109 protein-coding genes, 3 pseudogenes and 3 riboswitches (1 of these 115 running past the window's edge) are annotated in these 115,343 nt (G+C 47.2%); of the genes and pseudogenes, 83 read left to right on the top strand and 29 right to left on the bottom strand.

Annotation, left to right across the window (positions count from 1 at the left end; all coding sequences use genetic code 11):
* Positions 1–691: the 5' portion of a nicotinate-nucleotide--dimethylbenzimidazole phosphoribosyltransferase gene (gene cobT, locus DHAF_RS16390; RefSeq protein WP_018211350.1), read on the bottom strand. The gene continues 449 nt to the left of window position 1, outside the view; only the first 691 of its 1,140 coding nucleotides appear in the window; it begins with the start codon at positions 689–691; its stop codon lies off the left edge, out of view.
* A 97-nt stretch (positions 692–788) separates the two neighbouring features.
* A riboswitch (cobalamin riboswitch) is annotated at positions 789–962 on the bottom strand.
* Positions 963–1,082: 120 nt separating this feature from the next.
* On the opposite strand from cobT, the gene DHAF_RS16385 reads away from it, so the two are divergent.
* From DHAF_RS16385 to DHAF_RS16345, 9 genes are all read left to right on the top strand, one after another.
* A complete protein-coding gene (locus DHAF_RS16385; protein ID WP_015944508.1) occupies positions 1,083–2,462 on the top strand; it encodes an ATP-binding protein in 1,380 nt (459 codons plus the stop codon).
* 131 nt (positions 2,463–2,593) lie between these two features.
* The gene (locus DHAF_RS16380) at positions 2,594–3,700 is read left to right on the top strand and encodes a GerAB/ArcD/ProY family transporter (protein ID WP_011460074.1); all 1,107 of its coding nucleotides are present in this window, start codon (positions 2,594–2,596) and stop codon (positions 3,698–3,700) included.
* A complete protein-coding gene (locus DHAF_RS16375) occupies positions 3,690–5,189 on the top strand; it encodes a spore germination protein (protein WP_011460073.1) in 1,500 nt (499 codons plus the stop codon). Before DHAF_RS16380 ends, DHAF_RS16375 begins: the two co-directional genes overlap by 11 nt.
* A 6-nt stretch (positions 5,190–5,195) precedes the next feature.
* Entirely contained in the window at positions 5,196–6,374 is a 1,179-nt protein-coding gene (locus tag DHAF_RS16370; RefSeq protein ID WP_015944507.1) for a Ger(x)C family spore germination protein, read from the top strand.
* 88 nt (positions 6,375–6,462) lie between these two features.
* Positions 6,463–7,572, top strand: a complete 1,110-nt coding sequence (locus tag DHAF_RS16365; RefSeq protein WP_015944506.1) for a ParM/StbA family protein — start codon at positions 6,463–6,465, stop codon at positions 7,570–7,572.
* On the top strand, positions 7,569–8,072 hold the full coding sequence (locus DHAF_RS16360; protein ID WP_011460070.1) for a hypothetical protein: 504 nt from the start codon (positions 7,569–7,571) through the stop codon (positions 8,070–8,072). The genes DHAF_RS16365 and DHAF_RS16360 overlap by 4 nt, the downstream gene beginning before the upstream one ends.
* 139 nt (positions 8,073–8,211) lie before the next feature.
* Positions 8,212–8,583 carry a hypothetical protein gene (locus DHAF_RS16355; RefSeq protein WP_015944505.1) on the top strand — a complete coding sequence of 124 codons (372 nt, stop codon included), beginning with the start codon at positions 8,212–8,214 and terminating at the stop codon, positions 8,581–8,583.
* Between the two features lie 82 nt (positions 8,584–8,665).
* Positions 8,666–9,979 (top strand): hemolysin family protein, encoded by a 1,314-nt coding sequence (locus tag DHAF_RS16350; RefSeq protein ID WP_015944504.1) that lies wholly within the window; start codon positions 8,666–8,668, stop codon positions 9,977–9,979.
* Positions 9,980–10,027: 48 nt separating this feature from the next.
* Complete coding sequence (locus tag DHAF_RS16345; protein WP_005812789.1) at positions 10,028–10,885, top strand: zinc metalloprotease HtpX; 858 nt, start codon at positions 10,028–10,030, stop codon at positions 10,883–10,885.
* An 84-nt stretch (positions 10,886–10,969) separates the two neighbouring features.
* Here the strand turns inward: DHAF_RS16345 and DHAF_RS16340 are convergent, their stop codons facing one another.
* Both DHAF_RS16340 and DHAF_RS16335 read right to left on the bottom strand, forming a co-directional pair.
* Positions 10,970–12,127, bottom strand: coding sequence for a UxaA family hydrolase (locus DHAF_RS16340; RefSeq protein ID WP_011460067.1), 1,158 nt, complete (start codon positions 12,125–12,127; stop codon positions 10,970–10,972).
* Entirely contained in the window at positions 12,124–12,435 is a 312-nt protein-coding gene (locus DHAF_RS16335) for a UxaA family hydrolase (RefSeq protein WP_015944503.1), read from the bottom strand. Before DHAF_RS16335 ends, DHAF_RS16340 begins: the two co-directional genes overlap by 4 nt.
* Before the next feature lie 336 nt (positions 12,436–12,771).
* On the opposite strand from DHAF_RS16335, the gene DHAF_RS16330 reads away from it, so the two are divergent.
* The 5 genes from DHAF_RS16330 to DHAF_RS16310 all read left to right on the top strand — a co-directional run bounded on the left by DHAF_RS16330 (position 12,772) and on the right by DHAF_RS16310 (position 17,741).
* On the top strand, positions 12,772–13,470 hold the full coding sequence (locus DHAF_RS16330) for a DUF421 domain-containing protein (protein WP_011460066.1): 699 nt from the start codon (positions 12,772–12,774) through the stop codon (positions 13,468–13,470).
* Between the two features lie 26 nt (positions 13,471–13,496).
* Positions 13,497–13,880: a DUF4363 family protein gene (locus DHAF_RS16325; protein ID WP_005812777.1), complete on the top strand. Its 384-nt coding sequence runs from the start codon at positions 13,497–13,499 to the stop codon at positions 13,878–13,880.
* 406 nt (positions 13,881–14,286) lie between these two features.
* Positions 14,287–15,216 (top strand): hydrogenase small subunit, encoded by a 930-nt coding sequence (locus DHAF_RS16320; RefSeq protein ID WP_041272117.1) that lies wholly within the window; start codon positions 14,287–14,289, stop codon positions 15,214–15,216.
* Complete coding sequence (locus DHAF_RS16315; RefSeq protein ID WP_011460064.1) at positions 15,217–16,770, top strand: nickel-dependent hydrogenase large subunit; 1,554 nt, start codon at positions 15,217–15,219, stop codon at positions 16,768–16,770.
* 125 nt (positions 16,771–16,895) lie between these two features.
* On the top strand, positions 16,896–17,741 hold the full coding sequence (locus DHAF_RS16310) for a C-GCAxxG-C-C family (seleno)protein (RefSeq protein ID WP_005812774.1): 846 nt from the start codon (positions 16,896–16,898) through the stop codon (positions 17,739–17,741).
* A 163-nt stretch (positions 17,742–17,904) separates the two neighbouring features.
* Here the strand turns inward: DHAF_RS16310 and crcB (DHAF_RS16305) are convergent, their stop codons facing one another.
* A complete protein-coding gene (gene crcB / locus DHAF_RS16305; RefSeq protein WP_015944501.1) occupies positions 17,905–18,261 on the bottom strand; it encodes a fluoride efflux transporter CrcB in 357 nt (118 codons plus the stop codon).
* Positions 18,261–18,635 (bottom strand): fluoride efflux transporter CrcB, encoded by a 375-nt coding sequence (crcB, locus tag DHAF_RS16300; RefSeq protein WP_015944500.1) that lies wholly within the window; start codon positions 18,633–18,635, stop codon positions 18,261–18,263. Before crcB (DHAF_RS16300) ends, crcB (DHAF_RS16305) begins: the two co-directional genes overlap by 1 nt.
* Before the next feature lie 46 nt (positions 18,636–18,681).
* A riboswitch (Fluoride riboswitch) is annotated at positions 18,682–18,742 on the bottom strand.
* A 146-nt stretch (positions 18,743–18,888) separates the two neighbouring features.
* Between crcB (DHAF_RS16300) and DHAF_RS25800 the strand changes: the two are divergent.
* The 4 genes and pseudogenes from DHAF_RS25800 to DHAF_RS16285 all read left to right on the top strand — a co-directional run.
* Positions 18,889–19,191 (top strand): annotated as a pseudogene (locus DHAF_RS25800) (IS1634 family transposase); the annotation flags it as partial.
* 298 nt (positions 19,192–19,489) lie between these two features.
* Entirely contained in the window at positions 19,490–19,714 is a 225-nt protein-coding gene (locus DHAF_RS16295) for a helix-turn-helix transcriptional regulator (protein WP_005812768.1), read from the top strand.
* Positions 19,715–19,914: 200 nt separating this feature from the next.
* Entirely contained in the window at positions 19,915–20,559 is a 645-nt protein-coding gene (locus tag DHAF_RS16290) for a hypothetical protein (protein ID WP_005812764.1), read from the top strand.
* A 451-nt stretch (positions 20,560–21,010) separates the two neighbouring features.
* Positions 21,011–21,592: a hypothetical protein gene (locus DHAF_RS16285; protein ID WP_005812762.1), complete on the top strand. Its 582-nt coding sequence runs from the start codon at positions 21,011–21,013 to the stop codon at positions 21,590–21,592.
* A 125-nt stretch (positions 21,593–21,717) separates the two neighbouring features.
* Here DHAF_RS16285 and DHAF_RS16280 read toward each other — a convergent pair whose 3' ends face one another.
* The 4 genes from DHAF_RS16280 to DHAF_RS26135 form a co-directional block, all read right to left on the bottom strand.
* On the bottom strand, positions 21,718–22,386 hold the full coding sequence (locus DHAF_RS16280) for a LutC/YkgG family protein (RefSeq protein ID WP_011460059.1): 669 nt from the start codon (positions 22,384–22,386) through the stop codon (positions 21,718–21,720).
* Positions 22,386–23,828: a LutB/LldF family L-lactate oxidation iron-sulfur protein gene (locus DHAF_RS16275; protein ID WP_011460058.1), complete on the bottom strand. Its 1,443-nt coding sequence runs from the start codon at positions 23,826–23,828 to the stop codon at positions 22,386–22,388. The genes DHAF_RS16280 and DHAF_RS16275 overlap by 1 nt, the downstream gene beginning before the upstream one ends.
* A 2-nt stretch (positions 23,829–23,830) precedes the next feature.
* Positions 23,831–24,553, bottom strand: a complete 723-nt coding sequence (locus DHAF_RS16270) for a (Fe-S)-binding protein (RefSeq protein ID WP_005812756.1) — start codon at positions 24,551–24,553, stop codon at positions 23,831–23,833.
* A 72-nt stretch (positions 24,554–24,625) separates the two neighbouring features.
* Complete coding sequence (locus tag DHAF_RS26135) at positions 24,626–24,799, bottom strand: hypothetical protein (protein ID WP_005812755.1); 174 nt, start codon at positions 24,797–24,799, stop codon at positions 24,626–24,628.
* 174 nt (positions 24,800–24,973) lie between these two features.
* On the opposite strand from DHAF_RS26135, the gene DHAF_RS16265 reads away from it, so the two are divergent.
* Entirely contained in the window at positions 24,974–25,174 is a 201-nt protein-coding gene (locus DHAF_RS16265; RefSeq protein ID WP_005812752.1) for a hypothetical protein, read from the top strand.
* Between the two features lie 110 nt (positions 25,175–25,284).
* On the opposite strand, the gene DHAF_RS16260 is transcribed toward DHAF_RS16265, so the two are convergent.
* Together DHAF_RS16260 and DHAF_RS16255 are read right to left on the bottom strand one after the other, a co-directional pair.
* Positions 25,285–25,491 (bottom strand): alpha/beta-type small acid-soluble spore protein, encoded by a 207-nt coding sequence (locus DHAF_RS16260; protein ID WP_005812750.1) that lies wholly within the window; start codon positions 25,489–25,491, stop codon positions 25,285–25,287.
* A gap of 151 nt (positions 25,492–25,642) precedes the next feature.
* Positions 25,643–26,104, bottom strand: a complete 462-nt coding sequence (locus DHAF_RS16255; protein ID WP_015944499.1) for a YbjN domain-containing protein — start codon at positions 26,102–26,104, stop codon at positions 25,643–25,645.
* A 226-nt stretch (positions 26,105–26,330) separates the two neighbouring features.
* Here DHAF_RS16255 and DHAF_RS16250 point away from each other — a divergent pair, with 226 nt between their 5' ends.
* The gene (locus DHAF_RS16250) at positions 26,331–27,920 is read left to right on the top strand and encodes a peptide chain release factor 3 (protein WP_011460057.1); all 1,590 of its coding nucleotides are present in this window, start codon (positions 26,331–26,333) and stop codon (positions 27,918–27,920) included.
* A gap of 201 nt (positions 27,921–28,121) precedes the next feature.
* On the opposite strand, the gene DHAF_RS16245 is transcribed toward DHAF_RS16250, so the two are convergent.
* The 3 genes from DHAF_RS16245 to DHAF_RS16235 all read right to left on the bottom strand — a co-directional run bounded on the left by DHAF_RS16245 (position 28,122) and on the right by DHAF_RS16235 (position 30,858).
* Entirely contained in the window at positions 28,122–28,895 is a 774-nt protein-coding gene (locus DHAF_RS16245) for a C40 family peptidase (protein WP_005812744.1), read from the bottom strand.
* Between the two features lie 144 nt (positions 28,896–29,039).
* A complete protein-coding gene (locus tag DHAF_RS16240) occupies positions 29,040–29,819 on the bottom strand; it encodes an ABC transporter ATP-binding protein (protein ID WP_011460056.1) in 780 nt (259 codons plus the stop codon).
* Position 29,820: 1 nt separating this feature from the next.
* On the bottom strand, positions 29,821–30,858 hold the full coding sequence (locus DHAF_RS16235; RefSeq protein ID WP_011460055.1) for a FecCD family ABC transporter permease: 1,038 nt from the start codon (positions 30,856–30,858) through the stop codon (positions 29,821–29,823).
* A gap of 643 nt (positions 30,859–31,501) precedes the next feature.
* Here DHAF_RS16235 and DHAF_RS16230 point away from each other — a divergent pair.
* Positions 31,502–32,749: an IS110-like element ISDha12 family transposase gene (locus DHAF_RS16230; RefSeq protein ID WP_005808714.1), complete on the top strand. Its 1,248-nt coding sequence runs from the start codon at positions 31,502–31,504 to the stop codon at positions 32,747–32,749.
* A gap of 211 nt (positions 32,750–32,960) precedes the next feature.
* Here DHAF_RS16230 and DHAF_RS16225 read toward each other — a convergent pair whose 3' ends face one another.
* Positions 32,961–33,929, bottom strand: a complete 969-nt coding sequence (locus DHAF_RS16225; protein ID WP_015944498.1) for an ABC transporter substrate-binding protein — start codon at positions 33,927–33,929, stop codon at positions 32,961–32,963.
* A gap of 116 nt (positions 33,930–34,045) precedes the next feature.
* Positions 34,046–34,188, bottom strand: a riboswitch (cobalamin riboswitch).
* Positions 34,189–34,327: 139 nt separating this feature from the next.
* Here DHAF_RS16225 and DHAF_RS16220 point away from each other — a divergent pair.
* The 7 genes from DHAF_RS16220 (at position 34,328) to DHAF_RS16195 (ending at position 39,898) form a co-directional block, all read left to right on the top strand.
* Complete coding sequence (locus DHAF_RS16220) at positions 34,328–34,624, top strand: phasin family protein (RefSeq protein WP_015944497.1); 297 nt, start codon at positions 34,328–34,330, stop codon at positions 34,622–34,624.
* A complete protein-coding gene (locus DHAF_RS16215; RefSeq protein WP_015944496.1) occupies positions 34,617–36,293 on the top strand; it encodes an ABC1 kinase family protein in 1,677 nt (558 codons plus the stop codon). The genes DHAF_RS16220 and DHAF_RS16215 overlap by 8 nt, the downstream gene beginning before the upstream one ends.
* Positions 36,294–36,397: 104 nt before the next feature.
* Entirely contained in the window at positions 36,398–36,841 is a 444-nt protein-coding gene (locus DHAF_RS16210) for a GNAT family N-acetyltransferase (RefSeq protein WP_005812737.1), read from the top strand.
* A gap of 53 nt (positions 36,842–36,894) precedes the next feature.
* Complete coding sequence (locus DHAF_RS16205) at positions 36,895–37,323, top strand: GNAT family N-acetyltransferase (protein WP_011460051.1); 429 nt, start codon at positions 36,895–36,897, stop codon at positions 37,321–37,323.
* Positions 37,324–37,920, top strand: coding sequence for a DNA-3-methyladenine glycosylase family protein (locus tag DHAF_RS16200; RefSeq protein ID WP_011460050.1), 597 nt, complete (start codon positions 37,324–37,326; stop codon positions 37,918–37,920). It abuts the gene before it with no gap.
* A gap of 164 nt (positions 37,921–38,084) precedes the next feature.
* A complete protein-coding gene (locus DHAF_RS26130; protein ID WP_172636487.1) occupies positions 38,085–38,249 on the top strand; it encodes a hypothetical protein in 165 nt (54 codons plus the stop codon).
* 266 nt (positions 38,250–38,515) lie between these two features.
* Positions 38,516–39,898: an aspartate kinase gene (locus tag DHAF_RS16195; RefSeq protein ID WP_015944495.1), complete on the top strand. Its 1,383-nt coding sequence runs from the start codon at positions 38,516–38,518 to the stop codon at positions 39,896–39,898.
* A 130-nt stretch (positions 39,899–40,028) separates the two neighbouring features.
* On the opposite strand, the gene DHAF_RS16190 is transcribed toward DHAF_RS16195, so the two are convergent.
* Positions 40,029–41,198, bottom strand: coding sequence for a THUMP domain-containing class I SAM-dependent RNA methyltransferase (locus DHAF_RS16190; RefSeq protein ID WP_242659895.1), 1,170 nt, complete (start codon positions 41,196–41,198; stop codon positions 40,029–40,031).
* Between the two features lie 166 nt (positions 41,199–41,364).
* Between DHAF_RS16190 and DHAF_RS16185 the strand changes: the two genes are divergently transcribed.
* Positions 41,365–42,030, top strand: a complete 666-nt coding sequence (locus tag DHAF_RS16185; protein ID WP_041272116.1) for a CPBP family intramembrane glutamic endopeptidase — start codon at positions 41,365–41,367, stop codon at positions 42,028–42,030.
* Positions 42,031–42,122: 92 nt separating this feature from the next.
* On the opposite strand, the gene DHAF_RS16180 is transcribed toward DHAF_RS16185, so the two are convergent.
* The 3 genes from DHAF_RS16180 to DHAF_RS16170 all read right to left on the bottom strand — a co-directional run bounded on the left by DHAF_RS16180 (position 42,123) and on the right by DHAF_RS16170 (position 44,172).
* Entirely contained in the window at positions 42,123–42,305 is a 183-nt protein-coding gene (locus tag DHAF_RS16180; protein WP_015944492.1) for a DUF1540 domain-containing protein, read from the bottom strand.
* Positions 42,306–42,406: 101 nt separating this feature from the next.
* Positions 42,407–43,261 (bottom strand): ABC transporter permease, encoded by an 855-nt coding sequence (locus tag DHAF_RS16175; RefSeq protein WP_005812722.1) that lies wholly within the window; start codon positions 43,259–43,261, stop codon positions 42,407–42,409.
* A complete protein-coding gene (locus tag DHAF_RS16170; RefSeq protein ID WP_005812720.1) occupies positions 43,258–44,172 on the bottom strand; it encodes an ABC transporter ATP-binding protein in 915 nt (304 codons plus the stop codon). Before DHAF_RS16170 ends, DHAF_RS16175 begins: the two co-directional genes overlap by 4 nt.
* A 344-nt stretch (positions 44,173–44,516) precedes the next feature.
* Here DHAF_RS16170 and DHAF_RS16165 point away from each other — a divergent pair, with 344 nt between their 5' ends.
* The 5 genes from DHAF_RS16165 (at position 44,517) to DHAF_RS16145 (ending at position 52,656) form a co-directional block, all read left to right on the top strand.
* Positions 44,517–46,850: a type IA DNA topoisomerase gene (locus DHAF_RS16165; protein ID WP_015944491.1), complete on the top strand. Its 2,334-nt coding sequence runs from the start codon at positions 44,517–44,519 to the stop codon at positions 46,848–46,850.
* A 286-nt stretch (positions 46,851–47,136) separates the two neighbouring features.
* Positions 47,137–47,814: a hypothetical protein gene (locus tag DHAF_RS16160; RefSeq protein ID WP_015944490.1), complete on the top strand. Its 678-nt coding sequence runs from the start codon at positions 47,137–47,139 to the stop codon at positions 47,812–47,814.
* 112 nt (positions 47,815–47,926) lie between these two features.
* The gene (locus DHAF_RS16155) at positions 47,927–48,502 is read left to right on the top strand and encodes a TetR/AcrR family transcriptional regulator (protein WP_015944489.1); all 576 of its coding nucleotides are present in this window, start codon (positions 47,927–47,929) and stop codon (positions 48,500–48,502) included.
* Entirely contained in the window at positions 48,492–49,577 is a 1,086-nt protein-coding gene (locus DHAF_RS16150) for an efflux RND transporter periplasmic adaptor subunit (RefSeq protein WP_015944488.1), read from the top strand. Before DHAF_RS16155 ends, DHAF_RS16150 begins: the two co-directional genes overlap by 11 nt.
* The gene (locus DHAF_RS16145) at positions 49,567–52,656 is read left to right on the top strand and encodes an efflux RND transporter permease subunit (protein ID WP_015944487.1); all 3,090 of its coding nucleotides are present in this window, start codon (positions 49,567–49,569) and stop codon (positions 52,654–52,656) included. Before DHAF_RS16150 ends, DHAF_RS16145 begins: the two co-directional genes overlap by 11 nt.
* Positions 52,657–52,725: 69 nt before the next feature.
* Here DHAF_RS16145 and DHAF_RS16140 read toward each other — a convergent pair whose 3' ends face one another.
* Positions 52,726–54,075 (bottom strand): DNA recombination protein RmuC, encoded by a 1,350-nt coding sequence (locus DHAF_RS16140; RefSeq protein WP_015944486.1) that lies wholly within the window; start codon positions 54,073–54,075, stop codon positions 52,726–52,728.
* A gap of 209 nt (positions 54,076–54,284) precedes the next feature.
* Here DHAF_RS16140 and htpG point away from each other — a divergent pair, with 209 nt between their 5' ends.
* Positions 54,285–56,129: a molecular chaperone HtpG gene (htpG, locus tag DHAF_RS16135; protein WP_015944485.1), complete on the top strand. Its 1,845-nt coding sequence runs from the start codon at positions 54,285–54,287 to the stop codon at positions 56,127–56,129.
* 77 nt (positions 56,130–56,206) lie between these two features.
* On the opposite strand, the gene DHAF_RS16130 is transcribed toward htpG, so the two are convergent.
* Complete coding sequence (locus tag DHAF_RS16130) at positions 56,207–58,039, bottom strand: MASE3 domain-containing protein (RefSeq protein ID WP_015944484.1); 1,833 nt, start codon at positions 58,037–58,039, stop codon at positions 56,207–56,209.
* Between the two features lie 269 nt (positions 58,040–58,308).
* On the opposite strand from DHAF_RS16130, the gene DHAF_RS16125 reads away from it, so the two are divergent.
* Positions 58,309–61,245 (top strand): FAD-binding and (Fe-S)-binding domain-containing protein, encoded by a 2,937-nt coding sequence (locus DHAF_RS16125; RefSeq protein ID WP_015944483.1) that lies wholly within the window; start codon positions 58,309–58,311, stop codon positions 61,243–61,245.
* Positions 61,246–61,324: 79 nt separating this feature from the next.
* Here DHAF_RS16125 and DHAF_RS16120 read toward each other — a convergent pair whose 3' ends face one another.
* Positions 61,325–61,564 carry a TIGR03905 family TSCPD domain-containing protein gene (locus tag DHAF_RS16120; protein WP_015944482.1) on the bottom strand — a complete coding sequence of 80 codons (240 nt, stop codon included), beginning with the start codon at positions 61,562–61,564 and terminating at the stop codon, positions 61,325–61,327.
* A gap of 173 nt (positions 61,565–61,737) precedes the next feature.
* On the opposite strand from DHAF_RS16120, the gene DHAF_RS16115 reads away from it, so the two are divergent.
* Positions 61,738–62,916, top strand: coding sequence for an MFS transporter (locus DHAF_RS16115; protein ID WP_015944481.1), 1,179 nt, complete (start codon positions 61,738–61,740; stop codon positions 62,914–62,916).
* A 175-nt stretch (positions 62,917–63,091) separates the two neighbouring features.
* Here DHAF_RS16115 and DHAF_RS26795 read toward each other — a convergent pair whose 3' ends face one another.
* Positions 63,092–63,175, bottom strand: coding sequence for a putative holin-like toxin (locus DHAF_RS26795; RefSeq protein ID WP_369405948.1), 84 nt, complete (start codon positions 63,173–63,175; stop codon positions 63,092–63,094).
* A 226-nt stretch (positions 63,176–63,401) separates the two neighbouring features.
* Here DHAF_RS26795 and DHAF_RS16110 point away from each other — a divergent pair, with 226 nt between their 5' ends.
* On the top strand, positions 63,402–64,187 hold the full coding sequence (locus DHAF_RS16110; protein ID WP_011460035.1) for a hypothetical protein: 786 nt from the start codon (positions 63,402–63,404) through the stop codon (positions 64,185–64,187).
* A 134-nt stretch (positions 64,188–64,321) separates the two neighbouring features.
* On the opposite strand, the gene pepT is transcribed toward DHAF_RS16110, so the two are convergent.
* Positions 64,322–65,554, bottom strand: coding sequence for a peptidase T (pepT, locus tag DHAF_RS16105; RefSeq protein ID WP_015944480.1), 1,233 nt, complete (start codon positions 65,552–65,554; stop codon positions 64,322–64,324).
* Positions 65,555–66,124: 570 nt separating this feature from the next.
* Between pepT and DHAF_RS16100 the strand changes: the two genes are divergently transcribed.
* The 22 genes from DHAF_RS16100 to carB all read left to right on the top strand — a co-directional run bounded on the left by DHAF_RS16100 (position 66,125) and on the right by carB (position 87,495).
* Positions 66,125–66,511 (top strand): BlaI/MecI/CopY family transcriptional regulator, encoded by a 387-nt coding sequence (locus DHAF_RS16100; protein WP_005812691.1) that lies wholly within the window; start codon positions 66,125–66,127, stop codon positions 66,509–66,511.
* On the top strand, positions 66,504–68,747 hold the full coding sequence (locus tag DHAF_RS16095) for a M56 family metallopeptidase (protein WP_005812689.1): 2,244 nt from the start codon (positions 66,504–66,506) through the stop codon (positions 68,745–68,747). The genes DHAF_RS16100 and DHAF_RS16095 overlap by 8 nt, the downstream gene beginning before the upstream one ends.
* Positions 68,748–68,807: 60 nt before the next feature.
* Complete coding sequence (locus DHAF_RS16090) at positions 68,808–69,035, top strand: tautomerase family protein (protein ID WP_005812687.1); 228 nt, start codon at positions 68,808–68,810, stop codon at positions 69,033–69,035.
* A 261-nt stretch (positions 69,036–69,296) separates the two neighbouring features.
* Entirely contained in the window at positions 69,297–71,258 is a 1,962-nt protein-coding gene (locus DHAF_RS16085; RefSeq protein WP_015944479.1) for an ABC-F family ATP-binding cassette domain-containing protein, read from the top strand.
* A 35-nt stretch (positions 71,259–71,293) separates the two neighbouring features.
* Positions 71,294–71,446, top strand: coding sequence for a hypothetical protein (locus tag DHAF_RS26125; protein WP_015944478.1), 153 nt, complete (start codon positions 71,294–71,296; stop codon positions 71,444–71,446).
* 70 nt (positions 71,447–71,516) lie between these two features.
* On the top strand, positions 71,517–72,029 hold the full coding sequence (locus tag DHAF_RS16075; protein ID WP_005812681.1) for a VUT family protein: 513 nt from the start codon (positions 71,517–71,519) through the stop codon (positions 72,027–72,029).
* A gap of 43 nt (positions 72,030–72,072) precedes the next feature.
* Complete coding sequence (queC, locus tag DHAF_RS16070) at positions 72,073–72,774, top strand: 7-cyano-7-deazaguanine synthase QueC (protein WP_005812679.1); 702 nt, start codon at positions 72,073–72,075, stop codon at positions 72,772–72,774.
* Positions 72,775–72,787: 13 nt separating this feature from the next.
* Positions 72,788–73,381, top strand: a complete 594-nt coding sequence (locus tag DHAF_RS16065) for an HD domain-containing protein (protein ID WP_015944477.1) — start codon at positions 72,788–72,790, stop codon at positions 73,379–73,381.
* A complete protein-coding gene (locus tag DHAF_RS16060) occupies positions 73,378–73,809 on the top strand; it encodes a YaiI/YqxD family protein (protein WP_005812675.1) in 432 nt (143 codons plus the stop codon). The genes DHAF_RS16065 and DHAF_RS16060 overlap by 4 nt, the downstream gene beginning before the upstream one ends.
* A gap of 88 nt (positions 73,810–73,897) precedes the next feature.
* Positions 73,898–75,409, top strand: a complete 1,512-nt coding sequence (locus DHAF_RS16055; RefSeq protein WP_015944476.1) for an IMP dehydrogenase — start codon at positions 73,898–73,900, stop codon at positions 75,407–75,409.
* 229 nt (positions 75,410–75,638) lie between these two features.
* A complete protein-coding gene (locus tag DHAF_RS16050; RefSeq protein WP_005812671.1) occupies positions 75,639–75,977 on the top strand; it encodes a HesB/IscA family protein in 339 nt (112 codons plus the stop codon).
* Positions 75,978–76,060: 83 nt separating this feature from the next.
* On the top strand, positions 76,061–76,603 hold the full coding sequence (locus DHAF_RS16045) for a hypothetical protein (protein ID WP_015944475.1): 543 nt from the start codon (positions 76,061–76,063) through the stop codon (positions 76,601–76,603).
* A 213-nt stretch (positions 76,604–76,816) separates the two neighbouring features.
* The gene (locus tag DHAF_RS16040; protein WP_015944474.1) at positions 76,817–78,655 is read left to right on the top strand and encodes an LTA synthase family protein; all 1,839 of its coding nucleotides are present in this window, start codon (positions 76,817–76,819) and stop codon (positions 78,653–78,655) included.
* A gap of 271 nt (positions 78,656–78,926) precedes the next feature.
* Complete coding sequence (locus DHAF_RS16035) at positions 78,927–79,841, top strand: GNAT family N-acetyltransferase (RefSeq protein WP_015944473.1); 915 nt, start codon at positions 78,927–78,929, stop codon at positions 79,839–79,841.
* 210 nt (positions 79,842–80,051) lie between these two features.
* Positions 80,052–80,312 carry a hypothetical protein gene (locus DHAF_RS16030; RefSeq protein WP_005812662.1) on the top strand — a complete coding sequence of 87 codons (261 nt, stop codon included), beginning with the start codon at positions 80,052–80,054 and terminating at the stop codon, positions 80,310–80,312.
* Positions 80,312–81,106, top strand: a complete 795-nt coding sequence (locus DHAF_RS16025; protein ID WP_015944471.1) for a hypothetical protein — start codon at positions 80,312–80,314, stop codon at positions 81,104–81,106. The genes DHAF_RS16030 and DHAF_RS16025 overlap by 1 nt, the downstream gene beginning before the upstream one ends.
* 59 nt (positions 81,107–81,165) lie before the next feature.
* The gene (locus DHAF_RS16020; RefSeq protein WP_005812658.1) at positions 81,166–81,498 is read left to right on the top strand and encodes a hypothetical protein; all 333 of its coding nucleotides are present in this window, start codon (positions 81,166–81,168) and stop codon (positions 81,496–81,498) included.
* A gap of 2 nt (positions 81,499–81,500) precedes the next feature.
* Positions 81,501–82,148, top strand: a complete 648-nt coding sequence (locus DHAF_RS16015) for a LolA-like protein (protein WP_005812656.1) — start codon at positions 81,501–81,503, stop codon at positions 82,146–82,148.
* Positions 82,149–82,195: 47 nt separating this feature from the next.
* Positions 82,196–82,390, top strand: coding sequence for a hypothetical protein (locus tag DHAF_RS16010; protein ID WP_005812654.1), 195 nt, complete (start codon positions 82,196–82,198; stop codon positions 82,388–82,390).
* A gap of 19 nt (positions 82,391–82,409) precedes the next feature.
* A complete protein-coding gene (locus DHAF_RS16005) occupies positions 82,410–82,907 on the top strand; it encodes a hypothetical protein (protein ID WP_035214135.1) in 498 nt (165 codons plus the stop codon).
* A 252-nt stretch (positions 82,908–83,159) separates the two neighbouring features.
* Positions 83,160–84,266 (top strand): glutamine-hydrolyzing carbamoyl-phosphate synthase small subunit, encoded by a 1,107-nt coding sequence (gene carA / locus DHAF_RS16000; protein WP_005812650.1) that lies wholly within the window; start codon positions 83,160–83,162, stop codon positions 84,264–84,266.
* Positions 84,256–87,495 carry a carbamoyl-phosphate synthase large subunit gene (carB, locus tag DHAF_RS15995; protein WP_015944470.1) on the top strand — a complete coding sequence of 1,080 codons (3,240 nt, stop codon included), beginning with the start codon at positions 84,256–84,258 and terminating at the stop codon, positions 87,493–87,495. Before carA ends, carB begins: the two co-directional genes overlap by 11 nt.
* A gap of 196 nt (positions 87,496–87,691) precedes the next feature.
* On the opposite strand, the gene DHAF_RS15990 is transcribed toward carB, so the two are convergent.
* Positions 87,692–88,216: a CarD family transcriptional regulator gene (locus DHAF_RS15990; protein WP_015944469.1), complete on the bottom strand. Its 525-nt coding sequence runs from the start codon at positions 88,214–88,216 to the stop codon at positions 87,692–87,694.
* 244 nt (positions 88,217–88,460) lie between these two features.
* Here DHAF_RS15990 and glgB point away from each other — a divergent pair, with 244 nt between their 5' ends.
* From glgB to DHAF_RS15955, 7 genes are all read left to right on the top strand, one after another.
* Entirely contained in the window at positions 88,461–90,407 is a 1,947-nt protein-coding gene (gene glgB / locus DHAF_RS15985; RefSeq protein ID WP_015944468.1) for a 1,4-alpha-glucan branching protein GlgB, read from the top strand.
* Positions 90,408–90,465: 58 nt separating this feature from the next.
* Positions 90,466–92,901, top strand: a complete 2,436-nt coding sequence (locus DHAF_RS15980) for a glycogen/starch/alpha-glucan phosphorylase (protein ID WP_015944467.1) — start codon at positions 90,466–90,468, stop codon at positions 92,899–92,901.
* Between the two features lie 37 nt (positions 92,902–92,938).
* Positions 92,939–94,135: a glucose-1-phosphate adenylyltransferase gene (locus DHAF_RS15975; RefSeq protein WP_015944466.1), complete on the top strand. Its 1,197-nt coding sequence runs from the start codon at positions 92,939–92,941 to the stop codon at positions 94,133–94,135.
* Positions 94,136–94,149: 14 nt separating this feature from the next.
* Entirely contained in the window at positions 94,150–95,268 is a 1,119-nt protein-coding gene (glgD, locus tag DHAF_RS15970) for a glucose-1-phosphate adenylyltransferase subunit GlgD (RefSeq protein ID WP_015944465.1), read from the top strand.
* Between the two features lie 4 nt (positions 95,269–95,272).
* Positions 95,273–96,709, top strand: coding sequence for a glycogen synthase GlgA (glgA, locus tag DHAF_RS15965; protein ID WP_041271981.1), 1,437 nt, complete (start codon positions 95,273–95,275; stop codon positions 96,707–96,709).
* 11 nt (positions 96,710–96,720) lie between these two features.
* Entirely contained in the window at positions 96,721–100,308 is a 3,588-nt protein-coding gene (locus DHAF_RS15960) for a bifunctional glycogen debranching protein GlgX/4-alpha-glucanotransferase (RefSeq protein ID WP_041271980.1), read from the top strand.
* A 198-nt stretch (positions 100,309–100,506) separates the two neighbouring features.
* A complete protein-coding gene (locus DHAF_RS15955) occupies positions 100,507–102,108 on the top strand; it encodes a glucose-6-phosphate isomerase (protein ID WP_015944462.1) in 1,602 nt (533 codons plus the stop codon).
* Between the two features lie 48 nt (positions 102,109–102,156).
* On the opposite strand, the gene DHAF_RS15950 is transcribed toward DHAF_RS15955, so the two are convergent.
* Complete coding sequence (locus DHAF_RS15950) at positions 102,157–102,357, bottom strand: type II toxin-antitoxin system RelB/DinJ family antitoxin (RefSeq protein ID WP_018306151.1); 201 nt, start codon at positions 102,355–102,357, stop codon at positions 102,157–102,159.
* A gap of 38 nt (positions 102,358–102,395) precedes the next feature.
* Between DHAF_RS15950 and DHAF_RS15945 the strand changes: the two genes are divergently transcribed.
* From DHAF_RS15945 to DHAF_RS15880, 14 genes and pseudogenes are all read left to right on the top strand, one after another.
* Positions 102,396–102,593 (top strand): hypothetical protein, encoded by a 198-nt coding sequence (locus tag DHAF_RS15945; RefSeq protein WP_005812623.1) that lies wholly within the window; start codon positions 102,396–102,398, stop codon positions 102,591–102,593.
* Positions 102,594–102,646: 53 nt separating this feature from the next.
* Positions 102,647–103,303, top strand: coding sequence for a hypothetical protein (locus tag DHAF_RS15940; RefSeq protein WP_015944461.1), 657 nt, complete (start codon positions 102,647–102,649; stop codon positions 103,301–103,303).
* A gap of 26 nt (positions 103,304–103,329) precedes the next feature.
* The gene (locus DHAF_RS15935) at positions 103,330–104,943 is read left to right on the top strand and encodes a hypothetical protein (RefSeq protein ID WP_015944460.1); all 1,614 of its coding nucleotides are present in this window, start codon (positions 103,330–103,332) and stop codon (positions 104,941–104,943) included.
* Positions 104,944–105,270: 327 nt separating this feature from the next.
* Complete coding sequence (locus DHAF_RS15930; RefSeq protein WP_005812614.1) at positions 105,271–105,537, top strand: type II toxin-antitoxin system Phd/YefM family antitoxin; 267 nt, start codon at positions 105,271–105,273, stop codon at positions 105,535–105,537.
* Positions 105,527–105,730, top strand: a complete 204-nt coding sequence (locus DHAF_RS15925) for a type II toxin-antitoxin system RelE/ParE family toxin (protein WP_015944459.1) — start codon at positions 105,527–105,529, stop codon at positions 105,728–105,730. The genes DHAF_RS15930 and DHAF_RS15925 overlap by 11 nt, the downstream gene beginning before the upstream one ends.
* Before the next feature lie 21 nt (positions 105,731–105,751).
* Complete coding sequence (locus DHAF_RS15920; protein WP_015944458.1) at positions 105,752–106,039, top strand: type II toxin-antitoxin system RelB/DinJ family antitoxin; 288 nt, start codon at positions 105,752–105,754, stop codon at positions 106,037–106,039.
* Positions 106,032–106,331: a type II toxin-antitoxin system YafQ family toxin gene (locus DHAF_RS15915; RefSeq protein WP_015944457.1), complete on the top strand. Its 300-nt coding sequence runs from the start codon at positions 106,032–106,034 to the stop codon at positions 106,329–106,331. Before DHAF_RS15920 ends, DHAF_RS15915 begins: the two co-directional genes overlap by 8 nt.
* A 397-nt stretch (positions 106,332–106,728) precedes the next feature.
* The gene (locus tag DHAF_RS15910) at positions 106,729–106,929 is read left to right on the top strand and encodes a hypothetical protein (RefSeq protein WP_015944456.1); all 201 of its coding nucleotides are present in this window, start codon (positions 106,729–106,731) and stop codon (positions 106,927–106,929) included.
* On the top strand, positions 106,920–107,900 hold the full coding sequence (locus DHAF_RS15905) for a polyprenyl synthetase family protein (protein WP_015944455.1): 981 nt from the start codon (positions 106,920–106,922) through the stop codon (positions 107,898–107,900). The genes DHAF_RS15910 and DHAF_RS15905 overlap by 10 nt, the downstream gene beginning before the upstream one ends.
* Complete coding sequence (locus DHAF_RS15900) at positions 107,881–108,219, top strand: hypothetical protein (RefSeq protein ID WP_015944454.1); 339 nt, start codon at positions 107,881–107,883, stop codon at positions 108,217–108,219. Before DHAF_RS15905 ends, DHAF_RS15900 begins: the two co-directional genes overlap by 20 nt.
* Positions 108,220–108,232: 13 nt before the next feature.
* Positions 108,233–108,661, top strand: a complete 429-nt coding sequence (locus DHAF_RS15895) for a hypothetical protein (protein ID WP_015944453.1) — start codon at positions 108,233–108,235, stop codon at positions 108,659–108,661.
* Between the two features lie 659 nt (positions 108,662–109,320).
* Positions 109,321–109,471: pseudogene (locus tag DHAF_RS26860) on the top strand (ATP-binding cassette domain-containing protein); the annotation flags it as partial.
* Positions 109,472–109,638: 167 nt separating this feature from the next.
* Positions 109,639–110,103, top strand: coding sequence for a hypothetical protein (locus DHAF_RS15885; RefSeq protein ID WP_015944451.1), 465 nt, complete (start codon positions 109,639–109,641; stop codon positions 110,101–110,103).
* Between the two features lie 88 nt (positions 110,104–110,191).
* Positions 110,192–110,794 (top strand): hypothetical protein, encoded by a 603-nt coding sequence (locus tag DHAF_RS15880; RefSeq protein WP_015944450.1) that lies wholly within the window; start codon positions 110,192–110,194, stop codon positions 110,792–110,794.
* Positions 110,795–110,809: 15 nt separating this feature from the next.
* Here DHAF_RS15880 and DHAF_RS15875 read toward each other — a convergent pair whose 3' ends face one another.
* The 3 genes and pseudogenes from DHAF_RS15875 to DHAF_RS15865 all read right to left on the bottom strand — a co-directional run.
* Positions 110,810–111,958 (bottom strand): MGDG synthase family glycosyltransferase, encoded by a 1,149-nt coding sequence (locus DHAF_RS15875; protein WP_015944449.1) that lies wholly within the window; start codon positions 111,956–111,958, stop codon positions 110,810–110,812.
* Positions 111,959–112,049: 91 nt separating this feature from the next.
* Positions 112,050–112,718: a TVP38/TMEM64 family protein gene (locus tag DHAF_RS15870; RefSeq protein WP_041271979.1), complete on the bottom strand. Its 669-nt coding sequence runs from the start codon at positions 112,716–112,718 to the stop codon at positions 112,050–112,052.
* Positions 112,719–113,466: 748 nt separating this feature from the next.
* Positions 113,467–114,105 (bottom strand): annotated as a pseudogene (locus tag DHAF_RS15865) (IS256 family transposase); the annotation flags it as partial.
* A gap of 218 nt (positions 114,106–114,323) precedes the next feature.
* Here DHAF_RS15865 and DHAF_RS26785 point away from each other — a divergent pair.
* Together DHAF_RS26785 and DHAF_RS15860 are read left to right on the top strand one after the other, a co-directional pair.
* Positions 114,324–114,392 carry a group II intron maturase-specific domain-containing protein gene (locus DHAF_RS26785; protein WP_080518310.1) on the top strand — a complete coding sequence of 23 codons (69 nt, stop codon included), beginning with the start codon at positions 114,324–114,326 and terminating at the stop codon, positions 114,390–114,392.
* 627 nt (positions 114,393–115,019) lie between these two features.
* The gene (locus tag DHAF_RS15860; protein ID WP_015944447.1) at positions 115,020–115,274 is read left to right on the top strand and encodes a hypothetical protein; all 255 of its coding nucleotides are present in this window, start codon (positions 115,020–115,022) and stop codon (positions 115,272–115,274) included.
* The last annotated feature ends 69 nt before the right edge of the window (positions 115,275–115,343 follow it).

Genomic DNA, 115,343 nt, shown 5'->3' with positions numbered 1-115,343 from the left:
CCCTTCCGGTAACCTCCTGGGGCGGCAAACCTGTCAAGAGAGAAATAATGGCTGTACTGGGGGTGGTATTGCCGATGCCCACTTCCCCTGTGGCCAGGACATTCACTCCGGAATCGATAGCCTGGCGGGCGATTTTAGCTCCGGTCAGCAGGGAGAGCAGAGCTTCTTTACGGCTCATAGCCGGTCCCTGGGCCATGTTATGGGTTCCGTTCATGATGCGGTGAGCCATAAGCTCGGGCGGATCCAGCGGGAAAGCCATGCCCACATCGGTGCAGATCACTTCGGCGCCGGCATGACGGGCCAGGACATTGATCCCTGCCCCGCCGCCCAGGAAATTATAGAACATTTGCGGGGTTACTTCCTGAGGGAAGGCACTGACCCCTTCCGCCACCACGCCGTGGTCTCCGGCCATGACGAGAATGGCCTTTTTTTGTACTTCCGGCCAAGGCTGACCTTGAATCCCGCCCAATTGTTTGGCGAGGGCTTCCAGGACTCCTAAACTGCCTTGGGGTTTGGTTAAGGAATCTAAACGGGTTTGTACAGCGGCCATGACCTGTTCGTCAAGACCGTGTATTCCCTGGATAAGATGGTCTAAGGCGGTTTCACATTCCTCCAGGGAAGCGTCACTCAGGTTTTCCTGTCTTAAGAAGTCATCCACTAGCTTGTCCTGTTCTAATTCGGTTTTACTCATCTGTATTCCTCTCCTTTAAAAAAAATAAAGTCCCGCCACTTCATAAGTGGTCGGGACTTTGCCTTCGTCGCCGCTGCTTTCCATAGCACCCATGGAAAGGCTTTCTTCATTCCTGGCAGGTCTCCTGGCTTGGATTCAAACGCCGCTACCCCTTCCCGGTCTGGCCGGTGGTTATGGTTCAGGCTCATCCTACACAGTGGTGGGTCCGCACCGGAATCGCACCGGTTTCCCTATTCTCCCCTTGGGGGCACCAAAGAATGGACTTTTTTTAACTAATTATAGAATAGCAAAGAAGAAGATTTTGTCAACCCTTTACTTAAAGAATTGCAGGATTTAAGATAGTACTAAGAATTGTACTAGAACACAAGAAGAAAACAAGGATGTGCATAATGTGAATAGGACGAAAATTACCCGGTTATCCCTTCTTTTTGACGGAATGGTTGTTTTCCGAGGCATCATAGGGGATCCGGTGGCAGTTTCTTTCCAAAAACTGCTCCAGGGGATAGGGAGCAGGGAGTTTGATCTGATGGCAATTTATAAAGATTATCATCATTTCTGCTCCTTGGCGACTCAGGCTCATTGGCCTGATTATCTTTGGGAGCGTATGCTTCAGGATGACAATGAGCTGGCCAGGCAAACGGCTCAACAGGGAAAGGACCGGGTTCCCGCCGGGCTGCGCCGACTGGCCGGGCGGGAGCTGCTCTATTTGCGGGAGCTTGCCGGGCTGAAGGCGGAAGATATTAAAGGGGCTGTCAAGGCACGGTGTGCAGAGCAAGGGGCGGAAGAACCGGGCCTCTGGCTGGAGGAACCATTGAGCCCGGAAAGCTGGCCTGGTTGGCTGAGTCTTCCGGATATGGATAGGGAAAAAGAAACTTATGCAAAAGAAGAGAATCGGGCTGAAAACTATCTCCTTTCCTCTCAGAAAAAGTTGAAGCAGAGTCTGCTTCGGGGAAGGTCAGAGGAAATGGTGGATGCGCTGCTTGCTTATTATCAAACCATGGGTACCGGATTGTTCGGCCGGTGCATGGCTCTCAAATGGCGGGGCCGTGCGGAAAGGCTGGAAGGGGTACACCCTGAGCCCATGCGCATCAGCAAGTTGATTAATCAGGAACGGGAGCAGGGAATCATCCTCCAGAATACGGAATTTTTCCTGAAAGGCCTTCCGGCTAATAATGTGATTCTCTATGGCAACCGTGGGACTGGGAAATCTTCCTTGGTGAAAGCTTTAGTGCAGGAATATGGTGAACAGGGACTGCGCCTGGTGGAATTATCGAAAACAGACTTGCATGACTACCCCAAGATTATTCGGCTCCTGGCCAAGCAGCCTTTGAAGTTCATTCTGTTTATTGACGATCTTTCTTTTGAAGACACGGAAAGTGATTATAAGAATCTGAAGACCCTGCTGGAGGGAGGGCTGGAAGGGAAGCCCCAAAACGTGCTGATCTATGCCACCTCCAACCGGCGTCATTTGATCAGAGAAACCTTCGGCGAACGGCAAGTCGAGGAAGTCCACCGGCGGGACAACATGGAGGAAAAATTGTCCTTATCCGACCGCTTCGGCATTACGGTCACCTTCCCCACACCGGACCAGGAAGGCTATCTGAAGATTGTGGAGGAGTTAGCAACTCAGGAAGGGCTGACACTTCCCAAGGAGGAGTTAAGACAGCAGGCGCTGCGCTGGGTGATGAATCATAATGCCCGCTCAGGGAGAACCGCCCGTCAGTTTGTGGATTTTCTGGTGGCCAGGGAAGGGTTGGCCGCTCAGCAATAGTTTTGGATAGCCGGCTTAGGGGGCCGGCTTTTTTCTTGCGCCCAAGCCCCCGCCTCTTGGAAAATGTATAGTATAAGGCTGAGCGTTCATCCTAATACTAACTTATCCGTAATGATGAAAGTGTGAAATTCATGAATATAAAAATCTCAAGCCGTCAATCCTTTTGTACTTATTTCGTGATTGTTTCCCTATCTATAGGCATGCCCAATCTGATCATAAGAGATTTGGAGCAGGATTTTTGGCAGGCCCTCCTGGTGGCTATAGTTATAGAAACAATGCTGGGTTTTTTCTTATATAAAATGGGGAGGACCTATGCCAATCAGACGATTTTTCAATACAGTGAGAAAATCCTCGGCAAAATCTTAGGCAAGATAAGCGTTGGCATGTTCAGCCTTTACTTTATTAGTGTAGCCATCACCCTTACCCAAAGTCTTATGGAATTCTTTGGTTCGATGGCGATGCCGGAAACTCCGCGCTACGTTTTTGCCATTTTGCTCTTGCTGGTGAGCACCTATGCCTGCAGTGCCGGGCTGGAGGTGATTATGCGGCTTTCTGAGATTGTCGCCCCCTTTGTGCTGGGCTCCTTTCTCTTTATCATGCTGTTTAATATTGGGAATATGGAGTTTGATAATTTGCGGCCCATGTTCCAGCACAGCCTGGGGGAGATTCTGAGAGGAGCTATGCTTCCCACTGCTTGGTTCGGGATCTGTATTATTATGGGCGTTTTAATGGCTTACCATAATAATCCTAAAGTTATGTACAAGATAAAGCTTATGGGTGTGGGCCTGGGCATTCTGACGATCACCACCTCCATGTTTTTTGTCATTACGGTGATTGGCGTAGAAATGGGCTCCAGGCAATTGTATTCCGTCTATATTCTCGCCCGCCTGGTTGATGTAGGGGATTTTATCCAAAGAATGGAGGCGTTTCAGATCGTATCCTGGACGGCGGGATCTTTTTTGATTCTGGCTTTGTTTCACTATGCCGGCGTGGAAGGCTTAAAACATATTTTTCCGAAAAAATCCCGCATGTTTTTGGGGATCAGCATTGCCGTTATTGTATTTGTCGTTTCTGTCTTTGTTACGCCCACCGCCATTGATCGCTCGACATTTTTGAAAAACATCCTTGGCGTCTATGGTTTAGTTGTCGAAATATGTGGAGTTTCCCTCCTTTTTATCATTTACGTCATAAAACAAAAATTCAAGGCAGTAAAAAAGAGGTCTTCTAATGAGCAATAAGCACGGATCCAACATATCCCCCAACCTTGAAGAGAATCGAAGGCGTTTCATTAATAGTTTCAAAAATTCTGTGGATCTTTTGTTTCGTGAATTACGATTTGGCAAGACGAACAAAGGCTTTTTGGTCTATCTTGATGGATTGGTGGATCGGCAGTACATGAGTTCTTCGATCATCAGACCCCTCATGGCATGTCAAGGTTCCGAGCCAATTTTGTCGATGGACATTTTACAAAAAGATGTTTTGTGCAATAGCGCTATTGATATTGTGCAGGTTTTTGATCAAGCGGTGCAGGGGGTGTTATCCGGCCAGACGGCCCTTTTTTTGGAGGGAGTAGAGGAGGTCCTGCTGCTTGAGACCTTTGGTGGTGAGACCCGCAATGTTCAACAACCGGAAACTGAAGCCACCGTCCGGGGGCCCCGGGAAGGATTTGTGGAAAGAATTGAGGTAAATGCCTCTTTACTCCGCCGTAAAATAAAGGACCAGAAATTACGTCTGGAAACTATGAATCTGGGGGAAAGAACCCATACCAAAATCTATATGGCCTATATTGAAGGGATAGCTAACCCGAAGATTGTGGGTGAGGTGAAGAGACGCCTTCAGTCCATCGATATTGACGGGATTCTGGAGAGCGGCTATATTGAACAACTGATTGAAGATTCCCCCCAATCCATTTTCCCCACGGTGGGAACCACTGAAAAACCCGATAAATTGGCGGCAAAGCTGTTGGAAGGCCGGATAGGAATTCTGGTGGATGGGACTCCTTTTGTGATCACAGTGCCCTACCTGTTTGTGGAAGCCTTTCAGAATCCTGAAGATTACTATTCCCGGCCTTATTATGCCTCCCTGGTTCGGCTCATCCGCTACCTGGCTTTTTACTTCTCCACCACACTTCCGGCTTTTTATGTGGCTATCCAGTCCTATCACCAGGAGATGGTTCCCACCAGCCTCTTAATAAGTATGAGTGCAGGCCGCGAAGGCATACCTTTTCCGGTGATCGTCGAAGCTTTGGGGATGGGCATAGTCTACGAGATTCTTCGGGAAGCAGGTATACGCATGCCCCATACGGTGGGTCAGGCCGTCAGTATCGTCGGGGCCTTAGTCGTTGGTGAGGCGGCGGTCCAGGCCGGTTTAATCAACCAGGTTATGGTGATTGTGGTTGCTCTTACCGCTATTTCGGGGTTTCTGGTGCCACCTTTTACCGGACCAGCGTCTTTGCTGCGCTTATATTTTCTGGTGACCACCTCTTTTCTGGGCATGTTTGGCTGGCTGATGGCCTTGCTGGCCCTTGTCATTCAGTTGCTGTCCGTCCGCTCCTTTGGCATTCCCTATCTTTCCCCCATTGTTCCCACCAATATCGGGGATTTGAAAGACGGCATGGTCCGCTTTCCTCTTTGGTTTATGTTATCCCGCCCCTCTTTACTCAGCCCTTATCGGCGGCAAAGTACCAAAAATATGAAAAAAAGCTTGAGAAAAATAAAAGGAAGTTAAGCGAAGATGAGCAATGGATACATGAAAAGATCGGTGATCCTGGTATCGTTATTCAGTTTGCTCTTATTACCGGGGTGCTGGGACCACCGGGAACTGAATGAGCTGGGGGTCGTCAGTGCTTTGGGGTTGGATCTTAACGAGCGGGGGAAGATACAAATCACGGTTCAAGTCATTAATCCCCAGGCTTATATAACCAAAGGTCAGGAAGGTAAAGCACAAACGCGGATTTTGACCAGTGAAGGTGAGACTTTCTTTGATGCGGTGCGGGGTTTAATGACTAAATCTGGGGATCGGCTTTTCTATCCTCATAATCAGGTGATCGTGATTGGAGAGGATTTGGCCAGAGCCGGGGTTAAACCTATCCTGGATTTTTTGGAACGCGACCCGGAAATCCGTTTATTTACCTGGGTTCTGTTAACAGAAGGTAAGGCGGAAGAGGTGGTCAGAGCTCCTTCCGATGAGTCCCTGATTTCCGCGATGCATGTGATGCTTTTGGTTGACGATTATTATTCCGCTTCCAAAAGCATACCGAGAAATATTCTGGAGTTTGCCACTATGGTTTACTCGGAAGGAATCGAGCCTGTTTTAGGGAAGATCGAGTTCTATGAAGAAAAGGGAAACCCCACCTACCAGCTGATCGGGGGAGGAGCATTTAAGGGAGACAAGCTGATCGACTGGCTGGATGCCGGGGAAGCACGGGGATATCTCTGGGTTCACAATGATGTCAATGGGGGAATCATTACCGCCTATACTAAGGAAGGGGCCGAAAACCAGGCTCAGGCTGATGGTTCCTCCGGTCTTGGGGAGAGGATATCCTTCGAGATTATACGAACCAAGAGCAGAGTGAAACCGGTTCTGGAAGGTGAAAAGCTAAGCTTTGTGATTGATCTTGATGTTACCTGTAACCTGGGGGAGCGCACCGATAATAAGGAAACCATCACTAAGGAAGATTTCAAGGAGTTAGAGAAGATCTTAAGCCAGGCCGTGATCGGGGAAGTTCAAGGCATCGTGGACAAGGCCCAAAAAGAACTGAGATCTGATATTCTTGGCTTTGGCTTAACGACGAAGAGGAAGTACCCGGACTACTGGAATCAGCACAAGGAGCAGTGGGAGGAAATGTTTCCCGAGCTGGAGGTGGAGATACTGGTGAAAGCTGTGGTTGATGGTCAAGGAACCGTTCGATAAGGATAGACTCTAAGCAAAATGTGGTATACAATGGATAATAATAGGGTTTTACATTCGAAATTCCACGAATTGACGAGGAGGAACACCTGTGTTTGAAAACGATATTCTCGTAGCTGGAGGAGATCCCGGGTTTGGAGCCATTAAGCTGGATGCTGGAGATACTAAAGTGTTGTTTCCGGCGGTTATATGCAAAGGAAATGAGCGTATTTTTTCTGCTTTGGGTAATGGGAATGTAAGTCGGGGAACCGATGAAGAAATGCAGATTGGCTCCTTGGATGTCATCGTTACCAATCACTCCACGGGAGTTTCCCGTCATTATTTTATGGGAAGTCTTGCCGAGAGTTTGAACCCCAATGAGGCTCATTATTGTTGGGATGAGGATAAATCCACTGATGAAGAAGCTACGGCATTGCTCGTGGTAGCCTTGGCTGTTGCGCAAAAAGAACCCAAGGCTAATATATATCTGGGAACCGGCGTCCCGGTTAAATACTATGCAGCTTTAAAGGACAAGTATGAAGCTGAACTTAAAGGAACCTGGTCGGTAGCCTTTCGCTCAGGACCCTTTAAAGGCCAGACCCGTCAGCTGACCATCATTCGTTCCCGGGTCCTTCCCCAAAGCTATGGCGTCTTTATTAAAGAGACCTTGAATGAATACGGAATCCCCATCAGTCCTAAACTTTTTAATGGCTATGTGGTAGTGATCGACCCAGGCTTCAGGACTACGGATGTGGCGACTTTTTATGATGGCGTGATGCTTGATCCGCCCAACTCCTTCAGTATCGAAAAGGGGCTGAAATGGGCCTATACCGGTGTGGCTGAGCAATTAAAGGAAATGACGATTAATCATGCCAACCCTATCGAAACCGATGATAAGGAACTGGATAAGGTATTCCGCGTCAATGAAGGGATGTATCCCTGGAATAACGGCGCCATTAACCTCAACCCTGTGATGCAGGATATGCTGGGGCAACTGGGAACGGATATTTCCCGTGAGGTCAAAAAGTCTCTGAAACCCATGCTGGGCAAGATTCATACGGTTCTTGTGGCAGGGAAAGTAGGAGAAATGATCTTTGAACACCTCCAATTTGAAAATAAAGTGCTGATCGAGAATCCTCAGTTCGGCAATGCCACCGGCTTTAGAATTATGGCTGCCAATTTGGTCAATAACATAACCAAGAAGGCCAATGCTGCCCCATGAGCAAGAGCCTTTCCTTCACTCTGAGCTTCAGTGAAGAAGATGAGCCCCTTTGGGGCTTTCTCCATTCCTTCCCCCGGGAACAATGGGAAGGTATCCTGAAAGAAGCTCTCCGCGCTTACAGTGCCAACCATCCCGCCACAGAAGATTTGCCGCCGGCGACGGTTGGTCGTTGGAGCCTTGAGGAACTGTATGCGGCGCCCTCTGGCAAGGATTCCCTGAGCATGGACAATCCGCAGCCTTTAAAGCATCTTTGGGAGCTGATTGGGGAAGAGGAAGATGAAGATGTGTTGGAACTTCTTCTCCAGCCCCAGGCTCAGAATCCGGAAAAGTTCCCGGAGAGGGATGCTTTGCCGCCTAAGGCGGATAAGGAGCCGCAAAAATACCAGGACAGTGAATCGGCAAATGGTCTGGCCTTTCTGCTTCACCAGGTCATCGGGGAAGAAGAGGATCCTGATGTCTTAAGTTTTTTCGCCTCCTCTGAAAATCGTAAAGAGACTTAGCCCTGGTTATTTTGGTTAAGCTATTTAAAAGCAACGTCTCTTTATGGGGGAAGTTGTCACTTGACGACCTATTTAGTTATACTCTATAGTATATCTTAAGTAATTATAGATTAGAGAATGGATTAGAGGAGAGAACATCGTGGACGACGACCCATTACCTGCCCGTGCAGTTCCATATCATGATGTCTTGGCAAGAATAGAGCAAGGTAAGACCAAACAATTCGTTGCCATTGTCCTTTGTCTTTTTTTAGGCTTGGCTTTGGCTTTTTACCCCTGTGTGGCTTTTGAACAACCCCAAAAGGGACTCTGGATATTAAAATATAATTCAAGTATTAATCAGGCGCCAAGAGCTGTGATCTTCGGCGCCTTGGCTGTTTTACCCCAAAAAATCGATTTGGATAGTGTACAACTGCCTCAGATGTGGGAGATTAATAGAGGAACAACAGAGGATCCTGTCCAAAAACAGAAACACTGGATAGTCATGGTATGGTACGGGTCCACTTATGTCTGAGGTGGGGTAGAAATGTATAGAATAAAAGGAGGAGAATCCAATCGATAGCATAGTGTGGAGCATTGCCAAAGTAGTTGCTGCATTGTTCCTGGTCGCTCTCAATGCATTTTTTGTGGCCGCTGAATTTTCCTTGGTAAAAGTGAGAAAGACCCGTCTCGCCGAGCTTTCAGAGTCAGGATCCCGAAAAGCGACCCTTGCCCTTGCTGTGACCTCGCAACTGGACGCCTATCTCTCCGCCTGCCAACTGGGGATTACTTTAGCTTCCCTGGGGCTGGGTTGGTTGGGAGAGCCGGCCATTGCTACCTTGCTGGCTCCGCTTTTTAAGAACCTGGTGGCATGGGATGGAGTCTTAACCCATACAGTATCCGTGGTCATTGCGTTTCTGCTGATTACGTTCCTGCATATTGTCCTTGGGGAGTTGGTTCCTAAATCCATTGCCATTCAAAGAGCAGAAAGCGCAGCTCTGTGGACTGCCGGTCCGCTAAAGATGTTTTACAAGCTCTTTTATCCGGTGATCCGTTTCCTTAATGGGCTTGCCAACCTGATTCTGAAGCTTGGGGGTATATCCCCGGCCAATGAATCCGATCTTGCTCATACGGAGGAAGAATTGCGGATGCTTGTGGATGCCAGCCAACGTCATGGTATTTTGGATAAGATGGAAGGAAAACTCCTGGATAATGTCTTTGAGTTCTCGGATCGAGTGGTCAGCGAGGTGATGGTTCCTCGTCAGGATATGATGTGCCTCTATATACAGGATTCAATGGAAGAAGTTCTGGAAACCGTCAAAACATCCGGACATACCCGTTATCCCCTCTGTGACGATGATAAGGATAATGTGATCGGTCTGGTGCATATGCGGGATCTTTTGTCCCTTTCCGAATCGTCGGTAAAAAATATTGGGGAATTGAAGCGGGATATACTCATCGTTCCGGAAGGGATGCCCATCTCTCATCTGGTGCAGAAAATGCGTGTCCAGAGAACTCATCTGGCCGTTGTGGTGGATGAGTTTGGCGGGACAGCCGGTATGGTAACCATCGAGGATCTCATTGAGGAACTGGTCGGGGAAATCTATGATGAATTTGAAAGCGCCGAGCAAGCGGAGATTATCAAGAGTGGGGAGAGCGAATATCTGATCAATGGCCGGGTGCTCCTTGATGACTTAAGTGAGTTATTGGCTGTTGAATTCGAGGATGAGACCGTTTCCACCATCGGGGGCTTTGTCTTCAACCGGCTTGGCCGTAAACCGGTCAAAGGAGATCGGATTGATTTCATGGACTATACCTTTACGGTCATGGAAGTGGTGGGCTTTCGAATCACCCGGGTTAAAGCCAGTCGGAGACCGGCACCGGATAGTGCCGACATGTCTCCGGACACCCGGGAAGACAGTGGAAAGTAAAGGATCGATTCTCTTGGCTTTTGTAGATTTGAAAGGAGTTGTTGAAATATGAATGGATTCGGAAATCAGCTCAAGACTGTTTTTCTGATGAGTTTATTAACTGTGCTTGTGATTCTGGCCGGGAATGCTATAGGAGGCTCCGGCGGTATGCAGATCGCCTTTATCTTTGCCATGGTGATGAACTTTGGCAGCTATTGGTTTAGTGATAAGATGGCTCTGGCGATGACGAAAGCCCAGCCCATCAGCCGTGAACAAAGCCCCGAGCTCTATGCTATGGTGGAAAGGCTGGCAGACAACGCCAATCTGCCCATGCCCAGGCTTTATATGACCCCGTCACCTCAGCCCAATGCTTTTGCAACCGGCCGCAACCCTAATCACGCAGCCATTGCTGTAACCCGGGGATTGATGCAAATGCTTAATCGTGAAGAGCTGGAAGGGGTATTAGCCCACGAGATGGCTCACATTAAGAATCGGGATATTCTCATCAGTACCCTGGCGGCAGTCATGGCCGGTGTGATTACGACCCTGGCCCATTGGGCTCAGTGGGCCCTGATGTTCGGAGGGGTAGGCGGAAATGACGAAGAAGGAGCTTCCGGACTGGCGGCCCTGCCCTTGATTATTCTGGGGCCCATTGCGGCCATGCTGGTTCAGATGGGAATTTCCCGCTCCCGGGAATATCTGGCCGATGCTACGGGGGCGGAGATTGCGGGGAACTCCTCTGGTCTGGCCAATGCTCTCCAGAAATTAGAGAGAAGTTCGGCAGCCATACCGATGAATGTTAACCCCTCCGCAAGTCATATGTTTATCGTCAATCCGTTGAACGCCCGCAGGGTAGCAAATCTGTTCAGTACCCACCCACCCATCGAAGAAAGGGTGAAACGGCTTTATACTATGGAACGCCGCTAACGTGAAAAAAGGGGACAGGTACCATATTCAGTATGAATAATGGTACCTGTCCCTGTTTTTCTCCCTGTTTTTCTGTTTTTCACGTTAAAAAGTCGGCCCAATGCGGAAGATGCCGAATTCCTGGTGACCTAAGCTTTCTGATTTGGTTAATTTACCATTGGCTACTTCAATGATCTCCTTGAAAATCCGGCGGCCGCTATCTTCAATGGTTTCTGCGCCGGATAGGATGGGAGAGAGATCGAGGTCGATATTGTCTGCCATGTTCAGATACGTATCGGCATTGGCCGTGACTTTAATAACCGGGGCGATAGGTGAGCCGGTGGGGGTACCCCGTCCTGTGGTGAATACGATGATCTGTATGCCGCCGGCAAGCATTCCGATCATGGACTCCACATCCTGACCGGGAGTATCCATAACATAAAGGCCTTTGCCTTGGGGAGCTTCGCCATAGGCCAAAATATCCTGAATGGTGGAGTGACCGGCTTTATAAATACAGCCTAGAGACTTTTCTTCGATGGAGCTGATGCCGCCGGCAATATTTCCGGGAGTGGGCTGGCCATCCCGCAAATCCACATGAAGCTGCCGGGCACGCAGCTCCGTTTCTTTGACGATTCCCAGGAGTTTGGCGGCGACTTCCGGTGATTTGGCCCGTTTGGCCAATACATGTTCCGCACCGATGAATTCCGTGGTTTCGGATAACATAGCCGTGCCTCCGGCCTTGACCACCAGATCAGAAGCTGTGCCGGCGGCAGGATTGGCGGCTAAACCTGAAGTGAAATCAGAACCGCCGCATTCAACCCCCAGCGACAGCTCACTGAGGGGAGCCTCTTCCCTCTTCAGCATAGAAAGGGTGCGGGCCATTTGAGCAGCGACTTGGACTCCCAGGGCGGTGGTTTTTAGAGTGCCGCCATGTTCCTGAATGATCAGAGATTGCACCGGTTTCCCGGATTTGGCGATTTCTTCTGCAGTGTGCAGGATCGGTATGCCTTCACAACCTAAACCGACAACGAGGACTGCTCCCACATTGGGGTTTCTCCCGATGCCGATTAAAGTCCGTAAGGTTTGCTCGTAATCGGCACCTAACTGACAGCAGCCGTGTTGGTTGGCAATAGCGACAGCACCGGGGACTTGAGCGGCTATATTAGCGGCAACGGTAGTCGCACAGACTGAAGTAGGAAGGATTAAAAGATGGTTGCGTATGCCAAAGAGTCCGTCAGGACGCCGAAATCCCCATAGGTTCATCTTGAGCCCTCCTTATCGGTATCTAAATCCCCTCGACCCCGTTGTGACTCCATGTTATGGACATGGACATGCTGGCCGGGTTGAATATCGATGGTGGCGGCACCAATGCTCTCCCCATATTTTACAACATGGCTGCTTTGGGCTATGGGTATGAGTGCAACCTTATGTCCCAAAGGGATATCCTGGCACACTGTAAGTGATTCTGCTTGGCTTCCTCGGAAAAACGAGATCGTGGTACCGGCAGGTATATGATCGACACAGGTAGCCACATTATCTTTTTCATAAATGACAACCGCTTGCTTTTTCACCACTGCTCCTCCATTCTTGACTTGATTCTCTATGATAGAACATTAGTATTCTGTAACACTTAATTCCTCACCTTTCCGGCGGTTAAATTTCCGTATGACTGGGTTGCCGTCAATCCTCGCCGGGCAAGGCGAGTTCTAAGTGTTACAGAATACTATTGATTATAACACAAGATAAGGATTTGTGTATTAATACAGAGTGATAAAGCAAATCTTGCTATGAATCCCCAGAGGCTCTTAAGCGGAATAAAATGATGGCTATGGAGAAAGACTATTCAGGCATATGTCACAGGCATATGCTTTTTCGTCCCAAAACCACAGAAAGGAGTTGCATGATGTATGTTAATAACCGCCATAAGAACTTTGATACTTTATTTTTTCGTGATTACGGCTTTGCGTCTTATGGGCAAACGTGAAATAGGCCAACTGCAACCCTTCGAGCTGGTCGTCATTCTTATGATCTCCGATTTAGCGGCTATCCCCAGCGAAGATGTGGGAATTCCTCTTATTTCAGGAATTATTCCCATGATGGTTTTGGTTTTAATGAGTATCTCACTGTCTTATCTGGAGTTAAAAAGCGAGAAGGCCCGGGATATTCTCAATGGCACTCCTTCGATCCTGATCGAAAGAGGAAGGATTGTTGAGCATGAATTAGTTCGCAATCGCCTGCCCTTAACCGATTTAGTGGAAGAATTAAGAATGAGAAGTATCCCCAATATTGCCGATGTAGAGTTTGCTATTCTTGAAACCAACGGGCAGATCAGTGTATTGCCCAAATCCTCCAAACGCCCTGTTACACCAGAGGATTTGAAGCTGCAACCGGCTTACGAAGGCTTGCCGATTGTGTTTATTATGGATGGAATTCTGCAGGAAAGTGCCTTTGCCCTGTCGGGTAAAGATCGGGCATGGCTGGATAAGCAGGTCAAAAAGCATCAGCTGAAAGGCATAGAAGAGGTGCTCTTTGCCTGCCTGGACTCCTCGGATCATTTATATCTGCAGGGCAAAGAACGATATACTAAGAAAAAGCAACAGGCTTAGGCCAAAATTAAATGAGGGGGTATTCTATGCTGAGAACGTATCTTATAGCAGGCATAATTATCCTTATTCTGGTGCTGGGGGGCTATTGGCAGAACAGTTATATCAGTGAGTCCACTTATACCCTGACCGAAAAATTAGTCAATGTGGAGGAACAGATACGGGCCAAGAGCTGGAGCAATGCCAATCAGGAAATCGAGAAATTCAGCCAAGACTGGAATGGGATCAAAAAATTCTGGAGCATATTGCTCGATCATCAGGAGATAGATGAAATCGAACTCAGCTTAATAAGGCTGGAGCAATATATCAAGGAAAATGAGACCGTTTTAAGTTTAGGAGAGCTGTCCGCCTTGCGCCTGCTGGTTGATCATATTGCCGATAAAGGAATGATTACACTTCAAAACATTTTTTGAAAAAAAGTATAGCCGACGGGGCGAATAAAAATGCAAATAAGCGAAGGGCCGGCCCCGTTGGGTTATCTTATTCTATTAGTAATCTCGTTGATATCATACGAAATATTTATAGCACGATTAAGAATATAAATCAAAAAATTAACACTTTACAGTAGAATTGGTAATAAAAAGAATGTATTATAGGAATTGATAAAGTGTTCACATAAACATGATATCAGTTATCTGAATTATCTAACATGACATGGAATATTGAATTTTCCTCGTTAAAAATATAGAAATAACCTGGTGAGACATAAGTAGTACAAGTTTTAACATTCACTTAGTAATTTTATTTTGGACGTGTTATTTTAACATAAATTAAAAAAATTACAATGAGGTGAGGAATGTGAAACGAGATGATCAGCCTATGGAAAGCGGATATCAGCGTCTCGCCAGAAGAGGGGTATCCAGAAGGGACTTTTTGAAACTGTGCACATTCACATGCGCGGCCCTGGGGATCGATTTGAGCTTAGCGCCTCAAATAGCGGAGGCGGCTGAAGCAAATTTATCCAAAAAACCGGTGATCTGGATGCAAGGGCAAGGCTGCACCGGGTGCAGCGAATCTCTGTTATCTTCGGTTGACCCGGGGCCGGAGGAGATTATTCTCGATCTTCTCTCGGTACGCTACCATCCTACCCTGATGGCAGCCTCAGGAGAGCAGGCTGTTCAAAGCCTGGAAGACTGTATAGCCCAAGGTCATTACATACTCGTCCTGGAGGGCTCGATTCCCACAGCGGATTCACGGTATTGCTTTGTGGAAGGAAAGCCCTTTATAGAACAATTCAAACTAGCTGCGGAAAAGGCTGAAGCGGTGATCGCTGTGGGCTCCTGTGCTTGTTACGGCGGGATTCCCCGTGCCGGGTTCACCGGGGCAGCGGGCGCCCAGGAGGTGCTCGAAGGAGTTAAGGTGGTCAATCTCCCCAGTTGTCCGGTCAAACCGGATCGGCTGGTGGGTTTGCTTCTATACTATCTGAGCCATAATGCTTTGCCTAAGCTGGACGGACTCAACCGGCCGGAAGCTTATTATCGCTACACCTTACATGACAGCTGTTATCGCCGCTGGCATTACGAAAAAGGAGAGTATCTGGAGGATTGGAATAACCCGGACACTCTGGATTGGTGCCTTTATCACAAGGGTTGCAAAGGGCAGGATACTTACACGAACTGTGCTAATGCCTGGTGGAATGGCGGAGCCAATTTCTGCGGCTATGCCGGATCGCCCTGTGCGGGATGCAGTCAGCCTGAGTATTATGACGGCTTCGCGCCCTTATTTGTGAACCCCAAGGAGGTGAAATAGATGGCCAAGCGAATTGTGATTGACCCTGTAACACGAGTGGAGGGCCACCTACGCATTGAAGTGGAGATTGAGAATAATGTCGTAACCAATGCCTGGGCCCAGGGAACCATGTTCCGGGGGATTGAGCAGATTCTCCAGGGCAGAGACCCCCGCGATGCTGTGTATATTACGGAACGGGTCTGCGGAGTGTGTATGGCATCACACGGCTGGACATCGGCCATGGCCATCGAAGACGCCCAGGGAGCCAATGTACCCCGTGCCGCTCAGCTTATTCGCAATCTTATCGCCGGCTCATTATGGCTCCACGATCATCCTTTGCATTTCTATCATTTGTCGGCCCTTGATTATCTTGATGTCTTGGCAGTCAATCATTATCAAGGAAATGTTGCGGAGCTTCTCGCTGTTAAAAATAAGATCATGTCTTTGGTGACGGCGGGAGATACCGCCCCTCTGACCCCCCGCTACCAACCGGACAGTTATTCCGTAAGGGATCCGGAAATTGTCACAACCGCTCTCGCCCATTATTTGGAGGCCTTAAAGATTCAGGGTAAAGCCAAGAAGATGTCGGCTGTTCTGGGAGGGAAACAGCCCCATCAATCCAGTATTGTGGTAGGCGGAGTGACTATCTACCCCCGGAAAGAACAGCTGGAAGCCTTTAGAACCCTGCTCAATGAAGTCGTGTCCTTCGCCGAGCTGACTTATGTGCCCGACGTCGTGAGTTTTTGCACAGGTCCTCTGTTGGAGCTGGGGAAAGCCGGAGTCGGCGCGGGTCCGGGCGGTTATATAGCCTATGGCGGTTTCCCTATGGATGATTCCGGTATAGAAAAATTATTCAAGGGGGGCTTTATCAGCAGCGAGGCTCCGGGTGTTGTCGAAGCATTGGATATGAGCCGGATTACGGAAAGCGTAGCCAGTGCCTGGTACAAAGAGGGGGAGCCTGCTCATCCTTGGGCGGGAGAAACCGTCATCGATTTTGATAAAAAAGGAGCCTATACCTTTATTAAATCTCCCCGGTATAAGGGAGAGACTGCAGAAGTAGGGCCGCTGGCCCGGATGCTGGTTATGCAGCATTCAGGATTGCTGGACTTGATGGGCCGCTACGGAATTAAACCTGGAGCGGTTGCCCGTCACCTTGCCCGCGCCCAGGAAACGCTGCTGATCACCAAGTCCATGTACCGTTGGCTGGATGACTTAGAGACATTATTGGGAAGCAAGACCGTACGTCCTGATATTCATGATTCCAAGCACTGGGATCCTCCTGCTCAGGGTCAGGGAGCAGCTCTCAATGAGGCGCCAAGGGGAGCTTTGGGACATTGGCTCAAGATCGATCAACATGTCATCAGCAACTATCAGATGGTGGTTCCCACCACTTGGAATATTTCCCCTCGTGATGAGAAGAACATCCCAGGTCCTGTTGAACAGGCCTTGATAGGAGTGCCTGTTGATCCGGATAATCCTGTCAATGTGGTCCGGGTGATTCGTTCTTTTGACCCTTGTCTGGCCTGTGCGGTGCACCTTATTGATGCAGACGGGGAGAAGATAGTAAAGATCTGATTTCCCGTATTGAAGCGAACTCATAGCTGAGTGCTGAGGAGGTGACATGGTTTCCGGAACTAGAAAAGGGGTCCAGGGCTTGAGAAAATCCAAAGTAGGATAGTGACGAAAGGGAGGCTGTTTCAATGAGTGAAGAAAAAGATATGTCAAGAAGAAAGTTTTTAAAATCCGGTATTCTGGCGGCGGGAGCTTTAGCTGTTGGCACAAGCATCTTTCATACCCAAGTGGCGGAGGCTGCCCAATTGCCGGAAGGGGAGCATTGCGCACCACCAAGTTTTCCCTACCCTTATGTACAGCTGGACCCGGAAAAAGCCAAGCTGGACGGCTATGCCGGCTATGGTAAATCCAAATGTTCTTATGGTGCCTTTGAGGCGGTTATCGGTCAATTAAGAGAAAAGATCGGTTATCCCTACACCCATGTTCCTACGCAGGTTCTGGGCTGGGGCGGTACCGGCGGCGGAGGCTGGGGTACCCTGTGCGGAGCCCTGATCGGTGCGGCTACGGCCATTAACTACACCATGCCTAAGAGTGATGCGGATAAGGTGGTCAGCGAATTGTTCGGTTGGTATTGTGATCATCCTTTCCCTGAATTCATGCCGGAAGCAGGCAAGGCTTTGGAATATGAGGGGCCTATCGAAAAAAGTGTCGCCAAATCACCTCTCTGTCACGTTTCCGTAAGCGTGTGGTGTGATGCCAGCGGTCTCAAGGCTGAGAGCAAGGCCAGAAGTGAGCGCTGCGCCCGCGTGACGGCAGATGTAGCTGCTAAAACTGTGGAGCTGTTAAATCAATTCCACAGCAAGAATTTCAAAGCCGTTTATAAGAATGAAGTGGTGGATGACTGCATGATCTGTCATGGTAAGGGTCATTCTTTGGAAAATACCCGGGGCATGATGGACTGTGAACAATGTCATACCGATGTTGATCCCAATAACCTGGTCGACCACATTAAGAAAAGCTGGGATCTGCTGTAATAAGTAACTGGTATATGCAGCGGGTAGTCTTAGCCAATGATGGATACGGAATCTAAAAATCACGGAGTCTAAACAATCTAAACAATCAACATAGAGGCCAATAGCCAAAGTCGTCCTCTCTCCACTGATAGTGGGGGGAGGACGACTTTTTTGTTGACGAACATCAACGAAAAAAGCTGCCCAGCCAATAACCTAAATAGGCAAGGGCAATTCCGCCACCGTAGGTGATGGTGGTATAAAGTATAAATAGTCGATGCTCCTTTTTTAATTGCAGCTGAGCCATTTCCAGTTTTAGTGTAGAGAAAGTGGTAAATGCACCTAAGAAACCTGTTCCCAGCAAGAGCGTTGTTGTCGTACTTAAATTAGCCCCGGCCATGGCTCCTAAAAGAAATGCTCCGGATAAATTCACAGTCAGCGTGCCTACCGGTAGTTTTCCGCTATTTAATTTCCTGCTGAAGAAATAACGGACAATTGCTCCACAGAATCCGCCTATACCAACCAAAAGGATATGTGATGCCATCACGATTTCTGCACCTCTTTACTTACCTTAAAGCCCAGGTGGCTCATTGTTAGTCCCCCGAGGAGACTTACCAATACATAAACCATAGCTAAAAAGTTATGGCCATCCTGAAATAAGCTGATCGTCTCCACACTCAGGGTTGAAAAGGTTGTAAACGAACCAACGAACCCTGTTCCTATTGCTGTAGAAAGATGTGGGGAGAGGCGGACTTTCTTGAATACATAGCTTGTCAGCCAGGCTAAGAGAAAGCTCCCCAACAAATTTATGGTTAAGGTTGCCCAAGGAAACCGACTATCAGCAAAGAATGAAATACCGATTAAATACCTGAGCATTGCCCCGAACATTCCGGCACAACCTACCCATAAATAAATCATGTTCAGCTCACTCCCTAAAGATAAAAAGACTCCTGCCGGCAATAGATAACCGGCAGGAGTCATTAGCCAAGCGGCGGTTAAAGGCGAACTCCATCGCCTATCTGATTCATGATGATATTATATACTCTGGTTTAATAAAAAGAAAGTTCTATTTTAGAATGAAAAATTTCTATACTTCACACTTTAGAGTGTTGCGAAAAGCTTTCTTGATTGTCTTTAATCAATGTAAGCGTCAATTAAAGAAACGCTTGATATTCGGCGAGTCATCGTCGTGGGAGGCCGGGGCATGATGGGAAAACGAACGTTAGAGCTCCTTGAAGGGTTGAAGCTCCACTATACTAGGAGTTCGTATGCGTAATATAAAGGCCGGTTCAGAGCTCGCAACCTCTCCGGAACCTTATGTCATCGTGAAAGATAACCTGAGGGTTAAAGAAGTGGTCCATCAGAGTAAACGTTATATCGTGTGTTTAAAGAAGAGGAGGACAAACGAGATCAGTTGGTCCGAGAACAAATCGTGGTTAAACTGAGAAGTAAGCTGGAACATGGGAGTATTAAGGGATTTAAATTTAAAGGACCAAGAGCATCTGGTCAGAACGGAAATCCATGGGGCAGCGGCACAGTATGCATGACTACATATTGAATATAAATACTTTTATGGATTAATTTTCCGAAATCTCGTGTTTTTGAGCTTAAAAATAGCCCTAATGTTCTATTCTGGCCATTTTCCTATACCAACTGGGCATTGGCTGCCCCATACCTGGTTTGTCGCACACAGGTGAGTCAGTGTAAAATAAGACCTGTGGAGAATGTGAGACAGATCTCAAAAGATTTCATTTTCATTAGGAGTGGTTCAAATGCATGGAAGTTCTAACCTGAATAAAAACACAGGAAGAAAAAATTTGACATATCGCGAGAAAGAGATATCGAAACTGCGGATTCAAGGATACACTCGAAAAGAAATTGCAGATATTTTAAATATTAGCCATTTTACCGTGAAAAAGCATCTTGAAAACATTTATAAAAAGCTGGGTATAGCGTCTGTGGTCGAATTGATTAAATTGGTGTATAGAGAAAAATAGAAGAATTGAGTCGAAAATATAGGCTCGATGGCGTATGGAAAGTAATGGGGATTTCATCGATAATATAGCTGTACCTAAATTATACTTGCAAGAAGACTTCACGCAAAAAAGAATGATGAGTTTTGAAAGAAGGCGATTTCATGTGCTAATGAATAGACTTGTAATTATTTAAGAATTCAGGATGAAGTGAGGTAAGAAAAATGAGAATTAATAAAAATCTGTTTTTTTCCCTAGGTTTATCAATCATGTTAATTTTAGCAGTGATAGTTCCGGCTGTTTCTGCACAAACAATTGATCAACAGCCATTAACGCTGGCGCACGATGATAAAAGTGTGATAATTGATGGACAAAGGCTTGAAATTGATAAAATACCTGAGATTAAAAGAGGTGCTAAAGTAGAGGTTAAGGATTCAAGTGTTTATAAGGAAACCATTGATGGTAAACTTATGCTTCATGTAATTAAAATCAATGAAGTTAATCATGGCGCATTTAGTACTCAGGATACAAAATGCGTCCACTCCTATACTGTCAATGACTATTATGATCACACATATATGGGAACCGCCGAATTAGATACTACTTGGTTTATTTCCGGCGGAAATATAACCGGCATTAACAATCATGGCTGGGGAACTGTTCCCGACTACCAATGGCCTGATGAGTGGACAAATGATGGCTCAGACGCCTATGTTATTCCAGGAGACCCAACACAGGGTGTGTCTTATGCATATCTTACTGATCATTATTCTCTTCTTGGGTTTCCTGTCGATCATACAACATACTATTTAGAGACTGATGTAAATGGAATTGGTGGTTATACAGATCATAAGTTAATAATCGATTGATGGCTTATAAAAAGCAGAAGATATAGAAACTATAAAGATTGGAAGGTAAATGCAAGTCGGTACTAATTGTACCGACTTGCATCTGTCAAGATTATGTCTATAATATATAAAAAAAGATTTAGATTTGGAAGTGAAATCCAGTTCAAAAGGAGAGCATTATGAAATTAAAACTGTTTCTATTTCTTCTTTTAGTTTGTATTGCACTATATTCACTATTCAATGACCGCATTGGACTTGCAATCGCTATTATACCTATCTTTTTGCTAATGTATCTTTTAAAAATCATTCTTTATTATTATAAGAAAAAAGAATAAATCCGGCCATTTAAGGATGCTTTGGCAGGGACCCACCTGATGCTTTAGGTGGGTCTTTTTCTGGTTCAATGCATAGGAAACAGAAATGTGAAGAACACTAAAGGATGTTTGTTTAGAAGGAGGTGGCGAGTCAGTCCATGAGCTTTGGAGATAAGTTTACCAAGTGGAGCAGTATTATAGCAACGGTTGGAACCTGCATTTTGGCACTTACCGCCACGATTACGGTTACAGTTACGCTCAATGCCTGGAAAATTGATCGTGAATCTTCACGTCCTTACTTATCCCTGCGGGAGTCCCCTCAGGTTGAATTGAAATCCGGTCTGCGCTTAGAGTTCAAATTCAGTAATGTAGGAATTCATCCTGCAGTGAATTTAGCCAGCCGGACCATAGTTTTTGCGGAAAAACTACAAGATAAACCCATCCATAATGAACCCAATTATCTGGTGAATGAAATCCCTCAAGACATGAGCTCCAGTTTAGTGATTGCTTTGGATCCCTATGAAGTGGATATCAGCGAGCCTGATGTAAACCCCTACTATATCGTCCTACACCTGGAGTATGTTGATCCCATCATCAATCAGCAGTATCAGCAAACCCTCTATTACCGGTGGAGCGGCATCAAGGGAGGAGAGGGTCAGCCCGTAGTTCATGTGGAAGTGCGGGAGAAAGAGAGTATCATCAATTACTTTGCAGCCCAGAGTATAAACATGGATCTGTAGCCAGCTTGGCAATCAAGATCAGATGTGTGGCTAAAAGAGATGTGTTATTAAAGAAAGGCGGGAACTCAAGGGTTAAGTTGAGTTCCCGCCCTGTTTTTGTATATTCTTTCAGAATGGCTCACCTATTAATCCATCATAAGGATGCAAAAAACTTCCACGGGACCGTGAACACCGATGGAAAGATCCATCTCAATGTCTGAGGTACGGCTTGGTCCGGAGATGATTTCAATAGCAGCCGGGATATCTGTTCCCATAAGTTCATCAAGGACCTGGTCGAGACTGTCCCTGAGGAAGGCGGCTGGGATAAAGGCCAGATGGCGGATGGGCACCAGGCTGACAGCCCGGCCCCGTTTGGCACTGCTTTTCAAAACGAGAGATCCGGATTGGGCTATGCCGAAGTCGGCTCCGGTAATGCCTAACTCCATCTTATCCATGATAGCGTTGCGTTCCGGGGCAGGAAGGTCAGCATAGGAACGGGCCGGCCAGCCCAGCTCTTCCAAACAGGCCCGGGCCATCGTAGGGAGCTCATTCCAAACCACAATGGAATTGGGGTTGAGCCACTGAGGGCTTTCCCCGAACCACTCCCGCAAAGCCTGGGCGGCTTCTTTAGCGGTAGAAGCTTGCACGGCTTTACCGCCCATGGCTTCATACATTTTCATGAATTTATCGATCCGTTCCTCTTGGGAGTCCAGCCGGTAGAGGGGGAATTTAAGCTTGATAGGTTCTACAGAGGTTGGAGTGGGACGTCCCAGTTTTTTAGCGATATTGGCGATAAATGCTTGACGCTCACTCATTATTGATCACCTCGCTGCATAGTTTTTAGTTTCTTCTCCAACTCCGGCCATTGATCCCGGAACATTTGCTTGGCTACAGGGGGTAAGGTCTTGCTGTTGGTCCAATTGCTGAGGGGCGGCGGTCCTGAGGCAATTCTGCCGTTGCGCATGAGGATAAATTGGAATTTGGAGCCTAAGCGGACAAATTTGCTGAGGGTCTTGGGATGGGAGAAGTAATAGCCATAGTATTTGAAGATCTTCTTTTCCACACCCGAAGTATAGCCTTTGAGCACCTTGCGGTCCCGATGCTTGACGATTAAATCCTGGAGGGGAATCCGTACCGGGCAAGCTTCGGAGCAGGCCGCACAGAGAGAGGAGTAGTAGGGGAGATGCCCCCATTTCTCATAATTCTGTTCCAGGAGGGGAGTAATGACGACTCCGATGGGGCCTGAATAAACAGAGCCGTAAGCATGTCCGCCAACCTGGCGATAAACGGGACAGACATTGAAGCAGGCTCCGCAGCGGATGCAGCGCAGAGATGAGCGGAAATCCTCATCCCCTAGGATTTCCGAGCGGTTATGATCGAGAATGACCAAATGCCATTCCTTAGGTCCATCGATATCCCCTTCCCGTTTGGGGGGAGTAATCATGGTGGTGTAGACCGAGAGGCGCTGTCCTGTGGCGCTGCGGGCCAGCAGGTTAAGAAGAACGCTGAGCTCTTTGTAGGAAGGGACAATCCGCTCCATCCCCATCATGGTGATTTGGACCTCGGGCATGGTACTGGTCAAACGGCCATTGCCCTCATTGGTAACCATAGTGATGGTTCCTGTATCCGCTACGGCAAAGTTGCAGCCGGTTATGCCGATTTTACTGGTCAGGAATTTTTCCCGCAGCTGCTCCCGGGCAAATTTGGTCAGGGTTGGGGTATCTGATTCCAGCGGATGTCCTGCTATAGGCTCGAAGAGCTTGGCAATTTGCTCCCGGGTTTTATGCATAGCCGGAACAATAATATGTGAAGGGGGTTCATCGGCGATCTGGATAATATACTCTGCTAAATCGGTCTCCACAACCTCAATACCGTCTTTCTCCAGGACCGGGTTAAGGTGAATTTCTTCCGTAATCATGGATTTGGATTTGATCACCGATTTGAAGCCATGCTTTTGGAAAATCTCCTGAACGATTCTTACCCCATCTTCCGGCGTTTTGGCCAGGTGAACGTGGCCGCCGTTCTTTTCTACATTTTCAATAAGCATGTCAAGGTAGTAATCCAGGTTTTCAACGACGTGGTTGCGGATTCTTTCTCCCACCTGGCGCCATTCTTCCCAGTTCCCCAGCTCTTCGGTAATAGCCAGTTTATTGTTTCTCAGCCTATCGGTAGCCCGGCGGGTTGCCTTGCGCAGAAAATCATCTTTAAGAGCTTTATCTAAAGCGGCATCAACGTCATAGTGATTATCCAGTGACATAGTTACATCCCCTTTCCGAGCAATTGAATGACATGCATAGCCGGAATGGAGCGGCCGTGCTTCTCCATATAGCCGGATATATTCATAAGGCAGCCCATATCCAGCCCGGTCAGAATATCGGCACCGGAGGCCAAAACATGCTCAGCTTTTTCGGCGACCATGGCTTCGGATATTTTGGGCATCTTAATGGAGAAAGTACCTCCAAAGCCGCAGCAGAGATGAGCTTCCGGCAGGGGGAGTATCTCTAAGCCTTGTATGTTCTCCAGAATAGCCATAGGTTCATCACGAAGCCCCAAAAGACGGGTGGCATGACAGGAAGGATGATAGGTGACCTTAGCCTGATAACGGGCACCGAGATCCGGGGTTTTAAGGACATTGACCACGAATTGGGTAAACTCATAGCTTTTGTCGATCAGGTCTTTGGCTTTTTTGGCATACACAGGATCATCCTTAAATAAGTCGGGATAATTGTGATGAATCATGCCGATACAAGAGCCGCTGGGAGCTACCACTACCTCACTGTTTTCGAAAGCGTCAATGGTCGCCCGGGCTACGGTGCGGGTATCGTCCATGTAACCGGAATTAAAGGAGATCTGGCCGCAGCAAAATTGCCCTTCAGGAAAGTCTACAGTATGCCCTAAACGGGTAAAGATTTTGGCCATGGTTTCACCAAGATCCGGAAACATGGTGTCCCCGAGGCAGGTAATAAAGAGCGAGATTTTCATGAAAGCTACAGTCCCTTCATTTGAAGCTTGGTTTTCCTAAGTTTCTTCTATTATGGCATGAATTATTTGGATTTATCCACCCAGCACGGGTACATTGGGTTCTTCATACCAAAGGCAGACGAGATGGGTTTGACCTGTACTTTGAGTGACATTGACAATCTTGACCCAGCGATTATCCTCCAGCCATTGATTTAATTCCTGCTCAAGAAGTCGTGGGTCGGGAGAACTGATCGCTTTAACCTTCACAAGTGAGCTCCTTTCTTAATCATCATCTTTTTTGTATGTGCAGAATGTTAAAGTAAATCCTGAAAGCATTGCTTGCTTTGCCAAAGCTATATTCTTAAATATTATATCAAATTGGGAGATATTACTAAAGTTTTTTGAATGATTTAGGGGAAAATAAGCTTGAGGTGATAAGAGATGCCTAGAAAAGATGGCAATAAACCCCAGAAGGAAGAATTAAAGAAAATAGAGTTAACCCTCAAGAATATTCAGGAAAACGAACAATTTCTTGCCGAGAATGCCGAGGAACTTTCACCCCATCAATTAAAAGATGTGCGCAAACACTTAGATGCCAAGAAGAAGTTTCTGACCGAGACAGACGGAACAATTAAATACTAAATACTAAAGAATAAAGAGCGGGATAACCGCTCTTTATTGCATCATTAGCACTATGTCCCCAAATGGTAAGAGGTATCCTTGCGGATACCTCTCATAAGGTTAATGTACGGTTAGATGCGGGTTCCTCTTTTGAGGTTTTCTTCTGCAAATTGAATCATGCGCTTGGTCATCATGCCGCCGACAGATCCGTTTTCACGGCTGGTGCGGTCACCGCCCAATTGAACGCCGAGTTCATTTGCGATCTCATACTTGAATTGATCCAGTGATTGTGTTGCTCCTTGAACTGCTGGTTGATTAGTACTTCTTTCTCCTGCCATTTTAGGGTCCCTCCTTAAGTTTTTGTATTGGTTAGTGAGACGGTCTTATTATCTGAATCAGCAGGAGAAAATAAACAGGTAATTGTTGGTTTAATCATCAAAGAACAACTATTAATGCCAATAACAGGAGAATAAGCATCATGTTAATAGATTATGACTCATCATCCTGGGAGCAAACCCGCACCGCTTCCTCAGCCGAATAATCTTCGGATACGATTTTGATAAATCCAGGATAATAAGTATCAAAGGTTTGCGCACCATTCCAGATGAGATTAATAAGCTGTTCCTGGGAAGGCTCTGAATTGGCTGAATCCAGGTAAGTCCGAAAGCGAATTTCGCCATCATCCATATCCATTTCAAAATTGCCGATGGCAAGTTCATAATTAATCCGATTCATGAAGTTGCAGACTTCTACGCGCTTGGCAAAAGGTATTTTCTGCTTGATATGTGTATTGCAAAGCAGAGATTCCTGCTCTTCATCGACAATAATGAAAGAGACGAAATCACAGTTAATACCACGAATCTCTAAGCGAAACAACTCGTTCTTTTGATCATAGTCAAATTTCCAACAGTCCTTCTTCAGGGTATTATACAGAACTTCATAGAGCGTCATAGCAAGTCCTCCTCCTTTACCCATAGTATTTCCACATGCTTAGGGTGATTCCTGCCGGGTTAAGATGGATAAAAAGCAGAAATCCTGTCCATCGGAGTCAGATTGATTCCTTTTTTCGCAGAATTTATTATGTTATAATAAAATGCTGTTCAGCGCTATGGAGCGCTCAATGAATGAAAAAAGAGATCTTAGTTGATCCTAATTTATAGAGTAAGGAGCAAACCTTGTGAGCATATCCCTTGAAAAACAAATCCGTTTCCGGAAAACATTTGCTATTATCTCCCACCCTGATGCAGGGAAGACCACGCTGACTGAAAAATTGCTGTTGTTTGGGGGAGCTATCCATCTGGCAGGGAATGTTAAGGCCAGAAAAACCCAACGCTATGCTACTTCAGACTGGATGGAACTGGAGCGGCAGAGGGGAATTTCGATTACCTCCAGCGCCATGCAGTTTAATTATCAGGGATTTGTCATTAATATTCTGGATACTCCGGGTCACCAGGATTTCAGTGAAGATACCTATCGCACGTTAACCGCTGCCGACAGTGCTGTGATGCTGATCGATGCGGCGAAAGGTGTGGAGACACAAACCATTAAGCTTTTCGAAGTCTGCAGGCGCAGGGGGATTCCCATTTTTACGTTCATTAACAAGATGGACCGGGAGGGGAAGCACCCCATCGATCTGATGGATGAAGTGGAGAAAGTTTTAGGCATCGAAGCCTATGCCATGAATTGGCCCATCGGCGGCGGAGCTGATTTTAAAGGAATTTATGACCGGCAAACGGGTCAGGTGGAGTGCTTTACCGACGGATTGCGCAAAGGCCATGATGATACACGGCAAACAGGTCACATTGACGATCCCTGGATCAAAGAATGGATCGGGGAAGATTTGCTGCAGCGACTCCGGGAGGAAATCGAACTTTTGGATATGGCCGGGAATGTCTTTGACCAGGAGCGGATGGATCGGGGGGAAGTAACTCCCGTGTTCTTTGGCAGCGCTTTGAATAATTTTGGTGTACCCAATTTCCTGGACAGCTTCTTGAAATTAGCCCCGGCTCCCGCCCCGCGGCAATCCAACCTAGGGATTTTAGAGCCGGCAAGTCAACAATTCGTGGGCTTTGTCTTTAAGATTCAAGCCAATATGAACGCCATGCATCGGGACCGTATTGCTTTCATTCGCATCTGCTCGGGCAGATACGAACGGGGAATGAATGTCATTCATAATCGGACCCATCGCAAAATGAGGCTGGCTCAGCCTCAGCAGCTCTTTGCCCAGGAGCGGACCATTTTGGACGAGGCATATGCCGGAGATATCATTGGGGTTCATGACAGCGGAGTACTCCGCATCGGTGATGTTCTGGCGGAAAAGGATGGTATTGAATTTGAGGCCATGCCGTTTTTCAGTCCGGAAAACTTTGCCCGGGTCAGCATCGCCAATGCCTTGAAAAGAAAGCAATTTATCAAGGGAATACAGGAGCTTCAAGAAGAAGGGGCCATCCATGTTTTCCGGGATTTGAATATTGGGGTAGAGGCTCCCGTGATCGGAGTCGTGGGCCAACTGCAGTTTGAAGTCCTGGAATACCGTCTGCGGGATGAGTATGGAGTAGAGGTCCAAATCAACAATTTGCCTTACGAAATGGTTCAATGGATACCTAAGGATGAAGAAAAGATTCGTATTCTTAAGGAATCCAGCATGAGTATGGTGGTCTTGGATCAGGATGAAAATTATGCTGTCCTGCTTCTGGACAAATGGAAGGCGAATTGGTTAAGCGAGCGCTATGGAGTAGAGTTTCATCCCCAGCCGATCAGGGAGTAGAAGCTTATGCCCTCAGACCCAAAATCCTGGAGAGTCAGCTTCGAGTCTCTTTTTAAGCAAAGGGAGCATTGCCTGAAAGCTACGTTTTGCAGTAGCCCGGCGATGCTCCCTTTTTATGAACTTACGTTAAGAATCCCCTTGACAGGGTCTGCCGAAATTCGTAATCGATTCCGAATTTCGGGTATACATGGTCGCAACCTTCTAAAATACGCGCTTTGCTCCAATGAAGTGGGATTGCCAATAGGAACCCATGGTATAAATGGTTACTCCTTTTGAACTGGAGGCATTAATGAACTGTCCATTGCCCAGGAAAATCCCCACATGGTCGATGACTTTATCACCATCCAAGGAGAAGAAGACCAGGTCCCCGGCCTTGAGGTTGCTGTAAGAAACGGCCGTGCCCACCTTATATTGATCCCTGGATACCCGGGGCAAGGAAATGCCATGCTGAGCGAAGACGTACTGGGTGTATCCGGAGCAGTCAAAGCCGCTGGTCGTAGTGCCGCCCCAAACATAAGGCACTCCGATATACTTTTTGGCCGTGTTGATCACGGCAGTAGCTTTGGAGGTAGTGCTGGAGGCACTGGTTTTGACGGAAGCTTTGGCGGCGCTGGCGGTGCTTTTGCTTGTAGCGGCAGACTTCTTGTCAGAAGTGGCAGAAGAGCTGGAAGCAGTGCTTTTCGGGGCTTGTGAGGGTGCAGAGCTGGACTGGGACCCACGGGAAATTTCACCGGTTGCTGCTCCGATTGCAGCTTGTCTGTCGGCATCGGCCCTGGCCAGTTCTCTGGAGGCTAGAACAGCTTCAAGATCGCTTTCAACAGTATCGCTTTGGGGAGCAAGGGCCATTTCCTCAACCCAAGCCAGATCTTGAGCTGTACCGGGCTCTGCCATGGTCTGCGGGTAAGCAAAGAGGGTAGTGGCGAAAAACCCCAAGGCTAGAAGAGAAACGAAAAGTTTATTGATAAATTTTTTCATAAAGTTCTCCTTTCAAAGTAAACGACGCAAAAGTGAAAGACAACCCATCGCAATCTGACAGGTTGTCCTCAGTATAAGATAATTTTTTCACGATGTCCTTAGAGGATGATTGGTTATATCACCAGGTTTTGTTAAGATGTGGAACTACTTTCCGCTTAAGAGAAATTGAGGTACGCCTAATTTGGGATGATGAACTTGAACTAAATCCGTTTTATAGACCTGGGTTAACGTTTCTTCCCGGAGCACGTCTTCCTTTTTACCCCAGGTAACGATTTCCCCTTGATCGAGAAGGAGAATCCGGTTGCAATACTGAGCCGCTATATTTAAATCGTGCAAGACCATAATCACAGTGATGCCTAACTCGTCATGCCATTGACGGACATGATCCATGACTAAGGATTGATGGCCGATATCCAAATAGGTGGTGGGTTCATCCAGGATAAGTATCCGGGGCTCCTGAGCCATGGCCCGGGCCAGAGAGACCAGTTGGCGCTGACCGCCGCTCAGGGTGCTGACTTTTTGGGAGCGTTTAGGCCCAAGATTGAGTTTAACGAGTATGTTCTCCACCACAGCCTTATCATGGGAGCCCAGGTCGGCAAAAGGTTTTAACCAGGGATAGCGTCCCATGGATACGATCTGCTCTATGGTAAAGGGCAGGGCAGGGGTACCCTCCTGCTCCAGAACGGCAATCTGGCGGGCCAGCTCTTTTGAGGTATGGGAGGAAAGGGGTCTGTCCATCAACAGGACCTTGCCGGAAGTAGGAGGCTGAAGGCCGCTGATGGTACGGATAAGAGTCGATTTGCCGCTGCCATTGGGGCCGATAATGCCAAACATATCTCCCTGGCTGATGGCAAAGGAGAGGTTCCGCAACACAGCAAAGGAGCCATAATGTTGATTAAGGTTCTGAATCTCGAACAGGTTCATCCTAACCCCTCCTTAAACCACTTTTTAAAAGATAGGCGAAAAAGGGTGCGCCGACAAAGGCTGTAATCGCTCCGATGGGAATCTCCTGGGATTGGAGCAGGGTTCTGGCCATGGTATCCGACCACAAAAGGAAGATTGCTCCCGCTAAAGTAGACACCGGCAAGAGAATCCGGTGGTCAGGTCCTACGAGGAGGCGCATGAGATGGGGAATGATCAAACCGACAAAGGCGATAATCCCCACCATGGAGACTGCGGCTGTGGCCAATAAGGAACCGACCATGAGAATGGCAATTTTCTTGCGCTCCACATTGATTCCCAGGTGAGTGGCCGCTCTTTCCCCTAAAGCGATGACATTCAGCTCCCGGCTTTGCAAGAGAAGATAGGCCAAGCCGAGCAGAAAATAAGGGAGAAGGATCAGGACATTCTGCCAGCTGCTGTTGGCGAGACTGCCCATCATCCAGAAGATAATCTGCTGCATCTGCTCGCCGGAAACGGCAATCAGAAGAGAGAGAAAGGCACTTAGCAAAGCCTGCACTACCACACCGGCCAGGATTAAGGTTTCCCGTTCAAACTGACCATGCTGTCTGGATAGAGAGAAGACAAAGGCCAGAGAAATAAGCCCTCCGGCAAAGGCGAAGAGGGGCAGGGCCGATTGACCGAAGAAAGAAAAGCTGCGAAAAAAAAGGATAGCGGAGGCGGCGCCAATGGCGGCTCCGGAGGAGACCCCCAGGATATAGGGATCAGCCAGAGGATTGCGCAGAATTCCTTGAAAAGCCACTCCCGAGGTTGCCAGCATGGCCCCAACGATGAGGGCTAAAAAGACCCGGGGCAGGCGCAGATTCCAAACGATGGATTCCTGGGCTGAGGACCAGCTGGGGTCAAAGCTCAAAAAAGGCAGATGGTTTAAAATGATCTTCCAGGTCAGATGAAAAGGCAGGGAGACGGAGCCGGTCATCACACAGATGACAACGGAAAGAAGCAGGAGCAAGGATAAGCCCAAAATCCAGGGTATGCTTTTGGGGAAAGTTCGGGAATTCATCTTTATGTTATCCTCCTCGTATAATTGATTTAGTTCCTGCCCCACGAGTCCCAAAAACTAATGGAACGTGGGGTATTTAAATGACCATAGAAAACTGGAAATTCAGTAGATATGGTCAACCGCAACAAGATGCACACAGGATAACGCATACCCCATGCAGCCGTCGTGCCTGTGGGCAGTGTGGACAAGTCAACCCCAAGGCATACTTCAAATTCGACTTGTCCAAAGCCTGTTGGGAAAGCTCTTTTAGGACAGACCCCAAAGGGCTTTTCCACAGGCTGGCACTGTCCACAGGCTCAGGATGAGGAATACCTGAGATTCCTCAGATCGTTCTTTGACAACAAAAAAGTATTTAAGTTTGTTGGGATTTCAAGCAAAATGGTACCGTGAGGTTCGTTCTGGCAAAGCCTTTTCCTCCTTGAGGCTCTGACCTCTTTTTAAGTCTGACTGCCAGCCCACAATTTGAACTTTTAACTCGAAGGTTGCACAGCTTAAAGGGAACTCCTCCGATAGTAGCAGATCGGTTGGATCCAAGGTCTTTTTAGGACAAGTGCTGATTCGGCGAGGTTGTTGACCTGTTGTGGTGCCTGGTCCCAACGTTAATCTTACAAATTGTTTGGCTCAGAAAGTGAGGTGATTTTAATTGAGTTTATTTGTCGGTATTGATGTGAGTTCCAGTGATTTTAAAGTGCGAATCTTAGATGAGCGTGGTAATGAACCGGTTAAAAGGCTACGGGCTTTGAATGATCAGCCTGGTTGTGAGCAAGTTGCCCGATATCTCTTTGACGCCTGTGCTCAAGTGAATGTGGACCGGCTGGTTATTGGTTTAGAGGCCACTTCCGTATACAGTTGGCCGTTACAAATGTTCTTAGCGGAAGACCATTCTTTAGCCCCTTTGCAGCCCCAAATTTATTCCTTTAACCCCAAGGTCGTTGCTAATTTCAAGAAGGCTTATGTGGACCTTCCGAAAAACGATTGGATTGATGCCTGGGTCATTGCCGAACGTCTACGCTTCGGTCGGCTCCCAGAGGGCTCTCAGGTCGATTTCCGCTACTTACCCTTACAGCGCCTCACTCGCTTTCGGTGTCATTTGATTGAGATGATTTCCAGAGAGAAGAATTATTTTCTCACGAACTTGTTCTTGAAGTTTAGCACGCTTGCCCAAGGTGCGGTTTTTAGTAACACTTTCGGCGCTACTTCTGAATCCTTGACACTTGAGTTTTTTTCTCCAGAAGAGGTTGCGGCTCGACCGCTTGATGAACTGATTGATTTCCTCATGGAGAAAGGAAAACGTCATTTCGAGGATCCGGAAACCAAAGCCAGAGAGTTGAAGGAAGCTGCCCGCAAGGCCCATCGACTGCGTGGAAGCCTATTGCAACCCATTAACCTTATCCTGGCCACGAGCATTGAAACCATCCACACCTTGGAGAAGCAGGTAAAGAAAATCGATAAGGCAATCGAAGCAGAAATCAGGCATTTCCCGAATACGCTCATTACCATTCCCGGTATTGGCCCTGTGCTTTCAGCTGGTATTATTGCTGAGATCGGAGACATCCGTCGTTTTCCGAATGAAGGAGCCTTAGCAAAGTTTATTGGGTTAACCTGGCGTACCCACCAGTCAGGTGATTTTACAGCCGATGACACACCCTTAACCCGAACTGGCAACACCTACTTGCGCAGTTATATCATCCAGGCTGCTAACTTAGTACGCCAAAAGGAACCAGAGTACAAGGTCTTCTACCAACGTAAATTTTCGGAAAGTAAGACTCATCATCATCGCCGTGCTCTCGTGCTTACTGCACGCAAACTCGTCCGTATGGTTGATGCTCTGCTACGCAGCAACCAAATCTATAGGCCACATGGCAATAGGGGGAATGCAAACCAAGCATGAATTGCGCTAACCGATACTCCATTTTTGTAACTTTTTCCCACGATAGTTTGGGAATGAGATGGTTTCTTGTTGCCTTTTTTGCCCACTGATTATTAGCTAACTGAAAATTTGACTCGCTTAGAGTCTTGACATATTACCGAAGGACTTAACTTAGGTCAATAGCTCTCTCCCCATACGGATGATAAGACCACCCTTGCCAAGGGCTAAAGAGTCAGAAACGCTCCGGGTAAAGGGCTTTAGCGATGGTTTCCAAGCCGTCGACGATCCGGGGACCGGAGCGGGTCACCATATCGCTGTCCAGATCGTAAATCCGGTCATTGCTGACAGCATCGATGGCTTGCCAAGCCGGGCGGGCGACGATGGTGGCCTTCACATTATCCATGTAGTAGGAGTAGGTGCTCAGGATAACCTGAGGGTTCTTCTCAATCACCTGCTCCTCGCTGTATTGCGCCCAATCCTGGACATCACTGGCGATATTGATGCCACCTGCTTTGGTGATGAGTTCGTTAAGAAAGGTTCCTGCACCGGCGGTAAAAAGACCTGGATCCACTTCAATCCATACCCTGACCCGCTCAGCTTCCTTGATGGCCTCTACTTTATCGGCAATGGCTTGTTCCTTTGCTTTCATTCCCTGGAGCACAGCCTGGGCCTGTTCCTGAGTATTGGTAATGTATCCTAGTTTCTCAATGGTTTGATAGGTGCTTTCCAGACTTTGGGGGTTTAAATGAGCGACAGGTATCCCCAAACTGCGCAGGGAGTTAATAAAGCTGTCCTTATGCATTCCGGTCACGACCAAATCCGGTTTGAGCTGAATGAGCTGCTCCAGATTGGGGTTTAAACTGTCTTCAAAAATATATTCTGCGTTCTCCTGAATACCCACCGGGTAATTATCGTACACAGTTAAGCCGATCAGCTTGCGATCCAGGCCCAGAGCGCTTAAGATCTCCGTGGAAGGCGGAGCCAGACAGATAATGCGTTGAGGTTCCTTTTCCAGAGTGGTGGCCACACCTGTATCATCTGTGTAGGTTAAAGGGTAACTTGTAGTCTGGATGGTATCTTGCCCGGAGGGCGCTTCGGGAGGAGCGGCACCTTGCTGTGAGGGTGAATTGCAGCCGCTGAGCAAAACTAAGGTCACCCATAGGGTTATCAGCAGGGTGAATGCCTGTTTTTTTCTATTCATTTTTTTGTACTCCTTTCAAGTTGAAGTGGAAAGATCAAGAAAAACCTTTTATCGCCAGGATAAAAGGTTTTTGCTGCATTAGTAAACTCTTGCAGCGCCGTATCCTGTCCTCGAGGAGGGTCGCTGATGATTAGGCAGGTTCCTGACTTAAGAGTGATTACTCACTCAATTCACAGTGGCGGGACCGTGCCGGAATTGAACCGGCTTCCCTTTTAACTCTCTCCCGTAAGGATTGAGTACCTAATCCTAGTGTATTGAATTAAGACAATTATAAGGCATTCGTCCGGTAATGCCAAGGTTTGTTTAGTGCGTGCTTTCCTGGTGATTAAAGAATGGTTTTCAGCAACCGCGTAAATACTAAGGATGAAGATTTGAATTCACGGCAGGGGGATGTAAGCATGAAAGATATGCTCAAGAAAGGTTTAGCCTTGGGGTTAGGTTTCGCTGTGGTGAGCAAAGAGCAAATTGAGAAGGTCGTGGATGAGTTGGTAAAGAAAGGAGAGCTGTCCGCCAATGAGTCCAAGGAATTAATGAATGAGCTGGTCCAAAAGGGAGAGGATCAGCAGAATGAGATTCAGGTCAGGCTTAAGGAGCAAGTACAAAAAATCCTGACGGAGCTTAACCTTCCTACCAAAGCAGACATCGAGAGACTGGAAAACCGCATCGCTCAATTGGAAAGCCGGACCCATGATTAGCAGAAAAATTCGTCATGTTCATCGCTATCAAGAAGTAGCCACGGTATTGGCCCGTAATGGATTCAGCCTCATCCTGGAAGAGATGGGGCTTATTAATTTTATCTCTTTTTCCAGACGGATCCGGAGGCGGGAGGAAGAGGTGGATCCCATAACTCTCGGTCAGCGCCTGCGTAACGCCTTAGAGGAGTTGGGGCCTACTTATGTCAAGATTGGACAAATAGCCAGCACCCGGCCGGATATTATTCCCGATTACCTCATTACAGAACTGGAAAAATTGCAGGATCAAGTTCCGCCCTTTTCTTTTGCCGAGGTCAGTCAAATTATTGAAGCCGAGTTGGGGGCCCTGCCTCAGGATATTTTCCGGCATTTTGAGGAAGAGCCACTGGCCGCAGCCTCGATTGGCCAGGTTCACCGTGCCGTTCTCCAATCAGGGGAAAGTGTTGCGGTAAAAATCCAGCGCCCCCATATTGCCCAGAAGATCGAGACGGATCTGGAGATACTTTTGGATTTGGCTGCTTTGGCGGAAAAGCGTATGGATTGGGCCGCCCTTTATCATGTGCGGGATATGGTGGAGGAATTCGCCAATTCCTTGCGCAATGAGTTAAACTATGAAATTGAAGGCAATAATGCCCAACGAATCAGAAAGCAATTTCAAGGGGATTCCTCCATTCACATTCCCAAGGTCTATAAAGAATACTCCACCAAAAAAGTTTTGACTTTGGAATACATTCAGGGAGTCAAGCTCAGCCAATTCCAGACCCTTGAAGCCTTGGGCTATAATCGGAAGGAACTGGCAGAGAATCTGATTAAAGCGATGTTCAAGCAAATCTTAATCGAGGGGTTTTTTCATGGGGATCCTCATCCGGGCAATATCTTTGTTTTGCCCAAACAGGTGATTTCCTTAATCGATTTCGGCATGATCGGCAGGCTTTCTTCTGATATGAAGGATCATTTTGCTTCACTGGTCATCGGGATGATGCGGCGGAAGACGGAGGACATGGTGGAGGCTGTGTTTGCCATGGGGATCGTGCCTGAGGATCTGGATCCCAAAGTATTGTATCGGGATGTGGATGGGTTAAGAGAGAAGTATCTGGATGTGCCCATGAGTGAAGTCGATCTGGGGAGTGCTGTTAATGACCTGTTTAAGGTGGCCTACAAACACCGGATTATTATTCCTGCCGATCTTGTCCTGTTGGGTAAATCCCTTCTGAGTTTGGAAGGAATCGTGGAGCAGTTGGATCCCGAGATCAGCATCATCGATATTGCCGAACCTTTCGGTGAGCAGCTCCTTAAGGAACGGCTTCATCCCGCTTTTCTCGCTGAAAAGACCTGGAAGCATTTCCGGGAATACTTCGATCTTTTATTAAACCTCCCTAAACAAGCTAAGGAGATTTTCAGCAGCATTCAGCGGGGAAAGATACGGGTGGAGATTTATCTACCCGAACTGGCCGCCTTTATACGGAAGCTGGACCGGATCAGCAATCAGCTCTCTTTCAGTATCTTATTGCTGTCCTTCAGCATTATTATGTGCGGTTTGGTTATTGCCTCCGCCTTAGGCAAGGAACCCCTGGTCTTCTGGCGGATACCGGCTATTGAGGCTGGTTTTACAGTAGCGGCCATGATGTTCATTCTGCTGCTGGTATCCATTTTGCGTTCAGGAAGGTTTTAGTACGGCAAGTTTTAAGTGTTACAGAGCACTGGCAGGCATGCCAAGTTTGGTCTTTTTTGCTATAATCATTAGCATAAGTAAAGCGCATAGGAGATTGACATGTTATGATTAGAGCAATGCAAGAAGGGGATCGGGAACTGTTTCTGGAACTGGCGGCTGAATTCTACCATTCGGACGCTGTTCTCCACCCTGTACCTGAGGAATTTCACAGCAGAACCTTTGCGGAGATGATGAGCTCGGATCGTTATCTGAACGGATATATTCTGGAACAGGAAAACCAGGCTGCCGGATACGCGATTACGGCCAAGACTTTTTCTCAGGAAGCAGGAGGAATCGTCGTTTGGATAGATGAGATTTATATCCTGCCCCCTTACCGCTCAAAGGGACTGGCCCGGGAATTTTTTCAATACTTGGAAAGTCACCGGCACCCAGGGATTAAGCGGATCCGGCTGGAGGTGGAGGAAGAGAATGTTCAGGCCATATCCCTGTATAAACGATTGGGATTTAATGACCTTGAATATATTCAGATGATCAAGGATTTTGACTGATGGATAGGAACTCATGAGAAACAATAAAAAGAAGCAAGAGGATGGAATAGTGCATGAAAGTTGTTGAAGCAAAAGGGGCGGAATTAGAGGAGGCTTTTCAAATTCGCAGGGAAGTTTTTGTGGAAGAGCAGGGGGTTCCGCTGCAGGATGAATTTGATGGTTATGACGAGCCGGGCGCAGCCGCCCGTCATATTCTGGTATACTATGAAGGCCAGCCGGCAGCTGCGGGCAGGCTGCGCTGGCTGGGGGATACGGCTAAATTGGAGCGGATCTGTGTCCGTGCCAACCTGCGAAAATTCGGCTTAGGCAGTGTCGTGGTCAAAAGCATGGAGCAGATTGCACAAAGGGAAGGCTTTCATAAAGCAAAGGTTCATGCTCAGACCCAGGCTCAGAACTTTTATGAAAAACTAGGGTACCGCCAGGTGTCTGAGGAATTCATGGAAGATGGGATTCCCCATATCATTATGGAAAGGACGCTTTAAATGGTTTTTTTTCCATACGGCTCCAAAGAAATTGAGCATTTAAAGACCCGGGATAAGGTCCTGGGGCAGGCTATTGAGCGCATAGGAATGATCGAGAGAGGGATTACCCCGGATCTTTTTGAAGCGCTGATCTCCAGTGTGGTCAGCCAGCAGATTTCCAAAAAGGCAGCTGAGACGGTATGGAACCGGCTGCAAACCCTGCTGGGAGAGATTAGTGCCGAGAAGATCGCCTTAGCCGATCTGGAAGCGATTCAAGGCTGCGGCATGTCTATGCGCAAGGCGGGATATATCAAAGGGGTTGCCGCAGCTGCCCAAAGAGGTGAGGTGGATTTCCAGGAGCTCCCTACCCTGAGTGATGAAGAAATCATCCAATCCTTGTCGGCTTTACCCGGTGTGGGGGTGTGGACGGCGGAGATGCTGCTGATCCATTCCCTTTGCCGGCCCGACGTGGTCAGCTATCGGGATTTAGCTATCCGCAGGGGAATGATGAACTGTTATGGACTGGAGGAGTTATCCAAGGAGACCTTTGAGCATTACCGCAAGAAGTATTCACCCTACGGGTCGGTGGCTTCTCTGTATCTGTGGGCCATGTCTTAGTAAAGGTAAGCCCGTATCCTTGTCTTCTTCGGGGGGATGAGAAGAGAATCTGTGTAAAAAGGTGGTTCCCATAAGACGGAACCACCTTTGCTATGAGTAGCATAGTATAAAAGGATGGGTCTTTTACCCTTTGGAACGGGATGAGGGGGGATTATTGATTAGAGGTGGCTGAACCGGAGGCTGCTGTTGAACCGGGGCTTGCTGGACCGGCGGGCATTGGGGTCTTTGTTGAGCTGGATAAGAAGGATAAGAGGGATACATGTTGGGGAACGGAGCATGTGCCGGAGGACAGCAGGTTTGAATCGGGGGACAGCAGGCTTGAGTATTAAAGAATTGAGGATGCGGCCCCCAAAAACTGAAAGGAACGCAGCATTTATCAAAAAGATGCATGAAGAATTCACTCCTTTTCCTGGAATAATCGGCGCTGAACGCTGAAGAGGGTTTAAGGATTTATATTTCTAATATATGGTAATTTTTATTTTTGGAAAGTTGGCCAGTTTAATAAACGAAATTTTATCTTGTTGCTCTTGAAGTGCTGTATTATAATGATGAATAGTGTTATTTAACAGAGAACTTGATACTGATGAGGTGTTGTATGTTAACGGTAGAAAAAATCGGGGGCACTTCTATGTCCCAATTCGAAGATGTCTTGAAAAATATTATTGGGGAACCGGATTCACAGCGTTTCAGCTTTGGCAGAGTATTTGTTGTCTCCGCTTACGCAGGGGTGACCAACAAGCTTTTGGAGGATAAAAAGACAAAGGCTCCGGGAATTTATCGTCATTTTGTCAATGGGGAAGATTGCGAAGAAGCTTTGAATGTCCTGTTACAGGATCTCCTCAAGGTTAACGAAAGATTTGTGAACATCGGTTTGGATTATGAAGCGGCTAAGGAGTTCCTGGGTTCAAGGATCCAACAGACCAAATCCTATTTGCATAGTATGCATGAAATCATTGCCTCCGGTTATGTGGATCGGGAGAATATTTTCTCGGCGGCCAGGGAACTGCTGGCTTCTTTGGGAGAAGCCCATTCGGCTTTCAATTCCGTGAACATTATGCAGAACCGGGGCATACCCGCCCGCCTTGTGGATTTAACCGGCCTCCGGGATTCCAGCCAGCTCACCATTGATGAGCGGATCGCCAAAGCTTTCCGGGGAGTGGACCCATTCAAAGAGATCGTTATCGTCACCGGGTATACCAAAGGCAAAGAAGGGATTATGCGCCAATTTGAACGGGGTTATTCGGAGATCACTTTCTCCCGGATTGCCACTCATCTCCATGCGGATGAAGCGATCATTCATAAGGAGTTTCATCTATCTTCCGCCGATCCGAAGATTGTGGGGGTAGAAAAGGCCATCCCCGTAGGGCGGACTAATTATGATGTTGCGGATCAGCTGGCGGATATAGGCATGGAGGCCATCCATCCCAATGCCTCCAAACCCTTGGAAATGGCCGGGATTAATCTGCGCCTGAAGAACACTTTCGAACCGGATCATCCGGGAACCCTTATCTCCAAAGACTATATTGGCCCTGAGGCCAAAATTGAGATTATTGCCGGTTCGGACAAAGTGGTGGTAGTGGAAATCCATGATTCCTTAATGGTGGGGGAAGCAGGCTATGATAAACAGATTATGGAGATGTTCATGAACTATTCTGTAAGTTATATCATGAAAGCCACCAATGCCAACAGCATCTCCCTGGTGATCTGGGAGCATGATCTGAACGAAGAGCTGATGGCGGAGCTGAAGGGGGCTTATCAGACCGTAACCATTCTGCCGGCGGCCATCGTCTGCGTGATCGGCTCGAATATTGCCGTTCCCAATATTTTAGCTCGTGCTACCAGCAGTTTAGCGAAGAATCATATTAACGTGAACTGTGTGTCCCAATCCCTGCGTCAGGTCAACATGCAATTTGTCATTGACCGGGATAAATACACCAGTGCGATTTATCATCTTAACGAAGATTTGTGTGTAGGGTAATCGTTGGAGTAAAACAAAAAAGATAGGGCGCCTTTCAGCCAGGTGCCCTATCTTTCTTTATGAATTAACTCAAGTTCAGCTAATGCCTATTCGAAGGGCGCAGACAAGTCCAACATAATTTAAAGGCAGGTTACTCAGGCCGCGGACTTCTTGGCGGCTTGGGTCCGAAGAATTGGTAATAATGGCATTCCAGGCGGCCGTTGTAAAGCTTTCTGCTCTTATCCCAGCGGCGGCCGATCAGGAGCTCGGGATGTTTATCCGTGGTGATCATATGCAAGGACCAGGTTGCCAAGCTCTTGAAGATCTCGCCTAGATCTTTATAGAGCTGTTTGACTTCCTCTTCCTCACCCAAACGCTCTCCATAAGGAGGGTTCGTGATCAGATGGCCGTATTGGAACCGAGAGCGGACTTCGGCAGCAGGCAAGCGTTGGAAGAAGATTTTATCCGTCAGTCCGGCATCTTCACAGTGAGCCCGGGCCAGCTGAAGGGCTTTTGGATCGATATCCGAACCATAAATATGGAGCGCCTGATCCCGAGTATAGAGGTCTTCAGCCTCTTCACGGGCTTCCCGCCAGAGTTTCTCCTTAATATTGGGCCATTTCTCAGCGATAAAGTCCCTCTTTAGGCCTGGTGCACGATTAAGAGCGATCATAGCGGCTTCGATAGGAATCGTTCCTGTGCCGCAGCAAGGATCAATTAAGGCGCGGTCTGCTTTCCAATAGCTGAGATTGATCATAGCGGCGGCTAAGGTTTCTTTTAAAGGGGCTTGCCCCGCTAAGCGGCGATAGCCCCGCTTGTGCAGCCCGGCGCCGGAAGTGTCAAGGGTAAGGGTGACGACGTCCTTTAAAAGAGCGACTTCGATTTTGTACTTGGGGCCGGTTTCTTTAAACCAGCTGATGCCGTAAACATCTTTGAGCCGTTCGACGACAGCTTTTTTGACAATAGCCTGGCAATCGGAAACGCTGAAAAGCTTGGATTTGATGGACTTTCCTTCCACAGGGAATTCCGCGTCGACGGGGAGCCATTCCTCCCAGGGCAGGGCTTTGGTTTGCTGGAAAAGCTCCTCAAAGGTTGTTGCTTTGAATTCGCCCATTTTCAGCAGGACCCGCTCTGCTGAACGCAGCCACAGATTGGTCCGGCAAATTCCCAGCTCATTGGCGGCAAAGGTAATTTTGCCGTTTTCCACTTGGGTTTCGGTATAGCCCAGATTATGGAGTTCACGGTTTACTATGGATTCAATGCCAAAGGCACTTGTGGCAATCAGCTCTAGTTTAGCCAATACGGTATCACCCTTCATCATAAAATTCTTCTTCTATCATAATAACTCACCCGGAGAAAGGCAAGTCTTGCAAACTTATCTTGTTCACTATAGGATAAACTATAGGATAAGCTGAGCTGATGAAGGTCATTGGAACACATGAATAGTGATAAGGCAGGCAGTAGTAGGAGGGTATTCAGTGGAAACGATGGAGCATCATAAAAAGGAGCAATATAAAGAGGAACATCAGGAAAAGGCGCAATATGAAGAAAAGCTGCGTCAGGCTTTGCTGCCGTCATTTTGGCTCACTCAGCTGCTCTCGTTGCTTCTGGGAGGATTCCTGCTTTGGTTTTTCTATTTGCGCCAAGGATATTTCTGGCAGGATTTTTTTGCTTGGGACAGCACCTGGAGCATATGGTGCCTGAGTACGGCAGTGGCTCTTTCTATGATGGGACTGCAAATTCTGGCCTGGAAAGTTTTCTCTCCCGATGCTTTCGATGATGGTGGGATTAACCGTCTTCTAGTGGAATTACCGGCAAAACTCCTTTTTCCCATGTTTATCATCGGGGCCTTTTCTGAGGAGCTGCTGATCAGAGGGGTTATCCAGACAGGGCTTGCAGGTTTCCTTGGCCCCTTGTACGGTATCCTATTCACCAGCCTTATTTTTACGGGAATACACTTTCGCTATCTTAAGAAACCCCTCCTGATGGGAGCCGCTTTCGTGATCAGCGTATTTCTTTGCCTCCTTTATGGCTTGGCGGGAACCCTTTGGGCTACGGTATACGCTCATTTCCTCTATAATTTCGGAGCGGCTCTTTTAGCCAAAAAATACTATCTGCCTTTGCTGGCAGGGGATAAAAAGATGAATAGCTAAGGAAAAGGGAGCGTCAACCGCTGCTTCAAGCAGCTTCGCGACACTCCCTTTGGGTGTTTGCATCTCAGGATGGTTGATTGATCTTAAATGGCCTAACGCATGTTTCCATTGGGAACGAAGGTGGCACAGTCCGTCATTTCAGTGGTTTTTGCATTGGGAGCTTGAATTTCGATGGTTTGGGCATGACAGTGATCATTTCCCCAATAGTGGCAGGTATTTACAACACATTTAACTCCTTGAAGATGGGAATCCACTTTGTCTACACGTCCAGGCATTGTTTTGCCCTCCTTTAGTATTTAAAATTTGTTTCAGGGATTTTCCCTGAACTCTTATTTAATTTCCCACGATGAGTGTTTTTTATTCTTAATCATAGTTGCTATTTACGTTTACGAGACAAATTTAAGATACTCAAACCATAAAAAAGTCCTGCTGTAACCAACAACACTAAAATACTTCCCTGGGGAGAAAGTAGAGTGTCCCCAAAACGGAAAGTCACGCCCATCAGGGTCTTGAATTCTGCCAGGCTTTCTGCCGGGGCCTGGACAAAAGCCTCCTGAAGGGGTGCTTCCATAAGGATCTGACGAAAGAGCACGGCAGCATGGGAAATTGGGAAAATCTTTACCACATATTGTACTGCTTCCGGCAGAACCCCAACGGGCAAGTAGATACCGGTTAAAAAACCGATCAAGGTTCCGATCACGGTGCTGGCCGTAGAAAAAGCATTGAGACTCTTGAAGAAAGAGGCCAGAAAAAACAGGATCGCTGTGCTGGCCAGAGAGGAGAGCAGAATAAGCGCCAGCACCTGTAAAGTCTTTGTCCCTGTCAGCAGCTCCCCGCCATTGGCGAGAATGTAAATTTCGGCTAAGATCAAGGCCACAACACTCATGATGACCCCAATGACAAAAGCGCTTAAAATATAGCCACCGGCCAGGGCGCTTCTAGAAACAGGGGATGATTGAAAATCCTTGATAATATTTTTAGCTTTATCCGCCACCATAATGCCCAGGGCCCCCATGGTCGTCGTCACGGAAGTGACAGCCAGCAATCCTGCCATGATCCAACTATCCATAAGATAACGGGCATTCTCTATATCCGCATAATCCTCAGCCCAAACATCTCCTAAAAAAAGGGCATAGAGGCCGATAATGATAAAAACCGCCAGCAGAGAAAAGAAAACCGCACTTTTATCTCTAAAGAAGATTTTCAGATTGCGCAGCATAAAGTTGATCATTCTCTTATCTCCTTTCCGGTGATCTTAATAAAGGCATCGTCCATGGTACCATGGCTGACTTCCAAGCCGGTGAGATAAGCTTGGCATCCGGCCAGAATCGGCAAAGCCTCCAGAGTTGATGAGAGCTCGATAATGATTTGATCGGCAACCTGGTGGTAAGGGATGTGCATTTCCTGAAGAGCTGTGCTTAGCTTTTCTTTGTCGTGATAAGAAAGCTTAAGCCGGTCACTGGCATAGTCCCGTTTCAACTCTGTGGGTGTTCCTTTAGCGGCGATTTCGCCGTTGTCGATCACTATAACATAATCGGCCTCGGCAGCTTCCTCCATATAGTGGGTGGTCAGAAAGATGGTCATATCCTTTTCTTTCTGCATTTTCTGGATGGTTTCCCAGACATTTTTACGGGTCTGAGGATCCAGCCCTGTGGTGGGTTCATCCAAGAACAAAATCTTCGGTGCGTTAACCAAGGCCCGGGCGATATCCGCCCGGCGGCGCTGGCCCCCGGAAAGATTGCCATAGGGCCGCTTCAAAAATTCAGCTACCCCAGTAAGGACCGCAATGGATTTTATGGAATCAGCCAAAACCGCCTTTTTCAGCCCGTAGAAACCGCCCCTGATCTGCAAATTCTCTTCTACCGTGAGCAGCGGATCCAGGAGGCCATCCTGAAATACCGCACCAATCACGGAGCGGATTTTATTATCCTCTTTGCCTAATTCGTAGCCGTCCACAACGACCCGTCCCCGGTCCGGCTTTAAAAAAGTACAGATGATATCGATTGTCGTCGATTTTCCGGCACCATTGGGCCCCAGAAAGGCAAATAATTTGCCTTTTTCCACATAAAAATTGAGCCCCTTAACCGCCTGAACATGACCATAGCTCTTATGCAAATCTACAACCTCAATTATTTTATCCATCCTGCCAACTCCTTTTTGGTGAACTCACAAGTGTCGACGTACATATTTTTACTTAAGTCTAATTCTACATGGAAGGCAAAAACCTTCTTAAGCCCAGATTAAAATTGGATTAAAAATGTAAATTTACATGAAAAGTCCAAAAAGAGAGAGGAGAAGTGCATATGAATTGCCCCCAAGGAGATTTGTTGGCAAAGACATGTGCCTCATCAGATCTTCATAACATACAAAAGTATCTTAATGAGGTATTATTATTACGAGGATTTGAGAGGCAAAGTGCCCAGGATAAAAAAGAGAACATCACAAGGGAATGGAAATAAATTGGATGATGGAGAAGAGGTGCAGCCATGGGTAAGACCTTGATCATAGCCGAGAAACCCTCCCAAGCCAGGGAATATGCCAAGACTCTTGGTGTAAAAGGAAAAAGGGAGGGCTATTTTGAGAACGACGAATACATTATTTCCTGGTGTATCGGTCATTTGTTTGAACTGAAAGCGCCGGAGAATTATATGGATCTCCCTAAAGTGGGCAAGCGCTGGAGCATCCGCCGCCTCCCCGTGCTTCCCCGGCTGGGGGAATTCCAGTATGGGTTAAAATCCGGCACTGCCAAGCAGTTTAAAGTGCTGCAGGGCTTGCTCAGGTCCCCGGAGGTGCAGCAGGTTATTTGCGGGACGGATGCCGATCGGGAAGGGCAACTGCTTTTTCAGGAAGTATGGGACGCTGTAGGCAGCAAGAAGCCTCTTTTCCGGCTCTGGATTTCATCGTTGACCCAAGAGGCCATTCGTGAGGGGATGAGCAAACTGCGCCCCGTTGGCGAGGTGGAGGGCTTGGCTCAGGCAGGGTATGGGCGTTCCTATGGAGATTGGGATTTTGGCATGAATTTGACCGAAGGGTTCACCGCTCTTTTTGGCAGTTTCGATCCGGTGCGCAAAAAGCCTAATGTCATCTCCATCGGCCGGGTTCAAACTCCCACATTGGCCTTGGTGGTGGAGCAGGAATGGGCGATCGAGAATTTTGTCCCGGTTGCTTATGTGGAAGTGGAAGCGGAATTTGCAAGTGGGCAGGGCTCTTATAAGGGGAAATGGTTTGACCCTGCCGTCAAGAACACGCGTGACAAAAATCAGGAAACTGATAACGCTCAAATGATGTTAGACCTGGACCGGGGTAAAGAGATTGTCGCTAAAGTTCAGGGAAAACCGGGCAGAATTCGTTCCGTAAAAGATAAGGAGACTAAGGAGCCTCATCCTTTGCTCTTTGATCTAACCTCTCTAACCGTCAGTGCTTCCAAGCGCTATGGCTTTGGAGCGGAAAAAGTGCTGAAAATTGCCCAATCCCTTTATGAAAAGAAAGCCATAACCTACCCCAGAACCGATTGCAATTATTTACCCCCTGACATGCTCCCCAAACTGAAGGTTCATCTGCAAGCTTTGGAACAAAGCCCCTTTGCCTCATGGGTAAAGGAAGCTCTTGATAATCCTTTACCTGGGGGAAAAAGGGTCATCAATGAGATTACGGCTCACCACGCGATTATTCCTACCACTGAAAAAATGATTCCGAATTTGAGTCCGGATGAACGGAAAATCTGGGAAATGATTGTCCTGCGCTTTCTCTGCATTTGGTTTCCCCCGGCCCGTTATGCGGAAAAAGAGGTAGTTACGGTAGTGGAAGAGGAGTTCTTCCTGACCAAAGGCAAAACCTTGCTGGAATCGGGATGGAAGAAGATCGAGAATACGGAAAAGTACACGGAGGGATCCGGACTCCAGCTCCCTTTGCTTCAGCAGAATGAGGAGGTTGTGACCCGGTCCTGTCAAGCCCTGCAAAAGGAGACCAAGCCCCCCAAGCGCTATACCCAAGGCGATCTGATTAAAGCCATGGAGGGAGCCGGCAAGGAGATCGAGGATGAGACCCTGCGCCGGCAATTAAAGGGAAAAGGACTGGGAACCGTGGCGACACGAGGGGCAATTATTGAAAACCTCTTGGACCGGGGATATCTTCTGCAGCAGCAGAAAGTCCTGGTGCCGACGGCAAAAGGAACAGAGCTTATTCGCTTGATTAAAGAGCGCTTACCCCGGGCTCAGCTGCTGATCAGTGCTGAAATGACCGGGCAGATGGAATATGAATTGGCCCAGGTCGAACGGGGAGAATTGCCTTTAAGCCGGTATATGGAGAAAGTCGAAGAGGCTATCCGGGGTATCATTGAAGAGCTGCGTCACTATGAAGCCACCCGGGGAAAAAAACCACTGGCTTTTGCCCCTCAGAAGGCGGGCGCTTCTGGCCGAAAGAGCAAAAGCAATCTGGAGGAGAAGCCCCAAGAGCTCCCTGTTCAGGCCAAGGTTACAAAGGCTGCCAAGACAAGGCAGGAGAGTCCAGCTTCGGCCGCCGAGGAAAACTTGGGGATCTGCCCCAGCTGCGGAGGCGGGGTAGTGGAGCGGGAAAAGGGTTATGGCTGCCAAAACTGGAAAAATGGCTGCCCCTTTATTCTTTGGAAGAATCCCATCTGCGGCAAGGTACTGACACCTGCCCAGGTCAAGAGCTTATTAAAGAAAGGAAAAACGAATTTAATCAAGGGTTTTCGCTCTAAAAATGGGAGCGTTTTCGCGGCTTATCTTGTTTGGGAAGATCCCTCTTCAGGAAAGCTAAAGTTTGAGTTCGAGAACAATGATCGGGCAAAGCCCGGTTAAGTTATTACAATCCGGAGCAAGCTCTATGTTGTGGCGGCACCAGCAAAGGGTAAAAGTATCGCCCGGGTAGCATAAGCCAAACTCCAAGGCCGTCTGCAGCACTAATTGAGATGACAAGTTTATCGATATTTGCTAAGATATACTTGAGTGTGACAAGAAACAAAGAAAATTGGGGCAATATGTCATTTTGATTCTATGCCAATTTTTGACGATCAGGAAGAAAAATGTGTCCATCTGAATAAGATGAAACAGACGGCCCAGGAACATATGGACAGGGGGGAAGAGTATGGGAAGTTGGGAAAGTGTCGTGGTAGCCATCGGAATTATCCTCTTATTTTACTTCGCGAGGCGCTATACCCCTGGTCAGAAACATCCCAAAACCATGAAAACAGGGTCGCGGTCTAAAGAAGAGACCCCAGCTTTGGAGATGATCCTTACCAAAAAAGAAATGAAGCATGTGCCGGTTAAACCTGCTCCTTCTACCCAAGGGGCCGCCAGCCTTGTCATGCATCCCCACAGTTTTGAACGGGCTAAACGGGAGTATATGCACTATGCTCAGCAGTTCAGCGGGCTTTACGAAGTGCTCTTTTTATCCTGTTCAGGAAAAGCGTCCGCCCAGGGGCAGGAGCAATTGCTTAAGAATTGGGAGGAAGGCATTGTAGGTACAAATGCCCCGAATTTTATACTGGCTTGGAATACCATTATCCAAAAGTATTATGGAAGAAATTTTTACTTTAAAGGAAATGTAAAAGGAAAAAGCGATCAGGGTGAGGAAGAACGGATTCTTCAGGATTGGTTGAAAATCCTGTTGAGATGGGGCCTTCATCGGGAACCCAGGGGTCAAATCCAGCTTGAACCACATGGTGGGGAGCATATTGGCGCTCAAGACCTGAATTATTATTGGGTTCTTAATGGAGAAGTTCTTGAAGAAGGGCGAGGCAAAAGTCAGTCCCTAGGTCAATGAATGGAGAAGATGCAGCTGCTGCATCTTTTTTCTTTTTATATTGTTCTTGACAGAAAAGGAGTTGCATAGGAAACTAAAGACACTGAATTAGTTTCCGCAGGGAGGAATCAGGTTGCGAGACCGCATTTTAGAGAAAGCCTATGAATTGATTCAACGCTATGGGTTACGGGGGTTCACCATGGATGATGTGGCCGGCGAATTAGGGATCAGCAAAAAGACCATTTATAAATCCTTTACCTCTAAGAACCAATTGATCAGCCGGTTGGTGGACAATATCGTCGAGGTGGAGAAAAAGACCTTTACGGAAGCCGTCAGCGGTTATTCCACATGGCTGGAGAAGTTTGAAGCCATGCTGACGATGTACACTCCGGAGGATATTCCTTTTCGGCTGGTGGATGAACTCTACCGTTATTATCCGGAAGAAAAAGAAAAGATTGAAAGATTGGCTGAGTTCCGGCAAGAGATTTTTTATCCCTTAATCCAGGAGGGGCAGGCTACGGGAAAAATCCGCTTGGATCTTAACCCGGCGATCATCGTGTCCATGATTCATAATCTGTTCATGATGCCGGCTGATCCTAAAATGCTGGAATCTCAGGATATCACCATCAAACAGCTGCTGGAGCAAATGAAAAACCTGGTTTTTTACGGAATTCTTAATCATGGGGAGGATAATCAAGATGAGATCTAAACCTACTGGATGGTTCATGTCGCTGGTCATGATGTTGACATTGATGTTGGGAGGGTGTACTCAGGCGGCTGCGGTAATCCCTCCGGAAAAGGAACATCTGGTTCAAGTGCAAAAAGCTGAGGAAGGGGCTTATCCGGTGGACCTGCGCTATACAGGGCTTACCTCTGCCGGCGAATTGAAAAAGTACAGCTTTAAAATTCCGGGGAAACTCACGGATATTGCTGTGGAAAAGGGAGCCTTGGTGAAGCCGGGCCAAAAGCTTGCTTCTTTGGACACTGCGGAGTATGGCTTAGCAGTTCAAGCTTCGCAGCTCAATGTCACCAAAGCAGAGAAAGCCTATACAGAAGCCCGGGATAACTATGGGAAGTTGGAAAAGCTCCATGAAGCAGGGGCTCTGCCGGAAGCGGATCTTATTAAGGTTAAGCTGGATTTGGATGTGAAAGAAGCAACCTATCAGCAAGCTCAACTTGAGCTGGAAGCCAAACAGATTCAGCTCAATGACGCACAGCTTTATGCTCAGAATGAAGGCTATGTGGTGGATATTCTTTTCCGGGAAAGCGAAATCCTTGCCGCCGGATATCCGGTGGTGGTAATTCGCTCCCCTGAACAGAAAGTAACAGTGGGTCTGTCTCAAAGTGATGTTCAGAAGGTCAAGGTGGGGGATAGGGTGGAAATCACGTTAGATGGGCAAAAAGGAACAGGACATGTTGAACGGCTGGAAGCTGTTCCGGATCCCCAAACCCGTACTTATACTGCAGAAATCCTTATTACTGAGCCTTTTTCCAGTGAGCGATATTATCTTGGGGCCACAGCCGAGGTGAAGTTTGCCCAAGGTGAGGCAGCGGGGATATGGGTTCCTTTGGCCTGCATCCTCAATGATGGTGAAGATTATGTTTTTTTGGTTGAAGAGGAGCGGGCGGTGAAGAGGAATATTAAGTTAATGGATACCCAAGGGTTCAATATCCGGGTGGAAGGCTTAAAGCCAGGGGAGCATTATATATTCAGTGGGATGAAAAGTTTAAAGGAAGGACAGAAAGTCAGGATTCAAAGCGAGGGCACCTCCCATGAACAATAAGAAAGGGCTCCTTTACCACATTATCAGCAACTGGCGTTTTACCATCTTTTTCACCATCCTGACCATGGCCTTGGGAATCTACAGTTATTATATAGTCCCCAAGCAGGAGAGCCCGGATATATCCGCTCCTTTTGCCGTCATTACCACCATTTATCCCGGAGCGGCCCCTGAGGACGTGGAGAAACTGGTGACCCGGGTGATTGAAGATGAGATCCGGGAAGTCCCGGGCTATAAGACCTCCCAGTCCATCACCAAAAACAGCCTCTCTGTAGTTGTCCTGGAGCTTCACAATGACGTGGACGTGAAAGAGGCCTGGAACGAGCTGGGGCAGATTCTGGATGGAGCTCAAGGGAAAATTCCCGCCGAGTGCTTTGACATTGAAGCGGACACCAAGCTCTCCGAAACGGCGGGGATGATCATCAGCCTCTCCGGGGCAGGGTATACCTATGAGCAGCTTGCCGATTATGCTGAGCAATTTAAAAGCAGACTGGCCAAGATTGATGGCATTTCCCGCTTTACCGTGACCGGCGTTCAAAACAAAGCGGCCCGCATTGAAGTGAAGATAGCTGAACTGAACAAGTACAACATCTCTCTTGACGAACTGGTATCCTTGATTCAGGCTCAGAACCTGCAGATTCCTTCAGGTTCCTTAAGCGATCAGCGGGTGAAGGTCAATGTCAGCTCCCCCGGTCTTTTTACATCACTCAGCGATTTGGAGAATATGATCATCGATGTATCTGCTGAAACCGGGGCCCCCATTCGTTTGCAAGACCTGGCGGACATCCGTTGGGATATTGAGGATGCCGATTATCAGCTTAAGCACAACGGACAAAATGCCATTATGCTGAGCGGCTTTTTCAAAGAGAACCGCAACATCCTGCTGGTCGGCGAGGATGTCCGGGCGGAGCTGGACCGGCTGAAAGCGGAACTGCCCCCGGAATTAATCGTTGATGAGGTGGTTTATCAGCCCACCGATGTGGATAAGAGTGTGGCTGAATTCTTTAAGAATCTTTTGGAAGGCATGGCTTTGGTGCTGATCGTGGTGTTTTTGGGGATGGGCTTCAAGAATGCTTTAGTAGCTTCCACAGCAGTTCCTCTCTCCATTGTCATTACCTTTATTGCCATGCATCTTCTGGGGATACAGCTTCAGGAAATATCCATTGCCGGTCTCATTTTAGCCCTGGGCATTCTGGTGGATGATGCTATCGTCATTATCGATGCCATTCAGGTGCATATCGATCAGGGATTGGAGAAGATGGAGGCTTGCATCCGCGGTATGAAGCAAGCCATGATTCCTGTGTTTTCAGCCACCCTTACCATCGCAGCCGCCTTTTCCCCCATGCTCTTTGTCCCCGGTCCGGCGGGAGAATTTCTGAGGAGCTTGCCCCAGACGGTGATTATTGCCGTTAGCGCTTCCTTTTTGGTAGCGATTACCGTGACTCCCGTCCTGGCTTATCTATTCTTTGACAAGTTGAAGAAAGAGGATGACAAACGGACTCCCCTGCGCCGTGTTTATGGGTATGCTTTGCAAATCGGCATGCAATACAAAAAGTCCACGGTGTGTGCAGCCATCTTGCTGATTGCCATCGCTGGTTACGGTGCCCTCCAGCTTCAGATTGAGTTTTTCCCCAAAGCGGATAAGAATGTTTTTTATATTAACCTCTATTCGGAAAATGCCTCCGACATCTCAGCTACAGCCCGGTTGGCAGAACAAGTGGAAGGGATTCTCCAGGAAAATGAGGAGATCGTCAGTTATTCCACTGCCCTGGGAGGCGGTCTGCCCAAATTCTATATCACACTGCCTAAGGCGACTCCTGCTAAAGATTTTGGCCAAATCATGGTCAAGGTGGATTTGGACAAAGGGGAATTCGCCAATAATGAAGACCTGGCCCTTCACCTTCAGGAGCAATTGGATCAGCATTTAATCGGTGGCTCGGCTAATGTGCTGTTGTTGGAAAAAGCTATGCCGGGAGATCCCCTGGAGGTGCGGGTCAGCGGCGCCGATCCCCTGCAGGTCAGGGATGGGGTCGCTTTAATCCGCCGGGAGCTGGAGGGGGTTCCCGGAACTATGAAGGTGGCGGATGATTATGTCGCCGGTGAATACGAATTTGTGGTGGATGTGGATACGGAACGGGCTACGACTATGGGCATCACCAATTACGATATCCAAAGACAGATCAATATTGCTTTGAGCGGTGCCGAAGCATCTCTATTCCGCATCGCCGGCAATGAGTACCCGATCCTGGTTCAAAGCGATGTGAAGAGCAAAGAGGATTTGGAAAACCTGGCTATCAAATCCTCCCTGACCGGCCATAAAATCTTGCTTAAGCAGTTAGGAAACATCCACCTCCAAGCCACTGTGCCCACGATTAATAAATATGATGGGGTTCAGGCGGTGACGATTTCCGGAAAAGTGCAGCCGGGATTCAGTGCCGTAACCATTGAAAATACCTTGAAACAGCGGCTGACCCAATCGGGTTTTGATTTCTCCGGGCTTACGGTGAGCTATGAGGGAGAAGCCAAAGATATCAAGGATAATTTCGGAAGTCTGGGGACCACGGCGATTTTCGCCTTGTTCCTCATCTACGTGATTTTGATGATCCAGTTTCGTTCCTTCCTGCAGCCGGCAATTATCTTCATCACCATTCCCTTATCCGTGATTGGAGTGGTGGCAGGGTTGATGCTCTTCGCCCAGCCCTTATCCTTTACGGCTTTGGTCGGGGTGGTAAGCTTGATGGGACTGGTCATCCGCAACGCTATTTTGCTGATTGAGTTTATCAATCTGGCCCGGGAAGAGGGAATGTCCATCGATGAGGCCTGCCATTTTGCGGTCAACCGCCGTTACCGGCCCATTATTCTGGCAGCGGTGACCACGGTCATCGGTCTGGTTCCTCTGGCTTTTTCCGGAAGCGATCTGTTCACCCCTATGTCCGTGGCTTTGATGAGCGGATTATTGATTTCCACCCTCTTTACCCTGGTGGTGGTTCCGGTATTGTACAGCCTTCTGGTCCGGGAGGGGAAAGGAACGGCCCCCGGCGCTTCTGCTGCCGGGAAAAGGGAAATGGGTCAGAGTGTTTAGAAGCTTACCAGACAGAAAGCCGCCGCCGGAGAACAATATGTTCCTCGGGCAGCGGCTTTTTGTTTTGACCTACTCCTCTTCTCCGGCGGCCAGCAAGGCCGCGCTCTCCTCCACAGGCAGAGTCTGCACCTCTTTAAGCTTCCGGCCGATGGACCGGGATTTCCGGGTGGCGGTCTCGATGGTGTTGCTGGCTTCCTGGAGCTTTTTCTGGGTCTTTTCCAAAATCTCCGTGAACTTGCCGAACTCCGTCTTGACTGCACTCAGGAGATTCCAAACCTCACTGGAGCGCTTTTCGATGGCCAGGGTTCGAAAGCCCATTTGCAGGCTGTTAAGCAGAGCGGCTAAGGTGGTGGGACCGGCGATAACCACTTTATACTCTCTTTGCAGCAATTCACAGAGCCCGGGGCGGCGGAGAATCTCCGCATAAAGGCCTTCAACAGGCAGGAACAGGATAGCAAAATCCGTAGTGTTGGGAGGGTCCACGTATTTTTCATGAATGGATTTGGCTTCCGTTTTGATGCGGTATTCGAGGGCTTTCTCCGCTTCGGCGATCCGGGGAAGATTGCTTTGTTCCTGGGCATCCAATAAGCGATGGTAATCCTCCAGAGGAAATTTGGCATCGATGGGGAGATAGACCAGGCGGTCATGTCCGTCTTTAGCCGGAATATTGATGGCGAATTCCACACGGTCCTTGCTCCCGGCTTTAGTGGCAATATTGATCGAATATTGATCAGGGGTCAGGAGCTGTTCCAGGAGATTGCCCAGCTGGATCTCGCCCCAGGTTCCCCGGGTTTTGACATTGGTGAGGACTTTTTTCAGGTCCCCGACACCGGAAGCCAAGGTCTGCATTTCGCCCAAGCCTTTGTGGACTTGTTCAAGCCGGTCGCTCACCATTTTGAAGGACTCACCAAGTCGCTGTTCCAAGGTACTGGTCAGCTTTTCATCCACGGTAACCCGCATCAGCTCCAGCTTTTGGGCATTATCCTGCTGAATAAGCCGCAGCCGTTCCTCAACCGTTTGGCGCAGCTGTTCCAGCTTCTGCTCATTGGTTTGAGAGAGATTGTTGAGCTGCTTAGAGAATATATCCAGTTGACTGCGCTGGAGAGTGGCGATTTCCGACATTTGGGTGAGCTGGGAGTCGCTGAAGCGTTTTAAGGCGTGACTCATTTCCTCACGCCCTTGCCGGGAGTTGGTATTATTCTCTTCCCGGTTGCGGGCAAACTCCCCTTGCCAAAGGCGTTCCTGGCGTTCCAGGTTTTTTTCTAATTGGGTTATTTGGTTTTCCAAGGACTGAAGTTTGGTATGTAGAGCGTGAGTAGAGTTCTCCCGTTGGAATTTGAAAAACTGACTCAAAAGGAAGATAAGTATGAAGACGGTAAGGGCGGCGAGGGCGCTGTTCACGATAGGTAAATAGATCATGGATGGTTCCTCCCAATGGTATGTAATAGTCATGGTGTGAGACTTCCTTTATTTTAGCATAGTGAAGGCAAACTTTCTTGCCAATAGCTGGTACGGTGTCATAGGATACTGATTTTCCAAAGCTGTTGTCTGTAAAGGCTTGACCTCTGACCAAATTTGATTAAAATATTTATTGTATACTATTGGATTAATATGGAGGGTTTAAAACAATGAGTCAGATTGAAACAAAAGAGTTCCAGACAGAGATCAGGCAGCTGCTCGATATTGTCATTAATTCCCTTTATACGGATCGGGAGATTTTTCTGCGTGAATTGATTTCCAATGCTGCCGATGCTTCAGAAAAAGTAAGGTATATGCAATTATCCGGACAAAATGTCAAGGATCAAGAGCTTCCCCTGGAAATTCGCATTACTCCCGATGAAAACGCCAAGACCTTAACCATTGCCGATGCCGGTATTGGCATGACCAAGGAGGATTTAATTGAGAATATAGGGACCATCGCCCATTCCGGCTCCAAAGCTTTCGTGCAGCGTTTGGCGGAAGCGGGGGATAAGAAAGATGTCAATCTGATTGGTCAGTTTGGGGTCGGTTTCTATTCGGCTTTCATGGTGGCGGATAAGGTGTCCCTTACCAGCCGCTCCTATGAACCTGATGCCCAGGGCTATCGTTGGGAATCCGACGGAAGAGGCAGTTACAGTATTTCTGAAGCAATGGATCTGCCCCGGGGAACCAGCATCACCCTTCACCTGAAAGAAGATGCTCATTCCTTTGCCCAGGCCGATACCGTGAAGCGCATTATTAAGCAGTACTCCAGCTTTGTGCCTTATCCCGTCTATGTCGGTGAGGAAAAGATCAATACAGTTCAAGCCTTATGGACGAAGAATAAGAATGAGATCTCTGAAGAGGAGTACAAAGAGTTTTATAAGTATATCGCCAATGCCTATGACGAGCCCTTAATGCGCATGCATTTTTCCTCGGATGCTCCCATTAACCTCAATGCATTGCTGTTCGTTCCTAAATCCAATATGGAAAAGTTCGGCTTTGGACGGATGGAGGCCGGGGTCAACCTCTATTGCAAAAAAGTCCTCATTCAGGAAAAAGCCAAGGACATTGTGCCGGAGTGGCTGCGTTTTGCCCGGGGCGTGGTGGACAGTGAAGAACTTCCCTTGAACATTTCCCGTGAAACCATGCAGGACAGCGCCTTGATCGCCAAACTGAATAAGGTGGTGACCAGCCGCTTCCTGAAATTCCTGGATGATCAAGCGAAGAACGAACCGGAGATCTTTAAGGAATTCTGGAATGAGTTCAGTATTTTCCTTAAGGAAGGGGCTGCCAACGACTTTACCCATCGTCAGGAGATCCTGAAGCTGCTGCGCTTTGAGTCCTCGAAGACGGGAGAAGGGGAGCTGATATCCTTAGGGGATTATGTGGGCCGGATGAAGGAAGGACAAGAAGCGATCTACTTTATCAACGGTCCGACCCGGCAGATTATCGAGGAGGGTCCTTATTTAGAGGTCTTTAAAAACAAAGACTATGAAGTCATCTATACCTATGATGGCATCGACGACTATGTCTTCGATATGATCAGGGAATATGACGGCAAGCGTTTGCTGTCCGCCGATCATGGGGATCTTAACCTCGCTGATGAGGATGGGGCCTCGGCAGAGGAAAAGCTTTTATCAGAAGAGGAGCTTAAAGAATTTAATGACTGGCTTAAGGAAGTGCTGGGGGAGAAAGTGACGGAAGTCCGTGAATCCAAGCGCTTGGTGGACAGTCCGGCCATCATCCTCAGTCATTATGGTACCCACAGCATGCAGCGGATGATGCAGCTGATGAACAGGGACCTGCAGGACGTTCCGGCCGGAATTCTGGAGATCAATCCCAAGCATGTTCTGATCCAGCGTCTCAACGATTTAAGAAAGCAGGAGGATTCCTTTGCTCCTCTGGCCGCTGAGCAGCTTTTTGCCAATGCCCAGATTGCAGCGGGAATCATCGTGGATCCCCGGAGCATGGTCAGCCGGTTAAATGAGATACTTGAGAAAGCCTTGAGATAACTCAATAAAAGACACAAGGAAGCGCAGCAGTGGCAGATTGCTGCGCTTCGTCATCTTTAGGACTTGGCCTCGCTATACTAATCGGAAGAGATGAGTATGGACTGCAAAGGAAAACTAATCAGAAATTGGGTGCCCTCAGGGCTGGAAAGGACATCGATCCTGGCGTTATGGGATTTCGCTATTTTATAACATATGGATAGCCCTAAGCCTGTTCCGCTTTCCTTTGTGGTAAAAAACGGGGTGCCTAGTTTTTCCAATAATTCTTTGGGTATGCCATGGCCCTCATCTTTAATAGCTAAAACCACGGTATGGTTTTTTTTATAAGTTTGGATCGTCAGGCATCCCCCTTCAGACATCGCTTCAAGGCCATTTCTGCATATATTTAAGACCATCTGGGTAATGTCTTTGGGGCTGATCTCGATATCGGGGATATCTCCGGGGGTAAAACGGATTTGTTTGTTTTGGGTGAAAGAATCGGCCTCAATCAGGGGATGCAGGTTTTGCAGCAATGTATTGAGGTTAAAGATTTGGTAATTGGGTTTATGGCTTTTGGCCAGGGTAAGAAATTCTTTGATGATCGTGTTGGCCCGATCCAACTCTTCTATCATGAAGTGGAGGGTTGATTTTTGCCCCATATCCTGAGTTTTTTCCCCCATGAGCTGAAGATATCCCCGGACTGTGGTCATGGGATTCCTGATTTCGTGGGCGATACCGGCAGCCATCTGACCTACCAGGTTAAGGCGGTCCAGCCGGACCATCTCCGTATGCAAGCTTTTTAACTCCTTAATATCCGTGAGTGACATTAAGATGCATTCCTCATGGCCCAGCTGGATGGTTTCGGCAGAAATCGCCGCAATGCCACTTCCTTCCCTCTCCAGAGAGATTTCTAAATTGCCAAGGGACGTTGCTCCCAAGTGAGGTTTGTTGTTTTTGGCATAGTCGAGGATTTTTGTCCAGTCTGTTGCATTGAACCCTACTTCGAGAGGAGTTTTGCCGATCACATCTTCGCCTAAAAGCCCCAGGTAATTAGTAAAGCAATGATTTATTTCTAAAAATTGATTATCCGATATTCTGATAATAGAGAGACCAACCGGTGCAAACTGAAAGACTGTATTAAAATATTGAAAACCTGATGCGATTTTTTTGAATGGTTCGTGTAAGTTTTTAATCAGTATGTTTTTGAGGATAAAGATATATCCCAGGAATTTGAAGATATGCCCTGCCACATTATCTATATCGTAGATATTATTGTATATTGTGAAAAATAATTCGCTAATGAGGAGCAAAAGCAAGGCATTCGAAAGGTTGGAGCGCTTCGGCACCTCTTCGCTGTGAGATTTGTAAATTAATATGAAAAGTGCTGCAAAATTCAAACTGCACACAAAATATTCAACAGCTATTTTGAGAGGAGTTAACCCGCCGTCGGGAGTCAGCATAGCAGGTAAAGAAGCTCCCCATTTCATAATGACAATCAAAATAATCGTTAAACAGACAGAGCCAAGAACCCTGGAAACTCTTTTTTTAGGAGCCCGATTTAATATGTAAATCAAAAGACCAATTGCCTCGGTCAGCCGGGCAATTAACCAGAAATAGGTAGACCTTGCTCCTGTGGAGTTGAGAAACATGCCTTTATAAGTTAAGACATGCATTAAATCATAGAGGCCCACCGACATAAAGATGATACCAAGAAGGTACTTGCGGTCCGATTTAGTATAGGGGTAGGAAGCCAAGCATTGCAAGGCGATAGTAAAGGATACAATAATGCTGAAGAACTCGAGAAGAGTATGAAGAAAAAGGAAATAAGGGGATGGGATAACCCATTGAATGTCTGTATAAACTAATCTACTGATGAAATAAAGCAGCCCTATTGCTGCGATGCTGTGATGTTTCAGGGTTTTCCACAAAAACAAAAGACAAACCTCCAATTCTGTATATTTTGCTGAAGAAAGTGTTTAATAAGCCCCTTGTATTATAAAAATTGTAAATATTCTTAATACATTTCGCTAGGAATGCCAATTATCCTGTAATTTTGTCGTTTTATTTAGGAAAAATCTAAAAAGGCAATTTTATTAAAAGGAGAATGATTAAACCTAACGAAATTAAATAAACTAAGCTGAAATAGAATCTCAGACCAAAATTCTGTAAACACTAACCTAACTGTAAGAAAGGACGTGAAGTCATGACCCATTGGCAAAGCGGAACACGCCCCCTGAATTACTATGTCAACCCCAGTGATCCCCGCAATCTGAAACAGAAGGAAGAGGATCTGAAAGAGCTTCCTCAAGAATATCAGGATTTTTACCGGGAGGTATCTCAATTCGTACCTTATCAGCGGATTTTTATCGATCCTCTCTATACTTTAGGTTATGGAATTGACGCGAGCTTTTACCGCCTCATTCCCAAAATTGTGATTCGGGTTCTCAATGATGCAGAGATGGGGGAGATTCTGCGTTTATCGCAGCGGACGAAAATACCGGTCACTTTCCGCACAGCAGGCACCAGCCTTTCCGGACAAGCCCTTACGGATTCTGTGCTGTTAGTGCTGCAAGGCTCTTGGCGGCACTATAAAATTCATGACCATGGCAAAAAGATCAGCTTGGAGCCGGGGATTCTCGGCGTGGAGGCCAATCGCTATCTTCGCTCCTATAAACGCAAGATCGGCCCGGATCCTGCATCTATCGATCACTGCATGATCGGCGGCATCGCTGCCAATAATGCCAGCGGTATGTGCTGCGGCACCTCGGATAACAGCTACAAGACCGTGGATGAAATGCGGATTATCTTCGATGATGGAACGGTGTTGGATACAGGGGATTCCTCCTCGCGGCAATATTTCAGGGAACGCAAGGGAGAGCTTATCCGACAGATCGAAGAGATACGTGACGAGCTTAATGCCGATCCTGATCTGGTGGCCATGATTAAAAAGAAATATAAGATTAAAAATACCACGGGTTACAGTATTAATGCTTTTGTTGATTTTCAGGATCCCATCGAGATCATTAAACATATTCTGATTGGTTCGGAAGGGACCTTGGGTTTTATCTCTGAAATTACTTACAAGACCGTTGTGGACTATGACCATAAAGCTTCAGCCTTGATTATGTATCCGGATATGGATCATGCCTGCCGTGCCGTGATGAAACTGGATCGGGATTTGGTAGCGGCGGCTGAGATGATGGATAGGCCTTCTCTGCGCTCTGTGGAAGATGCTCCCGGAATGCCGGATTATCTGAAGAGTCTTTCCGATACGGCAACAGCACTTTTAGTCGAAGTCCGGGGAGCCAATCCTGAGGAACTGGAGCAGCGGATTAAAAACGCCACCGCTGTCCTGGAAGATATACCGACCATCTTCCCGATCAGCTTTACTTCAGTGAAATCAGAATATGAAACCTATTGGAAGATTCGTAAAGATATCTTCCCCGCCGTAGGAGGTGTGCGTGCCCAGGGTACGGCGGTTCTGATCGAAGATGTGGCCTTTCCTTTGGAGCGCTTAGCCGAAGCGACTGCCGATCTGCGGGATAGTCTCAATAAATTCGGCTATACCGATGCGATTATCTATGGCCATGCTCTGGACGGCAACTGGCATTTTATCTTCACACCTAAGTTTGACAGTGACGAAGAGATCGCTCGCTATGAGGGATTGATGAATGAGGTCAATGAATTTGTCGTGAAGAAATACAATGGTTCCCTGAAGGCTGAGCATGGCACAGGCCGCAACATGGCCCCCTTTGTGGAGCTGGAGTGGGGAAGCAAGACTTATGAGCTGATGAAACGGATTAAATCGGCTTTTGACCCCCATAATCTCTTAAACCCCGGTGTGATTATTAATGACAATAAGAATGTTTACCTGGAGAATTTGAAGGCCATGCCGGCTTCTCATGATACCATTGATCGCTGCACTAACTGTGGATTTTGCCAGGATATCTGTCCGTCCAAGCATCTCACCACCACGCCCCGGATGCGTATTATCCTGCAACGGGAGATCTCCGACTTGAAGCGAACCGGCAGGGATCCAAAACGCTTGATGCGCTTGCTCAGGGATTATGATTATGCCGGCAATGCCACCTGTGCTACCGATGGGTTATGTGCCACGTCATGCCCTCTTAACATCAATACAGGGGATAACACCAAATACTTACGCTCTCGGGCTATTACACCGGCAACCCGCAAGGTGGCAAGGGCCCTGGCCAAGAATATGAACGGGGTAACCGGCATCATGCGCTTTGGCTTAGGTGCCGTGGATGGAGTCCATGGCTTTTTGGGCACACGCATCTTAGGCGGCATGGCCAGAACAGCCCGGGACGTCTCCCAGAGCAAGATCCCCTTATGGAATGAATGGATGCCCAGCAAAGGCAAGGGCAAGGTTAGGCCCCGGCCGCCCTTTGCCTCGGCTCAAGGGGGTGAAGTCCTGAAAGTCGTGTATTTCCCCAGCTGCATCAGCCGCTCTATGGGACCGGCCCGTAAGGACAAGGATCAAAGACCTCTTAATGAAGTGATGTGCTCTTTGCTTGCCAAAGCAGGCTATGAAGTGATTATTCCGCCGGGGTTGGATAAGCTTTGCTGTGGCATGCCTTGGGAGAGCAAAGGTTTTTTTGATATTGCCGATGAAAAAAGCGCGGAATTGGAAAAAGTTCTGCTCCAAGCCAGCGAGAATGGCAAATATCCCATCGTTTGCGATACCAGCCCCTGCCTTTACCGTATGAAACGAGCCTTCACATCAGGCATAGAGCTGCATGAATCCGTAGAATTTACCCATGACTTTTTGCTCCATCGCTTAAAGATCAAGAAAGCACGGGAAACCATTGCCGTTCACGTTACCTGCAGCTCGGTTAAAATGCGTCTGAGCGAAAAGTTCAAAGCCCTTGCCGAGGCTTGTGCTGAGAAAGTAATCATTCCCGATGATGTTCATTGCTGCGGTTTTGCCGGAGATAAAGGGTTTACTTACCCGGAATTAAACGATGCCGCATTGGCGGGGCTTAATGGAGCCCTACCTGATAATTGCGCCGGAGGATATTCCAACAGCCGGACTTGCGAGATTGGCTTATCCGCTCACAGTGGCATCAGCTACCAATCCTTAATCTATCTGGTGGATCGCTGCTCCAGTCCCTTAAGGTAAAAATTTTGCGCCATTGGCTCACTATTTTCGCAAGCAGAAACCCCGCCCGGTCATATTCTGACGACTGGGCGGGGTTCTCTTACTTGCTTGATTCCAGGGCTTTGACAAGCTGATCGGCACAGGATGTGGCTTTATGGCCACAGCGGATACCTTTGAGACGCTCCACCACGTCGTCTACAGACATTCCTTCCAGAAGCACAGCTAAAGCCTGCAGGTTGCCGGGACATCCGTTGACGAATTCGACATCGTATAGTTTGTTTTCCTTTATCTCGAAATGTATATGGCTTGCGCAAACACCTTTGGTTTTATAAGTACTCATAATCTGTCCTTTCCATGAAACTTTCCAAGAAATTTCTGTGATTTTTAATTCTGTTAGGTGATTTATAGTTCAACATCTATTATAATGATTCAATGGATATTTGAACAGAAACAAAAACTCTATATAAGGTAATGGTCTTAGCGGTTCAGCAGCAGTATGATGGGAGTGTACTCATGCAAAAGCAATATCTTCGGCCGATGGTTATTTTGGTCATTATCCAGTTCCTGGTTATGGTGGGCTTCGGGATAGTCATTCCCATCCTGCCTTTTTTGATAGAAGAACTGGGCGGCGGGGCTTTCTCACTGGGGTTATTTATGTCTGCTTATTCCATTATGCAGTTCTTCTTTGCCCCCTTTTGGGGAAGGCTGTCGGATCGCATCGGCAGACGGCCTGTTCTGTTAATTGGACTTAGTGGTTATGGCATTACCTTTTTTCTCTATGGAATGGCTGGAAATCTGCCTCTTCTCATCGCTTTTCGAGCTCTGTCGGGGGTGGTCTCTTCGGCCACTTTGCCTACCGCAATGGCTTATATGGCTGATATAACGGAAGGAGCGGACCGGTCCAAGAGTATGGGGATGCTCGGAGCCGCCATGGGATTGGGGATGGTTTTCGGACCGGCCTTAGGCGGTTTCCTGGGACATTATAGCTTTACGTTACCCTTTTACTTTGCAGGAACTTTGGCTTTGCTCGTCCTGCCTTTTGCCTGGAAGCTGCTGCCTGAAACCCTCAAAGAACCCAACCTGGAATCTAAACCAAAAGTACGCTTTCATCCCGGGGTGATTCGGGATCCTTTATTCCCGCTGTTTATCTTCAATTTCGTCCTTAGCTTTACGATGGCTATGTTTGAAAGCACCTTTACCTTGTTTGCAGCCGAGCGGGTGGGATTCGGGCCTCAAGAGATGGGCATCGTTTTTATGATTATCGGCATTACTGGTGTGATCGTTCAGGGAATGCTGATTGGCAAGGTGGTCAGGCGGTTTGGGGATGCCAAACCGGCCAAGGTGGGAGCACTTCTTTGCGCTGTGGCCTTCCTCTGGCTGCTTTGGGCACCTAATGCTATCCTGTTGGTTCTGGGAACGGTAGTATTTATGATTGGAAATTCCTTTATGGTCCCCACCGGCTCCAGTTTGGTGAGCAAGAACAGTCATACCGGGCAGGGAGCTTCGCTCGGTGTATTTCAATCCTTTGGCAGCCTAGGCCGAATTGCCGGCCCTCTGGTAGGGGGAGGCATCTATGGATTATCCATGAATACCCCCTATGTCATTGGGGCGGCCACCCTGGTTTTGTGCCTGATTTTCTTTGGCACCAAGATTCAGGATCGTAAAGCGGGTGAGCCCGGCACTCCAGCTTAGGCTGCACCATTGAGTGATGAAAAATAGCAGCAAATAGTGATGTTTTTGCTCAATATGTGGTATACTAAAATTAAAGAGGAGTCATGCGCTAACATGACCCCTAGCAACAGCCGCTTGAAGTGCGGTCGGCTTTGGAAATCGGAAAATAGACCGGCATTCCTTGAGCAGAGGCGGTCTATTTCCGTCTATCGGAGGTAAGTAATAAAGCAACTAATGCTCCAAAGGAGATCATTAGTGTTAAAGCTTCATATACTTCCATGGCATCACCTCCCTTCGGAGGAATGCCGACCGCTCTGCAAGCCCTTTCTGTTGCAAAATTAATTATAACATACAAGCACTCTCACCGGGGTGCTTTTTCTTATGCCCGAAAAGAGGCGATATTTAACATACTTCTTAACCACTGGTGCTAAAAGGGAAGAGTGAGTCATATGGATTTAGGGAGACAGGCTCGCAACACGAATTGCCCATAGAAATGAGGTGGCACAGTGGGGGAGTATGTAAGAGAAGAAGTCTACCCGATCATCCAGGGCTTGGATTTATATCTGGCGAAAGGCAAAGCGATTTCCTATAACTCAAGTTCCTTCAATCAGCTCAAATTGAATTTGCGGGAGTATGAGCTTTACTTTAATGAAAGACGCTGTGAGAATTTTGATATGGTGGGAACCTACCGGCCTTATCATTTTAATTCGGAGAATTTCGGTCTCTATCTTTATGCGGAAATGTTCGGGATGTATCTCTTAAGTATTCTCAGACAGACCTTGATGACCTTAAGAGAGGCACATACCCTGGCTTTGGATTCTGTTCTCACTCATGTGTCTTTCCATTATCTCATTGAGCGCTACTGTATTTTGCTGGATGATGTGGGAAGGAATAATGAGGGTCTTTACCCAGCTTATAAAAGAAAGATCTATAGTCAGACCTGGGGCACTCAGGATTGTCTTGAAGAAACCCTGGCCAACGCCTTTGTCTTAAAGGCGCACCCCTACTGGACCGATAAGCAGAAGGACTATATTCAATCCGTGTATGCACGGCAGCGGGAAGGGTATATTCAAGCCCACAATCTGAACCCTGTGCATTATCGGGAACTCTACGGTCTTCTGGAAAACCAGCTTAAAGGCCAGAGAAGCGCGCACGAGGTGCCCTCTCTTTATGATTTTGTCCATAAGAACTTACCCTTTCGCTTTATCGGGCTTCCGGTGTATTTGGTCAATGATTGCGGCAAGCTGGAAGAATTCATTCAAATCGTCGAACTCTTATTTCCACAGATATAGAAGTGCTTTTTAGATATAGAAGTGTTTTTAGAGTTTTCATCAGGTGAATGGAAAACCTGAGAAAACCATGAGTTGAAAAAACCGCGTGAGATCAACGATGATTTCACGCGGTTTTATATTGTAAGAAGGGCCCTTTAATTCGAATGCTCTTCGGCATAGAGTTCAATAATCTTGAGGATAACTTCCACGGATTTTTCCATGGCGAAGGTGGGAATAAATTCATAGCGGCCGTGGTAATTATGCCCGCCGGTGAATAGATTAGGGGTGGGCAGGCCCATAAAGGATAAGCGTGAGCCGTCGGTGCCCCCGCGGATGGGCTTGATCAGAGGTTTAACCCCCACCGTCTCCATGGCCTTTTGGGCTTTATCCACAATATGCATCACCGGCTGAATTTTTTCTTTCATGTTTTTGTATTGATCGGTGATCTCGACATGAAAATGTCCCGATCCGTATTTTTTGTTGCACTCTTCCGCTAAATTGAGCATGGTCTCCTTACGCTTGGCAAAAGAGTCTTCAGCAAAATCCCGGATAATGTAGTAAAGGGTGGTTTCTTCCACATCTCCCCGGATATCATTGAGATGATAAAAGCCCTCATAACCCTCGGTGGTGGCTGGTGTTTCCTGAGGAGGGAGTTTGACGATATATTCATTGGCTAAAAGAATGGAATTAATCATTTTGTTCTTGGCATTGCCGGGGTGAACATTTCTTCCTTTTACTTTCACGATAGCTTTGGCGGCATTGAAGTTCTCGTATTCCAGCTCGCCAATGGACCCGCCGTCCACGGTATAGGCAAAATCTGCTCCAAAACCGGCCACATCAAATTGGTCGGCACCCCGGCCGATCTCTTCATCAGGGGTAAAGGCCACACAGATGGTTCCATGCTCAATCTCCGGGTGTGCAGTCAGATAGGCGATTGCTGTCATGATCTCGGCGATGCCGGCCTTATCATCCGCTCCCAAGAGGGTGGTACCATCAGTAGTGATCAGGGTTTTTCCTATGTAATCCAGCAATTCCGGGAAGTCTGCAGGGGAGAGGACCAGATTGTGTTCCGGGTTAAGAAGGATGTCCTGGCCGTCATAATTCTCAACTAACTGTGCTTTGACATCGGTCCCTGAAAAATCAGGACTGGTATCCATATGGGCGATAAAGCCGATGGCGGGGATCGCCTTGGTAGAGTTGGCAGGCAAGGTTCCATAAACATAGCCCTCCTGGATGCGCGCATCCTGCAAGCCAAGCTCTTTAAGTTCTTGTTCAAGAAGCCGGGCTAAGTTCAGCTGCTTCCCGGTGCTGGGGGTGGTTTGGGACTCTTCATTGGATTGGGTGTCGATGGCCGCATATCTGAGAAAACGTTCGATGACACTGGACATGATTAAGCCTCCTCATTCGTTAATAGGGAACTAAATATAGAAATTAGTTAGCCTGGGTTTAATGGTTATATATTAGCTTTTTGGACTAAGACTTTCCAAGACCATGCCGGAGGGTGATACCCCTTGACGTTCAGGGATTGTAGGGTTGAAGATGAAAATTCGCCGGTTTTGAAATCGAGTCAGCTAGCTTAGTAAAAGTCAAAATCAGCGAATTTTTAAACTCACTTGCCATACCTTGGTATTGGCTGACAAGCAGATGAGCATTAAACATTTGTCCTTGAAATACCTAAGCCAGTCGTTAAGATAACTAAAAATAGCCCCCCTGGCAAGGACAAAGGCTATTTTTTAGGTCAATCCCATATGACCGCATCTGCGGACTAAGCTGGCATACCGGCTGAGATGTTAATCCATCGCCGCTTTTGCTATTCCTATTATAACCCTAAAACAGAAAAATATAAAGAGAATTGCTTGGAGGGTATTTTTGCTTTGATTGCTTGACATGTGTCGTGTGAAAGGCTATAGTATTTTTAATGAACGACATAAGTCGTGCAATGGGAGGGGAGGGTCGTAATGGTAACGGCAAATAATGCCCTTGGCAAAAGTGAGTGGTATATCATGGAGAAACTGTGGGAGCTGGCACCCCGCACCTATGTGCAGCTCTGCCATGAATTAAAGGATGATCCGGGCTGGAGTCGCAGTACAGTGCAGACCATGCTGGAACGCATGACTGAAAAAGGTGTTATTCGCTTTGAAGTGGTAGGGCGGGCCAAGCAATATTACCCCAATGTGGCACGGGATGATGTTGCGGTGGCTGAGGCACGTTCCTTGCTTGAACGGGCCTTTGCAGGCTCGGCAAGCATGATGATGAGCACCTTAGTACGGAAAAAGCAGCTTTCCAAAGAGGAGATCAACGAGCTGTACGCCATTTTGCAGGGGGCGGAGGATAAAAATGATTGAAACAGTGATGACCTCTTCCGTTCTGATACTTATTGTTGTCGCTCTGCGGCAGCTGCTGCGTGGCCGGATTTCCTCCCGGCTGCAATATGCGCTGTGGCTGCTTGTGGCGATCCGGCTGCTTCTGCCCTTTTCCTTGTTTGAAAGCCCCATCAGTGTGCTGAACGCTTTGCCCAAACAGCCCGGTGGCTTTGTTACTGTTGTTCCGACTACCATACCTAACCCAGCTACTCTAGCTACTTCATCTAATCCAGCTGTTCCAGCTGATCCTGCCAATCCAATTAATCCAGTTAATCCTGTGAAGGGAATAGAGCCAATCGGAATTCAGACAGCTCAAAATAACAATACCGTCACCAATGCTGCAGCTCATAAGACAGACTACGGAGCGATGGCAACTTATCTCTGGTTGGGCGGAATTTTGGCCAGCGGCGGGGTTTTTGTCATGGCCAATGTTCGCCTGAGCCGAAAGCTCAGACGAAGCCGGCAGCGAGTACATAATGCCTCTTGCCCGCTGGCTGTCTATGTCACCGAGGATTTGCCGTCTCCCTGTTTGTACGGATTGTGGAAACCTTCTATCTACCTGACACCTCCCAGTCTCGCCGATGAACAGAGAATAACCCATGTGATTGCCCATGAGTTGACTCATTACCGACATGGTGACCACATTTGGTCTCTTGTGCGCGTTTTATGTCTTTGTATTCATTGGTTCAATCCATTAGTGTGGCTTGCTGTGGTGCTATCCCGCCAAGACAGCGAGCTGGCCTGTGATGAGGGAACCCTTCGTGTACTGGGTGAAAAAAACCGCATGGCTTACGGCAAAACTCTCATCGAGATGATGACTGCATCGCCAAAGCCTGCGGATCTGTTCTACTGTGCCACCACCATGACAGGAGGTAAGGGAGAAATAACCGAGCGCATCAAACGGATCGCCCAGCAACCGCGCATGCTGGGGATCACCGTAGTTGCGGTGCTGCTGATTGCCGCTGTCGCTATAGCGGGTACCTTTGGCGGAGCTCATAGTGAAGCTGCAACCGGGGAACTGAGCCCTGCCGAAGCCCTCTGGAGAGAGCGTACAAACTATGTGGGTGATAATTCCGCTGTTGGCCGACTGATTGGTTTGTTGCCTGTACCGGAGGGTGTGCAGTACGATCACTTTAAGCTGCACACCGGTGAGCAGCCTTACGACATTGAACTTGTTTACTCAGTTTCTTCCGAGGTACTTAAGCAGTATGATACGGAAGAAGCCAGACAAGACAATCCTTTTCGCCAAAATGCCCTGATCCTGCTGGCCCTGGTTGATAATGCCGGAGGTATTCGCGCTACATTAACTGATGGCCAGCGTGAAGTAGGCTTTATCAATGGTCGTGAATGGGCGGATTATACGGTTGGTGAGGATGTCAGAAATTATGCCGAAAGCCCTGAAAAGTTGCAGGAGCTGATGGGTTTTTCCTTTGCCTCCGGGGCGGCAACTCAGGTCAGAACGCATATTGAAGGAGGAACCCTTGTTTATGATAGCTCCGGAATTGTCATTAAAGATATCGAAAGCCAGAATCTCCACGGTTTTAATATCAAAGGAAAAGTCATGCTCATCAGCGATCCTAAGCGGGTTACATTAGCCGTTACTGAGGAAATCGGCACAGTTGAAGAAAAACTCACGGATATGGTAAGCCGTTCAGGTGCCATCGCCGGCATCAATGCCGGCGGGATTTACCTTTCCCTTGAGGAGGGTAATGAAGTCTTTCCCGACGGCATTACGGTGCAGAACGGGGAAGTCGTTTACAATAATGCCGGGGATCAAGCAGTCGAGTTCATTGGTCTTGATGCCGAAGGTAAACTAATTACTGGACCTATGAATGTTCAGGAGATTAAAGAAAAGAATATTCAGGAAGGGGTAGGATTTTCCCCACCTTTAGCTGATAATGGGACGACCTTAGTCAGGGAGGGGAAGCCTGCCGTCCCCGGGGACGGCGGCTGGGGGATTGCCCCTCGTGCCGGAATCGGCCAGCGTGCAGATGGGACCCTTATTTTTATGGTGATCGATGGACGTGATCCTGATTGGAGTATCGGGGCAACCCTAAAAGATATGGAGAATCTCTTTTTAGAGTATGGTGCCGTAGAAGCGGTTAATCTGAGTGGCGGCTCCATGGTGGAGATGGTTTATGATGGCAAGGTATTGAATAAGGTCAGCAATATTTTTGGCGAACGACCCATCCCCACCGGATTTGTCGTGATGCCTTAATTGAGAAAGGTGCAAATGTTGTTTTCATTAACTACCGTAACTTAAAAAGGAGGATGTATTATGCCCCATATCGCAGTTAATCTTTATCCCGGACGGGATCGTGATACCAAGCTGGAGATTGCCAACAAGCTGAAAGACTTGATGGTAAGGGAACTCAATTTTCCACCTGACTCGATTTCAGTGTCGGTTGTAGAAATTGAACCGGACAATTTCGTAGAGACAATTCAGCAAAAATATGATGGCAAGGATTTATATATTTCTTCTCGTGCTGTGAAAACATCGACATAGCTAATCATAGTTTGAAAGATTATTGTTAGAGTAGATCGACTCCCTATAACGGAGCCGGTCTGCTTTTTTCGCGTATTCCTCAAACATCTCAGTCAATGTCTGGCATCAATAGAATTAATCTGTGATCCGGTTTAAATATGGCTTATGGATTTGCAGTTCACTGGAGCTCATAGAAATGATATACTTAAAGTTAGTGTGTATAAAACATGGCTCGGTATATCTGCTGCCTATTTATATTATTAAACTATAAGGGGAATCAAAATGAATCTGTTAACTGCTGAGTCCCTAACCAAGAGTTATGGAATTAAGCCTTTATTCCAGGATATTTCCTTAGGCATAGAGGAAGGTCAAAAAATTGGTATTATCGGGGTCAACGGAACAGGGAAATCCACCTTGCTGAAGATTCTGGCCGGCTTGGAGCAGCCGGATCAAGGGCAGATCACGACCAATAATGAGCTGCAGTTGGAATATCTTCCCCAAGAGCCCGACTTCGATCCCGAGGCTACGGTATTGCAGCAGGTTTTTAAAGGCAATTCCCCGCTCATGAAGCTGCTTAGGGACTATGAAACGGCCCTGGAACGGCTGAATCAAGATCCCAACAGCGAAAGTTACCAAAATACCCTGCTCCAGCTAGGCCAGAAGATGGACAGCCACAATGCCTGGCAAATCGAGAGTGAGGCTAAAGCCGTTCTCACTAAGCTGGGGATAACCCAGTTTGATATTCCTGTCGGGACACTGTCCGGAGGACAGCGTAAACGGGTGGCTTTAGCCGGTGCACTGATTCAGCCTTCAAATGTATTGATTCTGGACGAACCTACCAACCATATCGATAATGAGATGGTGGATTGGTTGGAGAATTACTTGCATAAGCTTAAGGGTGCTCTTTTGATGGTCACTCATGATCGCTATTTTCTTGATCGGGTGGCGAATCGAATTTTTGAACTGGATCGGGGAAAACTTTATGCATATCCAGGTAATTACAGCCGTTTTTTAGAATTAAAGGCAGAGCGGGATGAGCAGGAGGAAGCCACAGAAAGGAAACGGCAAAATATCCTGCGCAATGAGCTGGCCTGGATTCGCCGGGGAGCTAAAGCACGCACCACCAAGCAAAAAGCACGCATTGATCGGTTTGAACAGCTTCAAGCTGATCAGCCTGAAGAGAAGACCGGGAAAGTGGAAGTTTCTGCAGGAGCAGCCCGGTTGGGAAAAAAGGTCATCCAGTGTTCTCATCTGCGTAAATCATATCCCGGCTCAGGGACGGTTATTGATGATTTCAGCATCATCCTGGCTAAATATGATCGAATCGGGATCATTGGCCCCAATGGCAGCGGCAAGTCAACCCTGTTAAATATTTTGGCTGGGCGGATGCCAGCCGATGCCGGAGAGATCGAATGGGGGCCCACAGTAAAGCTGGGGTACTTTGCTCAGGAATACCGGGAGTTTGAACCACAGACTAAAGTGATCGATGTGATTAAAGCCGTGGCGGAAGTGATTCCAACTTCTGATGGAGGGGTCCTGACGGCCTCGCAAATGCTGGAACGCTTCCTTTTCACTCCTGCCCAGCAATGGACTCCCGTTGAAAAGCTCTCCGGAGGAGAGAAGCGGAGACTTTATCTGCTGCAGGTTTTGATGAGCTCCCCTAATGTGCTGCTGCTGGATGAGCCGACCAATGATCTGGATATTCAAACCCTTAGTATTCTTGAAGATTATTTGGAGGATTTTCCCGGAGTGGTGATCACGGTATCCCATGACCGCTTTTTCCTGGATAGGGTGGTAGATCAAATTCTGGCCTTTGAGGGCCAAGGAAGAATCCATTTCGCCATTGGGAACTATACAGACTATAGGGAACAGCTGGCCAGGCGGATTGCGGAGGAGCAGTCCTCAAGAGAAGCCCTCTCTAAGACGCAGAAGCTGAACGGCCAAAACTCGAGGCTGGGTGAAGCTGAGGCTGCCGGGCATCAGGCCAAGCCAAAAGAGCGCCCGGTGAAAATGAGCTATAAAGAGCAACGGGAGTATGAACAGATTGAAGACAGAATTGCCGGTCTTGAGGGTCAATTGGAACAAGTGGATCAAGACATGGCGGAAGAGGGAAGCAATTACGGTAAATTGAATGAGCTGATGAAAGCAAAAGAAGACTTGGAGAAGCAGCTGGAAGAATCTCTGGAGCGCTGGACCTATCTCAGTGAACTTGCCGAGGAGATTGCGGGTCGTAAAGCCCCCTAAGAGTAATGGAGCAAAAAAACCGGAGGTATATGGCAATGGATAAAAATATAGAGCTAATGAAAAAGCTCATCGAAGAGAAGAAGAAAAAAAGTGCTCAGCAAGGCGGACCCAATAAGGCTGCTGCTAAGTTAGGGCAAGCCCGCGGCGGGATCAAGAGCCATAAAAAAGGCGGGCTTTTTGATAAGTAGATCTGGATATTGCCCGTGGATTGACATAGGGTTTATAATAGTTTGATAGAAAAATGGAGGAGTGGGTATCATGCTCATTGTACTAGCATATTTGGCGGCCAATGTAGCAGCTAATTTGTCGGTAACCTATTTTGGCCCGATCTCAACACCGATTAATGCATTTTTGCTGATTGCGTTTGACTTAGTCGCCCGGGATAAGCTCCATGAGCAATGGAGCCGCAAGCATCTCTGGCCGAAAATGCTTCTTTTGGTGGGAACCGGTGCTTTACTGTCCTGGTTTATCAATCGCAATGCCGGGCCCATCGCCGTGGCCTCGTTTATCGCTTTTTTGCTTACCGGTATTACGGACACTGCCGTTTACCAGGCCTTAAGGAAGCATCCCCGCTTTGTCAAAGTCAACAGTTCCAATGTTGTTTCTGCGGCGGTGGATTCCATCGCTTTTCCGACCTTGGCCTTCGGGATGTTTATTCCCTATGCTGTGTTTGGGCAATTTTTTGCCAAGGTGTTCGGGGGTTATATTTGGTCCCTGATTCTGTTCAGAAAAGACAGGCCAAAATTGGATGATGGCTTAAAGACCACCTGATCTTAAAAGCCACTTGAATTATAAGGAGAGAAGGAGCTCAGTCATGAAAAAAGCGGTAGTATTGCTTTCAGGCGGCTTGGACAGCACGACCTGTATGAGCGTTGCCCATAAGGCCGGGTATGAGTTGTATCCTTTATCCTTTGATTATGGACAAAGGCATCAACGGGAATTGGAGGCAGCCAAAGCGGTCGCCCAATACTATAAGGTCAAAGAGCATCGGCTCATTAAGATTGAACATGTGGGAGGCAGTGCCTTAACGGATGCCTCCATTCAGGTTCCTGATTACACAGAGGATGGCCAAATCCCCGTGACCTACGTTCCCGCCCGCAATATTCTTTTTTTAAGCTATGCCTTAGGTTATGGAGAGGTTATCGGAGCCGAGGCCATCTTTATCGGTATCAGTTCCGTGGATTACAGCGGCTATCCGGATTGCCGGCCGGAATTTTTGCAGGCTTTCCAGAAGGTTGTGGACGTAGGGACGAAAGCAGGGGTGAGCGGCCAAACCATTGCCATCAAAGCGCCGCTGCTTTATCTTTCCAAAGGGGAAACCATCCAATTAGCTGCGGAGAATGGCGCTCCCCTGCATCACACCACAAGCTGTTACCGCGGCGGCGAAAAGGCCTGCGGAACCTGTGACAGCTGTACCTTAAGACTCAAGGGATTTGCTGAAGCAGGTATCAAGGACCCCATAGACTATGTGAATCAAGGGGACAGGTCCTGTTTTTCAACACCCCTGGAAGATTAAGGAGATGCAGGCAATGATCAGCGAAAGAATGGAAAGGCAGCTGGATTTCATAGTAGCCATCGACGCCTTAAAGGATATAACCCGGCAGAGCATTACCACCGGCAGCAGGCGCCAGGAGAATGATGCGGAACATTCCTGGCATTTAGCGGTGATGGCGATGATTCTCTCCGAATATGCCGAGGATCAGACCATCGATATCGCCAAAGTGATCAGCATGGTGCTGATTCATGACCTGGTGGAGATTTATGCCGGAGATACTTATTGTTATGATGAGAAAGGGTATGAAGATAAGGCAGAAAGGGAGCAGGAGGCGGCAGACCGCTTATTTAATATGCTTCCCGAGGATCAGGCGCAAAGGATGATGAGCCTTTGGCAGGAGTTTGAAGAGATGGAAACCAAGGAAGCGGCTTTTGCAGCGACTTTGGACCGTTTCCAGCCCTTATTACTGAATTACAATACAGAGGGTCATACTTGGCAAAGACCTGGAATCACCAGTGAAAAAGTATTAAAGCGCACTGAGATAGCCAAGGAAAAAGTCCCCCAACTCTATGTATATATCGAAAGATTGATTCAGAGGTCTATTGAAAGAGGAATGCTCAAACCATGAAGATTCTGATCGATGGCGATGCCTGCCCGAAAGCTGTTCTGCAGATCTGCCTGAAAAAGGGCCGTCAATATGGTATCCCCGTGTGGACGGTGGCTAGTTTTAACCACGAGATTGCCTCGGATCATCATATTGTCGTCGGCAACGCCCCCCAGGAAACGGATCTTAAAGTAGTGAATCTGAGTGAAGCGGGGGATATTATCGTGACCCAGGATATCGGTCTGGCAGCCATGGTATTGGGCAAAGGAGCCAGAGCCTTGAGTCCAACCGGTAAGGAATACCGCCCTGAATCAATAGCTAATTTATTGGAAGAAAGAGAGCTAAAGGCCAAATACCGCCGCTCAGGAGGAAGAACTAAAGGTCCCAGCAAACGAACTCCTGTTGAAGACCAGCTTTTTGAAGAAATACTGCTCAGGTTGCTGCAGGGATAATGATATTTTTTCGAAAAAGTACTTGTTTTTATGCAGTTGACAATGATAAGATAAAAGATAAATGTTTTACGAATCAGGAGTGATAGAAATGGCATTATTTTTTGACGAACCTTCACGGACTTTTGGAGAATACCTCTTGGTCCCAGGATATTCCTCTACCGCTTGTGTACCTGCCAATGTAAGTTTGAAAACACCGGTAGTTAAGTTCAAAAAAGGGGAACAATCCTCCATCATCATGAATATTCCCCTTGTCTCGGCTATCATGCAATCCGTCTCCGATGATAAAATGGCTATCGCCTTGGCGAAAGAGGGAGGGATTGCCTTTATTTATGGCTCCCAGACCATAGAAAATCAAGCCCAAATGGTATCCCGGGTAAAGAACCATAAGGCCGGCTTTGTCATCAGCGATTCCAATGTGAAGCCGGAGGATACTTTGGCAGATATTTTAGCTTTAAAAGAAAAAACAGGCCATTCAACAGTTGCTGTCACCGATGACGGCACTGCCAATGGCAAATTAGTAGGTCTTGTAACCAGCCGCGATTACCGGGTGAGCCGGATGTCCACCGATACCAAAGTCGGGGAATTTATGACCAAATTCGAGGATCTGATCTGTGCTGATGAAAAGACCACCCTTAAAGAAGCCAATGATATTATTTGGGAACACAAATTGAACTCTTTGCCTCTCATCGACAAAGACCAGCGTTTGAAAACCATGGTTTTCCGCAAAGACTATGATTCCAACAAAGAGAATGAAAATGAGCTTTTGGATGCCTCCAAACGCTATGTGGTTGGTGCCGGGATCAATACCCGGGATTATGCTGAGCGCATTCCCGCTTTAGTCAATGCCGGAGCGGATGTTTTGTGTATTGATTCCTCGGAAGGCTTTACAGAATGGCAGAAAATAACCATCGACTGGGTACGTGAGCATTACGGCGATCAGGTTAAAGTGGGTGCCGGCAATGTGGTGGATCGGGAGGGCTTCCTCTTCCTGGCCAAGGCTGGGGCTGATTTCGTTAAAGTCGGCATTGGCGGCGGTTCTATTTGTATAACCCGGGAGCAAAAAGGAATTGGCCGCGGGCAAGCCACAGCCGTGATTGAAGTGGCCAAAGCCCGGGATGAGTATTTTGCAGAGACAGGGATCTATGTCCCGATCTGCTCCGATGGCGGAATTGTTCATGACTATCATATGACTTTGGCTCTGGCTATGGGGGCCGACTTCATTATGTTGGGACGGTACTTTGCCCGCTTTGATGAAAGCCCGACCAATAAAGTCAACATTAATGGCAGCTATATGAAGGAATACTGGGGTGAAGGCTCTAACCGGGCCAGAAACTGGGAGCGTTACGACATGGGCGGAGATAAAAAACTTTCCTTTGAGGAAGGCGTCGATTCTTATGTGCCATATGCCGGCAGTTTAAAAGACAATGTAACCCTCTCCTTAAATAAGGTTCGCTCCACTATGTGCAACTGCGGCGTTCTAGCGATCTCTGATCTGCAGGAAAAAGCGAGAATTACTCTGGTTTCGGCGACCAGCATTGTGGAAGGCGGTTCCCATGATGTGGTGCTCAAAGATAATAATATGGTGGAATATATGAAATAAGTTGAGTAATTTCGGCAACGAACTTCGGATGGCTGATTATCCGAAGTTCGTTTTTATGTAAAGGGTATCTTTAAAACATCCTTTCCCTTTGCTGGTTAGAAATGCTATAATTAACTTAAGACATAATGGAGCTGTATTATACATGGCTTAATCCGCAATCTACAAGCACAAAGCTTAAAAGCGTATAATAAGGAAGTTCGTCCCCAGCGATCATAAGGAGGTTGTGAATATGGTTAAGATTTCAGAGCTTGCGGCTCAGAAAGTTAAGGAAGTGCAGAAGACACAGAATAAGGAGAAGTGCTATCTTCGTCTTTACCTGGCGGGATTTGGCTGCGGTGGCCCAAGTTTTGGGATGACCTTGGAGGATGCCAAAACCGAACTGGATGTTCTGGATGAAGAACATGGGGTATCCGTTATTACAGCCAGCTCTCTTTCCGAGTATCTTGAAGATGCTTTCATCGATTTTGTGGAGAATGAAGAAGGCAGTGGTTTTGAAATCCGCTTGGCGAAAGATTTTGGCGGTCAAGGCTGCGGCAGCAGCTGCGGCGGCTGTGGCGGAAGCTGCTAAGCAATTAAAGTGCATGAGATGTGAAGAGAGCTCTATGTGGGGCTCTCTTTGTGTTTATTGCTGTAGAAAAAAGGAGAAAAAATATGAAAAAAGCAATAGTGTTTATAACTTTATCACTTATAATTCTTCTTTTAGCCGGTTACCAACCAAATAAGTCAATAGGTGTAAGGAATATTGAGGGGCTCCTTCTGGAGCTTTATCAGGTTGAAAACACGAAAGATTATCAGGAACTCCGTGAAAAGCAAAACCAGTATTTGCAGGAAGTAAGGGAATTAATGCCAACAAAAACAGGAATACTGACAATGGACCCGGAGGACTTTGAGGAATTATTTAAACCCTATCTCGCAAAGTATAAAAGATACTGCACGGAAGCTGCCTGGCAGGGGTTGCTTAAAAACAGATATATAAGCAAATTTGACCAGCTGGCCTGGGAAGAAGAGTGCCGGTTCTATGTGAAAGATATTCAGATTAAGAAAGACCAGGGCAGACAATATTACTACACGGTAGAAGTCGAGAAAAGAGCAAAGGATGGAACCAGTCAAGAGAAGAATGGCGAAGGAATTGTACAGCTGAATGAAGATGGGTACGTAGATCTCTTTAAGGTGACGAAGAGAGTCGATTTTTAGGCGTTGCGGGGCAAGATTGGCACCTGCCTGGCCAAAGCAAAATAGTACGGTATTGCTAATAATCGGCTGGGAGAGGGCGGTAGGATTTGATATCTGGACGAGAGCCAATTTTAACTGACCGGGAGGGTATGCTATAATGTTAACTGTCTTTACATTTTCATTACAATGTTTTTAAGATATGTTTACACAATAAAGTTTATTATAGGTGATGCAATGCCCGTTCTTCAATACGAATCCATCAAGAGAAACCTCCGCCCAATTATAGACCTTGTACCGGATCCTTTTTGGTGGGGATCCTTTATTATTGGCTATATTAAAGTTATTGCTTTTATGGGATTGACCACATCCTGGAACAACTCCTGGGAATTTTATTTTGTGAATAATTACGCAGTGTCCAGCGTTATTGCTCTTTGCTTTACCCTCTTATTCTTTTCCGTCCCGTTGCTTTTCAAGGGAAGAAGCCGTCTCTGGGTAACCTGGGTCTTCAGCGCGATTCTGGCCTTTTTGTTGTTCGCTGATTTAGTTTATTACCGAGGATATGGTGATTTCCTTACCCTTCATCTCATTGCCCAATTGGCCAATCTTGAAGACCTGGGCGGTTCAATTGTATCTCTGATTTATTTAACCGATGCTCTTTTTTTCATCGATTGCTTATTGGGCCTTCTCTTGCTTATCGTGAAGAGAGAGTCAGGAAAGGAAATCAGACGGCAAATCCCCTGGTTCCTGCTTATCTGTGTACTTGCTGTGGGGTTCATTTATTCAGCTCATTATCGCTATGACCGGGTGGAGAATGGACAAAACCAGATTGTTTTCCGTATCTGCTGGACTCCCACCGATACGATGAGGAATTTATCACCTGTGGGCTATCATTTCTATGAGGGCTATGTTTATTTTAAGGAAAATCAGGTCATTGAGCTGACTCCTGAACAGGAGGAAGAGATCGAAAATTGGTATGTGCAGCATCAGGAAGATTCACCTGCTGATCAGTATCAAGGAATATTTGCGGGGCAAAACCTTATCCTCTTACAGGTGGAATCCTTAGAAAATTTTGTCATTAATCAAAGCTACAATGGCCAGGAAATAACTCCGACGCTGAACCGGCTTGTGCAGGACAGCATCTATTTCCCCAATTTCTATGAGCAGGTATGGAATGGAACCACTTCTGATGCTGAGCTCCTGACTAATGCCTCCGTATATCCGGTAAGGCGGGGGAGCACCTTTTTCAGATATCCGCTCAACGAGTATAATTCCCTGCCTAAGCTGCTTGCTGAAAAAGGATACACTACCCAAGCCAGCCATCCCGATAATGCCGGTTATTGGAATTGGGTTCAGGCTTTAAGCGCCATGGGTTTCGCCAATACGTTGGATATTACGGATTTTGGTATGGATGAGAAAATCGGTCTGGGATTAAGTGACGGGAGCTATCTCCGGCAAATGCTTCCTATCCTTGAGCAATCTGAGCAGCCTTTCTATGATTTTATTATTACCATGACCAGTCACGGCCCCTTTGATCTGCCTCAAGAGTATCGTGAACTGGAAATTGAGCCACAGCTTGACCGAACAAAATTGGGGGGGTATTTCCAGAGCATCCGTTACGTAGATAAGCAGATCGGCATGTTTATAGAATCCCTTGATCAAAAAGGACTTTTGGACAACACTGTGATTGTGATCTATGGCGATCATGAGGGGATTCATAAATATTACAATGATGAGCTTGCCGGTATCCAGCCTCAGGAAGATTGGTGGATGGAAAACGATCGCAAGGTACCCTTAATTATCTACAAAAAAGACATGGGCCCCAAGGTTATTGAGACCACAGGGGGGCAGATCGATGTTCTGCCAACGGTCGCCTATTTGATGGGCATAGAAGAAGAAAAGTACGCAGGGACGGCACAGGGCCGCAATCTGCTCACGACCCAAAGAGATTACGCCGTTTTGGCCGACGGAACCTTTGTCGGTACCAGCAAGGAACTTGAGGATCATGCCATAAAAGGACTGACCCTTTCTGATTTAATCATTCAAAGCAATTATTTTGACCAAAAGGAAAAATAAAGAATTGTAGTTTATTGATAGAATCAGTTCAGGAGGAAAACAAATGGACATTCACAATGAAGTTTTCTAACAGAATTTAAGTAAAGGAGAAAAGCCCTAGAATTTTAGTGTTCTACGGCTTTTTCCATGGTTAAAACTGAGTTTGGGGCTGTTTGTTTGTCGGCCTTTCAAATATATGGATAATTTAGAGGAGTATTTAGGAGAATGTTGAATTATAAAGTTAAAAGATAAGGCGTTGTGGGAATAGCTTAAGATGAATAGGAGCTGTACTATGAGTGAGATAATTATCAGAAACCTAAGCGAGGAATCGATGGAGGAAACGGTGAAATTTATCTCGTCGTGTCAGACGGTTGACGAGAGTTTTATTGCCTGGCTGGGCTATTCACCTGAAGAAATCAAATCACAACTAATGGACCTCACGCCATCGTTTACAGAAAGTTGTTTGATAGCCATAGACGGAGGTGTAATCTGTGGTTTCTTAGGAATTTATATATCGGAAGAACAGTCTACTCTTAGATTATTGGGGCCGTACGTATCCAAACAAAAAAGCTGGACTGAGATTGCTTTAGATCTGTTATCTGCCTTTAAGACCAAGATACCTACAAATATCAATCTGGCAAAGGTAGCTTTTTATGACGCAAATATGAATTGCAAACGAGTATACGAAGCAAATCATTTTAATGTGTATAATGCAGAAAAGACTTTAATTAGGGATAAAAAAAGTTTGAGCAATGTATCGGAAGTGAGCAATCAAAAGATAAATGTTCGTGATTATAAATCAAGCGATTTTAACGATTTTATTAAGCTCCATCCTGGAACCGCCTATTTTACCGGGCCAGAGGTAATTAGTAAGTTAAACCACGATAATCGGTTGATTGTGGCTGAGACTGACAATCATGTCATTGGCTATGTTTATTTCGAAATGCTTAGAGGGGATGGATATGCGGAAATCTGTTTCCTGAATGTTTCTCCTGAATTTAGAAGCAGGGGGATTGGCTCACAATTAATTAACCAAGTAATACTGGAAGCTTTTAAAAATGATTGGGTTAACCATATTCAGATATCTGTTCGTGTCAACAACAAAGAGGCAGAGCGACTCTATACAAGAATGGGTTTTAATGAAGAAAATGTAATCATAGCCTTGCAAAGGGATTTGGAAGTATACCCTTGGGACGACTTCACATAAGCGTATTTCCGAGCTTACCTTTGCCACGGCATTTGCAAAGGGTGAATTTTCAGGACCCCTCTATCTGCTGGTTTCTGCCGGTAGATAGAGGGGCCTTTGTGTTAAGAACAATGCGGTCGGGATCTAAGTGAAAGCAGATACTCCCTCTAAGATATGGATAATTTGGAGGAATATTTAAAAGAGTGTTGAATTTTTAATTAGAGATATTGGATGATTGGGGAGAATTCTCATAGGGCCTTCAAAGAGATAATAGGTAAAAAGCATGGATTGAATGGAGAAGTTGGAAAGGGGGAACTTTTCATGGGCGATATCATCATGGTCTATATTATACCTATGATCATCTTGTTTATAATTTACTATAAGGTGTTTCGTATTGCAGACGATGTGAAGGAAATTAAAAGAATGCTCGAAAATAGTGGCAAATCCGAAACAAATAAAAAAGATTGCTCATGCAGTGGGAGGCAGCAATAATGAAGCCAAAAGAAGGGCTGAAACCTATAGGTTCGTTTTTGAATTCTTGCCGAAAAGGCATAGAAAGTGTTTTGAACTACAAAAGGCCGGCTTTTTGGATCATGATTGCTGCGGCTTTCATCTGTATAGGGGTGTTGGGGATTCATGCTGTCAATCCCAGGATTTATAACTATGCCGATGCTTCAGATGAGACGGTCGGGTCAGCCCAGCAGATACATGGGAACAGGACAGAATATGCCGGTTCTGACGGCGGCGAAGTAGCAGAAGCAACAGTCCCTGAGTCCGCTATTTATTCACCGGACGGTAACTGGGCGGTATGGTCAAATGTCCAGGAAAATTTAAGGGATGAGAATGGGCTGTTTTACAGTATCTATCAAGTCCTGCTTTATCATACCCAAACCGGAAAGGTCACAATATTCGATATTGTCGGGGGGTATTTTGACTTTCTCTGGTCAGAGAACAGCAGATTTCTGGCTGTAACCTACTCAGGGCGGGAATGGACCCATTTCAGCATAGTGGATACCATAACGCTTACCGAGACCCCAGGCCCCTATAGGGCCTCTGTCCTGGAGCAGCTTAAAGCACAGGGGGAGAGATTGGATTATACGGCTAACGAAACCCGTCCCGATCCGGTCTTAACCCCTGTTGAATGGTTCCCGGACAGCTCAAAAGTCCTCGTTTCCTACCAATGGCGTGATACATCCTACATGACACAAAGCGGCACCTTTGTTTATGAAGTTGAATCAGGTCGAATATCCGGATTAAGCCAAAACTCCCCTCACCAAGACGGCTGAGGATATTCTATGAATTTACAGCAGATTATTTTGCCAAACAGGGAGAGGAGGCTGCTGATGTGTTTATAGTCAACAGCGCTGATTATACTATCCTGGTCATAGGAGTAATGGGAGCACTATTAGCCTTTGCCATTCAGTTCATCCTCTGCTTCAAGGCAAAACACATTGCTGTGAAGTGCATCCCCATCTATGTTGCGCTCTTAGGCGGAGCCTATTGTTTAGCTCTTTGGGCGGGATTATTGGGTTCTTATTCGGCCAGAGCAATATCAGGGAATCAGCTTGTGGCATTGATCCTTGGCGTTGTGCTTGGCATAGCCTCATCAGGAATCGGCATCGCCTGGATACTCTATGGGGTGATTTCCCGAATTCGCAATAAGCAGGAGCTCAGATAGGTATGGAGGAGAAGGATTTGAAAGTTCGATTATTACTGGCAATCCTTATTGGCATTGCGTTTTTCACAACGGGATGCACTAAGCCAACGGATCTAAATGAACTAATCGGCATGAGCAAAAATATCCAGGAGCTTTACTACGAAGAACGTAATTCTGGAGAAGTCATCTTTGACGGCAAGGTCTGGGCTAAGGATAATCAATTTAAATATGAAGTAACGATCTATAGCAATAATGAAAAGATAGACACTCTCGGCTTGCTGACGGATAATTCAGGCAAGAATATAATATATCGGATTCAAAACCCAAACGCATCCAGTGCCCCATCAACGGGAATATCGGGAAGATTCCAGGGAATAAGAGAGGATTCATTTTTAAGATATATTGATGGGATCGATCCCCAAAAAGCAGAAATTGTGGGGACGGAAGAAGTAGAAGGAAGGCAAAGTGTCATTGTCAAGACAAACGCCGCTGATGGGGCAGAGCCGTCTAAACTATGGATAGATAAGAAAACAGGAGTTCCAACTAAGATCGAATTCGCAGAGAATGAGAAGATTGTGACCTCACTGACGTATAGGAATATAAAAATAGGTCCGGGATCGGTTTCCGACAAAGAACTTGTGGTTCCTGAGTCGGCAATAGTCTTAGAATAGAGAGGGCAACCTACAAAGTCATTCAGAAGAAGAAAGGGGAGAGGGAGATGAACCCGATACACACGGATTACACATTATTGATCCAGACGATTTCTTTCCTGGCACTTGTTTTATTCATTGGCCTGTTGATCAGCATCCCATTGGTTTTAAGGAAAAGAAAAAAGGATCAGGAGATCCTTGGGAAGCTGGACAGGGTTATAGACATCCTGGAAAGAGAAAAGAACAATGGTAAGCACCATTAAAGATTCAGGGGGGGACAGGGTGAAAAGAAGCAAAGGTTTTATTCTCTTACTAAGTGCATTGGTGATTGCTTCCGGTCTGGCGCTGTATAAGTTCTACCCTGTCTTGGAGGCTCTTGGTTATAATAAGAGTATTTCCGTTTCCGCAGTCAAACTTTTTATGACGGAAGAAGCATTGATAAATACCATGGATGAAAAGGCGGAGTTTGTCTATGGAATGGGAGGGAATGGCTGGAGATTCAGCGATAGCGGGATTTTTGTGATGACATCATCTCTTGGATTATTCAAGAACAGAGTAGCATTGATTGATACGGAGAATACCTCACACAGTATCTTGGGAATTAAAGTAGGCGACAATTGGGATTCAGCTGTAACCTGCCTGAAAAAGCGCGGATTCAAAGAGTTCAGCCATGACATGTATACAAAGGGTAATGTGGAGATTCAACTTTCTGGAGGAAGTAAAATCAGTGGATTAAGGATTAGAATCGCAGACCCGGCCTATAAAGATGTACAGTTTTAGCAAAGAAGTGTTTTAAGAGTGTGAGTTTGGTTGTACTCCGGCTAAAGAAAAAAAGAACCGTGGCAAAGGCCTGATTCCTGTCCAGCAGGTATTAGGCTTTTGTGTTGCAGCCAAGCCTATCCTACCCCTATCAGAACCCAAGAGGAAATTTTTTTAAAGCAATTGAATAATTATACGTTAAAAAGTATAATTATTAGGTAAAACATTGAGGAGCCAAGGGGGAGCGCAGGAATTATCTGAGGAGGGGTTAGATTGCAGGCTGCATTAGTATTAGAAAACGGAAAAATATTCAGAGGAGAGTCCTTTGGCGCCGGCGGTGAAATTCAGGGAGAGGTGGTCTTCAATACAGGGATGACCGGCTATCAGGAAGTCCTCACCGATCCTTCCTATAAGGGACAGATGGTATGCATGACCTATCCGCTGATCGGTAACTACGGCATCAATTCCTTAGATAATCAGTCCCCACAGATCCAGGTCCAGGGATTTATCGTCAAAGAAGCAGCCCGTAACCCCCATCATTGGCAACTGGAAAAGAATATCTCCAGAGCCTTGGCTCAGGCAGGGGTTGTCGGAATCAAGGGTATTGATACCCGGGCCTTAACCCGCATTATCCGGGAGCATGGCGTGTTGCGGGGAATGATTACCACAGAACTTGGGGAGCTGGACCAAAAAGCACTGGAGCTGAAGAACTGGGAGATTCCTCAGGATGCAGTGGCACAGGTGAGCACCAGGGAGACCTACAAGCTGCCGCCCCTGGGCAAAACGGATTCCCGGAAACCTTTCCATGTGGTGGTGATGGACTTTGGCATTAAAAGCAGTATTCTCAGGGCCATGCAGGAAGAAGGCTATGCCCTGACTGTGGTTCCTTACTCTGCTTCTGCTCAGGAGATTATTGCTCTGAAACCGGATGGTGTTTTCCTCTCCAATGGCCCTGGGGACCCTAAGGATGTGGCGGTTGGAATTAAGACCATTGGCGGATTCGTGAACAAGCTTCCTGTCTTTGGGATTTGCCTGGGGCATCAGCTCCTGACCTTAGCTTTAGGCGGGGACACCTATAAGCTTAAATACGGGCATCGGGGAGGTAATCAGCCCGTTCAGGATTTACGCACGAAAAAAGTCCATATCACTTCGCAAAATCATGGCTATGCTGTGGCTGAGGGGAGTTTGGCCGATACCCTTCTGGAAGTCACCCATCTCAATCTGAATGATCAGACCGTAGAAGGTGTCCGGCATAAGGAGCTCCCGGTATTTTCCGTGCAGTATCACCCGGAGGCCGGACCGGGCCCTAACGACTCACTCTATCTTTTTAAAGAGTTTTCCACCTTGATGACGGAATGGAGGATACATCATGCCACTTAATCCAGCCTGGAAAAAAGTACTCGTCATTGGCTCAGGTCCCATCGTCATCGGTCAGGCGGCAGAATTCGACTATGCCGGCACTCAGGCCTGCAAGGCTTTGCGGGAAGTTGGCATCGAAGTCATTCTGGTGAACAGCAATCCGGCCACCATCATGACCGATGAACAGATGGCGGATCGCATCTATCTGGAACCCCTTCTGCCCCAGAACCTGGAAGGAATCCTGGCTCAGGAACGGCCTGATGCTCTCCTCCCCACCTTAGGCGGGCAGACGGGATTGAATTTGGCTATGAAGCTCCAGGAAGAAGGAATTCTGGAGCGTTACGGAGTTGCCCTGATCGGATGTAACGCGGAAACCATCTATAAAGCAGAAGACCGGGAAGCTTTCAAGGAAACCATGCTGGAAATCGGTGAACCCCTTGCCGAAAGTGCCATCGTCACCAGCCTGGAAGAAGGTCTGGCATTTACCGCCCGCCGGGGATATCCGGTGATTGTCCGTCCGGCTTACACCTTAGGGGGTACAGGAGGGGGCTTTGCCAAAAATGAAAAGGAGCTTCTCGAGGTGCTTCACCGGGGACTGCAAGCCAGCCCCATTCATCAGTGCCTCTTGGAGCGCAGTGTGGCGGGCTGGAAAGAAATTGAGTACGAAGTGATGCGGGATGCCATGGATAACTGCATTACCGTCTGCAATATGGAAAATATCGATCCCGTAGGAATCCATACGGGGGATAGCATCGTTGTAGCTCCCTCACAAACCCTGACCGATGGCGAGTACCAAATGCTGCGGTCATCTTCCCTGAAAATTATCCGGGCCCTGGGTGTGAATGGAGGCTGTAATGTTCAGTTTGCCCTGGACCCTGAGAGCAGGGAGTATGTGGTTATTGAGGTAAACCCACGGGTCAGCCGCTCCAGTGCCTTGGCGTCCAAAGCTACCGGCTATCCTATCGCCAAGATGGCCGCTCTTTTAGCCGTGGGCTTCACCCTGCCGGAACTGCGCAACCCGGTTACCGGTCACACCAGCGCCTGCTTTGAGCCGGCTCTGGATTATGTGGTGGTCAAATTCCCCCGTTGGCCTTTTGATAAATTTCCGGCGGCGGATAATCACCTGGGGACGCAAATGAAAGCCACAGGCGAAGTTATGGCCATAGACAGGACGCTGGAGGGAGCTTTGCTGAAGGCTGTCCGTTCTCTGGAAATCGGAGCGGTGGGCTTAAGAATTGCCGACTCAGGGCGTTGGACGGAGATGGAGATCGAACATAAGCTGGCCCAGGCGGATCATGAACGCTTCTTTGCTATTGCCGAAGCTTTCCGCCGGGATTGGACCATCCTGGAAGTCCAGATGCTGACTAAGATCGATCCCTTTTTCCTCAACAAGCTGAAAGAGCTGGTGCTTTTGGAACGCCGCCTGGGGAGTGAGCCCCTTACCCTGGAGCTGCTGCGGTCAGCCAAAAGCCAAGGGTTTTCCGACCAGGCCATCGGTCGCTTAAGAGGCGTAACCCAGGAAGAGATCCGGCAGGAACGGTGCCGCTATGGCTTGAAGCCTGTCTACAAAACAGTGGATACCTGTGCTGCCGAATTTTATTCCTCCACCCCCTATTACTATTCTACTTATGAGGAAGAGGATGAAGTGGCAGTTCATTCCGGCCCCAAAGTCATTGTTCTGGGCTCGGGACCGATTCGGATCGGACAAGGGATAGAATTTGACTATTGCTCCGTTCATGCTCTTTGGGCCTTACAAGAGCTGGGAATTGAGTCCATCATGATCAACAATAATCCGGAGACGGTTTCTACGGATTTCGATACGGGAGATAAGCTTTATTTTGAACCCTTAACCTTAGAAGATGTCCTCCATATTATTGAGAAAGAAGAAGCTGATGGTGTTTTGGTTCAATTTGGAGGTCAAACGGCCATTAACCTGGCGAGTCCGCTGCAAAAAGCCGGGGTAAGGATTCTGGGCAGTCAAGTCGATGCCATCGATAAGGCCGAAGATCGGGAACGCTTTGCCCAGCTGCTTCTTGAACTGGGAATTCCTCAGTCGGAAGGCTGTGCAGCGACCTCAGTCAGTCAGGCCAGGGCTATTGCTGGGGAACTGGGTTTTCCGGTGCTGGTCCGGCCTTCCTATGTTATTGGCGGCAGAGCTATGCAGGTGGTGGAGGACCTTGCCGAGCTGGAAGGCTATCTGACCCGGGCTATCACCCTATCCCCGGAACATCCTATCCTTGTGGACCGCTACCTGGAAGGGAAAGAAGTCGAGGTGGACGCTATTGCTGATGGTGAGATCACGGTCATTCCGGGGATCATGGAGCATATTGAGCGGGCCGGAGTTCATTCCGGAGACAGCCTGGCTGTCTATCCCACCCAAAGCCTCACTCCTGCAGAAATCCAGCAGATTCAGGATTATACCTGCCGCATAGCTAAGGGCATGGAGGTTCGTGGTCTGCTCAATATTCAGTTTGTGGTGGTCAACGGTAAAGTCTATGTGATTGAAGTGAATCCCCGGGCCAGCCGAACCGTACCCATTCTTTCCAAAGTTACAGGAATTCCGCTGGTTGCTTTGGCGGTGCGGGTGGCTATGGGTGAAAAACTGGCGGACCTGGGGTATGCTCATGGCCTGGCCCCGGAGATTCCCTTTGTCGTCGTTAAGGCCCCGGTCTTCTCCTTTGAAAAGCTTACCCAAGTCGAAACCTCTTTAGGTCCGGAGATGAAATCTACAGGAGAAGTTTTGGGTATGGATGTGAATTTTGGGCATGCTTTGGCCAAAGCCTTTGCGGCATCCCATGTTCCTCTGCCGGACAAGGGAGATATTTTGGTGGCTGTAGCGGAAAAAGACCGCCCGGAAGCCATCGCCATGACCCGGGAACTTTCCCGGCTGGGCTTTGGGGTAAAGGCCACCGGGAATACAGCTAAAGCGCTGCTCTTTTGCGGAGTTCCTTTAGAAGAGGTAAGAGAAGCCAGCACCGAACTTAAGGAAGCCGTCCGCCGGCAGGAATTCTCCTTTGTTCTCAGCACCCCCAGCAAAGGAGATTCTGAAGAGCGGACCGGGTACTTATTGCGTCGTTTGGCTGCGGAGCACCGGGTACCTTGCCTCACCTCCATGGATACTGCCCAAGCGGTGGTGCGCGCCCTTAAGGAGATCCGCAATCATACTGCGCCGCAAACCCTCCCTTTACAAGCGTATTTGGCCATGAAGCGTTCTACTGTGGAAAGGAGTACGCCGATCCCGAACGCCTGAGGGGCGCGGACGTAGGATAAAGCGGCACGGCCCGAATATGAAAAACGGGACCTGTCCCCTTGATTCACTTTAATGCAAATTCGGAATCGATTACGAATTTGCCCAGCAGGCATAAAGAAAAAGAGCAGCGCCGGCTACTCTACAAAAGTAGTCCGGCGGTGCTCTTTCTTCATGTACAGCATATTTAACAAAAGCTTCAGCCCAAAGCTTCCTGCTTTTCCTTTTCGTCTTTAGCCTGATTGATAACGCTCTGGAGCATTTCCACGGCTTTTTCCATTTCGACGCCTTTCACCTGAACGATTTCACTGGTGACAAGCTGCAAGGCAGTGTGCAGCATATTATTATCTTCCATTCCTAGTTTATGGAGATTGCTCTTTCTCGTTAAGTCGCGAATAATTTCGCTCTCCTGATAGATATCGCCGCTCTTCATTTTCTTCTTATTGATATCACGGTAAAAGCGGTTATTGCTTTCAAACATGACGGGGTCCGTATCTCCCTCAAAGAAAAAGCGCAGTACATCATCGACGACCTCGCTGTTGACCACTTGGCGTATCCCTAAATCCTCAGCTTTGCCTACTGGAATCATAATTTCCATATTGACATGAGGAATGTTCAGGAGGTAATACTGCCCTTTAACACCTAAGACCTCTTTTTCTTCAATGGAATCGATTATTCCTGCTCCATACATGGGATAGAGTACCTTATCACCCACTTGAAACATTGAGTCACCCCCCAAAGAATTTCCTGAATTGATTATAACATAAAACTTATTGAATGTAAAAAAATAGTATGATATCATAAATATAAGCAGGATGTCAATATAAAAATTTTGGTTATGTTCTAATGCTCACAATGCTCCAGAAGTTGCAGGTAAACCTCCCGGGAAAAGTTGGCGGTTCTAAAGGAAGGTGATCCATCGTAGAATTAAACGCTATGTTTAATTTCAATAACAAAGGAGTTGTATTATGGCTTGGGTAGGAGAGGATAACGCATTGCAGGTTCAAGACATCAAGATGCAGTCAAAAATACAGAAGGACAGCCCTTTGCTCACCCAAGAAGAGATGTATCTCTTTAATTGTGGTGAGTTTTATTATAGTTACCGCAAACTCGGTGCTCATTTCCTAGAGCATAAGGGGCGGTGGGGAACGTATTTTGCCGTATGGGCTCCTCAGGCCAGGCAAGTCTCTGTAGTAGGGGATTTTAACGGCTGGTGCGGAATGAACCATTCTCTGCAAAAATGGGAGGAACAGGGAATTTGGACACTCTTTATTCCCGGCCTGCCCACAGGGGAGATCTACAAATATGAAATCCTCAACTCTTCAGGAGAGTCGGTGTTGAAAGCGGACCCCTACGCCTTTTTTTCCGAAGTGCGGCCCCATACAGCTTCGGTGATCTATTCCCTGGAGGATTATGCATGGGGGGATCAGGCTTGGCTGGCTCAGCGCAAAACCAGGAATCCCAAAGTGCTGCCCTTGTCCAGCTACGAAATCCATTTAGGCTCATGGAGAAGAACAGAAGACGGACGGTTCCTTAATTATGCTCAACTGGTAACCGTGTTGATCCCCTATGTAAAATCGCTGGGCTATACTCATATAGAGATCCTGCCGCTGATGGAGCATCCTTATGACGGCTCCTGGGGTTATCAGATCACGGGATTCTATGCCTGCACCAGCCGGTATGGCACCCCCCATGATCTGATGTACCTGATCGACCAATGCCATCAGGCGGGAATCGGTGTGATCCTGGATTGGGTCCCGGGCCATTTTTGCATGGATGCTCACGGTCTGGGCAAATTTGATGGAAGTCCTCTCTATGAGAGAGAAGTTCATGAGCAATGGGGTACTTATAAATTCGATTATTCCCGTTCGGAAGTCCGGAGCTTCCTGATCTCCAATGCAGTCTTTTGGCTGGACGTCTTTCATGTGGATGGCTTGCGGGTGGACGGAGTGAGCAGCATGCTCTATTTGGATTACGGGAAAGAAAAAGGAGCCTGGCAGCCCAACAGATATGGCGGCCGGGAAAATCTGGAGGCCGTCGGCTTTATAAAACAGCTCAATGCAACCCTTCATGGCCTTTATCCCGACGCCTTGCTCATAGCCGAAGAAGCTACGGATTGGCAGGGGGTGACCGGGCCTCTTGATCAGGAAGGACTGGGGTTCACGTTTAAATGGAATATGGGCTGGATGAATGATACCCTCCGTTATATTGGCCTGGACTTCAATGAACGCAGATCCTTTCATCAGCTCTTAACCTTTCCCATGATGTATGCCTATGCTGAGAGCTACATTCTCCCGTTGTCCCATGATGAGGTGGTCCATGGCAAGAAGTCCTTACTGGATAAAATGCCGGGAGATTACGGACAGAAGTTTGCAGGTTTAAGGGGACTAACCACCTATTTCATGACCAGTCCCGGCAAAAAGCTGCTCTTTATGGGGGGAGAGATCCCTCAGTTCATCGAGTGGCGGGAAGATCGGGAGCTGGACTGGTTTCTTATGGATTATGAGCTGCATAGAAAATACCATGGCTTTGTTCAACAGCTCAATGGGCTGTATTTGCGGGAAAAGGCCTTATGGGAAATCGATGGGGACTGGACCGGATTTGAATGGATCGATGTCCATAACCATGAACAGGGAGTGATAGTCTTTTGCCGCAAGGGAAAGTCCTTTCAGGACAGGCTGGTGGTTCTGATCAATTTTCAGCCTTATAACTATGAAAGGTATCGAATCGGAGTGGAAATGGCCAAGGGTTACCGGGAAATACTGAACACCGACTCGACAGACTTCGGTGGATGGGGTATGACCAATCCCGGGCTTTTAAAAGTAGAGGGAGTACCGTGGCATGGCCGGGAATTTTCCCTGGAAATTCGGGTTCCTGCTCTGGGTGCCATGATATTAAAGCCCGAACTTGCATAATTATTGGAATGGGGAATAAATATTGCAGTACTTCGGTTTTGAAGGAGAGAAAAACAGGATGTTCTCAGACAAAAATGGTTTTAAAGATGCCTATCTGGAGAAATTCGCCGAAATCAAGGGGAAATCCATTGAGGAAGGAACTCTCTGGGATAAATACCATACCTTAGTGGTGCTGCTCAGGGAAGAGATCAGCCTTAGCCGCGCCTTTATCAACTATGCCGATCCCAAAAACCGCCCTGCCAAGCAAGTCTATTATTTTTCCATGGAGTTTCTAATTGGCAAATTGCTGCATAATTATCTTATTAACATCGGCATTCAGGATATCGTTGCGGAAGGTTTGGAGGAGCTGAATATTGACCTCCAGGAGCTTTTGGCTCAGGAATGCGATGCAGGATTGGGAAATGGGGGGCTGGGGCGTTTAGCGGCCTGCTTCCTGGATTCAATGGCCTTTCTGGGCATAGCCGGCCATGGCAATGGCATTCGCTATAAGTATGGGCTCTTCGAACAGAAAATCGTCAATGGCTATCAAACCGAGGTGGCCGACCATTGGCTGAAGAACGGTTACCCCTGGGAAGTGCGCAAACCGGATAAATCCGTTGTGATTAAATACAAAGGGAAGGTACGGGTGGAAAACATTGATGACCGGCTGGTATTCCATCATGAGAATTATGAGCCGGTGCTGGCCGTTCCCTACGATATTCCCATCGTCAGCTATGAGAACCCCTTTCTGGTCAATAATCTAAGACTATGGAGCGCCGAGCCTTTATCTTCCGAACTGGACCTGGCCTTATTCAATCAAGGCAACTTTACTCAGGCTCTGAGCAATAAATCAGAAGTGGAGGCCATCTCCTACATATTGTATCCTGAAGACAGCAATCTGGCCGGAAGGGAGCTGCGCCTGAAGCAAGAGTATTTCTTTGTGGCGGCGGGACTGGCAACGATTGTGCGCAACTACAAAAAGAACCATGGTTCGCTCAGAGACTTTTCCCAGGGGGTGTCCATCCATATCAATGATACTCACCCGGCCCTTTGTATTCCTGAGTTAATGCGGATTCTCATCGATGAAGAAGGAATGGATTGGGAGGAAAGCTGGAATATCACCGTGGATGCCATTTCCTACACCAATCACACCATTATGCCGGAAGCCTTGGAAAAATGGCCTTTGGACTTATTCAGGAATCTCCTGCCCAGAATCACCATGATTATTGAAGAGATTGACCGGCGTTTCAAGGAGAAGCTTTTAAGACGGTTCTTTAACAGCGAGGAACTGTTCAGGAGCACCCCCATCATCAAAGAGGGACAGATCTATATGGCCAATCTGGCCATGATTGGCAGCCATTCCGTAAATGGGGTGGCTAAGCTGCATACAGAGATTCTCAAAAAACATGTCTTCAAGGATTTTCATCGGATCTTCGGGTATAAATTCACGAATTTAACCAATGGCGTGAACCACCGGCGTTTTCTCTTAACGGCCAATCCCTTGCTTTCCGAGCTGATTACCGAGGGGATCGGTCCGGGATGGAAGACCAATGCCGGCGAATTGGCAGAGCTGCACCGGTTCAAAGAAGACAGCGCCTTTCTTGACCGGCTGGCTCAGGTGAAGTACCAAAACAAATTGAGATTGGCGGAGATCATTGCCATGGGGCAGGGAATCCAGATTGATCCCCATTCTCTCTATGATGTTCATGTGAAGCGGATTCATGCCTATAAGCGGCAGCTTCTCAATGTCCTGAAAGTCATGGATCTCTATAACCGCCTGTTGGCGGATCCTGGGTCGGTTCAAGGGACGTATACCTTTATCTTCGGCGGCAAAGCGGCTCCCGGCTACCATTACGCCAAAAGCATCATCAAACTGATTCATGTTATAGCTGACAAAATCAATCAAGAGCCAAGGATCAAAGAGCAGCTGAAAGTGGTTTTCATGGAGAACTTTAATGTGTCTTCAGCAGAGAGAATCTACCCTGCGGCAGATCTCAGTGAGCAAATCTCCACAGCGGGCAAAGAAGCCTCCGGCACCGGCAATATGAAGTTTATGATGAACGGAGCCCTGACCATCGGCACTTTGGACGGAGCTAATGTGGAGATCAGGGAGGCGGTGGGCGAGGACCATATCTTTATCTTCGGACTGACGGCCGAGGAAATCCTTGCCCATAATCTGAACAGAACCTATCGCTCCTGGGATGAATATCATGCCAATCCGTGCCTGGAGAATATTCTGGAACAACTGATTTCCAAGCAGTTTATGGAAAATGATTGGGAATTCCGCACCGTCTATGATTCCCTGCTCCTCTACAACGATGAATTCTTTGTACTCAAAGATTTTGCAGCTTATATGAAGACCTTCGGGGAAGCGGCGGATCGTTATGCAGCGCAGGAGCAATGGCTCCGGTCCTCTTTGCACAATATTGCGGAGTCGGGAGTCTTCTCCACAGACCGAACCATCAGGGAATATGCCCATCAGGTTTGGCGGGTGCGCTGCCGCAGAATGGACTAAGGAAGCAGAATGGAGTGAGGAAAAAGGAGGTGGAATCATGAGAAAGAAAGAATGCATCGCCATGCTGCTGGCGGGAGGGCAGGGAAGCAGGCTGGGCTGCCTGACTCGTAATATTCCTAAACCTGCCGTATCTTTTGCCGGCAAATACCGGATTATCGATTTTAGCCTCAGCAATTGCAGCAATTCCAATATTGACACAGTGGGGGTTTTGACTCAGTATAAGCCCTTTGCCTTGAATACCTACATCAATATGGGTTCCGCTTGGGATCTAAATTGCTTAAATGGAGGAATCCATATCCTTCCCCCCTTTGTCGGTGAAGCTCAGGGAAGCTGGTACAAAGGAACTGCCAACGCCATCTATCAGAATATGGATTTTATCAATTTTTACAACCCGGAGTACATCCTGATCCTCTCCGGTGATCACATCTACCAAATGGATTATTATGAGATGCTGTCCTGCCACAAGCAAAAGCATGCGGAAGTCACTCTCTCCGCCATTGCTGTGCCTTGGGAAGAGGCTTCCCGTTTCGGAGTTATGGTGACGGATGCCGGGGGCCGGATTATCCGGTTTGAGGAAAAGCCCCCCCGTCCGGAAAGCAATTTAGCTTCCATGGGCGTCTATATCTTTAATTGGGATGTGCTTAAGGAAGCTCTGCTGGAAGACGAGAGGGACCCTCAATCGGATCATGACTTCGGCAAGAATGTTCTGCCCCGGCTTTTGCAGCAGGGGAGACGGCTTTACTCTTATCTTTTTCATGGCTATTGGCGGGATGTGGGGACGATTGAAAGCTATTACAATGCCAATATGGAAGTTCTGCAGGAAGAAAGGGTGGATAAGTTTTTCGAGTTGAAGCAGCGGGTTTTCTCCAATGAAGAGATTCTCGCTCCTCAACACCTTGGTGAGCGGGCGAAGATCCACAATAGTCTCATTGGCAATGGGTGCACGATCCTGGGAGAGGTCCGCGACTCCGTCATTGCCTCAGGAGTCTATGTGGGGGAAGGGAGCCTTATTGAACAGTCCATCTTGCTGCCCAATTCAGAAATCTATGAGGATGTCCGCCTGCACAAGACCATCCTCGGGGAGAATGCCATTGTCCGGGCTCATTGCCGGATCGGTGATAAAAGGGAAGGAAATCCGCCCCAGGAAGGCATCACCGTGATTGGCGACCATTTACACATCCCAGAGGGCACCGTCATTAGCGAAGGGGAAAATGTGAGGAAAGACACCGCTTGAAGGGAGGGGGAATAATGACTAATGCTATCGGCATGATTTTTGGCAATCTGAATTCAAGTGCGTTACAAGGGCTGGACCCCAACCGACCCATAGGAACAGTTCCTTTTGGAGGGCGCTACCGGCTTTTGGACTTTGCTCTCTCCAGTATGGTCAATTCCGGCATCCACACAGTAGGTTTAATCACACCTCAGCAGTACCGGCCTATGCTGGATCATTTGGGGGCCGGCAGGGACTGGTCTTTGGACCGCAAATCGGGAGGTTTGTTTTTCCTCCCCGGAGTTATTCATAGTCTGAACCATACCGTTCATTTTAGCTTGCAGGATATTGCTGTCAATATTGATTTTCTGGAGAAAGATTGTGCGAAGAATATCATCATCAGCAGCTCCGACCAAGTATTCAACCTGGATTTCCGGCCTGTTTTAGAGGAGCATGAACAGGCGCAAGCGGATATTACTTTGGTTTATAATCAATCGGTTCATCCCCCGGAGGGGAGCGAGCGGATTTACTTAAGGATGAATGCCCATAAAAAGGTGACGGCCATGTCGAAAAGCAAAGAAGTGGCAGGCTTGCAGAGCCCCTGGAACTACTTTATCGATATCCTGATCATCCGGCGGGAGCTTCTGCTGCAGATGCTCAGGGGTTATGGCAGCATCGGTACCATTGAATTGAGCGAAGTCATCGCCCATCATCTTGACATCATTAATGTACAGGGCTATTTTTGCGGCGGGTATGTGGGACGGATTCGTTCCGTGCAGGACTATTTCCTTAATAACATGGCTTTATTGCAGGAAGAAGTCCGCCGGGATCTCTTTATTAATACCCGGCCGATCCGGACCAAGATCAGAGATAACCCGCCGACCAAATACGGCAAGCAGGCTCAGGTCAAAAACTCCCTGATTTCCAGCGGCTGCACTCTCGAAGGAAAAGTGGAAAATACCATCCTTTCCCGGGGGGTAGTGATTGAAGAAGGCTGTGAGGTGCGGAACTGCATCATCATGTCCAAATGCGTGATCGGCAAACATTCCGTTCTTGAGAACCTGATTATGGATAAGTTCGTGGAAATCAATGAGGGAAGTGTTTTGAAAGGTCAGCCCAATAAACTGATGGTCATACCCAAAAAGGCCGTTATCTAGAGAAATGTTCCTTTGCTGCTTTGGAGGAGGTGCGCAAATGAAGGTTCTTTTTGCTATAACTGAAGCTGAGCCTTTTGTCAAGACAGGAGGCCTGGGAGAAGTAGGACGATATCTCCCTTTAGCTCTTCAGGAGCAGGGTGTGGAGATTCGGGTCATTCTTCCCCAATACAGCAGTATTCCCCGGAATTATTTGCAGAAGATGAAGACGATTAAAGAATTCACAGTTCCTCTGGCCTGGAGAAATCAATATTGCGGATTAAAGGAATTAAAGTATGAGGGCATCCATTATTATTTTTTGGATAATGAATATTACTTCCGGCGTTCAAGATGCTATGGGGACGGGGATGAAGGAGAGCAGTACGCCTATTTCAGCCGGGCGGTCCTGGAGAGCGTCCGTTACCTGCCTGAGTTTAAACCGGATATTATCCATTGTCATGACTGGCATACGGCCTTGGTGCCCCTGTTTTTAAAAGCCTTTTATGCCCAGGATACCCTTTATTACAATATAAAGACCTTATTCACCATCCATAATCTGAAATATCAGGGGATATTTCCTCGGGAGGTCCGGGAGGATGTTCTGGGGTTGAGTGGAGAGCTTTCTTCTTCAGCCCAGCTTGAATTTTATGGCGGAGTCAATTTTATGAAGGCCGGGATCATGCACAGTGATCAGGTCACCACCGTGAGTCCCACCTATGCCCGGGAAATTCAGCATCCCTATTTTGGGGAAGGCCTCCATGGAGTCATTCAGGGGCGGAAAGATTCCTTGCTGGGGATACTTAATGGTGTCCCCCGGCCTTGGCCTTCCCCAACTTTGGCCGATAAAAGAGCAAACAGGATGAAGCTCCAGGAGCAGCTGAATTTTACGAACAATGAAGAGATCCCCATCCTCAGTATGATTTCACGCTTGGTAGAACAGAAGGGGCTGGACCTGCTTCTGCATGTGCTGGATGAGATTCTGGCCTTGGATATCCGGCTGGTTGTCTTAGGCACGGGAGACGCCCATTATGAGGAGCGCCTGCAAAGGTTTGCGGAAGGGTATCCCGGCAAGTTACGAGTTATATTAGGCTATCAGGAAGAACTGGCCCACAGGATCTATGCCGGGGCGGATATCTTTCTCATGCCTTCCCGGTTTGAGCCTTGCGGTATAGCCCAGATGATCGCCATGAGCTATGGCACCATTCCTATCGTTCGGGAGACGGGGGGTTTAAAAGATACTGTCAGGCCCTATTCCCCAATCTCGGGGGAAGGGAATGGATTCACCTTTACTGATTACAATGCTCATGAACTCCTCTATGCCATTCAAAAGGCGGTGGAGATGTTCCGGAATCAAAAAGATACTTGGCAAAAGCTTCAGGAAAATGCCCTGAGTTCGGATTTCAGCTGGAACCGATCCGCTGCCCGGTACCGGGATGTCTACGAGAGCTTGTATTATTCTTCGTAAATTTAGGAGAGATGTCTGTGGTATTGGCTTATCATAATTCTCACGATCCCTTCTTCCGCAGCCCCTTTGGGGCTGTTCCATGCGGCGGCCTGCTGCGCTTAAGACTGCTTATGCAGCCGGAGGATTCTTCTGGTGCGGGCAGTCCGGTTCAGGAATGCTTTTTGCGCTTATGGGTGCAGGACCGGGAGGAGCGGCTGCCCATGCTCAGGGTGGAAGAGCCGATCCTGTGGGAGATAAATAGGGAAGGAACTGTTACAGGGGAAGAGGCTATTACAGGGGAAGGGGTCCTTACGGGAGAAGGAGTCGTTTATGAGGTGGAATATCCTCTTCCCCATGAACCGGGAATCATCTGGTATTACTTTATTTTCAGGGCAGGGGGAGAAACCTGTTTCTATGGCAATAATCAGGAAGAACTGGGAGGCGTGGGTGAGCTTCGATCCTCCGAGCCTCCCGGTTATCAAATCACCGTTTACCGGCCCATGGCCTTGCCAGGCTGGTACACCCAGGGCATCATGTATCAGATCTATGTGGATCGCTTCTTTAACGGGGATGAACAGGGAAAAGTCCTCAATCCCCGCCCCCGCTCCCTGATCCATGGGGACTGGTCTGATACCCCCTTCTATATTAAAAATGAAAAGGGCGAAGTCCTACGCTGGGATTTTTTCGGCGGCAACCTTGCCGGTGTGATCAAAAAGCTTCCTTATCTTAAGGAATTAGGAGTGAGTATCCTTTATTTGAACCCCATCTTCGATTCCTCCAGCAACCATAAGTATGACACGGGGGATTATCTCACTCTTGATCCCATGTATGGGGACGAGGAGATCTTTGCCCAATTGATCAAGGAAGCCCAAAGCTTAGGAATCGCGATTATTCTGGATGGGGTGTTCAGTCATACCGGTGATGACAGTATTTATTTTAACCGTTATGGGAGATATCCTGGTCTGGGCGCCTATCAATCCCCGGATTCCCCCTATTACTCCTGGTATCAATGTCATGGGGAAGGACAGGAAAAAGAATATTCCTGCTGGTGGGGAGTGTCCACTCTCCCTGAAGTTTGGGAGATGGAGCCCTCTTATCGCGAGTTTATCATTCACTCTCCTCAAGGAGTTCTCCAATCCTGGATGAAACGGGGTATTAAAGGCTGGCGTCTGGACGTGGCTGACGAGCTTCCCGATGAATTTATCCAGGAGTTCCGCCAAATGATGAAAACAATGGACCCTGAGGGAGTCCTGATCGGTGAAGTCTGGGAGGACCCCACCCATAAATTCAGCTATGGCAAGCTCAGGCAGTATTTCTGGGGGGAAGAACTGGATGCCACCATGAATTATCCTTTGCGGAATATCTTTCTCCAGTACTTCCTTGGGCAGATCGATGCCGGTCAGGCCCATAAACGCATCATGAATCTCTATGAAAACTACCCCCGGGAAAACTTTTTCGGGCAGATGAACTTGATCGGCAGCCATGACCGGGCCCGGATTCTCACCCTCCTCGGTGAAGCGCCGCCGCCGGAGCAGCTCTCCGCCGTGGAACAGGAGCAGTATCGCTTGCCTGCCCCTGCCCGGGATCTGGCTGTCCAGCGGTTGAAACTGCTGACTTTGCTGCAGATGAGCTTTCCCGGTGTTCCCTGTCTGTACTACGGTGATGAAGCGGGCTGTGAAGGATATCCCGATCCCTATAACCGGGGGACCTACCCTTGGGGAAGGGAAGATCAGGAGATCCTCCAATGGTTTAAACGGGTGCTTCGTTATCGCCGGGAATATGAGGTGCTGCGGCAAGGCGAGTTCTCTTCCTGGTTCGAGGGAAAAGAGATCTATGTCTTGCAAAGGAAGGGTGAAAAAGAGGAGATTATTGTCCTGGTTAATCGCAGTGCTGAGGAGTCCACGGAAATGACATTGAAGCTGGAGCAGAACGTGGGGCAGGTGATCGATATCTTTGCGGGGGAAGTGCTGCACAGTCTTTCGCTTATCCTACCCCCCTTATCCGCAAAGGCCCTTTTCTATCAGAAATATGAGCGTGGTCACTATTTTAAACAGGAGATCATGACCCGTGCCTGCGGCATCCTTATGCATATCTCCTCTTTGCCGTCTCCCTGGGGCATTGGCGATCTGGGGGAAGAGGCCTATGCTTTTGTGGATTTCCTGGCTGAAGGAGGGCAAAGCCTCTGGCAGGTGCTGCCTTTGAACCCTCTAGGGCTGGGAGATTCCCCTTACCAAAGTGAGTCCGCCTTAGCCGGTAATTTTTTGCTGATCAGTCTTGATTTGCTTATTGAGGCCGGGCTGCTGACCGAAGGGGAGGCCCGCAGGGAATGGGCCGACTATGGTCAAGAGGTTAAAAAGACTGAGGGAAGCGAAGGAAGCGAAGGAAGCGAAGGAAGCGAAGGAAGCGAAGGCCTCGGGAGCGAGGGCTTTGCCTGGGTGGAACGCTATAAGGAGAAGCTGCTGCGCAAGGCTTATGAACGTTTCAAGGAGAAATTGCCCAGGTACCCTTTGGATTTAAGCAGTCCGGAGGGAGGCAGCCAGCCTGGAACTAAGGGGTACTTGGACCCTCAGGGTTATGACCGGTTTATAGAAGAGAATCAGGACTGGCTGCAAGACTACGCTCTCTATAAGTGTTTAAAGCTTAAGTTCCCCGGCAAGGCGTGGCACCAATGGGAAGAAAGCTATCGCTTGCGGAAGCCTGAGGCCCTGGAGGCTGTGACTGAAGATTATGCCGAGGAGATAAACTATATTTTCTTTGTTCAATATACTTTCGCTGATCAGTGGCAAAGGCTGAAGGACTATGCTCAGGAAAAAGGGGTAAAAATAATCGGCGATCTGCCCATTTATGTGGCCTATGACAGTTGCGACACCTGGGCTAACCGGGAGTGCTTTGCTCTGGATGAAAATAATGCTCCCGCAGGAACCGCTGGGGTGCCCCCCGACTATTTCAACCCTGAAGGGCAGAACTGGGGAAATCCCTTATACGATTGGGATGCTCTCCGGGCCGCCGATTATGCCTGGTGGAAGCTGCGTTTCCGGCAAGGGCTGGAGCGCTTTGATGCCTTAAGACTGGATCATTTCCGTGGCTTTGAGGGCTATTGGGAAGTTCCCCCTCAGGCCGGGAGCGCCAAGGAAGGCCGCTGGCTGAAAGGGCCGGGGAAAGAATTTTTCGAAAGCCTGGTCCGTGAATTGGGGCCTCTGCCCGTCATCGCTGAGGATTTAGGGTGCATTACCCCTGAAGTCAATACCCTGAGAGCTATTTTAGGATTTCCGGGGATGAGGGTGACGCAGTTTTCACCCTTGCAGCAAGAAGGGAATTATGTTGATTATTCCGGAACCCATGATAACGATACCCTGTTGGGCTGGTATCGCTCCCAAGGCTATAGCGATAAGGATTCCCTGGCGCAAGTGGAAAGGACTATCGAGGAGCTTTATCAGGGGAATGGTATCTGGGTCATTTTCCCCCTTCAGGACATTCTTAAACTGGATTCCCGGGCGAGGATGAATACTCCCGGCACAATTAAAGGGAATTGGCAGTGGCGTGTAGAAAGAGGAACCTTAACTCAGGAGGTTTGTGCGCGATTAAGGGGTTTGGCGGAAAAGTATGGGCGGTTATCCTGAAAGATGGATCTGAAAGACGGTTCTCCAGGATTTTGATTTACATCGGTCGCTCCCTTCCTGTAAATCAAAATCCTTGGGTCGGCTTTCGGGCCTTATTGGAGTAACTTTCCTGAAAAATCTGGTGACATAATTTTCCTGACGAATTTAGTTGCATGATCTTCCTGGCGAAAAAGTTTTGAGAAGAAAGATATAGAGGAGTTGGTTATCATTACTTCCTGGAAACGTTTCAAGGAGTATTTATATTATGATCAAGAGCTGGAATTGCTTTTAGATATAAGCCGGATGAATTTTAGTGCAGAATTTTTGACGGAACTGGCTGAGCCGATGAGAGATGCCTATCACCAGCTCCAGCTCCTGGAAAAGGGCGCTTTGGCTAACCCGGATGAGGGCCGGATGGTAGGCCATTATTGGCTGCGTAACCCGGACCTTGCTCCCACTGAGGAAATCGCTCAGGATATTAAAGAGACTCTCAAAGAGATCCTTGATTTTGCGGAGCAGATTCATAGTGGCAGGCTTCAGGGAGAAAAGGGAAACCCTTTTCGCAACATCCTCTTAGTGGGAGTTGGCGGCTCCATTCTCGGCCCCCGCTTTGTCGCCGATGCCCTGGCTTCTTCCCGGGATAAAATGAAGGCCTTCTTTATCGATAATGGAGACCCTGATGGAATCGACCGGGTATTAAGCCGGATTGGCGAGGAATTGCCGGCCACCCTTTGCCTTATTATCTCCAAAAGCGGTGGGACGATTGAAACCCGGAATGGCATGCTGGAGGTAAGAAGGGCTTATGAGGAAGCAGGGCTGTCTTTTCCGGATCATGCTGTGGCCATCACTCAACGGGGAAGCCAACTGGATAAGCTCAGCCAAAAAGAAGGGTGGCTGAGAGCTTTTCCCATGTGGGATTGGGTAGGGGGAAGGACATCTCTTCTTTCGGCAGTGGGACTCTTATCCCTGGCTTTGCAGGGAATTGATGTGGCAGGCCTTTTACAAGGGGCTAAAGACTGCGATGGGCGAACACGGCGCCCGGATACCTTAGCTAATCCGGGAGCGCTTTTGGCTTTAATGTGGTATTACAGCACCCAAGGCCAAGGGGGAAAGCAAATGGTAGTGCTTCCCTATAAGGACCGTCTGGAACTTTTCACTAAATATCTGCAACAGTTGATTATGGAATCTCTGGGCAAGGAGAAGAATCTTCAGGGAGAAACGGTCCATCAGGGGATAACAGTCTATGGCAATAAAGGGTCCTCTGATCAGCATTCTTATCTTCAGCAGCTCCTGGAAGGACCCGACAATTTCTTTGTGACCTTTATCGAGGTTTTGAAAGATCGGCAAGGCTCCTCCGCTTATATGGAAGAAAATAGCACCAGCGGCGAGTATTTGCAGGCCTTTCTTTTAGGAACACGGGAAGCGTTGACCCAAAAAGGGCGTGAATCTCTGACCATCACAGTCAAAGAGGTCAACGCCTACACCATTGGGGTATTGATTGCCCTATTCGAGCGGGCTGTGAGCATTTATGCCTTGTTAGTGGGTATTAACGCCTATCATCAGCCGGCTGTGGAGATGGGTAAAAAGGCAGCCGGTCAGGCTATACAATTAAAAAACAACATCGTAGAGTGTTTGAAAAAACATCCGGATAAAAGATTCTCTGTCCATGAGATCGCTCTGGCCATCGGGGAAGAGGCGCACCAGGAGATGGTGTTTAAGCTTTTGCTCCATTTAACCACTAACCCTGAGCATGGGGTGAACATGGCAGCAGGGCATCCTCTGCCGGAGAGCAGATTTTTTGTGAGCGGGCCTATACTCTAAATTACTACTGGAATGAAAAACGAGGCGCTTCGCAATGAAGTGCCTCGTTCAAGTTTGTGTTTTAAGATTCAGATCCTCCATTAAAGCACTGACGCTGTCAAAGGTTTTGCTCATATTGCGATTGTTATTGACATCATCGATAGCAGCCAAGGTTTCTGCATTAGGCTGTTCAATGCGGAGGTCGAAAGGAATGCCGCCGTAGCGAACAGAGCAATGCAGGAAAATATTGGGATAAGACCTTTGTCCCAAAATATCTATGGACGTGCAATTGAAGGAGGCGCAGGATCATGGATAAGGAGTTATCTGCTCAGGAAGCCGATCGAGAAAAGGTGCTGGACGCCTTGATGGAATATGCGGCCAAGTGCTATATGGACTATATGCTTGCCCGTGTGGATGAAGAAAAAGAGAAATTTTATCAAGAGCACACCTTTCCCGCTGAGTTAGACGTTCGTATGGAAAAATTCTTCAGGGAATTTGACCCCTAAAAGCATATGACGGGTCAACTTCATATCGAAGATTTTTAAGGGGATGCAATGTGATGACGAAAAAAAGACTCATTATAGCTGGAGTGATTATTGCAGTAATTGTTGCGATAATAGTTCTAATGAGGCTTAACAACCTGAATTCTATACCTATGCATTTGAAAGAGGAGAAAGAGATCGGTCTTGAACTTGATTTTCATTATGATTGGGCTGATATAGAACCATATTCTTATGGCAATAGAGAGCGGTTAACTTTGCCCCAGCTTACAGTAAGTTGGAACTGGAAAAAGGACAATGGAGTGATAAAAGAGGATTTAGAAGATTTACTGAAAGATGATACACTGCTTATTTTTGGGGATTTTTTTCCGGCGTGGGTTATTGGAGGGGTGACAAGGCCGGCTTATTTTGGTAGCGGTGGCTCAATATCCTTTTCCGCAGTTGAAAAGATTAAACTAATGAATGGAATAACCTGGGCAGATTCTCAAAGACTTAGTGATGTTAAGGAAATTAGGATTCCTATGAGCAAAAGCGGCTCCATCCGCATTCATCTCTTTGCTGAACATGGAAATACTGTCAATCCACCGGATAGTCTTAATATATATTATCTTCATTCGCAGAAAAAATTGTTGACCGGCTATTCCACTGTAGTTGTACAAAAAGAAGTCAAATTTTCCGGTGATCTGTCTGGGCTTGTTACAGGGAGCAACTCCTAAGGTAATAAATATTTGAAGGAGTGAGTATGATGAAAACTGAGACAGGAACAGTTCCAGCCCCGTTAAAATTAATTCCATTATTATTAATGATGTCTTTGCTCTTGACGGCTTGTTCGTCCGTGCCTTCATCTGCTCCTTCCCCCGCACCTGAGTCGTATGACTCTGAAACAGCGATTAAAAGCGAGGATGTCTATGCGCATCAGCAGGATTTTTATACGAACCAGATTTTAAACGGTAAAACGGAGATTACACCGGAGCTTATGCTGTTCTTTCACGACTATTTTTCCAAAAACGGCAATGAGCTGAGACTCTTGCCGGAATTTGCCTTCGGTAAAGCGCCGGCTTGGGACGACCTTTCCCAGTATATTATTTTCAATGCCTATGAGGACTTTGTGGACGGTTCCATCAGCGAAGAAAAATTTGACCGTCAGATAACGAGATTCTTCTGGCCGGTAATCTACACGCAAAAAGATGGAACAGGCCTTATTTATGAGAATGGGAAATATACTATCAGATATGGCTCTGATGCGCACGGTTGGGCAATTTATGAATTGACCGGACTGAAAAATAAGGGCAAGACCGAAAGAGGGCCGGATAAATGGGAGGCGACGATTCGGGGCTACTTTTTTGCTGAACTGGACAGTGACCCTGCCGAAGAAGGTTATTCGGAAAACGGCAAAGCAGTCTGGACAGCAATGAAAAAAGCAGAAAACAAAGGGCTTACCTTCTGGCAGGTGCAAGACAGCCTGGTATTGAAAAATCCGGGCTCAATACTAGAATTAGGCTGCGAATGGACCATTGAGTTTACAGTAAACGACCCGGAAGGAGACATTCATTTCACTTATATGTCCTGCAGCAGGAGCCCTAAAGACGAGCAAGTGCCGCCTCAGCAGGCGCTGCCCGACATCTATTTGTTTCAGCAGTATCCCAGCGGTTATGAGTTTATCAAAACTGTCTGCGATCTGCGTGGCGAAGCGGCAATCACTAACGAACTGAGAGAAAAGTTCAATCTCTTTGCCAGGGATTACCGCTGGTGCTATATGCCGGATATGGATGGGTATGAATCATTTTTTGATACCGGCTACAGTTATGCTAACTCTCTCGGCCATGCCAACTTTGCCGATGCGGTTTTCTATGCGCTGAGCTATCTGCGCTTTCCGGAAAAAGTCAGCGCGCCGACGGTTCAAAGTACCATAGCGGCCTTATTTGTGGCCAAAGACGGCGTACACCAGCCCATGCCGCATCAGGCTTATGGGAAAACAGCGAACTATGCGGACGGTTATTACTCACCCTGGCCGGAAGGGACGCCGGATTTCGACAGGATGTTTTTCCTGCTTACCGGTCTGAAGGTTGAAGAGCAGGAGTCCGGTGAGGTCTATATCACGGTCCAGGCGACAGAGTACTACTTTGCACATCCATCATATATACCTGGTGAAAACGAAAAGTGGCTGGCGGAAAAAGCAAAAGAGCTGGACCTTTCCGATATGGAAGCAGCAGCTAAGCTCATTGCTGAAAACAAGATGGATGGTATTAAAGGTGCAAAGGAATACGAAACAACCTTGGTTTATATGATGAAAAATACAGTTCCTGTTGATTATGCACCGCGCGTAGTTTTCAGCCGAAGCCGCAGTATCGAATGATTGTTCGTGGAAGGTCTACCCAAATCAGAATGAGGAACATTACGGCAACCAGCGAATACTATCCCTATGCAGCTCCCTCATATAAATCTTATTAGCCTTGGTGGATTCAGGATGATTATGCGGGAATGACAAACGATAAAAAGCTTCAAAAAAAATCAAGGGGGGCAGGTATTAAGTGTGTGATAACGGTATGCAAGAGCAGGTTGGCGTGCGTCAAAAAGGGGGATTATAGAGAGTTGTCTAAACTCCTCCTTTTTTTGCCAAACTAAGCTCTGTAAATTGTACATAATAATGCTATAATGATGTACATGAAAGGAGGCGTCAGCCATGCCCCAAATAAGACCGATAACTGATTTAAGGAACACAAATGATATCTCTGACCTGTGTCATGCAAAGAAGGAGCCGATATTCATAACAAAAAACGGCTATGGCGATTTAGTTATTATGAGCATCGAGACGTTTGACGCCATGCTGGAAGGTCGTGAGCTCGACGCGGCTATCGCGGAAGCCGAAGCCGAGTATACTTCCGACAATCAGCTTGTTGATGCAAGAGAAGCTCTATCGAAATTAAAGAGGAAACATTTTGGAAAATAAATACGCCGTAAAATTACTGCCTCGTGTCTACCGCGATTTGGACGGCATATATGCTTATATTGCTGAAACGCTGACAGAGCCGGTTATCGCTTTAAAATTGTTGGATTCCTTGGAAGAAGCCATTTTCAGCCTAGAGAGCATACCTCAAAGAGGAGCGCTGAGAAAAACGGGTGCTTATGCCGACAGGGGTTGAATATAGTAAAGCAGGGAGTTGATGATTATGGCTGACACGACGAATATAACCATTCGTATGGATGTTGAATTAAAAAAACAGGCTGAGCAGCTTTTCTCTGAGCTTGGAATGAACATGACGACAGCCTTCACTATTTTCCTGCGTCAGGCCGTGCGTCAGCAGAGAATTCCCTTTGATATTGCTCTTGAGAATCCGAATGCCGAGACGATTGCCGCCATGGAAGAGGCTGAGCGCGTCAGCCGTGACCCTTCGGTTAAAGGCTATACTGATATCGATCAGATGATGAAGGAGCTTTTGGCTGATGTATGAAGTGAAGTCGACTAATCGCTTTAAGCGTGATCTGAAATATATCCAGCGCAGAGGCTATGATATGCGCCTTCTTACGGCAGTCATTCAAACACTGGCTTCAGGAGAGCCTCTTACTGAAAAGCATAAGGATCATGCGTTGAGCGGCATTTGGTCAAAGTATCGGGAGTGTCACGTCACACCGGACTGGTTGCTCATTTATAAGGTTGAAGATGACATACTCGTTTTGACCCTCACCCGTACCGGAATTCATAGCGACTTGTTCGGACAAGGCAACTGCAGACAATGCTTATGAGAGGGTCCCCGTATGTTCAAAGAATTCGCAAAGAGGTAGGCGCTGCCCTGCAAGAGGTAGTGCCTATCTCTTTGCTTTTCCGTATCGGTTGAGGTTCTGCCAAGCCAGAGCCAACCCCTTTCTACCTAAATTACCAACCGGTTGGTAATTTGAACCTTAAAGCCTGGAAGTTTAAGGAGCGATATGCCTTCTACGCTAATGACAATAAATATTAGTTCTAACCTAGTATAAATACCTGGAAAACAATTTGTAAAACCTGGTATTAATACGGATGCGCATTGTATGAAAGAAAGTATATAATGAAAAATACTACGATTCTTATGCTTGTTTAATAAAACCCATTTAACTTATAATGATAATGACAAAATAATACCATTTTAGGAAAGGAGAGGGGAATATGAATTTCGATCAATTGGCTAAAGTCGTCCACGAACTGGTGCAAAGGCAGAACAATGGGGAGACTGAAGCCCTGAAATCCGAAGCTTTTCAGGGAATGACTATGAGGGAGCAGGAGGCCGTTATTGATGGATTTTCCAAGCTTCACTTATCTGGAGATTCTGTCGCGATAGGGATTGGGCCTTATAGCCAATGGGCTTAATAGACGATTCTATAAGTGTGGAGCAGCAGATTGCAGGTGGAATAGAACGGTTCTTGGCGGAATCCGGGTCTGCCGGGCATCTTTCAGGTATAGTCTTGGAATGGGTGCGCGCGGAGAATAAGCCAGGTGGGAAGCAGTATCCATGGGGAAATTTGCTTTTTACCATTGGGGATGTCTTTGGCGATAGTCAAGAGACCATCGTACATGGCGCTGTGGCTATGGAGCTCTACGCGCTGGCAGCGGACATATTTGATGATATAGAGGATCAGGATAATGATGAGCTGCCTTGGCGGACAATTCCGGCAGCCCAGGCCATAAATACAGCCAACTTAATTCTGTTCCTGTCCTTCAAAGCATTAGCAGCGATTAACGATCAGGCTCTTTATCGCCAGGCCAATGATATTTTTCAGACGATGGGGATTACGGCCTGCCATGGGCAAAACCAGGAGTTCCTTTATGAAGGGCAGGATGCCATAACCCTCGCTCAATATTTTGATACAGCCCGTAAAAAATCCGGCGCTCTAACCGCAGGGACTTGTAAACTGGCGGCGGTTTTAGCCGGATGCGATACCAGCTTAATTCTCGATTTGGAGAAATTTGGTCAAAACCTCGGTATCATCAGTCAAATCAAAAATGATCTCCGGGACTTGTTCCGAGTTGAGGCTAAAAGTGATGTGAGACTGGGCAAAAAAACTCTGCCCTTGGTTTATCTGGCCAATGTATTAAAACAAAATAGAGAGAAAACAGAAGAGCTGCATAAGCTCTGTTCACCGGCACGGCGAAAGGGAGCGGAATTCGGGACCGCGGAAACGGACCGGTTGCGCCGATTCGTTATACAGGAAGGTGCAGCGCACTACTGCTCGGTTATATGTGCATGCTTTAAGCAGGAAGCGGTGGAAATTCTGGACACCATGAATATAGCAGAGGAGCAGAAAAGGAAGTTGATCGCACTTGTGGAAAATCAAACATAAAAATTGGGCATTGCTTCTGAGCAATGCCATTTTTGTCATACTGTGTCTGGTCTGCCTGATTGGTTTGCTGCACCATCCGTATATCGGCCTTGTTTTGGAGAATACAGAAGAGGCATGGACGGTAGTGACCGTAGATCCCTATGGCGAAGGAGGGAGCGCAGGTATCAACGAGGGCGATATTATCCTGCAAATAGACGGTCTGGCTCCTGAATTGCATCCGTCAGTTCAGAAATGGCACGAAATAGCAGGGGTCTCATTACTCACTGTGCAAACTCCAGGAGAAGCGGCACGGACGGTTTATATGGCACAAACTGATTAAGGAGAATGTTAATATGAAAAAGAATAAGTTTTTTTTTATTACTGTGCTAGCTTTGAGTCTAATGCTTTTAAGTTTAACAATATTAAAAGCGCCTGATTATATAAATGAAATTAAGCCATATCTAGACATTATACACAAATTAAATTTAGAATATGGTTTAGAAGGTGACTCAAAAATAAGACTGGTTCAAGGTGAAGAACAAAATTTCTATTCTCATGTTAAGAATATGTCTTTAAAAGAATATGAGAAAAATGCACGTAAAGCCTATGAGCAAGCGCTCCGTATTCCTACAGTGATAAAATCAGACCCAAACTCTGGCATTGAATATGGCTATTATTTATCTGACAACTATTCATATGATAATGAAATTAAAGAAGGTAAAAGGATTGCTGCAAAAAAGATAAGCCATGGCCTTCTAAACTTCTCGGACTACCCTGAATAATGCTCGGGAGTTTTCCTCGGAACGTCCTCCAGGTTCTGAATCACTTATAATTTGGCACAGAATAGCAAGGGGAATGTTTGGAAGAAAGGCTTTCTGTCCGGTCAACCTTCCCTTTCGGGGTCGGAAATTATTAAATGAATTGTTTTGAAACAGATCCGGGAAACATCGTTTTTTTGTGTATATTCCGCTCATTGAGTAACGTTTGCACGGACAGATAGCCAAAGATTTACTTACGATGATATTTATATAGTGCTGGGTATTTTATAGATGCAACACCATCACTATCCTTTCGATTAAAAGAATCGGAATGTTGTATTCAACATTTTGTTTATTCCTCCATAATAGAGACGTCTGGTGATTAACCAAGACGAATCTATTATGGAGGTTTCTCTATGCAAAAGAACATGGAAGCAATCGATTGTGTTTTGGCATTTCTCCAAAAGATCTCTCTCAGTAATAGTAGCATTAGGCAGTATAAGATTTTAGAAAAGAATTGGGACGGGATACGCTCAATAAAAGTCAACCCAATCTGCGGGAATTTCTCGTCTATGCCGCCCAGAACAACCCTGTGCAGATTATTCGGCGCCGGATTTTTCAGAACGTATAAGGAGTATATTGGGATATTCGCGGCAATGTGGTTAGTTCTAGTTCCTAGTTTGCTATTTGGTGGAGAGCAGCAACGGATCGCGCTGGCCCGTTTATTTCTAAAAAAATGTGAGATCATTTTAGCAGATGAACCCACAGGCTCTCTGGACGCCAAAAACGCTCAAAAAATTAAAAGATCGGGCAGGAAGGGTTATCGAACTATAGAAGATCCCCCTAGGTTATGGCCTTGTAGTGAATGGATCGAGTGTCCCTTTACCTAATTTTACTTTCATTATGAACATAATAATCCAGAAGTGATTAAATATCGGAAGATTTATTTACGATAATATTTATATAGACGATCATTTAAAAATATATACAGGAGTGATTCTATGAGAGTTAGCATGGAGTATAATCCATTGTTGTACTCAAGAACCAATATAAATCTGAGTGCAAACCAAAAGACTGATGTTTTCTTTAGCCTTCTGGAAAAATCCGCCCCAGAACAAAAAGAGCATGTGGCTACCGACATTTGGGAAGAGTTATCCAGAAGCCATAATATAAGAAATGCATCTTTCAGGGAGATTCAAGAGATATCCGCTAAACTCTATAAGGCAGGGCAAATATCCTTGTTTGATCACGGAATGCTAACCTTCGAACCTATGTTGGCTCCGCCTGGATCCCTGAAAGCTAATCTACATATGACCTCATTTAATGCGGATGGTAGGAAAGATTGGATTGCAGAATATGAGCAGCGAGCTCAAAGCGATCTGAAAACCGGCAACCCTATGGGTTATGTTCAAAATCAGAAGGTTGTTGAAATTCTTAGGCATCTTTTTAATGATTTAGATGAATAACTGTTAAATTATTTTAAAAATGTATTTTGAAAGGTGACAATATCTTGAAAGAATATCGTCACTCAATTATTAGAAGGTGGGATGTCATATGAAAATAAATGACTTAACCTCTGCAAGAGTAATCTCTAATAATAATCGTCTGCAAAGCAATTCTCAGCAATATGAAACATTACAAATAAATAAAATCTCAAAGCAGCCTCCAAAATGGGAGCAACTTCTATCAACCGATCTGCCAAATGTAGCAGATCCAAATACTAATAGTATTAATATTAAAGAGGGTGAGATGAAAAGTATTGGAACAGTGGATGGTATCCCATTGAATATATTCTTTGACTCTTATGGGATGAATACTAATTTCTCTACCGCTATCCACCGTGATGATCCCGTTAATTCGGATAGAAATAGATTTGCGTTTTTATTACTTGACAAATATACGACAGCACAACGGGCTAAAGCGGATTCACTTAGCGGTCGTTTTCAAATGCTCTACTCGGTTGCTAAGGGTGATATTTCTGTTAAGCAATATAATGAAACAGATTTGGGGAGAGGAGTTGCATCGACAGCTGAATTTTTAACCTCACTAGGAATTGATGTTTCGAAACCATTTTCGTTTAACAACAAAAGTTTTGTGTTGGATAGTGAGGGCAGTCTTCATGCCTTATTACAGAGCAGTCAGCTAAGCCTTCAATAAAATCGAATTGTCAACCTACCCAACCTTTCGGACCCTATTCCGCTGGCGAAACAGCTCAAGCAAATAATCCGCAGCAGTTTCCGCAGTGCGTCGGGGCAGTTTGGCGGCCGCATGACTCATTAGTTTGATTTCCTCCGGATTTTCCAGAAGATGAGTCAGAATTTGCAGGAGCTCCCCCTCGGTAGCGGCAATTTTTCCTGTTCCAACCCTTCTTAAAAACTCTGAGTTTGCTTTTTCCTGACCGGGGATAGGCTTGTAAATCACCATGGGCAGCTGCTTGGTCAACGCTTCTGACACGGTCAGGCCCCCTGCTTTGGTTATCATAAGATCGGAAACTGTCATCAATTCTTCTACATTCTCCACAAATTCGAAGAGCAGCACTCTGTTTTCCGCTTTTCGGACCAGCGGTTCCAGGGTACTGTACAGTCGTTTATCCCTGCCACAAACGATCAGCAGCTGGACAGGAAGTTTGTTTTGCATGATCAACCGGCAGATGCCTGTGGCGTTATCCAGAACCCCATACGCTCCTCCCATGACCAGTATAGTGGGCTGACCCGGATCGAGCCCGAATTTTCTGGCCAGCTCTTCCCGGTCCAGTTTGATTTCAAATTTGGGACTGACCGGTATTCCAGTAACCTTAAGGCACCCCGGATTGATGCCCCGTTGAGCCAATCCATCCGCAACCTCTTGTGAGCCCACCAGGTACAAGTCTACACCTTGATGAACCCATTGGTTGTGAATGGCATAATCGGTTACCACGGCAGCCAGGGGAACGGTTAGGATCCGTTTTTCTTTCAACTGAGCCAAAACGCCGGCTATGGTCGGATAAGTGCAGACAATAAGATCCGGCTGCACAGAATGGATATAGCTGATAAACTCCTGGCGCCCCAAACCATTTAAGAAACGCTGGAACAAGGAATCCGACGGGATATCCGATGTCCTGTAATAGAATTCCCCCCAAAGCTTGGGAGTATATTTGATCATATCGATGTAGGCGGTTTTAATCACCAAATGAAAGGCTTTATTCAAGAATGCTCCGAAATCGGCATGATAGATCTCAGTGTTGGGCCTTTTAGCCCAGATTGCCTCAATAACCGCCTCAGCAGCCTTGATATGGCCTGCACCAAAGGCAGCGGAAATGACTAACACCCGTAAATTGCTCATATTGCTCAACCTCCTGCAATGAAATTAAAGTGGCAGCCATTTCTGTAAAAGATCTCCTTTGCTGAGTCTTAGCAGCTTGGAATAGTTACGATTAACCGACTTTGAGGGATTTTCGGTTAAGTAGATAGCTAATGCTCCAGAAAATAAGAATTGCTGCTCCGCCGATCACCAGCCAAATCCACATCTTGGCTGTAATCCCCAGATAGACTAAAGCAGTTCCCACATAATAGGGAATGATGGCTAAAGCAGCTGTCCAGAAGTAGGGCCACAATTTAATCGACGGAATCATTCCGGCAGCGTAATTGACAATGAAAGCCGGGAGCGGCAGCAGCCGGGCGATAAACAAACCCCAGGTTCCTTTATCGTTAACCCAGCTATCCACCAGCTTAAACCGCTCCGGAGTCAGAAGCTTTTTAAAAAAGATCTGCCCGTAATGCCTGGCTGCAAAAAAGATAACCAAGGTACTCAGATTGCATCCCAGCCAGGCCAGAAATGTCCCAAGGTATATGCCATAGATCTTCAGGAAGACTACAACCAGGCCTTCCGAAGGAATGGGGGTCAGGCAGAAAACAGCCATGAGCATAACGGCGAGCAGCATTCCCGCCGCTCCTAAATTCTGGATGACAGCCGAAAGCTCAGAGCTCCGGTCAAAATAAAGGAAAGCCACAAGTAAAGTCAGAAAAACCCCGGTAATCAGGAAAGCGGCGCCGGAACCTTTAGTTTGCAGGTTTTTTACATTTAAGAGCTTATTCTGCATCATCAGCCTCCCGCTGTTTTAATCACTTACCTTATATTAATATGGCTCGTTCCGCTTTCTTAATTCTTATTAAACTGGTTTGGATCAATATGTTAATCTTCTGCTGTTTGTAAAACGAAAAAGTGAAGTAAAAAGTTTCATTTCCACATTAATACAATATCATGGCTAAAACATTTTGTATCCCTTGTATCATTAATTAAAAGTAAAGTAAGGGTAAAAAATGTCAACCTTCTGTTTTCTCACGGGGGCTGCCGCCACCCAGATAGATTCCTCCGTGGGTAGGGAGGACTGCTTCGCTGCTTTGCCGGAAGTAAAAGGGCTGTCCGAAATAAGTACGCGCGTACCAATTTCGGACAGCCTCTTTGAATAAAAATCCAGCAAGATGCTTTAGGGTGTTATTATAAATTTATAAAGGGTTTTCAGACATTGGAGGGAAAACCATACAAGAATACGCTTTCATGTTTCTCAGCGACCGAGGTCATGTTGCTAAACCCGTTCACATGGCCCTGGGCACGTTAATCTAAATATTAAATTATTGATAACTTTTTTCTTGGGTTCGACAGTCAAATCGCATTTAAGGCACATGGAAACAATTGAGATCCATCAACCGCGCGGGTTAAGGGGGCTATAGGGGATGGGGCTTACCCCAAAGGAATCCACCTTTTGAGCCCCATTCCACGACCCATGGAAGCATCCGGCAAGGGGCCCATGTCAAGTCTCCCCCAGAGAGGATGGGTGGGTTAACCCACACTCGTTCTTTTAGACTTCGGATGAAGTCTTTCCAGCTGGCTTTGTCTTCCTTCATTCCTTCGCTGGCTCCGATGACTTCGCGATAGCCGTCTTTGTTGACGGCCATGGCGATCAGGATGACGACACTTTCATATTCTCCACCCCAGTTGCGTTTGAGATAGATTCCATCCAGGTAAACGTAAGGATACTTTCCTTGCAGAGGCTTGTTACGCCAGGTGTCAATGTGCCCATAAACTTTCTTGTTCAGTTGATGACGGTTCCGGCGGATACTTTGGTTCCCCATAGGGCTTCTGTGATGTCCTCTACCCGGCGCACGGAGACACCGGCTAAATACATTTCAATGAGCGCTTCTTCGACAGAGCTTTCCCGCCACTTATAGCGTTCAATGATGGCTGTTTCAAAGGCTACCCTTCAGCTTGGGAACCTTAAGCTTGACCTCTCCGGAAGTTGTTACCAGGTTCCGTTAATGTCCAGACCGATAGCCTTTTCGGTCTTCTGAACGCTCGTACTTCTCGGCATCGAGCAACGCGGCGGCTTCCTGATCCAGCAAGCTGTTCAGGGTTTCTTCCACACTGTGGTGTATCAACTCTTTTAATTCTTGCTTTATTACGCCTTCGTTTAAGTGTATATATGTCTTTATTTATAGACACTCATTTTTTTATTTGTGAAATTTATTGTACCTTATCCCGCAAAAAATCACTTATGATGTGCTCGGGGGAAAGTCTCCTGCCCGGTCAAATTGGTTGTTATCAGTTACGCAGTAAAGAGATAACTCAAAGTCTGGGAATTACCAAGCGCACTGTCGACCTTCATATTGGAATATCTGACAGAAAGCCATGAGAAACACCTTCCTGGGGTATTGAAGCAGTGGCAGCAAGGCTTAATCCTATTATTCGTGGATGGGCGGGATATTTCGGATGCTACTGAAAAAGTGAATTGAGCCAGAGTTTGTTTTATGTAAATGCGATGTTAGTCAGATGATGCGGGAGCAAATACAAAAGTGTGCACCGCAGTATGAGTCAGGCTTGGGTATTGCTGAAGAGTATTGCATGGCGTACCCCAGACCTTTTCATCACTGGACCTATGCGGGGTTACAGACCAACGATGAAGATAGGAAGAGCCGTATGAAGCGAGAGTTTACCTGTAATAAATACCAGATTAAACCAGGTATAAATTCCTGGAAAATAAGTTGTAAAACCCTGCTATTAATACGGATGTGCATTATGCGCAAAGAAGCTAAAATAAGAAGTAACAGAGGCATTGTCCATTGATAAAGCTTATTTCTTTCTCGCTATCCGTGGGCAGTGTTAGAAGCAATGATGGAGGTGATGTCATAGGAAATCCGAATAGCGAAAACGTCATGTATTCAAATCTGGGCTGAGTTCGACGAAGGAGAATACAAAGATCACGCTCCCTCGGAAGTTCGTTTTAAGCAGACTGCAACTCACCCACCATCGAATCAATTTCACTTAAGCCCAGAATTGTCTGGGTCGATTTTATGAGTCGAGGAACCTGAAGGATTGGAGTAATTCAAAAATATGAGGAGTGAAATTAGTGTTTAAAACTGGATTTACTAAGAGATTAATGGCTTTACCTTTGGCGTTAATAATGGTGTTAAGTTTCGCTGTTAGTGCATTTGCCTCGACGGCTACACCTCGGGTTGAAGTGAAAGCTGATCTGAACGCCATAAGTCAGTCCCAGCCCGCTGTAAAGTTAAGCCCAATAACAGAAGAGACATTTTCGGATAGATCGGTAGAGCCTTATGGTATTAAATCTTGGCTGACAAAGCAAATGACCTTTTCTCGATAAAACGGACATTCTAGAGTTAGGGATTCTCCCAGAATCGCAGGATTGCTTCTTTTTTCATCTTAAGTAAAT

The organism is Desulfitobacterium hafniense DCB-2 (assembly GCF_000021925.1).
GTDB classification, from domain to species: Bacteria; Bacillota; Desulfitobacteriia; order Desulfitobacteriales; family Desulfitobacteriaceae; genus Desulfitobacterium; species Desulfitobacterium hafniense.
The sequence above is the reverse complement of the archived record's forward strand: the minus strand, read 5'-3'. Positions and strand labels throughout refer to the sequence as shown.

Bases quoted from the DNA above. Each gene is read 5' to 3' on its own strand.
- DHAF_RS16380 (WP_011460074.1), top strand. From the start codon at position 2,594: ATGAATATAAAAATCTCAAGCCGTCAATCCTTTTGTACTTATTTCGTG.
- DHAF_RS16375 (WP_011460073.1), top strand. From the start codon at position 3,690: ATGAGCAATAAGCACGGATCCAACATATCCCCCAACCTTGAAGAGAAT.
- DHAF_RS16370 (WP_015944507.1), top strand. From the start codon at position 5,196: ATGAGCAATGGATACATGAAAAGATCGGTGATCCTGGTATCGTTATTC.
- DHAF_RS16360 (WP_011460070.1), top strand. From the start codon at position 7,569: ATGAGCAAGAGCCTTTCCTTCACTCTGAGCTTCAGTGAAGAAGATGAG.
- DHAF_RS16345 (WP_005812789.1), top strand. From the start codon at position 10,028: ATGAATGGATTCGGAAATCAGCTCAAGACTGTTTTTCTGATGAGTTTA.
- DHAF_RS16340 (WP_011460067.1), bottom strand. From the start codon at position 12,127: ATGAACCTATGGGGATTTCGGCGTCCTGACGGACTCTTTGGCATACGC.
- DHAF_RS16330 (WP_011460066.1), top strand. From the start codon at position 12,772: ATGTTAATAACCGCCATAAGAACTTTGATACTTTATTTTTTCGTGATT.
- DHAF_RS16325 (WP_005812777.1), top strand. From the start codon at position 13,497: ATGCTGAGAACGTATCTTATAGCAGGCATAATTATCCTTATTCTGGTG.
- DHAF_RS16320 (WP_041272117.1), top strand. From the start codon at position 14,287: ATGGAAAGCGGATATCAGCGTCTCGCCAGAAGAGGGGTATCCAGAAGG.
- DHAF_RS16315 (WP_011460064.1), top strand. From the start codon at position 15,217: ATGGCCAAGCGAATTGTGATTGACCCTGTAACACGAGTGGAGGGCCAC.
- DHAF_RS16310 (WP_005812774.1), top strand. From the start codon at position 16,896: ATGAGTGAAGAAAAAGATATGTCAAGAAGAAAGTTTTTAAAATCCGGT.
- crcB (WP_015944501.1), bottom strand. From the start codon at position 18,261: ATGGCATCACATATCCTTTTGGTTGGTATAGGCGGATTCTGTGGAGCA.
- crcB (WP_015944500.1), bottom strand. From the start codon at position 18,635: ATGATTTATTTATGGGTAGGTTGTGCCGGAATGTTCGGGGCAATGCTC.
- DHAF_RS16295 (WP_005812768.1), top strand. From the start codon at position 19,490: ATGCATGGAAGTTCTAACCTGAATAAAAACACAGGAAGAAAAAATTTG.
- DHAF_RS16290 (WP_005812764.1), top strand. From the start codon at position 19,915: ATGAGAATTAATAAAAATCTGTTTTTTTCCCTAGGTTTATCAATCATG.
- DHAF_RS16285 (WP_005812762.1), top strand. From the start codon at position 21,011: ATGAGCTTTGGAGATAAGTTTACCAAGTGGAGCAGTATTATAGCAACG.
- DHAF_RS16280 (WP_011460059.1), bottom strand. From the start codon at position 22,386: ATGAGTGAGCGTCAAGCATTTATCGCCAATATCGCTAAAAAACTGGGA.
- DHAF_RS16275 (WP_011460058.1), bottom strand. From the start codon at position 23,828: ATGTCACTGGATAATCACTATGACGTTGATGCCGCTTTAGATAAAGCT.
- DHAF_RS16270 (WP_005812756.1), bottom strand. From the start codon at position 24,553: ATGAAAATCTCGCTCTTTATTACCTGCCTCGGGGACACCATGTTTCCG.
- DHAF_RS16265 (WP_005812752.1), top strand. From the start codon at position 24,974: ATGCCTAGAAAAGATGGCAATAAACCCCAGAAGGAAGAATTAAAGAAA.
- DHAF_RS16260 (WP_005812750.1), bottom strand. From the start codon at position 25,491: ATGGCAGGAGAAAGAAGTACTAATCAACCAGCAGTTCAAGGAGCAACA.
- DHAF_RS16255 (WP_015944499.1), bottom strand. From the start codon at position 26,104: ATGACGCTCTATGAAGTTCTGTATAATACCCTGAAGAAGGACTGTTGG.
- DHAF_RS16245 (WP_005812744.1), bottom strand. From the start codon at position 28,895: ATGAAAAAATTTATCAATAAACTTTTCGTTTCTCTTCTAGCCTTGGGG.
- DHAF_RS16240 (WP_011460056.1), bottom strand. From the start codon at position 29,819: ATGAACCTGTTCGAGATTCAGAACCTTAATCAACATTATGGCTCCTTT.
- DHAF_RS16235 (WP_011460055.1), bottom strand. From the start codon at position 30,858: ATGAATTCCCGAACTTTCCCCAAAAGCATACCCTGGATTTTGGGCTTA.
- DHAF_RS16225 (WP_015944498.1), bottom strand. From the start codon at position 33,929: ATGAATAGAAAAAAACAGGCATTCACCCTGCTGATAACCCTATGGGTG.
- DHAF_RS16220 (WP_015944497.1), top strand. From the start codon at position 34,328: ATGAAAGATATGCTCAAGAAAGGTTTAGCCTTGGGGTTAGGTTTCGCT.
- DHAF_RS16215 (WP_015944496.1), top strand. From the start codon at position 34,617: ATGATTAGCAGAAAAATTCGTCATGTTCATCGCTATCAAGAAGTAGCC.
- DHAF_RS16210 (WP_005812737.1), top strand. From the start codon at position 36,398: ATGATTAGAGCAATGCAAGAAGGGGATCGGGAACTGTTTCTGGAACTG.
- DHAF_RS16205 (WP_011460051.1), top strand. From the start codon at position 36,895: ATGAAAGTTGTTGAAGCAAAAGGGGCGGAATTAGAGGAGGCTTTTCAA.
- DHAF_RS16200 (WP_011460050.1), top strand. From the start codon at position 37,324: ATGGTTTTTTTTCCATACGGCTCCAAAGAAATTGAGCATTTAAAGACC.
- DHAF_RS16195 (WP_015944495.1), top strand. From the start codon at position 38,516: ATGTTAACGGTAGAAAAAATCGGGGGCACTTCTATGTCCCAATTCGAA.
- DHAF_RS16190 (WP_242659895.1), bottom strand. From the start codon at position 41,198: ATGATGAAGGGTGATACCGTATTGGCTAAACTAGAGCTGATTGCCACA.
- DHAF_RS16185 (WP_041272116.1), top strand. From the start codon at position 41,365: ATGGAGCATCATAAAAAGGAGCAATATAAAGAGGAACATCAGGAAAAG.
- DHAF_RS16180 (WP_015944492.1), bottom strand. From the start codon at position 42,305: ATGCCTGGACGTGTAGACAAAGTGGATTCCCATCTTCAAGGAGTTAAA.
- DHAF_RS16175 (WP_005812722.1), bottom strand. From the start codon at position 43,261: ATGATCAACTTTATGCTGCGCAATCTGAAAATCTTCTTTAGAGATAAA.
- DHAF_RS16170 (WP_005812720.1), bottom strand. From the start codon at position 44,172: ATGGATAAAATAATTGAGGTTGTAGATTTGCATAAGAGCTATGGTCAT.
- DHAF_RS16165 (WP_015944491.1), top strand. From the start codon at position 44,517: ATGGGTAAGACCTTGATCATAGCCGAGAAACCCTCCCAAGCCAGGGAA.
- DHAF_RS16160 (WP_015944490.1), top strand. From the start codon at position 47,137: ATGGGAAGTTGGGAAAGTGTCGTGGTAGCCATCGGAATTATCCTCTTA.
- DHAF_RS16150 (WP_015944488.1), top strand. From the start codon at position 48,492: ATGAGATCTAAACCTACTGGATGGTTCATGTCGCTGGTCATGATGTTG.
- DHAF_RS16145 (WP_015944487.1), top strand. From the start codon at position 49,567: ATGAACAATAAGAAAGGGCTCCTTTACCACATTATCAGCAACTGGCGT.
- DHAF_RS16140 (WP_015944486.1), bottom strand. From the start codon at position 54,075: ATGATCTATTTACCTATCGTGAACAGCGCCCTCGCCGCCCTTACCGTC.
- htpG (WP_015944485.1), top strand. From the start codon at position 54,285: ATGAGTCAGATTGAAACAAAAGAGTTCCAGACAGAGATCAGGCAGCTG.
- DHAF_RS16125 (WP_015944483.1), top strand. From the start codon at position 58,309: ATGACCCATTGGCAAAGCGGAACACGCCCCCTGAATTACTATGTCAAC.
- DHAF_RS16120 (WP_015944482.1), bottom strand. From the start codon at position 61,564: ATGAGTACTTATAAAACCAAAGGTGTTTGCGCAAGCCATATACATTTC.
- DHAF_RS16115 (WP_015944481.1), top strand. From the start codon at position 61,738: ATGCAAAAGCAATATCTTCGGCCGATGGTTATTTTGGTCATTATCCAG.
- DHAF_RS26795 (WP_369405948.1), bottom strand. From the start codon at position 63,175: ATGGAAGTATATGAAGCTTTAACACTAATGATCTCCTTTGGAGCATTA.
- pepT (WP_015944480.1), bottom strand. From the start codon at position 65,554: ATGTCCAGTGTCATCGAACGTTTTCTCAGATATGCGGCCATCGACACC.
- DHAF_RS16100 (WP_005812691.1), top strand. From the start codon at position 66,125: ATGGTAACGGCAAATAATGCCCTTGGCAAAAGTGAGTGGTATATCATG.
- DHAF_RS16095 (WP_005812689.1), top strand. From the start codon at position 66,504: ATGATTGAAACAGTGATGACCTCTTCCGTTCTGATACTTATTGTTGTC.
- DHAF_RS16090 (WP_005812687.1), top strand. From the start codon at position 68,808: ATGCCCCATATCGCAGTTAATCTTTATCCCGGACGGGATCGTGATACC.
- DHAF_RS16085 (WP_015944479.1), top strand. From the start codon at position 69,297: ATGAATCTGTTAACTGCTGAGTCCCTAACCAAGAGTTATGGAATTAAG.
- DHAF_RS26125 (WP_015944478.1), top strand. From the start codon at position 71,294: ATGGATAAAAATATAGAGCTAATGAAAAAGCTCATCGAAGAGAAGAAG.
- DHAF_RS16075 (WP_005812681.1), top strand. From the start codon at position 71,517: ATGCTCATTGTACTAGCATATTTGGCGGCCAATGTAGCAGCTAATTTG.
- queC (WP_005812679.1), top strand. From the start codon at position 72,073: ATGAAAAAAGCGGTAGTATTGCTTTCAGGCGGCTTGGACAGCACGACC.
- DHAF_RS16065 (WP_015944477.1), top strand. From the start codon at position 72,788: ATGATCAGCGAAAGAATGGAAAGGCAGCTGGATTTCATAGTAGCCATC.
- DHAF_RS16060 (WP_005812675.1), top strand. From the start codon at position 73,378: ATGAAGATTCTGATCGATGGCGATGCCTGCCCGAAAGCTGTTCTGCAG.
- DHAF_RS16055 (WP_015944476.1), top strand. From the start codon at position 73,898: ATGGCATTATTTTTTGACGAACCTTCACGGACTTTTGGAGAATACCTC.
- DHAF_RS16050 (WP_005812671.1), top strand. From the start codon at position 75,639: ATGGTTAAGATTTCAGAGCTTGCGGCTCAGAAAGTTAAGGAAGTGCAG.
- DHAF_RS16045 (WP_015944475.1), top strand. From the start codon at position 76,061: ATGAAAAAAGCAATAGTGTTTATAACTTTATCACTTATAATTCTTCTT.
- DHAF_RS16040 (WP_015944474.1), top strand. From the start codon at position 76,817: ATGCCCGTTCTTCAATACGAATCCATCAAGAGAAACCTCCGCCCAATT.
- DHAF_RS16035 (WP_015944473.1), top strand. From the start codon at position 78,927: ATGAGTGAGATAATTATCAGAAACCTAAGCGAGGAATCGATGGAGGAA.
- DHAF_RS16030 (WP_005812662.1), top strand. From the start codon at position 80,052: ATGATTGGGGAGAATTCTCATAGGGCCTTCAAAGAGATAATAGGTAAA.
- DHAF_RS16025 (WP_015944471.1), top strand. From the start codon at position 80,312: ATGAAGCCAAAAGAAGGGCTGAAACCTATAGGTTCGTTTTTGAATTCT.
- DHAF_RS16015 (WP_005812656.1), top strand. From the start codon at position 81,501: ATGGAGGAGAAGGATTTGAAAGTTCGATTATTACTGGCAATCCTTATT.
- DHAF_RS16010 (WP_005812654.1), top strand. From the start codon at position 82,196: ATGAACCCGATACACACGGATTACACATTATTGATCCAGACGATTTCT.
- carB (WP_015944470.1), top strand. From the start codon at position 84,256: ATGCCACTTAATCCAGCCTGGAAAAAAGTACTCGTCATTGGCTCAGGT.
- DHAF_RS15990 (WP_015944469.1), bottom strand. From the start codon at position 88,216: ATGTTTCAAGTGGGTGATAAGGTACTCTATCCCATGTATGGAGCAGGA.
- glgB (WP_015944468.1), top strand. From the start codon at position 88,461: ATGGCTTGGGTAGGAGAGGATAACGCATTGCAGGTTCAAGACATCAAG.
- DHAF_RS15980 (WP_015944467.1), top strand. From the start codon at position 90,466: ATGTTCTCAGACAAAAATGGTTTTAAAGATGCCTATCTGGAGAAATTC.
- DHAF_RS15975 (WP_015944466.1), top strand. From the start codon at position 92,939: ATGAGAAAGAAAGAATGCATCGCCATGCTGCTGGCGGGAGGGCAGGGA.
- glgD (WP_015944465.1), top strand. From the start codon at position 94,150: ATGACTAATGCTATCGGCATGATTTTTGGCAATCTGAATTCAAGTGCG.
- glgA (WP_041271981.1), top strand. From the start codon at position 95,273: ATGTTCCTTTGCTGCTTTGGAGGAGGTGCGCAAATGAAGGTTCTTTTT.
- DHAF_RS15960 (WP_041271980.1), top strand. From the start codon at position 96,721: ATGTCTGTGGTATTGGCTTATCATAATTCTCACGATCCCTTCTTCCGC.
- DHAF_RS15945 (WP_005812623.1), top strand. From the start codon at position 102,396: ATGGATAAGGAGTTATCTGCTCAGGAAGCCGATCGAGAAAAGGTGCTG.
- DHAF_RS15940 (WP_015944461.1), top strand. From the start codon at position 102,647: ATGACGAAAAAAAGACTCATTATAGCTGGAGTGATTATTGCAGTAATT.
- DHAF_RS15935 (WP_015944460.1), top strand. From the start codon at position 103,330: ATGATGAAAACTGAGACAGGAACAGTTCCAGCCCCGTTAAAATTAATT.
- DHAF_RS15930 (WP_005812614.1), top strand. From the start codon at position 105,271: ATGCCCCAAATAAGACCGATAACTGATTTAAGGAACACAAATGATATC.
- DHAF_RS15920 (WP_015944458.1), top strand. From the start codon at position 105,752: ATGATTATGGCTGACACGACGAATATAACCATTCGTATGGATGTTGAA.
- DHAF_RS15915 (WP_015944457.1), top strand. From the start codon at position 106,032: ATGTATGAAGTGAAGTCGACTAATCGCTTTAAGCGTGATCTGAAATAT.
- DHAF_RS15910 (WP_015944456.1), top strand. From the start codon at position 106,729: ATGAATTTCGATCAATTGGCTAAAGTCGTCCACGAACTGGTGCAAAGG.
- DHAF_RS15905 (WP_015944455.1), top strand. From the start codon at position 106,920: ATGGGCTTAATAGACGATTCTATAAGTGTGGAGCAGCAGATTGCAGGT.
- DHAF_RS15895 (WP_015944453.1), top strand. From the start codon at position 108,233: ATGAAAAAGAATAAGTTTTTTTTTATTACTGTGCTAGCTTTGAGTCTA.
- DHAF_RS15885 (WP_015944451.1), top strand. From the start codon at position 109,639: ATGAGAGTTAGCATGGAGTATAATCCATTGTTGTACTCAAGAACCAAT.
- DHAF_RS15880 (WP_015944450.1), top strand. From the start codon at position 110,192: ATGAAAATAAATGACTTAACCTCTGCAAGAGTAATCTCTAATAATAAT.
- DHAF_RS15875 (WP_015944449.1), bottom strand. From the start codon at position 111,958: ATGAGCAATTTACGGGTGTTAGTCATTTCCGCTGCCTTTGGTGCAGGC.
- DHAF_RS15870 (WP_041271979.1), bottom strand. From the start codon at position 112,718: ATGATGCAGAATAAGCTCTTAAATGTAAAAAACCTGCAAACTAAAGGT.